At 59.9% G+C, this 115,343-nt stretch carries 94 protein-coding genes, 3 tRNA genes, 1 other RNA gene and 1 pseudogene (1 of these 99 running past the window's edge); 34 read left to right on the top strand and 65 right to left on the bottom strand.

Going from position 1 to position 115,343, the window contains the following annotated elements; genetic code table 11:
• The 3 genes from OK411_RS04995 to OK411_RS04985 all read left to right on the top strand — a co-directional run.
• Window positions 1-130: the 3' end of an ABC transporter permease gene (locus OK411_RS04995; protein ID WP_090281735.1), read on the top strand. The gene continues 524 nt to the left of window position 1, outside the view; the window shows 130 of its 654 coding nt (coding positions 525-654); the start codon falls outside the window, past its left edge; the stop codon is at window positions 128-130.
• Window positions 127-1,284, top strand: coding sequence for a betaine/proline/choline family ABC transporter ATP-binding protein (locus tag OK411_RS04990; RefSeq protein ID WP_016771732.1), 1,158 nt, complete (start codon window positions 127-129; stop codon window positions 1,282-1,284). The genes OK411_RS04995 and OK411_RS04990 overlap by 4 nt, the downstream gene beginning before the upstream one ends.
• Window positions 1,285-1,921: 637 nt before the next feature.
• Window positions 1,922-3,085 (top strand): type III PLP-dependent enzyme, encoded by a 1,164-nt coding sequence (locus OK411_RS04985; RefSeq protein ID WP_016771733.1) that lies wholly within the window; start codon window positions 1,922-1,924, stop codon window positions 3,083-3,085.
• A gap of 294 nt (window positions 3,086-3,379) precedes the next feature.
• On the opposite strand, the gene OK411_RS04980 is transcribed toward OK411_RS04985, so the two are convergent.
• Window positions 3,380-4,135 carry a tetratricopeptide repeat protein gene (locus tag OK411_RS04980; RefSeq protein ID WP_264364523.1) on the bottom strand — a complete coding sequence of 252 codons (756 nt, stop codon included), beginning with the start codon at window positions 4,133-4,135 and terminating at the stop codon, window positions 3,380-3,382.
• On the bottom strand, window positions 4,132-4,812 hold the full coding sequence (locus OK411_RS04975; RefSeq protein WP_264364522.1) for a Fe2+-dependent dioxygenase: 681 nt from the start codon (window positions 4,810-4,812) through the stop codon (window positions 4,132-4,134). Before OK411_RS04975 ends, OK411_RS04980 begins: the two co-directional genes overlap by 4 nt.
• 207 nt (window positions 4,813-5,019) lie before the next feature.
• Here OK411_RS04975 and OK411_RS04970 point away from each other — a divergent pair, with 207 nt between their 5' ends.
• Complete coding sequence (locus OK411_RS04970; protein WP_264364521.1) at window positions 5,020-7,341, top strand: TonB-dependent receptor; 2,322 nt, start codon at window positions 5,020-5,022, stop codon at window positions 7,339-7,341.
• Window positions 7,342-7,576: 235 nt separating this feature from the next.
• Entirely contained in the window at window positions 7,577-10,105 is a 2,529-nt protein-coding gene (locus tag OK411_RS04965; protein ID WP_264364526.1) for a sulfite reductase flavoprotein subunit alpha, read from the top strand.
• A gap of 119 nt (window positions 10,106-10,224) precedes the next feature.
• On the opposite strand, the gene OK411_RS04960 is transcribed toward OK411_RS04965, so the two are convergent.
• The 4 genes from OK411_RS04960 to ptsP all read right to left on the bottom strand — a co-directional run bounded on the left by OK411_RS04960 (window position 10,225) and on the right by ptsP (window position 17,490).
• Entirely contained in the window at window positions 10,225-11,766 is a 1,542-nt protein-coding gene (locus tag OK411_RS04960; protein WP_264364520.1) for an alkaline phosphatase D family protein, read from the bottom strand.
• A gap of 175 nt (window positions 11,767-11,941) precedes the next feature.
• Window positions 11,942-13,675 carry a PTS fructose-like transporter subunit IIB gene (locus tag OK411_RS04955; protein WP_110603480.1) on the bottom strand — a complete coding sequence of 578 codons (1,734 nt, stop codon included), beginning with the start codon at window positions 13,673-13,675 and terminating at the stop codon, window positions 11,942-11,944.
• An 11-nt stretch (window positions 13,676-13,686) separates the two neighbouring features.
• Window positions 13,687-14,628, bottom strand: a complete 942-nt coding sequence (gene pfkB, locus OK411_RS04950) for a 1-phosphofructokinase (protein ID WP_217879328.1) — start codon at window positions 14,626-14,628, stop codon at window positions 13,687-13,689.
• Complete coding sequence (gene ptsP, locus OK411_RS04945) at window positions 14,629-17,490, bottom strand: phosphoenolpyruvate--protein phosphotransferase (protein ID WP_217879327.1); 2,862 nt, start codon at window positions 17,488-17,490, stop codon at window positions 14,629-14,631.
• A 305-nt stretch (window positions 17,491-17,795) separates the two neighbouring features.
• Between ptsP and cra the strand changes: the two genes are divergently transcribed.
• Window positions 17,796-18,791, top strand: coding sequence for a catabolite repressor/activator (gene cra, locus OK411_RS04940; RefSeq protein ID WP_122699955.1), 996 nt, complete (start codon window positions 17,796-17,798; stop codon window positions 18,789-18,791).
• 3 nt (window positions 18,792-18,794) lie between these two features.
• The gene (locus OK411_RS04935) at window positions 18,795-19,571 is read left to right on the top strand and encodes a TatD family hydrolase (RefSeq protein WP_264364519.1); all 777 of its coding nucleotides are present in this window, start codon (window positions 18,795-18,797) and stop codon (window positions 19,569-19,571) included.
• Window positions 19,572-19,695: 124 nt separating this feature from the next.
• Here OK411_RS04935 and OK411_RS27110 read toward each other — a convergent pair whose 3' ends face one another.
• The 4 genes from OK411_RS27110 to OK411_RS04915 form a co-directional block, all read right to left on the bottom strand.
• Window positions 19,696-20,385, bottom strand: a complete 690-nt coding sequence (locus OK411_RS27110; protein WP_370695133.1) for a methyl-accepting chemotaxis protein — start codon at window positions 20,383-20,385, stop codon at window positions 19,696-19,698.
• A gap of 1,551 nt (window positions 20,386-21,936) precedes the next feature.
• Window positions 21,937-22,776 carry a regulatory signaling modulator protein AmpE gene (gene ampE, locus OK411_RS04925; RefSeq protein ID WP_016771744.1) on the bottom strand — a complete coding sequence of 280 codons (840 nt, stop codon included), beginning with the start codon at window positions 22,774-22,776 and terminating at the stop codon, window positions 21,937-21,939.
• The gene (ampD, locus tag OK411_RS04920; RefSeq protein ID WP_136491931.1) at window positions 22,773-23,333 is read right to left on the bottom strand and encodes a 1,6-anhydro-N-acetylmuramyl-L-alanine amidase AmpD; all 561 of its coding nucleotides are present in this window, start codon (window positions 23,331-23,333) and stop codon (window positions 22,773-22,775) included. The genes ampE and ampD overlap by 4 nt, the downstream gene beginning before the upstream one ends.
• A 64-nt stretch (window positions 23,334-23,397) precedes the next feature.
• A complete protein-coding gene (locus tag OK411_RS04915; RefSeq protein WP_136491930.1) occupies window positions 23,398-25,575 on the bottom strand; it encodes a DUF1631 domain-containing protein in 2,178 nt (725 codons plus the stop codon).
• Between the two features lie 267 nt (window positions 25,576-25,842).
• Here OK411_RS04915 and nadC point away from each other — a divergent pair, with 267 nt between their 5' ends.
• Window positions 25,843-26,691, top strand: coding sequence for a carboxylating nicotinate-nucleotide diphosphorylase (gene nadC / locus OK411_RS04910; protein WP_264364517.1), 849 nt, complete (start codon window positions 25,843-25,845; stop codon window positions 26,689-26,691).
• 48 nt (window positions 26,692-26,739) lie between these two features.
• On the opposite strand, the gene OK411_RS04905 is transcribed toward nadC, so the two are convergent.
• Window positions 26,740-27,039 carry a DUF6388 family protein gene (locus tag OK411_RS04905; RefSeq protein WP_217879324.1) on the bottom strand — a complete coding sequence of 100 codons (300 nt, stop codon included), beginning with the start codon at window positions 27,037-27,039 and terminating at the stop codon, window positions 26,740-26,742.
• A 355-nt stretch (window positions 27,040-27,394) separates the two neighbouring features.
• Here OK411_RS04905 and OK411_RS04900 point away from each other — a divergent pair, with 355 nt between their 5' ends.
• The gene (locus OK411_RS04900) at window positions 27,395-27,646 is read left to right on the top strand and encodes a type II toxin-antitoxin system HicA family toxin (RefSeq protein WP_217879323.1); all 252 of its coding nucleotides are present in this window, start codon (window positions 27,395-27,397) and stop codon (window positions 27,644-27,646) included.
• A complete protein-coding gene (locus tag OK411_RS04895; RefSeq protein WP_016771749.1) occupies window positions 27,643-27,984 on the top strand; it encodes a type II toxin-antitoxin system HicB family antitoxin in 342 nt (113 codons plus the stop codon). The genes OK411_RS04900 and OK411_RS04895 overlap by 4 nt, the downstream gene beginning before the upstream one ends.
• A 19-nt stretch (window positions 27,985-28,003) precedes the next feature.
• Here OK411_RS04895 and OK411_RS04890 read toward each other — a convergent pair.
• From OK411_RS04890 to rlmE, 16 genes are all read right to left on the bottom strand, one after another.
• Window positions 28,004-28,076, bottom strand: a tRNA-Thr gene (locus OK411_RS04890).
• A 157-nt stretch (window positions 28,077-28,233) separates the two neighbouring features.
• Window positions 28,234-30,339: a polyribonucleotide nucleotidyltransferase gene (gene pnp / locus OK411_RS04885; RefSeq protein WP_024011572.1), complete on the bottom strand. Its 2,106-nt coding sequence runs from the start codon at window positions 30,337-30,339 to the stop codon at window positions 28,234-28,236.
• A gap of 204 nt (window positions 30,340-30,543) precedes the next feature.
• A complete protein-coding gene (gene rpsO, locus OK411_RS04880; protein ID WP_016771751.1) occupies window positions 30,544-30,813 on the bottom strand; it encodes a 30S ribosomal protein S15 in 270 nt (89 codons plus the stop codon).
• A gap of 143 nt (window positions 30,814-30,956) precedes the next feature.
• Window positions 30,957-31,874: a tRNA pseudouridine(55) synthase TruB gene (gene truB / locus OK411_RS04875; RefSeq protein ID WP_024011571.1), complete on the bottom strand. Its 918-nt coding sequence runs from the start codon at window positions 31,872-31,874 to the stop codon at window positions 30,957-30,959.
• Window positions 31,875-31,878: 4 nt separating this feature from the next.
• The gene (gene rbfA / locus OK411_RS04870) at window positions 31,879-32,280 is read right to left on the bottom strand and encodes a 30S ribosome-binding factor RbfA (protein ID WP_016771753.1); all 402 of its coding nucleotides are present in this window, start codon (window positions 32,278-32,280) and stop codon (window positions 31,879-31,881) included.
• Between the two features lie 159 nt (window positions 32,281-32,439).
• Window positions 32,440-34,968 (bottom strand): translation initiation factor IF-2, encoded by a 2,529-nt coding sequence (gene infB, locus OK411_RS04865; protein WP_024011570.1) that lies wholly within the window; start codon window positions 34,966-34,968, stop codon window positions 32,440-32,442.
• A 27-nt stretch (window positions 34,969-34,995) separates the two neighbouring features.
• Window positions 34,996-36,477: a transcription termination factor NusA gene (gene nusA, locus OK411_RS04860; RefSeq protein ID WP_024011569.1), complete on the bottom strand. Its 1,482-nt coding sequence runs from the start codon at window positions 36,475-36,477 to the stop codon at window positions 34,996-34,998.
• Between the two features lie 47 nt (window positions 36,478-36,524).
• Window positions 36,525-36,983, bottom strand: a complete 459-nt coding sequence (gene rimP, locus OK411_RS04855) for a ribosome maturation factor RimP (RefSeq protein WP_007973115.1) — start codon at window positions 36,981-36,983, stop codon at window positions 36,525-36,527.
• A 139-nt stretch (window positions 36,984-37,122) separates the two neighbouring features.
• Window positions 37,123-37,199: transfer RNA gene (locus OK411_RS04850), tRNA-Met, on the bottom strand.
• A 97-nt stretch (window positions 37,200-37,296) separates the two neighbouring features.
• Window positions 37,297-37,382, bottom strand: a tRNA-Leu gene (locus OK411_RS04845).
• 22 nt (window positions 37,383-37,404) lie between these two features.
• Window positions 37,405-37,788: a preprotein translocase subunit SecG gene (gene secG, locus OK411_RS04840; protein ID WP_264364516.1), complete on the bottom strand. Its 384-nt coding sequence runs from the start codon at window positions 37,786-37,788 to the stop codon at window positions 37,405-37,407.
• A 4-nt stretch (window positions 37,789-37,792) separates the two neighbouring features.
• Window positions 37,793-38,548: a triose-phosphate isomerase gene (gene tpiA / locus OK411_RS04835; protein ID WP_264364515.1), complete on the bottom strand. Its 756-nt coding sequence runs from the start codon at window positions 38,546-38,548 to the stop codon at window positions 37,793-37,795.
• A 65-nt stretch (window positions 38,549-38,613) separates the two neighbouring features.
• Window positions 38,614-39,951, bottom strand: coding sequence for a phosphoglucosamine mutase (glmM, locus tag OK411_RS04830; protein ID WP_041477931.1), 1,338 nt, complete (start codon window positions 39,949-39,951; stop codon window positions 38,614-38,616).
• A gap of 16 nt (window positions 39,952-39,967) precedes the next feature.
• Window positions 39,968-40,819: a dihydropteroate synthase gene (gene folP, locus OK411_RS04825; protein ID WP_110603492.1), complete on the bottom strand. Its 852-nt coding sequence runs from the start codon at window positions 40,817-40,819 to the stop codon at window positions 39,968-39,970.
• Window positions 40,820-40,827: 8 nt separating this feature from the next.
• A complete protein-coding gene (ftsH, locus tag OK411_RS04820; protein WP_016771759.1) occupies window positions 40,828-42,735 on the bottom strand; it encodes an ATP-dependent zinc metalloprotease FtsH in 1,908 nt (635 codons plus the stop codon).
• A gap of 202 nt (window positions 42,736-42,937) precedes the next feature.
• Window positions 42,938-43,567 (bottom strand): 23S rRNA (uridine(2552)-2'-O)-methyltransferase RlmE, encoded by a 630-nt coding sequence (gene rlmE / locus OK411_RS04815; protein ID WP_016771760.1) that lies wholly within the window; start codon window positions 43,565-43,567, stop codon window positions 42,938-42,940.
• Window positions 43,568-43,668: 101 nt separating this feature from the next.
• On the opposite strand from rlmE, the gene OK411_RS04810 reads away from it, so the two are divergent.
• Complete coding sequence (locus OK411_RS04810) at window positions 43,669-43,977, top strand: YhbY family RNA-binding protein (protein ID WP_264364514.1); 309 nt, start codon at window positions 43,669-43,671, stop codon at window positions 43,975-43,977.
• 9 nt (window positions 43,978-43,986) lie between these two features.
• Here the strand turns inward: OK411_RS04810 and OK411_RS04805 are convergent, their stop codons facing one another.
• The 8 genes from OK411_RS04805 to grpE all read right to left on the bottom strand — a co-directional run bounded on the left by OK411_RS04805 (window position 43,987) and on the right by grpE (window position 54,460).
• Window positions 43,987-44,391 carry an MFS transporter gene (locus OK411_RS04805; protein WP_264364513.1) on the bottom strand — a complete coding sequence of 135 codons (405 nt, stop codon included), beginning with the start codon at window positions 44,389-44,391 and terminating at the stop codon, window positions 43,987-43,989.
• A gap of 28 nt (window positions 44,392-44,419) precedes the next feature.
• Window positions 44,420-44,896 (bottom strand): transcription elongation factor GreA, encoded by a 477-nt coding sequence (greA, locus tag OK411_RS04800; protein WP_038861135.1) that lies wholly within the window; start codon window positions 44,894-44,896, stop codon window positions 44,420-44,422.
• A gap of 2 nt (window positions 44,897-44,898) precedes the next feature.
• Window positions 44,899-48,120 carry a carbamoyl-phosphate synthase large subunit gene (gene carB / locus OK411_RS04795; protein WP_016771764.1) on the bottom strand — a complete coding sequence of 1,074 codons (3,222 nt, stop codon included), beginning with the start codon at window positions 48,118-48,120 and terminating at the stop codon, window positions 44,899-44,901.
• 124 nt (window positions 48,121-48,244) lie between these two features.
• Window positions 48,245-49,381: a glutamine-hydrolyzing carbamoyl-phosphate synthase small subunit gene (gene carA, locus OK411_RS04790; protein ID WP_136491926.1), complete on the bottom strand. Its 1,137-nt coding sequence runs from the start codon at window positions 49,379-49,381 to the stop codon at window positions 48,245-48,247.
• 258 nt (window positions 49,382-49,639) lie between these two features.
• The gene (dapB, locus tag OK411_RS04785; protein ID WP_016771766.1) at window positions 49,640-50,443 is read right to left on the bottom strand and encodes a 4-hydroxy-tetrahydrodipicolinate reductase; all 804 of its coding nucleotides are present in this window, start codon (window positions 50,441-50,443) and stop codon (window positions 49,640-49,642) included.
• 9 nt (window positions 50,444-50,452) lie between these two features.
• A complete protein-coding gene (gene dnaJ / locus OK411_RS04780) occupies window positions 50,453-51,577 on the bottom strand; it encodes a molecular chaperone DnaJ (protein WP_016771767.1) in 1,125 nt (374 codons plus the stop codon).
• A gap of 297 nt (window positions 51,578-51,874) precedes the next feature.
• Entirely contained in the window at window positions 51,875-53,791 is a 1,917-nt protein-coding gene (gene dnaK, locus OK411_RS04775; RefSeq protein WP_024011565.1) for a molecular chaperone DnaK, read from the bottom strand.
• A gap of 102 nt (window positions 53,792-53,893) precedes the next feature.
• Window positions 53,894-54,460, bottom strand: coding sequence for a nucleotide exchange factor GrpE (gene grpE / locus OK411_RS04770; protein ID WP_039759570.1), 567 nt, complete (start codon window positions 54,458-54,460; stop codon window positions 53,894-53,896).
• A gap of 240 nt (window positions 54,461-54,700) precedes the next feature.
• Between grpE and recN the strand changes: the two genes are divergently transcribed.
• The gene (gene recN, locus OK411_RS04765) at window positions 54,701-56,374 is read left to right on the top strand and encodes a DNA repair protein RecN (protein ID WP_136491925.1); all 1,674 of its coding nucleotides are present in this window, start codon (window positions 54,701-54,703) and stop codon (window positions 56,372-56,374) included.
• A 76-nt stretch (window positions 56,375-56,450) separates the two neighbouring features.
• Here recN and fur read toward each other — a convergent pair whose 3' ends face one another.
• Complete coding sequence (gene fur / locus OK411_RS04760) at window positions 56,451-56,855, bottom strand: ferric iron uptake transcriptional regulator (protein ID WP_016771770.1); 405 nt, start codon at window positions 56,853-56,855, stop codon at window positions 56,451-56,453.
• A 97-nt stretch (window positions 56,856-56,952) separates the two neighbouring features.
• Here fur and OK411_RS04755 point away from each other — a divergent pair, with 97 nt between their 5' ends.
• The gene (locus tag OK411_RS04755) at window positions 56,953-57,480 is read left to right on the top strand and encodes an outer membrane protein assembly factor BamE (protein WP_016771771.1); all 528 of its coding nucleotides are present in this window, start codon (window positions 56,953-56,955) and stop codon (window positions 57,478-57,480) included.
• Between the two features lie 61 nt (window positions 57,481-57,541).
• Here the strand turns inward: OK411_RS04755 and OK411_RS04750 are convergent, their stop codons facing one another.
• From OK411_RS04750 to OK411_RS04740, 3 genes are read right to left on the bottom strand one after another with little or no spacing between them, the layout of a single operon-like run.
• The gene (locus OK411_RS04750) at window positions 57,542-57,856 is read right to left on the bottom strand and encodes an RnfH family protein (protein WP_136491924.1); all 315 of its coding nucleotides are present in this window, start codon (window positions 57,854-57,856) and stop codon (window positions 57,542-57,544) included.
• A complete protein-coding gene (locus OK411_RS04745; protein ID WP_016771773.1) occupies window positions 57,849-58,283 on the bottom strand; it encodes a type II toxin-antitoxin system RatA family toxin in 435 nt (144 codons plus the stop codon). The genes OK411_RS04750 and OK411_RS04745 overlap by 8 nt, the downstream gene beginning before the upstream one ends.
• Before the next feature lie 7 nt (window positions 58,284-58,290).
• Window positions 58,291-59,694 carry a sodium-dependent transporter gene (locus OK411_RS04740; protein WP_186568016.1) on the bottom strand — a complete coding sequence of 468 codons (1,404 nt, stop codon included), beginning with the start codon at window positions 59,692-59,694 and terminating at the stop codon, window positions 58,291-58,293.
• Between the two features lie 119 nt (window positions 59,695-59,813).
• Between OK411_RS04740 and smpB the strand changes: the two genes are divergently transcribed.
• Entirely contained in the window at window positions 59,814-60,296 is a 483-nt protein-coding gene (gene smpB / locus OK411_RS04735) for an SsrA-binding protein SmpB (protein ID WP_007953781.1), read from the top strand.
• 135 nt (window positions 60,297-60,431) lie between these two features.
• Here smpB and OK411_RS04730 read toward each other — a convergent pair whose 3' ends face one another.
• Window positions 60,432-61,199, bottom strand: a complete 768-nt coding sequence (locus OK411_RS04730; RefSeq protein ID WP_016771775.1) for an FCD domain-containing protein — start codon at window positions 61,197-61,199, stop codon at window positions 60,432-60,434.
• A 263-nt stretch (window positions 61,200-61,462) separates the two neighbouring features.
• On the opposite strand from OK411_RS04730, the gene OK411_RS04725 reads away from it, so the two are divergent.
• From OK411_RS04725 to ssrA, 8 genes are all read left to right on the top strand, one after another.
• The gene (locus tag OK411_RS04725; protein ID WP_122601818.1) at window positions 61,463-63,157 is read left to right on the top strand and encodes a lactate permease LctP family transporter; all 1,695 of its coding nucleotides are present in this window, start codon (window positions 61,463-61,465) and stop codon (window positions 63,155-63,157) included.
• Window positions 63,158-63,306: 149 nt separating this feature from the next.
• A complete protein-coding gene (locus OK411_RS04720) occupies window positions 63,307-64,131 on the top strand; it encodes a (Fe-S)-binding protein (RefSeq protein WP_016771777.1) in 825 nt (274 codons plus the stop codon).
• Entirely contained in the window at window positions 64,128-65,585 is a 1,458-nt protein-coding gene (locus tag OK411_RS04715) for a LutB/LldF family L-lactate oxidation iron-sulfur protein (protein ID WP_041477924.1), read from the top strand. Before OK411_RS04720 ends, OK411_RS04715 begins: the two co-directional genes overlap by 4 nt.
• Window positions 65,582-66,253 (top strand): LutC/YkgG family protein, encoded by a 672-nt coding sequence (locus OK411_RS04710; RefSeq protein WP_136491922.1) that lies wholly within the window; start codon window positions 65,582-65,584, stop codon window positions 66,251-66,253. The genes OK411_RS04715 and OK411_RS04710 overlap by 4 nt, the downstream gene beginning before the upstream one ends.
• Window positions 66,250-69,060: an FAD-binding and (Fe-S)-binding domain-containing protein gene (locus OK411_RS04705; RefSeq protein ID WP_264364512.1), complete on the top strand. Its 2,811-nt coding sequence runs from the start codon at window positions 66,250-66,252 to the stop codon at window positions 69,058-69,060. The genes OK411_RS04710 and OK411_RS04705 overlap by 4 nt, the downstream gene beginning before the upstream one ends.
• Before the next feature lie 112 nt (window positions 69,061-69,172).
• Entirely contained in the window at window positions 69,173-69,454 is a 282-nt protein-coding gene (locus OK411_RS04700; protein WP_016771780.1) for a hypothetical protein, read from the top strand.
• A 206-nt stretch (window positions 69,455-69,660) separates the two neighbouring features.
• Window positions 69,661-69,936 carry a hypothetical protein gene (locus OK411_RS04695; RefSeq protein ID WP_016771781.1) on the top strand — a complete coding sequence of 92 codons (276 nt, stop codon included), beginning with the start codon at window positions 69,661-69,663 and terminating at the stop codon, window positions 69,934-69,936.
• 95 nt (window positions 69,937-70,031) lie between these two features.
• Window positions 70,032-70,420, top strand: a transfer-messenger RNA (tmRNA) gene (ssrA, locus tag OK411_RS04690).
• Between the two features lie 87 nt (window positions 70,421-70,507).
• Here ssrA and qatC read toward each other — a convergent pair.
• The 3 genes from qatC to OK411_RS04675 are packed head-to-tail and all read right to left on the bottom strand — an operon-like array spanning window position 70,508 to window position 74,363.
• Entirely contained in the window at window positions 70,508-71,836 is a 1,329-nt protein-coding gene (qatC, locus tag OK411_RS04685) for a Qat anti-phage system QueC-like protein QatC (protein ID WP_319636903.1), read from the bottom strand.
• A complete protein-coding gene (locus tag OK411_RS04680; protein WP_264364510.1) occupies window positions 71,815-72,567 on the bottom strand; it encodes a hypothetical protein in 753 nt (250 codons plus the stop codon). Before OK411_RS04680 ends, qatC begins: the two co-directional genes overlap by 22 nt.
• On the bottom strand, window positions 72,567-74,363 hold the full coding sequence (locus OK411_RS04675; protein ID WP_264364509.1) for a KAP family NTPase: 1,797 nt from the start codon (window positions 74,361-74,363) through the stop codon (window positions 72,567-72,569). The genes OK411_RS04680 and OK411_RS04675 overlap by 1 nt, the downstream gene beginning before the upstream one ends.
• 555 nt (window positions 74,364-74,918) lie before the next feature.
• Here OK411_RS04675 and OK411_RS04670 point away from each other — a divergent pair.
• A complete protein-coding gene (locus OK411_RS04670) occupies window positions 74,919-75,302 on the top strand; it encodes a nucleotide pyrophosphohydrolase (RefSeq protein WP_264364508.1) in 384 nt (127 codons plus the stop codon).
• Window positions 75,303-75,326: 24 nt separating this feature from the next.
• Complete coding sequence (locus OK411_RS04665; RefSeq protein ID WP_264364507.1) at window positions 75,327-77,195, top strand: DUF2075 domain-containing protein; 1,869 nt, start codon at window positions 75,327-75,329, stop codon at window positions 77,193-77,195.
• Window positions 77,196-77,452: 257 nt separating this feature from the next.
• Here the strand turns inward: OK411_RS04665 and OK411_RS04660 are convergent, their stop codons facing one another.
• A complete protein-coding gene (locus tag OK411_RS04660) occupies window positions 77,453-77,818 on the bottom strand; it encodes a hypothetical protein (RefSeq protein WP_264364506.1) in 366 nt (121 codons plus the stop codon).
• A 630-nt stretch (window positions 77,819-78,448) separates the two neighbouring features.
• Between OK411_RS04660 and OK411_RS04655 the strand changes: the two genes are divergently transcribed.
• From OK411_RS04655 to OK411_RS27100, 3 genes and pseudogenes are all read left to right on the top strand, one after another.
• Window positions 78,449-79,036 carry a GNAT family N-acetyltransferase gene (locus tag OK411_RS04655; protein WP_264364505.1) on the top strand — a complete coding sequence of 196 codons (588 nt, stop codon included), beginning with the start codon at window positions 78,449-78,451 and terminating at the stop codon, window positions 79,034-79,036.
• A gap of 147 nt (window positions 79,037-79,183) precedes the next feature.
• Window positions 79,184-80,245: pseudogene (locus OK411_RS27105) on the top strand (methyl-accepting chemotaxis protein); the annotation flags it as partial.
• The gene (locus OK411_RS27100; protein ID WP_370593494.1) at window positions 80,240-81,103 is read left to right on the top strand and encodes a methyl-accepting chemotaxis protein; all 864 of its coding nucleotides are present in this window, start codon (window positions 80,240-80,242) and stop codon (window positions 81,101-81,103) included. The pseudogene OK411_RS27105 and the gene OK411_RS27100, both read left to right, overlap by 6 nt.
• Window positions 81,104-81,852: 749 nt before the next feature.
• On the opposite strand, the gene OK411_RS04645 is transcribed toward OK411_RS27100, so the two are convergent.
• Genes OK411_RS04645 through OK411_RS04635 form a run of 3 tightly spaced genes read right to left on the bottom strand, consistent with a single transcriptional unit; the run spans window position 81,853 to window position 86,596 of the window.
• Window positions 81,853-83,403, bottom strand: a complete 1,551-nt coding sequence (locus tag OK411_RS04645) for an FGGY-family carbohydrate kinase (RefSeq protein WP_264364504.1) — start codon at window positions 83,401-83,403, stop codon at window positions 81,853-81,855.
• The gene (locus OK411_RS04640) at window positions 83,400-84,995 is read right to left on the bottom strand and encodes a glycerol-3-phosphate dehydrogenase/oxidase (protein ID WP_217879300.1); all 1,596 of its coding nucleotides are present in this window, start codon (window positions 84,993-84,995) and stop codon (window positions 83,400-83,402) included. The genes OK411_RS04645 and OK411_RS04640 overlap by 4 nt, the downstream gene beginning before the upstream one ends.
• Window positions 84,992-86,596: an FAD-binding oxidoreductase gene (locus OK411_RS04635; protein ID WP_264364503.1), complete on the bottom strand. Its 1,605-nt coding sequence runs from the start codon at window positions 86,594-86,596 to the stop codon at window positions 84,992-84,994. The genes OK411_RS04640 and OK411_RS04635 overlap by 4 nt, the downstream gene beginning before the upstream one ends.
• Before the next feature lie 188 nt (window positions 86,597-86,784).
• Between OK411_RS04635 and OK411_RS04630 the strand changes: the two genes are divergently transcribed.
• Both OK411_RS04630 and OK411_RS04625 read left to right on the top strand, forming a co-directional pair.
• Window positions 86,785-87,801, top strand: coding sequence for an AraC family transcriptional regulator (locus OK411_RS04630; protein ID WP_136491903.1), 1,017 nt, complete (start codon window positions 86,785-86,787; stop codon window positions 87,799-87,801).
• Between the two features lie 476 nt (window positions 87,802-88,277).
• Window positions 88,278-88,643: a DUF6124 family protein gene (locus OK411_RS04625; protein WP_122699388.1), complete on the top strand. Its 366-nt coding sequence runs from the start codon at window positions 88,278-88,280 to the stop codon at window positions 88,641-88,643.
• A 281-nt stretch (window positions 88,644-88,924) separates the two neighbouring features.
• On the opposite strand, the gene OK411_RS04620 is transcribed toward OK411_RS04625, so the two are convergent.
• From OK411_RS04620 to OK411_RS04605, 4 genes are all read right to left on the bottom strand, one after another.
• Window positions 88,925-89,293 (bottom strand): glyoxalase superfamily protein, encoded by a 369-nt coding sequence (locus tag OK411_RS04620; RefSeq protein ID WP_016771789.1) that lies wholly within the window; start codon window positions 89,291-89,293, stop codon window positions 88,925-88,927.
• 118 nt (window positions 89,294-89,411) lie between these two features.
• Entirely contained in the window at window positions 89,412-90,869 is a 1,458-nt protein-coding gene (locus tag OK411_RS04615) for an N-acyl-D-amino-acid deacylase family protein (RefSeq protein WP_264364502.1), read from the bottom strand.
• Between the two features lies 1 nt (window position 90,870).
• Window positions 90,871-91,731 (bottom strand): MurR/RpiR family transcriptional regulator, encoded by an 861-nt coding sequence (locus OK411_RS04610; protein WP_122508182.1) that lies wholly within the window; start codon window positions 91,729-91,731, stop codon window positions 90,871-90,873.
• Between the two features lie 16 nt (window positions 91,732-91,747).
• Window positions 91,748-93,097, bottom strand: coding sequence for a GntP family permease (locus OK411_RS04605; RefSeq protein ID WP_264364501.1), 1,350 nt, complete (start codon window positions 93,095-93,097; stop codon window positions 91,748-91,750).
• A 391-nt stretch (window positions 93,098-93,488) separates the two neighbouring features.
• Here OK411_RS04605 and OK411_RS04600 point away from each other — a divergent pair, with 391 nt between their 5' ends.
• A complete protein-coding gene (locus tag OK411_RS04600; protein ID WP_016771791.1) occupies window positions 93,489-93,650 on the top strand; it encodes a hypothetical protein in 162 nt (53 codons plus the stop codon).
• 7 nt (window positions 93,651-93,657) lie between these two features.
• On the opposite strand, the gene OK411_RS04595 is transcribed toward OK411_RS04600, so the two are convergent.
• The 5 genes from OK411_RS04595 to OK411_RS04575 form a co-directional block, all read right to left on the bottom strand.
• The gene (locus OK411_RS04595) at window positions 93,658-93,966 is read right to left on the bottom strand and encodes a Fic family protein (RefSeq protein ID WP_264364500.1); all 309 of its coding nucleotides are present in this window, start codon (window positions 93,964-93,966) and stop codon (window positions 93,658-93,660) included.
• Window positions 93,960-94,274, bottom strand: a complete 315-nt coding sequence (locus OK411_RS04590) for a hypothetical protein (protein WP_264364499.1) — start codon at window positions 94,272-94,274, stop codon at window positions 93,960-93,962. The genes OK411_RS04595 and OK411_RS04590 overlap by 7 nt, the downstream gene beginning before the upstream one ends.
• 141 nt (window positions 94,275-94,415) lie before the next feature.
• The gene (locus OK411_RS04585; protein ID WP_264364498.1) at window positions 94,416-95,309 is read right to left on the bottom strand and encodes an NAD-dependent epimerase/dehydratase family protein; all 894 of its coding nucleotides are present in this window, start codon (window positions 95,307-95,309) and stop codon (window positions 94,416-94,418) included.
• Between the two features lie 103 nt (window positions 95,310-95,412).
• Entirely contained in the window at window positions 95,413-96,324 is a 912-nt protein-coding gene (locus tag OK411_RS04580; protein ID WP_122610788.1) for a LysR family transcriptional regulator, read from the bottom strand.
• A gap of 126 nt (window positions 96,325-96,450) precedes the next feature.
• On the bottom strand, window positions 96,451-97,041 hold the full coding sequence (locus tag OK411_RS04575; RefSeq protein WP_016771795.1) for an NAD(P)H-dependent oxidoreductase: 591 nt from the start codon (window positions 97,039-97,041) through the stop codon (window positions 96,451-96,453).
• A gap of 182 nt (window positions 97,042-97,223) precedes the next feature.
• Between OK411_RS04575 and OK411_RS04570 the strand changes: the two genes are divergently transcribed.
• Window positions 97,224-97,538, top strand: coding sequence for a putative quinol monooxygenase (locus OK411_RS04570; protein ID WP_264364497.1), 315 nt, complete (start codon window positions 97,224-97,226; stop codon window positions 97,536-97,538).
• On the opposite strand, the gene OK411_RS04565 is transcribed toward OK411_RS04570, so the two are convergent.
• Window positions 97,528-98,292: a sulfite exporter TauE/SafE family protein gene (locus OK411_RS04565; protein ID WP_264364496.1), complete on the bottom strand. Its 765-nt coding sequence runs from the start codon at window positions 98,290-98,292 to the stop codon at window positions 97,528-97,530. The two genes, OK411_RS04570 and OK411_RS04565, sit on opposite strands and share 11 nt — an antisense overlap.
• 216 nt (window positions 98,293-98,508) lie before the next feature.
• Here OK411_RS04565 and OK411_RS04560 point away from each other — a divergent pair, with 216 nt between their 5' ends.
• Complete coding sequence (locus OK411_RS04560) at window positions 98,509-99,396, top strand: LysR family transcriptional regulator (protein ID WP_264364495.1); 888 nt, start codon at window positions 98,509-98,511, stop codon at window positions 99,394-99,396.
• 90 nt (window positions 99,397-99,486) lie between these two features.
• Window positions 99,487-99,837: a cupin domain-containing protein gene (locus tag OK411_RS04555; protein ID WP_016770579.1), complete on the top strand. Its 351-nt coding sequence runs from the start codon at window positions 99,487-99,489 to the stop codon at window positions 99,835-99,837.
• Between the two features lie 201 nt (window positions 99,838-100,038).
• On the opposite strand, the gene mmsB is transcribed toward OK411_RS04555, so the two are convergent.
• Both mmsB and OK411_RS04545 read right to left on the bottom strand, forming a co-directional pair.
• Window positions 100,039-100,926, bottom strand: a complete 888-nt coding sequence (gene mmsB / locus OK411_RS04550; protein WP_016770578.1) for a 3-hydroxyisobutyrate dehydrogenase — start codon at window positions 100,924-100,926, stop codon at window positions 100,039-100,041.
• A 10-nt stretch (window positions 100,927-100,936) separates the two neighbouring features.
• Window positions 100,937-102,463, bottom strand: coding sequence for a CoA-acylating methylmalonate-semialdehyde dehydrogenase (locus tag OK411_RS04545; protein WP_136491893.1), 1,527 nt, complete (start codon window positions 102,461-102,463; stop codon window positions 100,937-100,939).
• Window positions 102,464-102,612: 149 nt separating this feature from the next.
• Between OK411_RS04545 and OK411_RS04540 the strand changes: the two genes are divergently transcribed.
• Window positions 102,613-103,560 (top strand): LysR family transcriptional regulator, encoded by a 948-nt coding sequence (locus OK411_RS04540; RefSeq protein WP_125917982.1) that lies wholly within the window; start codon window positions 102,613-102,615, stop codon window positions 103,558-103,560.
• Here OK411_RS04540 and OK411_RS04535 read toward each other — a convergent pair.
• The 6 genes from OK411_RS04535 to recC form a co-directional block, all read right to left on the bottom strand.
• Window positions 103,557-104,057 carry an OmpA family protein gene (locus OK411_RS04535; protein ID WP_177421632.1) on the bottom strand — a complete coding sequence of 167 codons (501 nt, stop codon included), beginning with the start codon at window positions 104,055-104,057 and terminating at the stop codon, window positions 103,557-103,559. The genes OK411_RS04540 and OK411_RS04535 overlap by 4 nt on opposite strands.
• Entirely contained in the window at window positions 104,057-105,325 is a 1,269-nt protein-coding gene (locus OK411_RS04530) for a diguanylate cyclase domain-containing protein (protein WP_136491891.1), read from the bottom strand. Before OK411_RS04530 ends, OK411_RS04535 begins: the two co-directional genes overlap by 1 nt.
• A complete protein-coding gene (locus OK411_RS04525; protein WP_024011482.1) occupies window positions 105,322-105,891 on the bottom strand; it encodes a YfiR family protein in 570 nt (189 codons plus the stop codon). The genes OK411_RS04530 and OK411_RS04525 overlap by 4 nt, the downstream gene beginning before the upstream one ends.
• 119 nt (window positions 105,892-106,010) lie before the next feature.
• The gene (recD, locus tag OK411_RS04520; protein WP_136491890.1) at window positions 106,011-108,119 is read right to left on the bottom strand and encodes an exodeoxyribonuclease V subunit alpha; all 2,109 of its coding nucleotides are present in this window, start codon (window positions 108,117-108,119) and stop codon (window positions 106,011-106,013) included.
• Window positions 108,116-111,802, bottom strand: coding sequence for an exodeoxyribonuclease V subunit beta (gene recB, locus OK411_RS04515; protein ID WP_136491889.1), 3,687 nt, complete (start codon window positions 111,800-111,802; stop codon window positions 108,116-108,118). Before recB ends, recD begins: the two co-directional genes overlap by 4 nt.
• On the bottom strand, window positions 111,799-115,251 hold the full coding sequence (recC, locus tag OK411_RS04510) for an exodeoxyribonuclease V subunit gamma (RefSeq protein WP_264364494.1): 3,453 nt from the start codon (window positions 115,249-115,251) through the stop codon (window positions 111,799-111,801). The genes recB and recC overlap by 4 nt, the downstream gene beginning before the upstream one ends.
• Window positions 115,252-115,343 lie beyond the last annotated feature (92 nt).

Here is a 115,343-nt window from a genome sequence, read left to right as displayed (position 1 = left end):
CTCCATCAGCCGCAGTGACATGTCGATGCTTATCGTCGGCGCGCTGCTGGTCAGTCTTCTGGCGATTTTCGCCGACCTGTTTCTCCAATGGCTGCAACGCTCGTTGACTCCAAAAGGACTCCTCAAATGATCGAACTTCAAAACCTCAGCAAAACTTTCCAAAGCAACGGCAAAGATGTCAAAGCTGTGGACTCGGTAAGCCTGACCGTCAATGAAGGCGAGATCTGCGTGTTCCTCGGGCCATCGGGTTGCGGCAAAAGCACCACGCTGAAAATGATCAACCGCCTGATCAAACCGACCTCGGGCAAGATCCTCATCAACGGCGAAGACACCACCGATCTCGACGAAGTGACGCTGCGCCGCAACATCGGCTACGTGATTCAGCAGATCGGTCTGTTCCCGAACATGACCATCGAAGAGAACATCGTCGTGGTGCCGAAACTGCTCGGCTGGGACAAACAGAAATGCCACGACCGCGCCCGCGAACTGATGAGCATGATCAAGCTCGAGCCCAAGCAGTATCTGCATCGGTATCCGCGTGAATTGTCCGGTGGTCAGCAACAGCGTATTGGCGTGATTCGAGCGCTTGCGGCTGACGCCCCACTGCTGTTGATGGACGAACCGTTTGGCGCGGTCGACCCGATCAACCGCGAGATGATCCAGAACGAATTCTTCGAGATGCAGCGCGCGCTGAACAAGACCGTGATCATGGTCAGCCACGACATCGACGAAGCGATCAAGCTGGGCGACAAGATCGCCATTTTCCGCGCCGGCAAGCTGCTGCAGATCGACCACCCGGACACCCTGCTGGCGCATCCGGCGGATGATTTCGTCAGCAACTTCGTCGGCCAGGACAGCACGCTCAAACGCCTGCTGTTGGTGAAGGCTGAAGACGCGGCGGACAACGCGCCGTCGGTCAGCCCGGAAACCCCGGTGGCCGATGCGCTGGAACTGATGGACGAACATGACCGTCGCTACGTCGTGGTCACCTGCGCCGAGAACAAGGCGCTGGGTTACGTGCGCCGTCGCGACCTGCATCGCCAGACCGGCACCTGCGCACAATTCCTGCGTGAGTTCAACGCCACCGCGGCGTACGACGAGCACCTGCGCATCCTGTTGTCGCGCATGTACGAATTCAACCGCGCCTGGCTGCCGGTGATGGATGCCGAACGGGTATTCCTCGGTGAAGTGACGCAGGAATCGATCGCGGCATACCTCAGCTCGGGACGTTCGCGGGGGATGAAGACCAGTATCGTCTCGCCGGCTGAGACCGTCGTCGCCTAAAAATACAGACCCTGTGGGAGCGAACTTGCTCGCGAAAGCGAAATATCAGTCAACAACGATGTCGACTGTGAAAATGCCTTCGCGAGCAAGCTCGCTCCCACAGGATTGCGTGATTTCGTTGATCTTCACAGGGTGACAAAGAATCTCAACAGCCTCTCCCGCTAGAGCGTCATCAATTCAGCTTCTTCAAGGTCCAAATCCCCCCTCAACACCCTCTCTCGACGCCAACGTCGCCGATGTTGCCGCTATCACACTTACCCGCGATCTAGCCGACAAAAGCCACGAACGTGCAGATATGTTTAACACTCGAAAATTCGCCGGGAACATCTGCCCGTCATCTCGGTCGGGTAGAAGGAGTGATGAACGCGACGCACGTCAGAAGCGTGCAAAAACGCGACATTTTTAGTTGATCTCGCGCCCCTCACGCCCTAAAGTTCGCGCCGAACGTCCATGCTGGAAACGATCCATCCGGCTCAAGTACTGACGACGAGACAGCAAGGCCAAGGGATAACCGCACATCTCTGGGCCTTTTTGCTTTCGGCGGCAATGCCTTGGGAAGTAGGCGAACCAAAGTGGGGATACGGAGGGCGTTCATGCACCCATTGTTTTTACGAGTTTGCCCATAGGAGCACCCAGCATGTCGATCCAGGTCGAAGACTATTTCGCGCGCGCTACATTCGACAAAATGAAGGCGTTCGCCGACAAACAGGAAACCCCGTTCGTGGTGATCGACACCGCGATGATCGCCCAGGCCTACGACGACCTGCGCGCCGGTTTCGAATTCGCCAAGGTCTACTACGCGGTCAAGGCCAACCCGGCCGTCGAGATCATCGACCTGCTCAAAGACAAGGGTTCGAGCTTCGACATTGCCTCGATCTACGAGCTGGACAAGGTCATGGATCGCGGCGTCAGCCCGGACCGTATCAGCTACGGCAACACCATCAAGAAATCCAAGGACATCCGCTACTTCTACGAGAAGGGCGTGCGTCTGTTCTCCACCGACTCCGAAGCCGACCTGCGCAACATCGCCAAGGCTGCACCGGGTTCGAAAGTCTATGTGCGCATCCTCACTGAAGGCTCGACCACGGCTGACTGGCCACTGTCGCGCAAGTTCGGCTGCCAGACCGACATGGCCATGGACCTGCTGATCCTCGCCCGCGACCTGGGCCTGGTGCCGTACGGCATCTCGTTCCACGTCGGCTCGCAACAACGCGACATCAGCGTCTGGGACGCGGCGATCGCCAAGGTCAAAGTGATCTTTGAACGCCTGAAAGAAGAAGACGGCATTCACCTGAAGCTGATCAACATGGGCGGCGGCTTCCCGGCCAACTACATCACCCGCACCAACAGCCTGGAAACCTACGCCGAAGAAATCATCCGCTTCCTCAAGGAAGACTTCGGTGATGACCTGCCGGAGATCATCCTCGAGCCGGGTCGTTCGCTGATCGCCAACGCCGGTATTCTGGTCAGCGAAGTGGTACTGGTTGCGCGCAAGTCGCGCACCGCTGTCGAGCGTTGGGTGTACACCGATGTGGGCAAATTCTCCGGCCTGATCGAAACCATGGACGAAGCGATCAAGTTCCCGATCTGGACCGAGAAGAAAGGCGAGATGGAAGAAGTCGTGATCGCCGGCCCGACCTGCGACAGCGCCGACATCATGTACGAGAACTACAAATACGGTTTGCCGCTGAATTTGGCAATCGGTGATCGTCTGTATTGGTTGTCGACGGGTGCTTACACCACCAGTTATAGCGCCGTTGAATTCAATGGCTTCCCGCCGCTGAAGTCGTTTTACGTTTAAGGAGCAGCTGAAAGTTTCGAGCTGCAAGCTGCAAGAGAAAAGCCCACGAATTTGTGGGCTTTTTTGTGGGTGTTCGGCTGGGGAGGTTTTTTGTACTAGATACCATAGCCCCTCACCCCAGCCCTCTCCCGAGGGAGAGGGAGCCGACCGAGTGGTCTTCCGTCCGACATCGACCTGAACCACCTTGGCGATTATGGATTCGGCAAAACCATTGCAGGTCGGCGTACCTCCCAAGCATCCCTCGGTCGGTTCCCTCTCCCCCTGGGAGAGGGCTAGGGTGAGGGCTCGGCGGTTTCAGCCGCGCTGCAACTCTGCATACCGAGCGGCATACCGACTAGCCATCGCCTGAATTCGCAAGCCTGTCGCATCAGCCAGCGTCTGGCTCGCCACCCGCAGAAAATTCAGATTGCCGGCGGCCAAGGCTTTCTCCAGCCAATCGACCGTTTCATCAACCCGTCCCTCAGCCGCCAACACCGCGGCATAACTGAACTGCCCACGAAAATCCCCACCCTCGGCCGAACGCCGATACCACTCGCGTGCAGCAATTGGATCCGCCTGACACACCTGCCCTTCCTCCAGATAGCGCCCCAGCAGGTTCATCGATTTCGCATGGCCCAACTCAGCTGCACGCCGGTACAACGCCAGCGCCTGCTGATGATCAACCGTCACCCCGCGCCCGGTCGCCAGCAGATTGGCGAGGTTGTACATCGCCCAATCCAGTCCGGCCTCCGCTGCGATCCGATAATGCTGCGCAGCAATCGACGCATCCGCAGCAATGCCCCAACCCTGCTCATGACAACGGCCGAGCATATTGCGCGCCATCAGATGCCCGCGCCCGGCAGCGATGCCGAACCAGCGCAGCGCCAGCGCTTGATCCTGGGCGATGCCCTGGCCGTCGAGCAGGATTTGCCCAAGCAACGCCTGCGCTTCAACTTCGCCCTCGCCCGCTGCCAGCAAAATCGCCTGCGCAGCACGGGCCGGACTTTCGCCGAGCATGGCACTGAGTTGTTTGCCGCTGAGGATTTCCTCGCGACGCAGTTGAAAACTCATACCTCGACCCAGCGCCGCAGCAAGTTGTGATAAGTGCCGGTGAGGCGGATCAGCGAAGGGTGATCGGGGACGTCCTGAGTCAGCTGCTGAATCGCCCCGTCCATTTCGAACAACAACGCGCGCTGGCTGTCTTCGCGCACCAGGCTTTGCGTCCAGAAAAACGAGGCATAACGCGCACCACGTGTGACCGCATTGACCTTGTGCAAACTGGTGCCCGGGTACAACACCATGTCGCCGGCCGGCAGCTTCACCCGTTGCGTGCCGTAGGTGTCCTGGATTTCCAGCTCACCGCCGTCGTAATCTTCCGGTTCACTGAAAAACAACGTCGCCGACAAATCGGTGCGCACTCGCTCGATGCTGCCCTTCGGCTGGCGCACGGCGTTGTCGATGTGAAAATCGAAACTGCCGCCGGCCGTGTAGCAGTTCACTAGCGGCGGGAAGACTTTGTGCGGCAGTGCGGCAGACATGAACAGCGGATTTGTCCACAACCGCTCGAGCATCGCCGCGCCGATTTCCTTCGCCAGCGGGTGGCCTTCGGGCAGTTGCAGATTGTGCTTGGCCTTGGCCGACTGGAAGCCGGCGGTGATCTTGCCGTCGGCCCAATCCGCTTGCTCCAGGGCCAGGCGGATGCGCTGCACTTCGTCTTTTGCGAACAGCCCGGGGATGTGCAGCAGCATGGCGATGTCACCTGATGGCAAGAAGGCGGCAATGGTATTGATTCTTATTGACTGTGTAAAACCCCCAAGACGGATGAACAAGCAGAAACCGTAAGGGCAAATTGTAAAGAATGTAAATTCAATGCGAATAACAATGTTTCGCAATTGATACGAATACCTGTTTACCCTATATTCCGCCGCCTCAAATCCTTGGGGAGGGGAATAAAAATGGCACGTCAACACGCACAATTACCGGTCAGTTCACCACGTCTGCTCGCCTCGGCAATCGGTGTCGCGATCACCGCCGGCTCCGCTGGGCAGATGGTCTTCGCGGCGGAAAAAACCGACAGCAAAGCGTCCGGCAACGCCATCGCCCTGGACGCCACCGCCATCACCGGCGAAGCCCAGGACTCGACGTCCTACCAGGTCGAAAAAGCCTCCTCGCCCAAGTACACCGCGCCGCTGGTCGACACCCCGCGCTCGGTCACCGTCATACCGCAACAACTGCTCAAGGACACCGGCGCGCTGAACATGCAGGACGCGCTGCGCACTGTGCCGGGCATCACCTTCGGCGCCGGTGAAGGCGGCAACCCGCAGGGCGACCGTCCGTTCATTCGCGGCTTCGACGCCCAGGGCGACACCTATCTGGACGGCGTGCGCGACACCGGTTCGCAGAGCCGCGAGATCTTCGCCGTGGAAAACATCGAAGTCAGCAAAGGCCCGAACTCGGCGATTGGCGGTCGTGGCGCGGCCGGCGGCAGCATCAATCTGGTGAGCAAGAAAGCGCACCTGGGCAACTCGTTCGACGGCGGCTTCACCTACGGCTCCGACCAGACCCAGCGCTACACCCTCGACGGCAACTACCAGTTCAGCGACAGCGCTGCCGGCCGCCTCAACCTGATGAGCCACGAGAGCAACGTCGCCGGTCGCGACAAAGTCGATTACGACCGTTGGGGCATCGCGCCGTCGCTGGCCTTCGGCCTGGGCACCGATACCCGTGTAAACCTCGACTACTACCATCTGGAAAGCAACGACACCCCGGACTCGGGCATCCCGTACACCATCCCAACCGGTGGTTCGGCCGCACGCACCAAGTCCAACCCGGACAAGCCATACGCCGGGGGCGATCACGACAACTTCTACGGTCTGGATCGCGATTTCCGCAAGGGCCGCACCGACACCGCGACCTTCGCCATCGAGCACGACCTGAACGATGCGCTGACCATCAAGAACACCCTGCGCCACGGCAGCAGCATGCAGGATTACATCCTCACCCAGCCGGACGACAGCAAGGGCAACGTCAACAACGGCAGCGTCTGGCGTCGGGCCAACACGCGGGTGAGCAACACCGAAACCACCACCAACCAGACCGACCTGTTCGGCACCTTCTACGTGGCCGGTTTCAAGAACAGCTTCTCCACCGGTGTCGAATACACCCGCGAGCAGAGCGAGAAATCCTCGTACAACGTCAACACCGACACCACGCCGCGTACGACCAATGTGCCTTCCAGCAGCAACTGCACACCGGCGATGATTGGCGCCTCGAGCAATTACAACTGCACCTCGCTGTCGAACCCGAACCCGAACGATCCGTGGAACGGCGCGATCTCGCGCAACTACGCCGGCACCGACACCCAGGCCGACACCTACGCGCTGTACGTGTTCGACACGCTGGAGTTGTCCGAGCAATGGCTGGTGAACATGGGGCTGCGCTACGACCACTTCGACACCGACTACAAAACCTACAACGCCGCAGGGACCACCACCTCCAAGGGTGATGACACCAGCGAATTCGTCACCGGCCAGTTCGGCGTGGTCTACAAGCCGGCGGAAAACGGCAGCATCTACGCCTCTTATGCGACCTCGGCGACGCCGCCGGGCAACACTTTGGGCGAAGGTCAGGAAGGCAACCCGCTGGGCGGCACCCCGGATCGCAGCGGCAACCTGCTGAGCAGCGACATGGAGCCGGAAACCACCAAGAACTACGAGATCGGCACCAAGTGGGATCTGCTCAATGATCGCCTGTCGCTGACCGCCGACATCTTCCGCACCGAGAAGGAAAACGCTCGCGTGCAGGTCGACACCAGCTCCTACGAGAACGCCGGCAAGACCCGCGTACAAGGCTTCGAACTGTCGGCCAGCGGCAAGATCACCGACAAATGGCAAGTCTTCGCCGGTTACGCCTTCATGGACAGCGAACAGGTTGACGGTGGTCCGTTGGGTCGCGCCAACGACGGCAACGATCTGCCGAACACGCCAAAAAACAGCGCCAGCCTGTGGACCACGTATCAGGTCACGCCCAAGCTGACGATCGGTGGTGGCGCGTTCTACGTCGACGACGTCTACGGCAGTGTTGCCAACACAACGATGGTCGATTCGTACGTGCGTTACGACGCGATGGCGGCCTACAAACTGACCAAGAACGTCGACCTGCAACTCAACGTGCAGAACCTGACCGACGAAACCTATTACGACAAAGCCTTCTCGACCCACTTCGCCAACCAGGCGGCGGGCCGCACGGCGCTGTTGAGCACCAACTTCCACTTCTGACCGATGTGAAAATCCGTGGGAGCGAGCCTGCTCGCGAAGGCAATCTTTCAGCAACATTGATGCTGACTGACACACCGCTTTCGCGAGCAGGCTCGCTCCTACAGGGAATGTGCCGCGAGGCTCGGCCCCGTTCATTCAGTTGAACGGGGCTTTTGTGTGTTACGCAAAACGCTTCTTGATAACCCACGGCATAATGCGCGCCGTGATGACAATTTTCGAACGGACGGCGAGTGACGTGTTGAAGAAAACCCTGTTCCAGTTGCACTGGTTTTTTGGCATCACCGCAGGGCTGGTGCTGGCTCTGATGGGCATCACCGGCGCGGCCTATTCGTTTCAGGACGAGATCCTGCGCGCGCTGAATCCGTCCGTTCTGCAGGTGGAAAAGCAGGTCGCCGGCGTGCTGCCGCCAGTGGAACTGGTGGAGCGCATCGAAGCCGCCTCCGGCAAGAAAGTCGCGATGCTCTGGGTCGAGACCGACAGCGGTCACGCCGCACGGGTATTCTTCACCCCGCCCAAGGGCGAACGGCGTGGCGAAATGCGCTACTTCGATCCGTACACCGCCGAGTTCAAGGGCGATGCCACCGGTCAGGATTTCTTCGGCCTGATGCTGCAACTGCACCGGTTCCTCGCCATGGGCGACACCGGGCGCAACATCACCGGCGCCTGCACCTTGATGCTGTTGTTCTTCTGCCTTTCTGGTCTGTATTTGCGTTGGCCGCGTCAGTGGAACAGCTGGCGCGTGTGGTTGACCCTGGACTGGAAAAAGAAGGGCCGTGCGTTCAATTGGGATCTGCACTCGGTGGCCGGCACCTGGTGCCTTTTGGTCTATCTGCTGCTGGCGTTGACCGGTTTGTCATGGTCGTACGAGTGGTACAACAAAGGCCTGACCCGACTGCTTTCCGACGCGCCGCAAAACGAACGCGTACGTGGCGGTCGCGGCCCGGCGCCGGAAGGTCCGCCACCGACCGCCGACTACGCGGCGATGTGGAGCAGCATCTACAGCGCTGCCGGCCCGGGCCTGGCCGCGTACAACATTCGCATGCCGGCGGTGGCCGGCCAGCCGGCGACGGTGTTCTATCTGCTCGACAGCTCGCCCCATGACCGCGCGCTGAATCAGATCACCCTCGATCCGGCCACCGGAGTGGTCAAACGCGTCGACCGCTATGCCGACAAAAGCTTCAAGGCCCAACTGCTGACCAGCATTTATGCGCTGCACGTGGGCAGCTACTTCGGCCTCGTCGGGCGCATCATCGTGACGATCGCAGCGGTGTGCATGCCGCTGTTTTTCATCACTGGCTGGCTGCTGTATCTGGACCGTCGACGCAAGAAAAAGCAGATCAAGGATGCCCGCCAAGGTCTCGCACAACCGTCCGCCGATGCTTCGGCATGGCTGATCGGTTTCGCCAGCCAGAGCGGTTTCGCCGAACAACTGGCGTGGCAGACCGCCGGACAATTGCAGGCCGCCGGATTGCCGGTCAACGTGCAGCCGCTGGCCAATCTGAGCGAACAGGATCTGCGTGAGTCGAACAACGCCTTGTTCGTGGTCAGCACCTTCGGCGACGGCGAAGCGCCGGACAGCGCCCGTGGTTTCGAACGCAAAGTGCTGGCCAAGGCCTCGACACTCGACAGCCTCAACTACGCCGTGCTCGGCCTCGGCGATCGGCAGTACGCGCACTTCTGCGGCTTCGCCAAGCGCTTGCATCAATGGCTCGGCGAACACGGCGGCAAGACCCTGTTCGCCCCGGTGGAGGTCGACAGCGGCGATCCTTATGCGCTGCGTCACTGGCAAACCCAACTCGGCCAGCTCACCGGACAGGCGCCGAGCGAAACCTGGCAAGCACCGAGCTACGACAACTGGACGCTGGTCCGTCGCGAACTGATTAACCCCGACAGCAGCGGCGCGCCGGTCTACCTGCTCGGTCTCAAAGCCCCGGACACCCGCAGTTGGCTGGCCGGTGACCTGGTCGAAGTGCTGCCACGCAACTGCCCGTGGGCCATCGAACATTTCCTCGACGGCCTCGGCATTCGTGGCGAAACCCCGGTGAAGGTCAACGGCATCGACGAACCACTGGAAGTGGCCCTCGCCTCACGGCAATTGCCCGAACACCGCGCGCATCTGGTCGGTTTGCATGCGCAGTCGCTGGTCGACGCGATGGTGCCGCTGGCGATGCGCGAATACTCGATCGCCTCGATTGCCGCTGACGGCGTGCTGGAACTGATCGTGCGCCAGGAACAGCACAACGACGGCAGCCTCGGCATCGGCTCCGGCTGGCTCACCGAGCATGCGCCTGTGGGCGGCAGCATCAGCCTGCGCGTGCGGCGCAACAGCGGTTTCCATCTGCCGAACGAACCCGTGCCGATGATCCTGCTGGGCAACGGCACCGGCCTGGCCGGCCTGCGCAGCCTGCTCAAGGCACGCATTGCCGACGGCCAGCAACGGCAGTGGCTGCTGTTCGGCGAGCGCAACCGCGAGCACGACTTCCTCTGCCGCGCCGAGCTCGAAGAGTGGCTGGTCAATGGTGATCTGGCGCGGCTGGATCTGGCGTTTTCCCGCGATCAGGCTGAGAAGGTTTATGTGCAGGATCGCTTGCGTGAGTCGGCGGATGAATTGAAGAAGTGGTTGGCAGATGGTGCCGTCATCTATATCTGCGGCAGCCTTCAAGGTATGGCCTCAGGCGTCGACCAGGCCCTCAACGATATCCTCGGCAGCGCCGAAGTTGAACGCCTGATCGAACAGGGCCGCTATCGCCGGGACGTTTACTGACCCAACACCATCCCCTTGTGGGAGCGAGCCTGCTCGCGAAGGCGATTTAACAGTCAACATTGGTGTTGGCTGTAAGTCCGCTTTCGCGAGCAGGCTCGCTCCCACAGGGGACGCGTTGCTCAGACCGGTTGGAGTTTCTGTTCGAAAACAGCGATGCCATCCAGATCCCGCAACACCACGCTCATCTCCCCGCTCTGCGCTTCAATATTCACCTCACCAAAAAACTGAAACCCGGCAAACGGTGAGGTGTTCTGTGCGGGCGGTGCTTTCTCGAACACCACCTCAGGCCCGAACGTCTTGTCCAGTGGATTCGGCCCGAAACTGCCGGCATTCAGCGGCCCGGCGACAAATTCCCAGAACGGTTCGAAATCCTGAAACGCCGCGCGGTCCGGATGATAGTGATGCGCCGCGCAGTAGTGCACGTCCGCCGTCAGAAACACGAAATTACGCACCTGCTGCGCACGTAAAAATCCGAGCAATTCGGCAATTTCCAGTTCACGCCCCTGCGCCGGGCCGGGGTCGCCGTTGGCCACGGCTTCCCAACGCGCAACGCCCGGGCTGACCTCGCCGTCCGGGACGCCAAGGCCGATGGGCATGTCGGCGGCGATGACTTTCCACTGCGCCGTCGACGCCTGCAATTCACGCTTGAGCCAGTCCAACTGCTCGCGGCCGAGAAACGGTTTTGCCGCGCCGAGGTTGTCGTCGTTGGCTTCGCGATAGCTGCGCATATCCAGCACGAATACGTCGAGCATCGGCCCGTAACTGAGCTTGCGATAAATGCGCCCGCCGCCGTCCGCCGCTTGCAAACGCATCGGCGCATATTCCAGCCACGCCTGCCGCGCGCGGCCGACCAGCTTGTGGATATCTTTCTCCTGATAACGCTCATCCAGCTGCTTGCCCGGCGACCAGTTGTTGACCACTTCGTGATCGTCCCACTGCCAGATCTGCGGCACTTCGGCGTTGAAGCGGCGGATATTTTCGTCCATCAGGTTGTAGCGATAGTTGCCGCGATAATCGTCGAGAGTCTGCGCGACTTTGCTCTTGGCTTCGGTGGTGATATTGCGCCAGATGCGCCCGCTTTCGGTGGTCAGTTGCGCGGGCACCGGGCCGTCGGCGTAGATGGTGTCGCCGCTGTGAATAAAGAAGTCCGGCAGACGCAGGCGCATGGCTTCGTAGATGCGCATGCCACCGATGTCCGGGTTGATCCCGAAGCCCTGGCCGACAGTGTCACCGCTCCAGACAAAACGGATGTCGCGTTTTGTCGTTGGCACGCTGCGCAGATGGCCGAACCATGGTTCGCTGGCGACGCCGCTCTGGGCGTCTTCGAAGTGCACGCGATAAAAGATCGCCTGATTGGCCGGCAGGCCGGTGAGCTCAACGCGGGCGGTGAAATCGCTGCGCGCATCGGCCAGTGGCGAGACGAATTTGCGCGGGTTGCCGAACAGGCTGCCGGTGTCCCACTCCACCACCATGCGCGCCGGGCGATCGCTGCGGCTCCAGATCATCGCGCGGTCGCCGAGCAGGTCGCCGGACTGCACGCCGTCGGTGAGCTGCGGACGATCCTTGACCGAGGCAATCACCGCCGGCGCCAGCCCCGGCAGCAACAGCCCGGCGCCGACCGCTTGCATGACGCGACGCCGACCGAGATTGAAATCGCTCATGGTGTTCTCCCTGCAAAAGGGAAAACTTAAGCACGGGTGTATGAATCCGCTATGACAATGCAGACTCCTGTGGGAGCGAGCCTGCTCGCGAAGGCGTCCCGCCAGCTACCACATCTTCAGCTGACACTCCGCTTTCGCGAGCAGGCTCGCTCCCACAGGGATTTGGTGTTGTCGGTCAGGCCTTGGCGGGCTCCAGCGCCAACTCGACAGCCTCAGGCCGTTTGAGCAGCGCATACACCACCGCCGTGACCAGACTCCCCGCGACGATCGCCAGCAGATACAGCAGCGCATGGTTGATCGCATTGGGGATCGCCAGCACGAACAAGCCACCGTGCGGCGCCATCAGTTTGCAGCCGAAGTACATCGACAAGGCGCCGGTCAGCGCACCGCCAGCGATGCTCGCCGGGATCACCCGCAGCGGATCTTTCGCAGCGAAAGGAATCGCCCCTTCCGAGATAAAGCACAGGCCCAGCACGAAGGCCGCTTTGCCGGCCTCGCGCTCGGTCTGGGCGAACTTGCGCCGGGCAATGAAGGTGGCGATGCCCAAGCCAATCGGCGGCACCATGCCGGCGGCCATGGTCGCGGCCATCGGTGCGTAACTCTGCGAGGCCAGCAGCCCCACCGAAAACGCATAGGCAGCCTTGTTGATCGGCCCGCCGAGGTCGACGCACATCATGCCGCCGAGCAACACACCCAGCAGAATTGCGTTGGTGGTGCCCATGCTGTCGAGGAACTGGGTGAGCGCGGCGAGCATGCCGGCGACCGGTTTGCCGACCACGTAAATCATCACCAGACCGGTGACCAGACTGGCCAGCAACGGGATGATCAGAATCGGCTTCAGCGCTTCCAGGCTCTGCGGCAATTTCACATAGCGAGCGATGGCTTTGGCGGCGTAACCGGCGATGAAACCGGCAATGATCCCGCCGATGAATCCGGCGCCCAGAGTGCCCGCCAGCAAGCCGCCGATCATCCCCGGCGCAAGACCGGGACGGTCGGCGATCGAGTAGGCGATGTACCCGGCGAGCAGCGGCACCATCAGCTTGAACGCGGTTTCGCCGCCGATCTGCATCAGTGCCGCCGCCAGCGTGCCTTCTTCCTTGTACGCGGTGATGCCGAACACGAAGGACAACGCGATCAGCAAACCACCCGCCACCACCATTGGCAGCATGTACGACACACCCGTGAGCAGGTGTTTGTAGACGCCGGTTTTTTCCGACTTGGCCGGAGCCTTGCCGTCGCTTGCCGCACTTTCCACTGCGCCTTCGGCCAGCGCTTTTTTCAGGGTCGCTTCTGATTGCTTCAGGGCAACGCCAGTGCCGCAGCGATAGATTTTCTTGCCGGCGAAACGCTCGGTGGCGACGTCGATATCCGCCGCCAGCAGCACCACGTCTGCCTCGGCGATGGCCGTTGCGCTGAGCGGGGTTTTCGCGCCGACCGAGCCTTGGGTTTCGACCTGCAACTCATAGCCCAGACGCTTGGCGGTCTGCTGCAACGCTTCGGCGGCCATGAAGGTGTGGGCAACGCCGGTCGGGCAGGCCGTGATGGCGACGATGCGTGGCGCACGTGGCGCGTCAATCGCCGCTTCGACTGCGCTGGCCACGTAGACTTCGGCTTCTTCAGCACCGCGACGCAGTACCGCTTCGACATCCTGCAGCGCCTGCGCCGGAGCGATCTGGAACACGCGCTTGCCGACGAAGCGACTCATGTCCACCGCGCCAGTGGTGACCAGCAAGACCCACTCGGCGGCTTCGATGGTCGCCGCCGACAATTCGCGTTCCGGGTGCGCCGGATCGACCACTTCAACGCTGGTGCTCCAGCCCTGACGCTGCGCCGCTGCATCGAGCAGACGCGCGCACAGCACACTGGTGACCATGCCGTTCGGGCAAGCCGTAACAATGGCTAACTTCATCACAAACCCTCTTATTGTTCTGTCAGGGGACGCACGCGCACGCCCTGTTCGAGCTGCGCCAGTTGCGCTGCGTCGTTGATGCCAAAACCGATCTGGGTCACCGCCATCGCCGCGATCGCGGTAGCGGTGCGCAGGGTTTGCTCCGGCGTATCAGCACTGAGCAGACCGTGGAGCATGCCAGCCAGCAATGAATCGCCGGCACCGACCGTGCTGGCCACGCTGACTTTCGGCGGCGAGGCATGCAGGGCCGAGCCGACACTGAACCAGTTGACCCCGTCGGCGCCGTGGGAGATCACCACGTGCTCGATGCCTTGCGCATGCAAACGTGCGGCGGCTTGTGCTTCGGCGATCGGCGAGACCACTTCGCAGCCGAGGGCGTGGGCCAGTTCTTCGGTGTTCGGCTTGATCAGCCAGGGGCTGGCCTGCAACGCAGCGCGCAAGGCTTCGCCGCTGGAATCGAGGGCGACTTTCAAGCCGAGCGCGTTCAACCTTTCAATCAGCTCGCGCAACCATTGCGCGGTGACGCCACGCGGCAGACTGCCGGCGACCACCACCGCATCGTGCCCCGGTGCGATCTGCTGCAAGCGATCAAGCAAGGCTTGCTGCGCCGTTGCATCAACCACCGGGCCAGGCCCGTTGATGTCGGTGATGCGCCCGTCCTGTTCGGCGACTTTGATGTTGCTGCGCGTCTCGCCCGGCACGCGGATGAACGCGTCGACGAAACCGCGCTTGGCGAACAGGGTTTCGAACGCTTGCTGATTGTCTTCGCCGAGAAAGCCGCTGACGGTGACCTGATGGCCGAGATCCGTCAGCACCTGGGCGACATTGACGCCTTTGCCCGCAGCGTGGGTGTGCATCTCCTCGCTGCGATTGACCTGACCGGCATCCAGCCGTGACAGCTCGACGGTGAGGTCGAGAGCCGGGTTGAGAGTCAGGGTGAGAATCTTGGCCATTTACAGGGCCTCCACTAATGCGCGTACTTCATTCGCGCTGCCCACGGCCAGGGCCTGTTGGGCGAGGGTTTGCGCCTGGGTCAGGCTGAGTTCACGGATGCGCGCCTTGACTTCGGCAATGCTGCGCCCGGACACGCTGAGTTCGTCGACACCGAGGCCGACCAGCACCGGCACCGCCAGCGGATCAGCCGCCAGTTCGCCGCAGACGCCCACCCATTTGCCATGGGCATGGGCGGCGCGCACGGTGATGTCGATCAGTTGCAGCACCGCCGGGTGCAAGCCATCCGCTTGAGCAGACAGGGTCGGGTGACCACGGTCGATGGCCAGGGTGTACTGGGTCAGGTCGTTGGTGCCAACGCTGAAGAAGTCGACTTCCTTGGCCAGTACCGGCGCGAGCAATGCGGCCGATGGCACCTCGATCATGATCCCCAGTTGCAGGTCGGCGACTGGAATTTCCAGACGCAGACGTTCGGTCATGTCGCGGGCCTGGCGCCACTCTTCTACGCTGCCGACCATCGGGAACATGATTCGCAACGGGCGGTTGTCGGCCGAGCGCAGCAAGGCGCGCAGTTGCGCTTCCATGATCTGCGGACGCTGCAGGGTCAGGCGAATGCCGCGCACGCCGAGGAACGGGTTTTCTTCCTTGGCGATCGGCCAATACGGCAGCGGTTTGTCGCCGCCGACGTCGAGCGTGCGCACCACCAGCGGCCGCCCGGCCAGTCCATCGAGGACGCGACGGTATTCGGCTTCCTGGGTCGCCTCATCCGGCGCCTGTGGGTGGGCCATGAAAATCAGTTCGGTGCGCAGCAGACCAATGCCTTCGGCGCCCTGCTCCACCGCGCTGGTCACGCCTGCGCTTTCGCCGATGTTGGCGAACACTTCGACGGCGTGGCCGTCGGTGGTGTGCGCCGGTTGATGGCGTTGTTCGGCGGCGATCTTCAGGCGTTGCTCGCGGGTGTCGCGCTCTTCGGCGGCACGCTTGAGGGTCGCGGCATCGGCGTCGACATGCAGACGGCCACGCTGACCGTCGAGCAACAGCGGCGTGCCCGGCTCGAGCAACAGCACCGCTGCACCCGCGCCGACCAGTGCTGGAATACCGAGCGCGCGGGCGACGATGGCGCTGTGCGCAGTAGCGCCGCCGCGCGCGGTGAGAATCCCCGCCACTCGCGCAGGATCCAGGCGCGCGACATCGGACGGGCCGACTTCGTCCATCACCAGAATGTATGGTTGCTCAGGTTCGTTCGCGGTCTGCACGCCACACAATTGCGCCAGCACCCGTCGACCGATGTCGCGCAGATCGGCGGCGCGCTCGGCGAGCAACGCGTCCTGCAGCGATTCCTGCTGTTTGGCGGCGGCTTCGATCACCGCCATCCACGCCGCTTCGGCGCTTTCGCCTTGCTTGAGGCGGGTGTCGACTTCGTCGGTCAGATCCGGGTCGTCGAGCATTTCCTGGTGGGTGATGAAAATCTCGCGAATGGCCTTGGCCTTGCTGCGTTCGATCAAGCCCTGAATGTCGCGGCGCACGTCGCTCAGCGCTTGCTTGAGGCGCTCGCGCTCGATCGCGGCAGATTCGCCGCGCAACGGGTAATCGATGGCTTGCAACACCTGAATGTGCGCCGGGCCGATGGCGATGCCCGGTGCGGCAGAAATCGCCTGCAACAGGCTGCCGGAGGCCGGGGCGATCAGCACTTCGGCGATGTCGGCGATCACTTCGCGCTGCTGACTCACGGCCGGCAGCGGCTCGACTTCCTCACCGAGGCCCTCTTCAATCGCCGCGAGCAGGGCCGGCAAGGCATCGGCGGCGATGCTCGGCTCGGCGATCAGCTCCAGCACCTGACCGCGGCGGGCACCGAGACTGAGCAGTTTGCTCAGGCTCTTCACCGACACGGCGCTGTCCTGGCTGTCGACGATGCGCACGCGGATTTCGCCGTCAAAACTCTTCGCCAGTTGCGCAAGAATCTTCGCTGGTCGTGCGTGCAAACCATGGGCATTGGCCAGGGCAATACGTGCACTCGGCCAGTCGGCCGGCAGTTCACCGCCGAGCACTTCGAGGACTTTGCGGCTGCTGGTGGCGCGGCCGAGTTCGTGGCCGCGACCTTCGATCAGCAACGCGCACAAACGCTCGAGCAACGCCTGATGCGCTTCGCCCAGACTGGCGAGGCAAAACAGACCGCTGAGCGGCTGGCCGAGGTAGCGCATCGGTTTGTCCGGGGTGACGAACGCCAGCCCCGGACGCTTCACGGTCTGCTCACTGTGCAACCACCACAGGCCGTCGCCCAGTGGCAGCGCTTCGACTTGCTGCAACACGCCGGCAAAGCCGTTGCTCACACAATCGGCCTGACGCAGCAGACGTGCGCCGCGCCAGACCAGTTCTTCGAAATCGTCGGCCGACACGCCGAGGCCGATCATCTGCGCATCCAGCGCCAGTTCCTGCGGCGCGCCTTGCAACAGTTTAAGCAGCGCTTCGGGGGAGCTGGCGCGACGCAAGGCCTGGCCCAGATCGGTCTCGCCGAGGGCGCGGGTCAGCAGTTGCAGCAGGCGCAGGTGTTCGTCGGATTTCGCCGCGATGCCGATCGCCAGATAAACGATCTGGCCATCGCCCCAGTCGACGCCGTCGGGAAACTGCATCAGGCGCACGCCGGTGGCGAATACCTGATCGCGGGTTTCCGGGGTGCCGTGGGGAATGGCGATGCCTTGACCGAGAAAGGTCGAGCCCTGGGCTTCCCGGGCCTGCAGGCCGGCGAGGTAGCCGTCGGCAACCAGACCGTCGGCGACCAGATGACTGGCCAGCAATTGCAGGGCAGCGGGTTTATCCACGGCCGACTGGCCCATGGATATCTGCTCTATAGTGAGCTCGAGCATGCGATCTCCTTTTTGGCGCAGTTCAACGCCAGGTATTGTTTTGAATGGTTCACAGCTTAGGCGCTCTGCCGCGCTTTTCAGCGGCAGTTTTGGCGGTTTCACGGCAGGACCGTCCAAAGGCGTCTAAAACGTAGAAAATACGCTTGCTGAAACGTTTAATCTAGATTGATCGGCACGTTACTCGATAATGTCTCATCCTTGAAGTCCAACTGGTCGGATCTGCCCAGGCAATAAGTCGACTGCCCTTATCGGGTAGGATTGGCGAAAATGTCGCGGCATGCTCGAAAAAACAAGGAAATACCGGGTTGAAACTCAGTGATATCGCGCGGTTGGCCGGCGTCTCCGTCACCACCGCCAGCTACGTCATCAACGGCAAGGCCGAACAGCAACGCATCAGCAACGCGACCGTCGAGCGCGTGCGCGCGGTGGTCGATCTGCATGGCTTTACGCCCAATCCGCAAGCGGCCGGCCTGCGCAGTCGGCACACGCGCACCCTGGGCTTTATCCTGCCGGATCTGGAAAACCCCAGTTACGCGCGGATCGCCAAGTTGCTCGAACAAGGCGCACGGGCGCGCGGTTATCAATTGCTGATCGCCAGCTCCGACGATGCGCCGGACAGCGAGCGCCAGTTGCTGCAACTGTTCCGCGCGCGTCGCTGCGATGCGCTGATCGTCGCCAGTTGCCTGCCGGCCGGTGATGACAGCTATCGCCAGTTGCAGGCCAAGGGTCTGCCGATCATCGCCATCGACCGGGTCATGGAGCCGGAGCATTTCTGCTCGGTGATCAGCGACGACCGCGAGGCCAGCCTGCATCTGACCCAGAGCCTGCTCGATCCGCAGCCAAAGCAGATCGTGCTGCTCGGCGCACGCCCGGAGCTGAGCATCAGCCAGGAGCGTGCCGCCGGTTTCCGCGCAGCGCTCAAAGACTTCAAAGGTGAGGTGCTGATCGAGCACGCCGAGTCGTTCAGCCGCGAGTGCGGCAAGCAATTGATGGAAGAACTCCTGCAGCGTCTGGGGCATTTGCCTGACGCACTGGTGACCACCTCCTACGTGCTGCTGCAAGGCGTGTTCGATGCCCTGCATGATTTCCCGCTGAAATCGCGGCCGCTGCGCCTCGGCACCTTCGGCGACACGCAGTTGCTGGATTTCCTGCCGCTGCCGGTCAATGCCATGTCCCAGCAACACCAGTTGATCGCCGACAAGGCCCTGGAACTGGCCCTGGCCGCGGTCGAGCAGGACGACTACCAACCGGGCGTGCAAGCCATCGCGCGGACCTTCAAGCAGCGTATTCATCGGGACTGAATCGTGGAGCTGATCGACAGCCACACCCACCTCGACTTCCCCGACTTCGATGCCGATCGCGCGGCGCTGCTGGCCGAAAGCCGCGCCCTCGGCGTGCGGCGCATCGTCGTGCTGGGGGTGCATCAGCGCAACTGGCAACGGGTCTGGGATCTGGTGCAGAGCGATGCCGACCTGTACGCGGCGTTCGGATTGCACCCAGTGTTTCTCGATCAGCATCGCCCCGAGGATTTGCACGCGCTGGGGGACTGGCTGACACGGTTGCGCGGGCATCGGCAGTTATGCGCGGTGGGCGAAATCGGCCTCGATTATTTCATCGAAAACCTCGATCGCGAACGGCAACAGGCGTTGTTCGAAGCGCAGCTGCAACTGGCCGCGGACTTCGAGTTGCCGGCGCTGATCCACGTACGCCGCAGCCACGCAGCGGTGATCGCCACGCTCAAGCGCTTCAAGCTCAAACGCGCCGGCATCATCCACGCCTTCGCCGGCAGCCGCGAGGAAGCGCGGGAGTACATCAAGCTCGGTTTCAAACTGGGCCTCGGCGGCGCACCGACCTGGCCGCAGGCGCTGCGCATGCATCGGGTGCTGCCGGAACTGCCGCTGCAATCGGTGGTACTGGAAACCGACTCACCAGACATGGCCCCCGCCATGTTCCCCGGCCAGCGCAACAGCCCGGCGCATCTGCCGGCGATTTGCGCGGCGCTGGCCGAGCTGATGAATATCACGCCTGAACAACTGGCCAACGCCAGCACCGCCAACTGCTGCGAAGTCTTCGGCTGGTAACACCGCAATCCCTTGTGGGAGCGAGCCTGCTCGCGAAAGCAATCTGTCAGTGACATCGTCAGTGCCTGACCCGCCGCCTTCGCGAGCAGGCTCGCTCCCACATTTTTGATCCGGTTCCAGCCTTTCAGACGCGAAACGCACTGATCAGTTGTTTGAGCTCAACCACCTGCGCCGACAGCGCACGGCTGGCATCTTCGGTCTGGTGTGCACCTTGTGCTGTGCGTTCGCCAGCGCGATTGATCTCGACGATGTTCTGGTCGATGTCATGGGCCACGGCGGTCTGCTGTTCCACGGCAGCGGCGATTTGCTGGTTCTGGTCGACAATCATGCCCACCGCGCCAAGAATGTTCTCCAGCGCCTGCTGGACTTTTTCCGACTGGCCCACCGTGCCATTGGCCATCTGATGGCTGACGCCCATGGCCTTCACCGCCGCGCCGACGCCACCATGCAGTTTGGCGATCATCTGCTCGATTTCTTCGGTCGATTGCTGGGTACGCTTGGCCAACGTGCGCACTTCATCTGCGACCACGGCAAAACCGCGCCCCTGCTCGCCGGCCCGCGCGGCTTCGATAGCGGCGTTGAGCGCCAGCAGGTTGGTCTGTTCGGCGATGCTCTTGATCACCTCAAGCACACGGCTGATCGACTGGCTGTCGCTGGCCAGTTGATTGATCACCAGCACCGACTGGTCGATTTCGCTGGCCAGTGCGGCAATGCTGCCCTGTTGCGATTCCACCAGGCCGCGCCCGCTGAGGGTTTCGTCATTGACGCTGTGGGCGCTGCTCACCGCAGCGGCGGCACTGCGAGCGACTTCCATTGAGGTCGCCGACATCTGGTTCATCGCCGTCGCCACTTGTTCGATCTGCGAGCGCTGCCCGGCCACGGCCTGATTGCTCTGCGCCGAGACGCTTTCGACCTGTCCGGCCTGTCGCTCGACTTCGCCAACGGTGTGGCCCACGCGTTCGATCAAGTCGTGAATCTTCTTCACCGTGCCGTTGAACACCTCGCCCAACTCGCCCAGTTCATCGCGGCTGCTGGCCTTGAAGTTGACGGTCATGTCACCGGCCGCGACCTTGTCCATCATCGCGCCCAGGCTTTTCAGGGTGGTCCGGGTCGAGGCGTAGAAACCGCCATAAAGATAGAAAATCAGCACGAACACCACCGAAAGCGCCGAGGCTTGCAGAATCATGTGCGTGCGGTTCTGCGCCAGTCGCTGCTGCAACTGGTTGTCGAGGAATTTCAGCGTGGCCTGATTGAGCTGGTAGGTGTGTTCCATCAGCCCGGTGACCTGATCGTAGAATGCCTGCCACGGCGCATCGAGGGTGTCGGCCATTACCACTTGTTCTTCGAACAGCTCGCTGGCCTGTTTGAGCGAAGCCTTGCTGCTGTCGGCCTGCGCGCTGAGGGATTCGCGTGCAGCGCTGCTGGAACCGAGGGCGTCTTGCAGTTTCAGGGCGTACTCGGCCTGGAGTTTTTCGATCTGCACCAGCAGCTCGTCAAAACGCGTGCTCGAGGAACTGTTGAGAAAACCCTGACCTAACGAATACGAGCCCATCGCCCGGCCTTCGCCGAGGGTTTGCGTCACGCTGGGGGTAATCAGCGTCACCAGTTCGCTGAGCTGACGAATGTCGCTCTGGTTGTCGCGGCTCAACCCGGCCTGACTGGTGATGATCTGGCTGAAAATCTGCGCACTGGCCAGCAACTTGCCGATCAACGCGCTTTTGCTTTGCAGCGAAGTCTCCGCCTGCTGGGCCTTGAGCGCGGCGATCATTTCATCGCGCTTGGCCTCGAACTGCTTGATCTGCTCGGGATCTTCGGTCATCGCCGTCAGCCCTTCGAGGCGCGCGAGCACAGCCTGCTCCAGCGTCTGGATCTGCGCTTCGACATTGCCGGCCTTGCCGGACTGGCCGAGGGTGACGTCGATCTGCACCAGATTGTTCAGGGTTTCCACATCCCGACGCAGGCTCAGGCTGCTGCCCAGCAGGTCGAGGCTTTGCAGTTCGACGCGGGTGCCCTGAAATTCGCGATAGGAGTCGCGCACCAGATAGAAATTGGTCACCAGCATCGGCACCAGGAACAGCACGCTGATCAGGCTGAACTTCATGCCGAAGCTCAGACGGTTCATCAGCGAGACGGCGGGATAGAGCAAGCTCTTCACTGGAAGTCTCCCTTGGTTTTTCTTGTTTTTATTGGCAGGCGCGGGACGACAGCAGATAGCCACTATCGGGCGCTATCTCTGTATAGCGTAAATCGGCGGGAGGTTTTGTAACTTATGGTTACTGATGAATGGTGGAACAGGGTTTTCAGGGCTGCGGCGCAGCCCCTCGGGGATGAATCCCCTCGCCACAATGAGTTTCACTCTGGCTTATCAGTGAACCAGAACTGTCCACAAGGCAAACCCGGCATACCACAGCACCGCCGCGCGCAGCAGCAATTCCCACAGGCAATCGAGGGTGTTGATGCCGTCCGGGCCGACCACTGGCGGTGGAACTTCCCCGGCTGCCAGGCCGACCTTGTTGATCAACTGCGCAGCGCTGATGTTCCAGTTCAGCAGCTCATGCAGCATCACCCGGCTGACCGCGACGAAGTTGCCGACCAATGCCAGACTCGCCGCCAGCAAGCGCACCGGCACCCAATCGAAGGCATGACGCAACTGCGCAGCACGCTCGACCAGCGCCGGATTGCAGCCGTGCTCTTCGGCCAGCGCCAACAAGCGATAAGCCAATGCCGCCACCGGCCCGAGGAGGAAGTACCAGAAGATCACCGCGAAGAAACTCTGATACGCCTGCCACAGCAGATGCCCCTGCACTTGCTCAAGCAATTGCTCGCCACTGTCGGCGCAGATGTCCAGGTCGCGCTTGGCCACGTGGGCCGCCGCTTGCAGATCCTCACGGCGCCAGGCATCGCGGAACGGTCCGAGGCCGCCGAGCAGGTCGCCACGCCCGAGGCTGTAAATCACCACCAGCAAATGCACCGGCAGCGCCAGCAAACCGTACGCCACCGGTTCCAGCACCAGCAGCAACAGCGCCAGCAACGCCACCGGGCACAGCACCAGAATCGTCAGCACCAGCCACGGTTGCCTGGCCAGCCGTTTGCTGTTTTCGAGTTTGTGCAGTTCGCGGATCCATCCGCCGTCGCGTTGAAGCCGATGGCGCAGGGCCGAAAACTTCTCGATCCACACCGCCAGCAGTAACACCAGAAAACTCATTGTCCTTCCTCTTTTGCCAGGGCTGCGCGGTAGCGTGCCCAGTCGAATGCCGGTCCCGGATCGGTCTTGCGCCCCGGCGCGATATCGCTGTGGCCACAGATACGCTGATCGGTGATCGCCGGAAAGCGCTTCTGCAACTGCCGGGTCAGCGCAGTCAACGCTCGATACTGTTCATCGGTAAACGGCAGATCATCGGTGCCTTCCAGCTCGATGCCGACGGAAAAATCGTTACAGGTTTCACGACCCTCGAACACTGAAACCCCTGCGTGCCACGCCCGCTCCAGACAAGAGACAAACTGGGTGACCTTGCCGTCACGTTCGATCAGAAAATGCGCCGAGACGCGCAGGTCAGCGATGCCTGCAAAGTACGGGTGTTCGGTGACATCCAGACGATTCTGGAAAAATTCCTGAACCTTGCCCGTGGCGAATTGCGCCGGCGGCAGGCTGATGTTGTGGATGACCAACAGGGACACTTCGCCCGTCGGGCGCTCATTGAAGTTGGGCGACGGGCAGATCTGCACGCCATGACACCACCCGCTCGCGGGATCCAACTGCATACCGATTCCTTCAACGCCGACCATGTGGGCGCCCAGTATGCCGCGATCCGCCCCCGGCGCGCGATCACTTGCCGCGATTGAGTCGCCGCAGGTCGCCCAGCACCGATTCCAGTGCGCGGTCGAATAGCAAGGTGTCATCCAGCGCACGCGCGGCGCCACGGCTGAAAGCCAAGGCGAGGTCGGTGCGGCTGTGCTCCAGCACCTTCGTCCCGGTGCGGTCGACGAAGACATATTTGCCGGTCTCTTCGATGATCGCGGCGAGTTTGCAACGCAAGGTCTGTTCGTCGTCTGCGTCGAACACCACCCAGTGGCCCACACGCAACTGCTCGACCTGAGACAGACCGGCAGCGTCTTGCGCCAGGCGCGGCGCCGGGGTGGCTGCTGCCTGGTCGGCACTGTGCTGCAAGACCTCGGGCGTGACTTCGACCAGCGGCATGGCGCTGTGCTCGGCATCGTCGGAACGCTCCAGCACGCGTACGTGCAGAGCCTCCAGCTCACTGAAAAATTCGCTGGTGGCAAACGGGTCGAACGCGGTGCTGCTCAGGCCATCGCGCAGTGACTTGAGCAAACCCGGGACCAGTGCCAGCAGGCGCAGGCTGGATTCGCCGTCGTCATGGCGCTGCACGCTCCAGACCAACTGTTCCATGGTCTGCACGTCGGCGTGCCATTCGGCGGACTGATCACCGTGCTTAAGGCAGGTCAGCAACAGCACTTTGCTCCAGGCCTGCTGGACGAAACTCACCACCGTCGCCGGCAGCACTTTGCCCAGTAGCGCCTGTTGCAACGCCTGCGCAACGCGATGCTGAGCCAGCTCGGCCTTCGCCCGGCCTTCCTCGGCGTCCCGCAAGCGTTGTTCCAGCAGTTCAGTGCGACGACGTTCTTCCTGAGTGAAGGCGAGGAAGTCGGCGAGCAGTTCGGAGAAGATCGCCGGGTCGTCGACAAATTCGCTCAGCAAGCGCTGCACCACTTGCTCGATGCGCACGTAGAGACTGTCGCGCTCAGCGCCGTCAAAATCACCCCAGCCCATCGCGGCCTCAGCGATTTCGTTGAGCAGGCGCCGCGCCGGGTGAGTGCTGCGGCTGAAGAAACTCTTGTCCAGCACGGCGACCTTGAGCATCGGAATCTGCAGTCGGCCGATCAGCGCCTTGAGCGCGTCAGGCACATTGCGATCGTCGAGGATGCAGTCGAAGACCATGGCGATCAGGTTGATCACATCCTCGTCGGCAGTCGCGACGACGCGGGAGCGGCCGCTCCTGACGCTGACCCGGGTCAGCAATTGTTCGAGCTGATGGCGCAGATCGAAATCTTCCTGGGCCTCAAGCGCCGGTACGTATTGCTGCAAGTGCGACAACAACCGCAGCAGGTCGCGGGTGTTGATCGGATGCGCCGGGGCGCCGGGCTCCAGGGTCGGTGTGACGCGGCCGCGCACCTGGGCGAGCAATTGCTGCATCGCGGCGAACACTTCCTCGATGCCTTCGTCCGCTGGCGGCTCGTCGAGATCTTCAATCAATGTGTCGCTGTCCGCAGGCTCGACCATGCGACGAGCCACGGCGGGCTTCAGATGTGGCAACACGCCGGTCGCGAGCAACAGCTGATTGGCCTCGCCATACAGCTGCTCGGTGTCAGCCAGCACATAGCGTTCGAACAGTTTGAGCAGGATCAGCTTGACCTTGATCTCGACGCCGAGGTTACGCCCGGCCTGCAGGAAATATTCGCAGAGCATCGCCGGACTCAGCGGGTTGTGCTGATCGTCCAGACGCTTGCCGAGCATCGAGCTGAAGCGTGCGGTCAGTTGATCGAGAGCGAAGCCGTCGCGCTTGAGCACGCGACTGACCATGGTCTGCACGGCGACGGTACGCTCCACGGCATCGTTGCGCGGCGCCGATTCTTCGACCACTGGCGTGCGTGGCAGGGTGTTGGCGGCGGGATCGTATTGGGTAAGGCCGGCGAAAGCCTCAAAGAACAGTTCAAGAAAACCGCGCTCAATGTTCTTGCGCTTAAGGCGCAGGTCGCGCATCGCTTCGAAAAAGATGTTCTGATCGACGTCGTTGCGCGCCCGGTCGGCCATTTCGAACAGCGTGTCGTCAGCGTTATCGAACAGCTCCTGCAAATCGTGGCGCAGCTGCTGCGCAGCCTTGTCGCGAACCTGCAGCAGAATCACCGGCAAGCGGGCAAGCGGCGAGTGGTCCGCCAGATCGGCAGTCGCCCGGTGCAAAGGCACCACTTTCCCGTCGTTGCGCATCCAAGCCTCCTGGAACGGTGATTCGGTTCGTCGCTTTCGACACTGCCCCAGCGGAGTCGTTCGTCAAAGCCATGACGTCAAATACAAGGCGGATTATCTGGCAAAAGAGGCCGGCGATGCTATAGGCCTCAGGGTTTCCCCTATACGCCATACACCTCGCACTCAGCGCAGGAAAATCGACCAGATGCGCCAGGCACGCACGTTCTCGCCTTGGGTTGGCTCACGCCCTGCCCCTATAATCGAACCACTTTGTTTGTGGAGTCCGTTATGCCGAATCTACGTCTCGCCGATCTGACCGCCGAAATCGAAAACAACGTGCGCCGTGCGTTGCTCGAAGACGTCGGCAGCGGCGACATCACCGCGCAACTGATCCCGGCCGAACGCCTGGCCAAAGCCACCATCATCACCCGTGACGACGCCGTCATCTGCGGCACCGCGTGGGTCGATGCGGTGTTTCGCCAGCTCGATCCGCGCGTGGCGGTGCATTGGCAAGTGGTCGACGGCCAGCGGGTCAAAGCCAATCAGCCGCTGTTTCACCTCGAAGGCCCGGCTCGCTCACTGCTGACCGGTGAACGCAGCGCATTGAACTTCCTGCAGTTGCTGTCTGGCGTGGCGACGCGCGCGCAGTACCTGGCAGACTTCGTCGGCGAGACGCAGGTCAAGTTGCTCGACACCCGCAAAACCCTGCCCGGCCTGCGTTTGGCACAGAAATACGCCGTAACCTGCGGCGGCTGCCACAACCATCGCATCGGTCTCTACGACGCCTTCCTGATCAAGGAAAACCACATCGCCGCCAGCGGTGGCATCGCCGAAGCCGTGGCCGCCGCACACAAGATCGGCCCGGGCAAACCGGTGGAGATCGAAGTGGAAAGTCTTGAAGAGCTGAAGCAGGCGCTGGAAGCCGGCGCCGACATCATCATGCTCGACGAACTGAGCCTGGACGACATGCGCGAAGCGGTACGCCTGACCGCCGGCAAAGCGAAACTGGAAGCCAGCGGCGGCATCAACGAAAGCACGCTGCTGCCGATCGCCGAAACGGGCGTGGATTACATTTCGATTGGTGCGATGACCAAGGATGTCAAAGCGGTGGATCTGTCGATGCGCTTGAGCCTCTGAGCATTCGCGCAAGAAAAAACGCCAGCCTGTTGAGGCTGGCGTTTTTGTTCAGACCACCAGATTGTTCATCTCGCAGTACTCTTCCCACTCGACACCCAATACGTCCGCCGCTTCCTTGTGCAGCACGAGGCGCTGCGCCTCGAACTCCTCCGGCGTGCTCGTGTACTTGAGGGTCAGCTCCCACGGCTGCAAGCCCTGCGCTTCGGCTTCGTCTTCGAAGGCCCACTGGATCTGGTCTTTCTGATCATCGGGACTCAGGTCCTTGATCTCTTCCTTCAGGTCCGGCACATCCAGAAGGTATTTTTCCAGCGCTTGTTCGTGGCGTTGCTCTTGGGTCAATTCAGTCATGGGGTTCTCGCTGATCTTAGGAATGGAGGATGGATCTGGATCATCAAGGATCTCTCTGACGCAGGAAGCCATTGGAAATTCGGGTTTTCCTGGCCTTCAGGACCATTCGTGGATCATCTGAAAACAACGGTGCTTGCTTGTCTGGTACGAAGGAATCCTAACAGAGACGCAAGCCAGTGCAACCGGGGGAATGAAATGAAGGGTGGTATGCGCTTGGTTACAGTTTCCTGTTTCCATGCGCGAAATTCACTGCGTATAAATCCTCGCCATCGCCTTTGATGGTCGAGGCGAACGAAACCTTCACATTGACCGCCCAAAAACAGGCAACTATATTCAGTTGCAATCATAGGCCAGCATGTCAAAGACTGAAAAACTTCTCGCCAAGCTAATCAACGGGCACAGCGCATTCACTTGGTCCGAGCTTGTCACTCTGTTAGGTCGTCTTGGTTACTCCCAACTGGAAGGATCCGGTAGCAGGATCAAATTCGACAATGGGGATCCGAACGCATTGATCAACCTGCACAAGCCACATCCCGGAAATGAAATCAAAACATACGCAAGACGCCAGATTATCGAGCAACTGAAAACAGGAGGCCTGATTCCATGAGTTCCCAACTGCACTACAAAGGCTATGTTGGCTCTATCGAGGCGAGCACGGAAGATAAGTGCCTGTTCGGAAAACTCCTTTTCATCAGGGCGCTGGTTAATTATGAAGGACAAACGGTGGCTGAACTGGAAGCAGCCTTTCGCGAGGCGGTAGATGACTATTTACAAACCTGTGAGCAGCTCGGGCAGAAGCCTGAAATCCCATGCAAAGGATCGTTCAATGTTCGCATCGGTCACGATCTGCATTTAGCAGCGGCTCTGGCGGCAACCCGTCAAAATGTGTCGTTGAATGATCTGACACGTCAAGCACTGAACGAATACCTCCAACACCACGCATAAAACCGAAGGCGAAAATTTTTGCCCGAGACAGGAATCGAACCTGCGACCTTCGCGTTACGAGTGCGCTGCTCTACCGGCTGAGCTACACGGGCGGTGGGCTAAACCTAGCACCGGTCTCGAGCTGCGGCAAATTTGTGGGCTGCCTGATGGTTTTCTTTTGAGAACTACAATTTCTTTATTTCAGATAAAAAAATGCCCCCGCCGTTTGCACGGCGGGGGCATCTTCATTGCGCTAAAGCGTTGGGGTGATTAAACGCCCGAAGCCTTGGCAGCTGCCACGTCTTTGATGGACAGCTTGATACGGCCGCGGTTGTCCACGTCCAGTACCAGCACTTCCACTTCCTGGCCTTCCTTCAGGATGTCGGTCACTTTCTCAACGCGAGCGTCGCTCAGCATCGAGATGTGCACCAGACCGTCCTTGCCCGGCAGGATGTTTACGAATGCGCCGAAGTCGACGATGCGCTCAACCTTGCCGACGTAGATCTTGCCGATCTCGGCTTCTGCAGTGATGCTCAGAACGCGCTGACGAGCAGCTTCTGCGGCATCCTTGGTTTCGCCGAAGATCTTGATCGAGCCGTCGTCTTCGATGTCGATCGAAGCCTTGGTTTCTTCGCAGATCGCACGGATGGTCGCGCCACCTTTACCGATAACGTCACGGATTTTGTCGGTGTCGATCTTCATCGCGATCATGGTCGGAGCGTTGGCCGACAGTTCGGTACGCGACTGGCCAATGATCTGGTTCATCTGGCCGAGGATGTTCAGGCGCGCTTCAAGGGCTTGGCCCAGAGCGATTTCCATGATCTCTTCGGTGATACCCTTGATCTTGATGTCCATCTGCAGCGCAGTCACGCCTTTGGCGGTACCGGCTACCTTGAAGTCCATGTCGCCCAGGTGATCTTCGTCGCCGAGGATGTCGGTCAGAACGGCGAACTTCTCGCCTTCTTTAACCAGACCCATGGCGATACCGGCCACCGGTGCCTTCATCGGTACACCAGCGTCCATCAGTGCCAGGGAAGCGCCGCACACGGAAGCCATCGAGCTCGAACCGTTGGATTCGGTGATTTCCGACACCACGCGGATGGTGTACGGGAACACGTCAGCGGCTGGCAGCATGGCCGAAACCGAACGACGGGCCAGACGGCCGTGACCGATTTCGCGACGACCGGCGCCACCCATGCGACCACACTCGCCTACCGAGAACGGCGGGAAGTTGTAGTGCAGCATGAACGGGTCTTTCTTTTCGCCTTCCAGGGTGTCCAGCAGTTGCGCGTCACGGGCGGTGCCCAGTGTTGCCACAACCAGCGCCTGGGTTTCGCCACGGGTGAACAGTGCCGAACCGTGAGTCTTCGGCAGAACGCCGACTTCGATGTTCAGCGGACGTACAGTCTTGGTGTCGCGACCGTCGATACGTGGCTTGCCGTTAACGATGTTTTCGCGAACGGTGCGGTATTCGATTTCACCGAAGGCTGCTTTGACTTCAGCAGCGCTTGGCTGGCCTTCTTCACCGGACAGCTTGGCAACCACCTGGTCCTTCAGCTCACCCAGGCGAGCGTAACGGTCGGCCTTGATGGTGATGGTGTAAGCCTGGGAGATCGCTTCGCCGAACTCGGCACGGATAGCGCCCAGCAGTTCGGTGGCTTCTGGCGCAGGAGCCCAGTTCCAGGTTGGCTTGGCGGCTTCGGCAGCCAGTTCTTTAACAGCGTTGATCACAACCTGGAATTCGTCGTGAGCGAACAGTACCGCGCCCAGCATCTGGTCTTCGGTCAGCTCTTTGGCTTCCGATTCAACCATCAGCACGGCGTCGGAAGTACCGGCAACGACCATGTCCAGGCTCGAAGCGGCCTGCTGTTCGTAGGTCGGGTTCAGCAGGTAGCCGGTGCTTTCGTGGAAAGCCACGCGAGCGGCGCCGATCGGGCCGTCGAATGGAATGCCGGAGATGGCCAGGGCAGCCGAGGTACCGATCATCGCAGCGATGTCCGGATCGGTCTTCTTGCTGGTGGAAACGACGGTGCAGACAACCTGCACTTCGTTCATGAAGCCTTCTGGGAACAGCGGACGGATCGGACGGTCGATCAGTCGGGAAGTCAGGGTTTCTTTCTCGGAAGGACGGCCTTCACGCTTGAAGAAACCGCCAGGGATCTTACCGGCAGCGTAAGTCTTTTCCTGGTAATGAACGGACAGAGGGAAGAAGCCCTTGCCCGGATCGGCTTGCTTTGCACCGACAACAGTCACCAACACGCTGACGTCGTCGTCAACGGTGACCAATACTGCGCCGGAGGCCTGACGGGCGATACGGCCTGTCTCGAGGGTAACGGTCGATTGACCGAACTGGAATTTTTTGATTACCGGGTTCACGGTGTCCTACCTTCTTTGTGGCTCTTGGGGGAAACGGTTTCTTGCGAATTCTTGGGCAATCTCGGGAATCGGCCCGATGGCAATTGTCCGGGTACTACAGGTAAAGCCATGCTGCAGATAAAACTTGAGGCTGGGAGCCTGCAAGGCGCCAGCGGAAAACCGCTGACGCCCGACAGACCACCAACCTCATAGCGCAATCGCTGATTAGCGACGCAGACCCAGGCGAGCGATCAGCGCGGCGTACCGGCTTACGTCCTTGCCTTTCAGGTAGTCCAGCAGCTTGCGACGCTGGTTAACCATGCGGATCAGACCACGACGGGAGTGGTGATCTTTACCGTTGGCCTTGAAGTGACCTTGCAGTTTGTTGATGTTGGCGGTCAGCAGTGCAACCTGCACTTCTGGCGAACCAGTGTCACCAACAGCTTGCTGGTAGTCAGCAACGATTTGAGCTTTTTCTTGAACGTCGAGAGCCATGAGGCAATCCTTCCTTATCAGGAAACTGTTTCAGGGAAACAGCTTCAACAGGCCAGGGACAAATCCCTGTATCTATAAATGAGTAGTGACCATGCCTGTTAACAGCCACACTCGCCGGCCCGCTTAACGCAGACCGGTTCCGGTCATTCTGACCGAATCAAGCGACGCGGCGCGATGCGCCCGTCTTCGCTCACTTCACCGATACCGATGAAACGACCATTGTGATCCTGTACCCGCACCATGCCGAACTTCGGCGCATCCGGGGCACGTACCGGCTGGCCGTTGAGCCAGTAGAACGCGCTCGCTTCGGAAAAGTGCAGCAACGGCCAATCCTGCAGGCCGCTGTCCGATGGCATCAGGAAGCGATCGACCGCTTCGTTGCCGCCTTCGGCATGTACCGCTTCCAGCTCTTCGAGAGTAACAGTCTGCGCCAGGGTGAAAGGCCCGGCCTGGGTCCGACGCAATTCTGCGACGTACGCACCACAACCGAGTTGCTCACCGATATCCTCCACCAGGGTCCGAATATAGGTGCCCTTGCTGCAGTCCACCGCAAGCCGCGCAGTATCGCCTTCGAAGGCCAGCAATTCCAAGCGCGCAATAGTAACAGAACGCGGTTCGCGCTCCACTACTTCGCCTGCACGTGCCAGTTTGTACAGCGGCTGGCCATCACGCTTGAGTGCCGAGTACATCGGCGGTATCTGACTGATTTGCCCACGAAATTTCGGCAGAACCGCTTCGACATCGGCGCGACCAACGGTCACCGGACGCTCCTGCAAAACCTCACCTTCGGCATCGGCCGTGGTGGTGGTCTTGCCCAGTTGCGCCAGAGTCTCGTAGCCCTTGTCGGAATCGAGCAGGTATTGCGAGAACTTGGTCGCCTCGCCGAAGCACAGCGGCAACACGCCGGTGGCCAACGGGTCGAGGCTGCCGGTGTGCCCGGCCTTCTCGGCATTGAGCAGCCAGCGCACCTTCTGCAAGGCAGCGTTGGAGGTGAACCCCAATGGCTTGTCGAGCAGGATGATGCCGCTGACGTTACGACGGATACGTTTGACCTGAGCCACCGAATTACTCCTTGGTGTCTTCAGGTGCTGGAGCGGCAACGTGCTGATTGTCTTCAGCCACGGCGCGCTCGATCAATGCCGACAGGTGCGCGCCACGCACGACGGATTCGTCGTAGTGGAAGTGCAATTGCGGCACGCTGCGCAGCTTCATTTCGCGGGCCAACTGCATGCGCAGGAAGCCTGCGGCGGCGTTGAGCACCTTGATGCTTTGCGCGATGTCTTCAGCGTTGTCCTGACCCATTACGGTGATGAAAATCTTCGCGTGACCGACGTCACGGGACACTTCCACAGCGGTGATGGTGACCAGGCCGACGCGCGGGTCTTTGACTTCGCGACGGATCAGTTGCGCCAGCTCGCGCTGCATCTGATCGCCGATACGTTGGGTACGGCTGTATTCTTTTGCCATGATTTGTTACCTGTTACTGCCCAGCGGTGAAACCCGCAAGGTCTGAAAGCGGCAAACGCCCGGCCTGACAAAAGCCAGACCGGGCGTTGCGTTTAGAGTCCGGACGCTGTGCCGTGCATTTGCATGCTACGGCCCATCGTGGCCCTTGAAGTACGCGAGTCAGAGGCTGCGAGCAACCTGAACCTTCTCGAAGACTTCGATCTTGTCGCCGACTTTGACGTCGTTGTAGCTCTTCACGCCGATACCGCATTCCATGCCGGCACGTACTTCGGAAGCGTCATCCTTGAAGCGGCGCAGGGATTCCAGCTCGCCTTCGAAGATAACGATGTCTTCACGCAGTACACGGATCGGACGGTTACGGTGCACGACACCTTCGATCACCATGCAACCGGCGATCGCGCCAAACTTCGGCGAACGGAACACGTCACGCACTTCGGCCACACCCAGGATGTTCTCGCGAACATCGCTGCCGAGCATGCCGGTCAGGGCTTTCTTGACGTCTTCGATGATGTCGTAGATCACGTTGTAGTAACGCATATCCAGACCTTCCTGCTCGACGATCTTGCGAGCGCCGGCATCGGCACGCACGTTGAAGCCGAACAGTACAGCGTTGGAAGCCAGTGCCAGGTTGGCGTCGGATTCGGTGATACCACCGACACCGCCACCCACGACGCGCACTTGTACTTCGTCGTTGCCCAGGCCATTCAAGGCACCGTTCAACGCTTCCAGCGAACCACGGACGTCGGATTTGAGGACGATGTTGAGCGTCTTCTTCTCGGCCTGACCCATGTTTTCGAAGATGTTTTCCAGCTTGCCGGCGTGAGCGCGAGCCAGTTTGACTTCGCGGAACTTGCCTTGACGAAACAGAGCCACTTCACGGGCTTTCTTCTCGTCGGCAACCACGCTCATCTCGTCGCCAGCGTCCGGGGTACCGTCCAGGCCGAGGATCTCGACAGGGATGGATGGACCGGCTTCCTTGATTGGCTTGCCGTTCTCGTCGAGCATGGCACGTACACGGCCGTAGTTCGAACCGACCAGGACCATGTCGCCTTGACGCAGCGTACCGTCCTGAACCAGCACGGTTGCCACCGGGCCACGACCCTTGTCGAGACGCGATTCAACCACCACACCACGGCCAGGAGCCGACGGAGTAGCTTTCAGTTCGAGAACTTCGGCCTGCAGCAGAACGGCTTCAAGCAGCTCGTCCACGCCAGTACCCATCTTCGCCGAAACCGGAACGAATGGCGTGTCGCCACCCCAGTCTTCGGAAGTCACGCCGTGAACCGACAGTTCGCTGCGGATGCGATCGAGATCGGCGCCCGGCTTGTCGATCTTGTTCACTGCTACCACCAGCGGCACGCCAGCTGCCTGAGCATGCTGAACCGCTTCGATGGTTTGCGGCATCACACCGTCGTCCGCTGCAACCACGAGGATCACGATGTCGGTCGCCTTGGCACCACGGGCACGCATTGCGGTAAACGCAGCATGACCCGGGGTGTCGAGGAAAGTGACCATGCCGCGATCAGTCTCAACGTGGTATGCACCGATGTGCTGAGTGATACCGCCGGCTTCGCCAGCAGCTACCTTGGCACGACGGATGTAGTCGAGCAGGGAAGTCTTACCGTGGTCAACGTGGCCCATTACGGTCACGACTGGTGCACGGGAGAACGACTCACCTTCAAACTTCAGGGACTCGGCCAGGGAATCTTCCAGAGCGGTGTCGCTGACCAGGGTCACTTTGTGGCCCAGTTCTTCGGCTACCAGTTGAGCAGTTTCCTGATCAAGCACCTGGTTGATGGTCGCTGGGGTACCCAGTTTGAACATGAACTTGATGATTTCAGCCGCTTTGACCGACATCTGATTGGCCAGATCGCCAACCGTGATGGTCTCGCCGATCTGCACATCACGCACGACAGGGCCGGTCGGGCTCTGGAAACCGTGGGCGTTGCGCTTCTTCAGCTTGGCCTTGCCGCGACCACCACGACGGAAGCCATCGCTTTCTTCGTCGGTAGTGCGTGGCGCCACACGTGGCGCCGGAGCTTTTTCTTTGACCGATGCGCGATGCGGAGCGTTTTTGCGCTCGCCATCACCACCACCGCTGCGACGATTGTTGTCGTCGGCACGTGGCTTGTCCGGACGGCGCTGTTCGTTCTGCTTGTTGCGAACGTCAGCCGATGGAGCAGGAGCAGCAGCCACCGGTGCGCTTTCGCGAACGGGTTCGGCAGCGGCAGCCGGCGCCGCAACGGCGTCGCTGGCAGCGGTTTGCGCAGCAGCAGGCTGGCGACGCGCTTCTTCTTCGGCGCGTTGCTTGGCTTCTTCTTCAGCCTTCTGACGGGCAGCATTTTCTACTGCGCGACGCTCATCCAGTTCACGCTTGCGCTCGGCTTCGATTTCTTCCGGGCTGCGCTGTACGAAAACTTTCTTCTTGCGAACTTCAACGCTGATGCTCTTGCTACCAGCCACACGCAGGGTGCTGGTGGTTTTACGCTGCAGCGTGATCTTGCGTGGTTCTTCCACTTTCGCCTTGTGACTGCTCTTCAAGTGAGTCAGCAGGGATTGCTTCTCACTGTCAGTCACATTTTCGTCGGCGGCGGTGTGCGGCAGACCTGCCTCACGCATCTGCTGCAACAGGCGCTCTACCGGTGTTTTGACCTCATCGGCCAGTTGTTTCACCGTGACTTGCGTCATGCACTTCTCTCCTCAGGCCGCGCCTAATTACTCGAACCAGTGGGCTCGGGCGGCCATGATCAACTTGCCGGCACGATCATCGTCAATGCCGTCGATGTCGAGCAGGTCGTCAATAGACTGCTCGGCCAGGTCTTCGCGGGTAATTACGCCGCGCACCGCCAGTTCCATCGCCAAATCCTTGTCCATACCCTCAAGCGAGAGCAGGTCTTCGGCCGGATGGGCGTCTGCCAGCTTTTCCTCAGTAGCGATGGCTTTGGTCAACAAGCGATCCTTGGCGCGAGCACGAAGCTCGTTGACGATGTCCTCGTCAAAGCCGTCGATGTTGAGCATCTCCTCCACCGGTACGTAGGCAATCTCTTCCAGGCTGGTGAAGCCTTCATCTACCAGCACCTGAGCCAGTTCTTCGTCGACTTCCAGCTCGTCGATGAAGTTGCGCAGGATGTCGCCGGTTTCTGCTTGCTGCTTAGCCTGGATGTCCGATTCGGTCATCACGTTCAGGGTCCAGCCAGTCAACTGGCTGGCCAGACGCACGTTCTGACCACCGCGACCGATGGCCTGAGCCAGATTGTCTGCGCCAACGGCGATGTCCATGGCATGGGCATCTTCGTCAACGATAATTGCCGCAACCTCGGCCGGGGACATGGCGTTGATGACGAACTGGGCCGGGTTGTCGTCCCACAGCACGATATCAACACGCTCACCGCCCAACTCACCCGATACCGCCTGGACGCGCGAACCGCGCATACCGATGCAGGCACCTTGTGGGTCGATGCGCTTGTCCTTGGAGCGGACGGCGATCTTGGCTCGCGAACCCGGATCACGGGAGGCGGCCATGACCTCGATGAGGCCTTCGGCGATTTCCGGCACTTCGATACGGAACAGCTCGATCAGCATTTCCGGCGCGGTACGCGACAGGATCAGCTGCGGGCCGCGGTTCTCGGTGCGGATTTCCTTGAGCAGCGCACGCAGACGCACGCCGACACGGAAGGTTTCGCGAGAAATGATGTCTTCACGGGCCAGCAACGCTTCAGCATTGTTGCCCAGATCGACGATCACGTTGTCGCGGGTAACTTTTTTCACGGTGCCGGAGATGATTTCTCCCAGGCGCTCGCGATAGGCGTCGACCACTTGAGCGCGCTCGGCTTCGCGAACTTTCTGCACGATGACCTGCTTGGCAGTCTGTGCAGCGATGCGGCCGAATTCGATGGATTCGATTTTCTCTTCGACGACGTCACCAACCTTGGCACCAGGATGCGTTTCGGCAACCTTGCTTGGCCAGGTCTCGATGGCCGGATCGTCGAGATCATTCTCTTCGACGACCGTCCAGCGACGGAAGGTTTCGTAGGAACCGGTGTGGCGGTTGATTTCCACACGCAGGTCCACTTCGTCTTCAAAACGCTTTTTGGTAGCAGTGGCCAGAGCCAGCTCCAGCGCTTCAAAAATTACGCTTGCCGGTACACCCTTTTCATTGGATACCGACTCAACAACCAGCAGTACTTCTTTGCTCATCGTACGCCTCGCCTTTCGCAAGCCATTGGATCCGCGGGATCCGCGTCTCAGTCAAAACTGGGAATAATGTTGGCCTTGTCGATCATATCGATCGGCAACAGGAACTCGTGGTCTTCTACCTGCACCACGACGTCCTGCTCTTCTACACCGCGCAGAAGGCCCTGAAAATTGCGTCGACCTTCGAAAGGCGAGCGCAGCTTGATCTTCACTTGTTCACCGGCAAATTTGGCAAACTGCTCAAGAGTGAACAGCGGGCGCTCCATGCCAGGCGAGGAAACTTCAAGGGTGTATTCAACGGAGATAGGATCTTCAACATCCAGAACACCGCTGATCTGACGGCTGACAATGGCGCAATCGTCCACCAGCACGCCACCCTCTTTATCGATATAAACGCGCAACATCGAGTGACGACCCTGAGCCGAAAACTCGATACCCCAGCATTCATAGCCCAGGGCCACGACCACCGGGGCCAGCAAGGCCTGCAACTCTTCTAGCTTGCTCGACACCTGAACCCCCTAGTGCATGATATGTGCATGCTTTGCAAAATAAAAAAATGGGCATAACGCCCATCCTTGAAACGCCGTCGAACAGCGGCGTTGAAAGTATCCAGCTAACAAAAAGCCCCTTAAAAGGGGCTCCTTAAACTGGTTGCGGGGGCCGGATTTGAACCGACGACCTTCGGGTTATGAGCCCGACGAGCTACCAGACTGCTCCACCCCGCGACAAAGCTGGGGCGGAAGTATACGACCGATCCCTTTTAGGGTCAATGTAACCTTCCACCTGCAAGAAAGCCCGCAACAGCGGGCTCTCCTGACTAATTGGTACCGAGAAGGGGACTCGAACCCCTACACCCTATGGGCACAACCACCTCAAGGTTGCGTGTCTACCAATTCCACCACCTCGGCAATACTACGTTTGAAACTCTTCTTACTTCTGCTCTTGAGCTGGAGGCACGTCAGTCGCTGGAGCAGCCGACTTTTGCTCTTGAAGCACCGGGACATCATCAGAAGCCGGTTGTTGCTTAGGTACTTCCAACACTGCTGGATCCGGCAGACCTGCTTGAGTCAGCTGGTGAGCTTTCTCTTTAGCAAAGTAACCTAACCCCAAGCTGGTTATGAAGAAACCGGCGGCAAGTATAGCAGTAAACTTACTAAGAAAGGTAGAGGAACCTTGGCTTCCGAACACAGTATTTGAAGCACCTGCTCCGAAAGACGCGCCAGCGTCCGCACCCTTACCCTGCTGCAGCAAAACCAGAGCAACTACGCCCAATGCACCCAGCAGATGAAAAACGACTACGACTGTTTCCAGCATTTTTTCAGTTTCCCGCGGCGCGACAGATCGCACCGAACTCATCTGCATTCAGGGAAGCTCCACCAATGAGCCCCCCATCGATATCCGGCATGCCGAACAGTTCGACCGCATTGGCCGCCTTCACGCTGCCGCCGTATAGAAGCCGCACACCTCGTGCGACTTCAGAATTCTCTGCCGCCAACTGCTCGCGAATGGCTTTATGCACATCCTGAGCCTGTTGCGGCGTTGCAGTCAGCCCGGTACCAATGGCCCAGACCGGCTCGTATGCAATCACTGCCTTGGCAAAGGCACCAACACCCAGCTCCTCAATGATGCTGCCCAGCTGACGCCCGACAACTTCAAGAGTTTTTCCGGCTTCGCGCTGCTCGAGGGTTTCCCCTACACACAACACCGGAATCAAGCCACATGCCTGTGCCGCTGCGAACTTGCGATTCAGCATCCCGTCTCGCTCGCCCATAATCTGGCGGCGTTCAGAGTGCCCGACAAGCACCAGGGAACAACCTGCATCCACCAGTTGGCTGGGAGCAATCTCACCAGTCAACGCACCTTGCATGGCTTCCACCGCAGAATTCTGCGCGCCGACCGAAATCGACTTGCCTTTCAAGCCATCAATCACTTGATTGATATACAAGCAAGGCGGGAACACCACGACATCAACACCGCTAGGCAAGGCCAGATGACGAAGGCCGTTGATCAGCTCAGCGGCGCTGGCGCGGGTACCGTGCATCTTCCAGTTACCAGCTACCATAGGGCGACGCATGCTGTACCTCGTCGGTCAAAGTGGGCGCAGATGTTACCCAACACAATCATGGCTTGCAAGCCGTATCAGGCAGAAACTTCGGTTACCAGTTTTGCCAGCTCTTCGGCATAGCCGCGAACCTGGTTTTCGTCCTCGCCTTCAACCATGACGCGCACCAAAGGCTCTGTGCCGGACTTGCGCAGAAGCACGCGACCGCGCCCCGCCATCGCCTGAGTTACACGGGCACTGGCTTCCTTGACAGCCGGATGCTCCAGCGGGCTTTCACCGCCGCCAAAGCGAACGTTGATCAGCACCTGAGGGCACTTGCGCAACGCCTGGCGCGTTTGTGCCAGACCTTCATTGCGGGATTTCAGAGCCATCAACACCTGCAAGGCCGCAATGATGGCGTCGCCCGTGGTGGTGTGGTTGAAGCAGACCACATGCCCGGAATTTTCCCCGCCTACGAGCCAGTTGCGCTCTTGCAGCTCGGCAATCACGTAGCGGTCACCGACATTGGCGCGAACGAACGGGATCGACAGATCCGCAAGGGCCAGTTCGAGACCAAGATTGCTCATCAAAGTACCGACGACGCCACCCTGCAACTTGCCACGCTCATGCAGATCGCGGGCAATGATAAACAGCAGGTCGTCACCATCAACAATGGCGCCGGTGTGGTCGACCATCAATACCCGATCGCCATCACCGTCGAAGGCGATACCCAGGTCCGCATGCTCAGCCAGAACGGCGGCCTGCAACGGCCCCATATGCGTGGAACCGCAGTTATCGTTGATGTTCAACCCATTCGGCTGGGCAGATAGCACGACAACTTCGGCACCCAGCTCACGGAAGACGCTCGGTGCAACCTTGTAAGTCGCACCATGCGCGCAGTCGATGACGATCTTCAGGCCGGCGAAATTGGAGCCAGTAGGAACGCTGCTTTTGCAGAACTCGATGTAGCGACCCGATGCGTCATTGATTCGCGACACCTTGCCGATCTTGCTCGACTCGACGACGGTCATTGGCGTATCGAGCAACTCTTCGATCATCAGCTCCAATTCATCGGGCAGCTTGGTGCCTTTGCCGGAGAAGAACTTGATGCCGTTGTCATCATGAGGGTTGTGCGAAGCACTGATCACGATGCCGGCTTCAGCCTGGAACGTACGCGACAGATAAGCGATGGCAGGCGTCGGCATCGGGCCGAGCAGCATCACATCGGCACCCGCCGAGGTCAGGCCCGCCTCGAGCGCCGACTCGAACATATAACCGGAGATCCGAGTGTCCTTGCCGACCAGCACCTTGCAGGCACCCATCTTGCGAAAAGCCATACCAGCAGCCCAGCCGAGCTTGAGCATGAAGTCAGGCGTGATCGGGTATTCACCAACGCGACCGCGAATGCCGTCGGTACCAAAATATTTCTTGCTCATAAGTGCTCCATCATTCTTATTCGGCTGATTCTACGGCCGCGATCATTCGCACGACATCGACGGTTTCCGCCACATCGTGGACCCGCAATATACGTGCGCCTTTAACTGACGCCAGCGCCGCCAGTGCCAGTCCGCCATGCAGACGCTCGCCCACGGGACGATTCAAAGCGTGGCCAATCATACTCTTGCGCGAAACACCTACCAGCAGTGGTCGACCCAGTGCATGCAGGGCCTCCATGTGCTTGAACAAGCTTAGATTGTGCTGCAGGGTTTTGGCGAAGCCGAAGCCGGGATCAAGAATGATTCGCTCAGCGGGAATGCCCGCCTGGGCACATTGATCCATGCGTTCGACGAGAAACTCACCGACCTCGCGGGTGACATCCTGATACTGCGGATTGTCCTGCATATCGCCCGGCTCGCCGAGCATGTGCATGAGACAAACCGGCAATCCGGTCGCCGCCGCCGCATCCAGCGCGCCATCGCGACGCAACGAACGCACATCATTGATCAGTCCGGCACCGAGCCGGGCGGTTTCGCGCATGACTGCCGGGGTGGAAGTATCGACCGAGATGATGACATCCAGCTCGCGATTGATCAGCTCGACAATCGGCGCGACGCGCTCAAGTTCCTCCAGAGGAGAGACCGCTCGCGCGCCTGGCCGGGTCGATTCGCCGCCGACATCGATCAGCGTCGCGCCAGCCAACACCATCGCTTCGGCGTGGCGCAAAGCCGCATCGAGCTGGCTATAGCGACCACCATCGGAGAAAGAATCAGGAGTGACATTGAGAATGCCCATGACATGCGTCTGGGCCAAATCAAGAACCCGGTTGCCGCAAGGCAACCGGGTCAGGGACTGTACAGAAGTCATTTCAAGCCTTAAACGTCAGCAGCCGGACCGCCAATCGGTTTTTCCGGACGCTCGTCCTGCACGACAGGCGGCGGAGGCGTACCGGTGCCACCCGACCAGTCGCGAGGTTCGCGAGGTGTGCGGCCAGCCATGATGTCGTCGATCTGCTCGGCATCGATGGTTTCGTACTTCATCAGCGCATCAGCCATGGCATCGAGCTTGTCACGGTTATCCGTGAGGATCTGCTTGGCGGTGCCGTAGCACTGATCAATGATGCTGCGCACTTCGGAATCGATCAGCTTGGCGGTCTCACCGGAGAAGCTGGCAGCCTGGCCGCCACCGCCGCGACCGAGGAACACTTCGCCCTCTTCTTCGGCATACATCAGCGGACCGAGTTTTTCCGACAGGCCCCATTTCGTCACCATGTTCCGGGCAATCTGACTTGCACGCATGATGTCATTGGACGCACCGGTGGTCACACCGTCGAAGCCCAGGGTCATTTCTTCAGCGATACGGCCACCGTACAACGAGCAGATCTGGCTGATCAGCGCACGCTTGGACAGGCTGTAGCGATCTTCCTCCGGCAAGAACATGGTCACACCCAGCGCACGACCGCGCGGGATGATCGACACCTTGTAGACCGGATCATGCTCAGGCACGACGCGACCAACGATGGCGTGGCCGGCTTCGTGGTAAGCAGTGTTCTGCTTTTCTTTCTCGGACATGACCATGGATTTGCGCTCGGCGCCCATCATGATCTTGTCTTTCGCCAGCTCGAACTCTTTCATCTCGACGATGCGTTTGCCGCTACGAGCAGCGAACAACGACGCTTCGTTGACCAGGTTGGCCAGGTCAGCACCGGAGAAGCCAGGAGTACCACGTGCGATCACTGCCGGAGCAACGTCGTCGCCCATTGGCACTTTGCGCATGTGCACTTTCAGAATCTGCTCGCGACCACGAATATCCGGCAAGCCGACGACCACCTGACGGTCGAAACGGCCCGGACGCAGCAGCGCAGGGTCGAGTACGTCCGGACGGTTGGTCGCAGCAATCACGATGATGCCGTCATTCATTTCGAAGCCGTCCATCTCCACCAGCAACTGGTTGAGAGTCTGCTCACGTTCATCGTGACCGCCACCCATGCCGGCGCCACGATGGCGACCCACGGCATCGATTTCGTCGATGAAGATGATGCAAGGGGCGTGCTTCTTGGCCTGCTCGAACATGTCGCGGACGCGGCTGGCGCCGACACCGACGAACATTTCGACAAAGTCGGAACCGGAAATGGTGAAGAACGGCACTTTCGCTTCGCCGGCAATCGCCTTGGCCAGCAAGGTTTTACCGGTACCCGGCGGGCCGACCATCAGTACGCCGCGCGGGATACGACCGCCCAGACGCTGGAACTTGCCCGGATCACGCAGGAACTCGACCAGCTCGCCGACTTCTTCCTTGGCTTCGTCGCAACCGGCAACGTCAGCCAAAGTGGTTTTCACCTGATCTTCGGAGAGCAGGCGTGCCTTGCTCTTGCCGAAGCTCATCGGCCCGCCCTTGCCACCGGCGCCGCCCTGCATCTGGCGCATGAAGAACATGAACACCGCGATGATCACCAGGATCGGGAAGCTGGCCACCAGGAGCTGAGTCCAGATGCTTTGCTGTTCAGGCTGCTTGCCTTCAACCACAACATGATTGTCGACCAGATCGCCGATCAGGCCATTGTCCTGAATTGCCGGACGAATGGTCTTGAAGCTGTCGCCATCGGTGCGCTTGCCGGTAATCACATAGCCGTCAACGGCTACGCGCTCGACCTTGCCATCCTTGACCTGCTGGATGAAGTCGGAATAGTTGAGGGTCTGCGGCTCGTTAGGGCTGGAGAAGTTGTTCATCACCGTCACCAGGACTGCCGCGATGATCAACCACAGGATCAGATTCTTTGCCATATCGTTCAATTAACTACCCTCTGAAGCAAGCTCCGCTACTGGCGCGCGCTTCGCATGATATTCACCGGCCTAACTTACTACATTACCTACAACTCTGGCAGGCGCCGTCTGTAACCCTTTGTGAAACACTTTCTACACAATATTCGCTTATGCCTGCAGAGCGAAATATGAAAAACCTATCGCCCCGCCGAAAAACCTTGTTTTACGCATCACCGCCGCGATAACCCCAAGCCAGCATGTACTGCTCACGGGAGCTGCCACGGGAAGAGTCTGGCTTGATCATCTGGATCTTGTCGAATTTCTTCCGAGCATCCTTCAGATAAACGTCAAACCCTTCGCCCTGAAAAATCTTGATGACGAAATTGCCACCGGGCTTGAGGATCCGTTCCGCCAGGTCCAGCGCCAGCTCACAGAGGAACATGGCCTTGGGCATGTCCACTTCGGGCGTACCACTCATATTGGGGGCCATATCGGAAATCACAAGGTCCACCTGCGAATTACCCACGGCCTCCAGGATTTCAGCGAGCACCGAGTCCTCCGTGAAGTCGCCCTGGATAAAATGCACGTCCGGAATGCTGTCCATTTCCAGGATGTCCGAAGCGATCAGACGACCCTGACCGCCGATCAACCGACTGGTCACCTGCGACCAGCCACCCGGCGCCGCGCCGAGGTCGACCACGCTCATGCCCGGACGGATGAGTTTGTATTTTTCCTGGATCTCCAGAAGCTTGTAACTTGCACGCGAGCGGTAGCCATCCTTCTGCGCCTGCTTCACATAAGGATCGTTGACATGTCTTTTCAGCCAACCAAGGCTTGTCTTGGAACGCGCCATTGGGCACCTCGATGATTAGGGTCGTGATTAGTTGGGCGGATCCACGAACCCTCGGGTAAAATGGCCGCCATTTTACAGAATCCAGACGAAAGGGTCAGATTATGCCGCTCACTCCAGAGCAGAAGAAACAGTACAAATCCATCGGCCACCACCTCAAACCAGTGTTGACGGTAGCGGACAACGGTTTGACTGAAGGTGTTTTAGCCGAACTTGAACGCGCCTTGGCCGATCACGAGCTGATCAAGATCAAGCTCAATATCCTCGATCGCGAGTCGCGCCTGGCGCACATCGCCGAACTGTGCAAGGCCGGCAAAGCGGACCTGGTTCAGGTGATCGGCAAGATGGCTCTGGTCTACCGCAAGAACTTCAGCGCCAACAAGCAGCTGTCGAACGTTCATCGCTTCAAGTGATGTGCAGGGTCAAGGGTGTGCTTCGCGCACCCTGCCACTCCATCCCGGCACCGGCTGCATGACCAGCACCAACCCGGAAAATCCCAGCACCAGATAACTGAATACCTGCCAGCGCTGCGCATCCGGCCAGCCGACACGCACAGCGACATACATCGAGCACGCGTACAACGCCATCAACAGCACCTGCCCGCGAAAATCCCGCCATAGACTGGCAAGGCCCTCGGCCTGTACCAGCACCAAAGCCTGAAAGATCACGCACAGAGCAGCGAACCCCACCACCAGCACTTCGAATGCACTGGCGACTTCGTCGATCAACAGCGGCGCGAGTCCGATCTGGCCCAACGCCGGCTGCAAACCGATATGAATCAACCATAGGCCACCGACCCAAAGCATCTGGGTCAGTTGCCAAAGCATGGCGCCCGCATGCAGCGGGCGCCTTCTTTCAGATGTGACGAACTTCGACAATCTCGTACTCGATCACGCCGCTTGGCGTTTTGACGGCGACGACGTCACCCTCTTCCTTGCCAATCAAGGCGCGGGCCAGCGGCGAACCGACGGAGATCTTGCCGAGTTTGAAGTCAGCCTCATCCTCACCCACGATGTGGTAAGTGACGCTTTCATCAGTCTCGACGTTGGCGATCTCGACGGTAGTACCGAAAATCACTTTACCGGTGTGAGGAATGGTCGTGACATCGATGATGACCTGATTCTGAATCCGGCCTTCGATGTCACGAATACGCGCTTCGACCATGCCTTGCTGTTCGCGGGCAGCATGGTATTCAGCGTTTTCCTTCAAGTCACCCAACTCGCGGGCCGTACCGATGTCCTGGCTGAGCTTCGGACGGACGACCTTGGTCAGGTGAGCATGCTCCTCTTCCAGGGCGCGAGCGCCCTGAACAGTCATTGGGTACTTGGTTATGCTCATGCCTTCAATCCTGCGTGTAGATCCTGCAAGCGGCGCACGGTCTTTTCCGGACCGAACTTCAGCGCTTCGCAGATCGCTTCGCCCGCAGCGATAGTGGTGGTGCAGTAAATCTTGTGCTGCAGGGCATTGCGACGAATGGAGTACGAATCGGCGATCGACTGACGACCTTCGGTGGTGTTGATGATCAACGTGACTTCGTCATTCTTGATCATGTCGACCACGTGCGGACGACCCTCGGTCACCTTGTTCACGCGGCGCACTTTCAGGCCTGCGGCTTCGATCAGCTTGGCAGTGCCGGCAGTGGCGACCACTTCGAAGCCCAAGTTGATCAGATCACGGGCCACGCCTGCAACCAGTGGCTTGTCGTCATCGCGCACGCTGATGAAAGCGGTACCGCCGGTCGGCAGCACTTCACTGGCCCCCATCTGCGCCTTGGCGAATGCTTCACCGAAGGTGTCGCCGACGCCCATCACTTCACCGGTCGACTTCATCTCTGGGCCGAGGATCGGGTCAACGCCAGGGAACTTGGCGAACGGGAACACTGCCTCTTTCACGCTGTAGAAGTTCGGGATGATCTCTTTGGTGAAGCCGATTTCCTTCAGGGTCTTACCGGCCATCACGCGCGCGGCGATCATGGCCAGGGAAACACCGATGCACTTGGAAACGAACGGTACGGTACGCGAGGCGCGCGGGTTGACTTCGATGACATAGATATCTTCGCCCTGCAGAGCCAATTGCACGTTCATCAGGCCGACAACGCCCAGTTCCAGAGCCATTTTCTTGACCTGTTCGCGCATCTCGTCCTGGATGTGCGCCGGCAGCGAGTACGGCGGCAGCGAGCACGCGGAGTCACCGGAGTGAACGCCCGCCTGTTCGATGTGCTGCATGATCGCGCCGATCACTACATCTTTGCCGTCGCAGACCGCATCCACGTCCATTTCGATGGCGCAGTTGAGGAAGTGGTCGAGCAGCACCGGGCTGTCGTTGGACACTTGCACCGCGTCACGCAGATAGCGCTTGAGTTCGTCTTCCTTGTAAACGATTTCCATCGCACGGCCGCCCAACACGTAGGACGGGCGCACCACCAGCGGATAACCGATCTTCGCCGCAGCGCGAACAGCTTCATCTTCGCTACGCACAGTGGCGTTTGGCGGCTGACGCAGGTTCAGGCGCTCGACCATTTGCTGGAAGCGCTCGCGGTCTTCGGCGCGGTCGATGGCGTCAGGGCTGGTGCCGATGATCGGCACGCCAGCGGCTTCCAGAGCACGAGCCAGTTTCAGCGGAGTCTGGCCGCCGTACTGGACGATCACGCCTTTCGGCTTCTCGACGCGGCAGATTTCCAGCACGTCTTCCAGGGTTACCGGCTCGAAGTACAGACGGTCGGAAGTGTCGTAGTCGGTGGAAACGGTTTCCGGGTTGCAGTTGACCATGATGGTTTCGTAGCCGTCTTCGCGCAGGGCGAGAGCAGCGTGAACGCAGCAGTAGTCGAACTCGATGCCCTGACCGATCCGGTTCGGACCGCCGCCCAGAATCATGATCTTGTCGCGGCCCGACGGCGCTGCCTCGCACTCTTCCTCGTAGGTCGAGTAGAGGTAAGCGGTGTCGGTAGCGAACTCGGCGGCGCAGGTGTCAACGCGCTTGTAGACCGGGAACACTTCCAGCTTCTGACGGTGCGTACGCAGGTTTTTCTCGGTAACGCCCAGCAGCTTGGCCAGACGCTGATCGGAGAAGCCTTTGCGCTTGAGCTTGAACATCAGGTCGCGGTCGATCGAGGACAGACCGAGGGTCTTGACCTTCTCTTCGTCCTTGATCAGGTCTTCGATCTGCACCAGGAACCACGGGTCGATCATGTTCATGCCGAAGATGTCTTCGACCGACAGGCCGGCGCGGAAGGCGTCAGCCACGTACCAGATGCGCTCGGCGCCCGGCACGGTCAGTTCGCGCTTGAGCACGCTCATGCTGTCCGGGTTGCTCAGATCGAGCTTCTCGTCCAGACCGCAAACGCCGACTTCCAGACCGCGCAGAGCTTTCTGCAGGGATTCCTGGAAGGTCCGGCCGATGGCCATGACTTCACCGACCGACTTCATTTGCGTGGTCAGGCGCGCATCAGCCTTGGCGAATTTCTCGAAGGCGAAGCGTGGCAGCTTGGTGACGACGTAGTCGATCGACGGCTCGAAGGACGCCGGGGTCTTGCCGCCGGTGATGTCGTTCGACAGCTCATCAAGGGTGTAACCCACAGCCAGCTTGGCCGCGACCTTGGCGATCGGGAAACCGGTGGCTTTCGAAGCCAGTGCCGAGGAACGCGATACACGCGGGTTCATTTCGATCACGACCATGCGGCCAGTGTTCGGGCAGATACCGAACTGCACGTTCGAACCGCCGGTCTCGACGCCGATCTCGCGCAGTACCGCCAGCGAGGCGTTACGCAGGATCTGGTATTCCTTGTCGGTCAGGGTTTGCGCAGGAGCTACGGTGATCGAGTCACCGGTGTGCACGCCCATCGGGTCGAAGTTTTCGATCGAGCAGACGATGATGCAGTTGTCCTTTTTGTCGCGGACAACTTCCATTTCATATTCTTTCCAGCCGATCAGCGATTCGTCGATCAGCAGCTCTTTGGTCGGCGACAGGTCCAGACCACGGGCGCAGATTTCTTCGAACTCTTCACGGTTGTAAGCGATACCGCCACCGGTGCCGCCCATGGTGAAGGACGGACGGATGATGCACGGGAAACCGAGGGTTTCGAGAACCGCGTTGGCCTCTTCCATGCTGTGGGCAATGCCGGAACGCGGGCACGCCAGGCCGATGGATTTCATCGCCTTGTCGAAACGCGAACGGTCCTCAGCCTTGTCGATGGTGTCGGCATTGGCACCGATCATCTCTACGCCGAACTTCTCCAGAACGCCTTCGCGCTCCAGGTCCAGGGCGCAGTTCAGAGCGGTCTGGCCGCCCATGGTTGGCAGTACGGCGTCCGGACGCTCTTTTTCGATGATCTTGGCCACGGTCTGCCACTTGATCGGCTCGATATAGGTGGCGTCGGCCATGTCCGGGTCGGTCATGATGGTGGCCGGGTTGGAGTTCACCAGGATGACGCGGTAACCCTCTTCGCGCAGGGCTTTGCAGGCCTGGGCGCCGGAGTAGTCGAATTCGCAGGCCTGGCCGATCACGATCGGGCCAGCGCCGAGAATCAGGATGCTTTTAATGTCTGTACGTTTTGGCATGGTTTGTCACTCAAATCCGCAGGTCAGTCGGCAAGCCGTCTTGATCGATTTCTGAAGTCCCGAAGGGGCCGCCGGAACCGGGGCCGCCCTCGCGGGCTTCTCTCTACAGTCTCAAGGCGAACGCTTAGCGTCGCTTGGCCATCTCGTTGATGAAGCGGTCGAACAGTGGCGCGACATCGTTCGGGCCCGGGCTCGCTTCAGGGTGACCCTGGAAGCTGAACGCGCTCTTGTCGGTGCGCTCGATGCCTTGCAGGGTGCCGTCGAACAGCGATTTGTGGATTGCGCGCACGTTGGCTGGCAGGGTGGCTTCGTCTACCGCAAAACCGTGGTTCTGGCTGGTGATCATCACCACGCCGGTGTCCAGATCCTGCACCGGGTGGTTGGCACCGTGGTGGCCGTGGCCCATTTTCAGGGTCTTGGCGCCGGAGGCCAGAGCCAGCAACTGGTGGCCGAGGCAGATGCCGAATACCGGCGTCTCGGTTTCCAGCACTTCCTTGATCGCCTGGATCGCGTAGTCGCATGGCTCCGGATCACCAGGGCCGTTGGACAGGAACACGCCGTCCGGCTTCAGCGCCAGCACATCGGCGGCTGGAGTCTGCGCAGGCACTACGGTGACGCGGCAGCCGCGCTCGACCAGCATGCGCAGGATGTTGACCTTGACGCCGTAGTCGTAGGCGACCACGTGATATGGCAGCTCGGAAGCTTCGATGGTCGCGTGGCTGTCGGTTTTCAGATCCCAGACAGTCGAGCGCCATTCGTATTGGGTCTGGGTGCTGACGACTTTCGCCAGGTCCATGCCCTTCAGGCCCGGGAAGCCTTGCGCAGCGGCGATGGCCGCTTCTTCGGAGATGTTGTCGCCGGCCATGATGCAGCCGTTCTGAGCGCCTTTTTCACGCAGGATGCGGGTCAGGCGACGGGTGTCGATACCGGCGATTGCCACCACGTTGTTGGCTTTCAGGTAATCGGACAGGGACATCGTGTTACGCCAGTTGCTCGCTACCAGCGGCAGGTCACGGATGACCAGGCCAGCGGACCAGACGCGGTCGGACTCGGCGTCTTCCGGCGTGGTGCCGGTGTTGCCGATGTGCGGATAAGTCAGGGTAACGATCTGTTGAGCGTAGGAAGGATCGGTAAGGATTTCCTGATAGCCGGTCATTGCGGTGTTGAACACCACCTCACCAACGGTCTGACCGTCGGCTCCAATGGCTTCGCCGCGAAAAATGCTGCCATCAGCAAGGGCGAGTATGGCTGGCTTAGTCAAGAAGACCTCCCGTAAATAACGCATGAAAGGGCAATCGCAGGTTGTAAAAAAGCGGAGTGACGTATGGACACGTCACCCCGCTTCTTCACTGAAATTATTCTGCGCGCTTTTAGTGGACACACTAAAGCTGTAGCTTACAGAAAAGGGCGTTTTTGGTCCACCGCTAAAGAGCCTTAAAGGCCGGAGAATGCGACAGGTCGTCGCGAAGCGGTAAAAACCGGCGCAAAACGGGACGTTTGCGCCGGGTTCAGCAACGACTCAACGCAGGTCGAGCACGTCTTGCATGTCGTACAGGCCCGGCTCGCGACCGTCCAGCCACAGCGCCGCACGCACCGCGCCCTTGGCGAAGGTCATGCGGCTCGATGCCTTGTGGGTGATCTCGACGCGCTCGCCATCGGCAGCGAACAGCACGGTGTGATCACCGACGATATCGCCAGCACGCACGGTGGCGAAACCAATGGTTTCACGCTCACGCGCACCGGTCTGGCCTTCACGACCGTAGACCGCGACCTTCTTCAGATCACGCCCCAGGGCATCGGCAATCACTTCCCCCATGCGCACCGCCGTTCCGGACGGAGCATCGACCTTGTGGCGGTGATGGGCTTCCATGATCTCGATATCGACATCGTCGCCCAGCACGCGCGCAGCGGTGTCGAGCAACTTCAGGCACAGGTTGACGCCGACGCTGAAGTTGGCGGCGAAGACGATCGGAATGTCCTTGCCCGCCTCGGCCAGCAATTGCTTCTCTTCAACACTGAAACCGGTGGTGCCGATGATCATCGCTTTGCCGTGTTTGCGGCAGAACGCGAGATTCTTCAGGGTCACGGTCGGGTGAGTGAAGTCGATCAACACATCGAACTCTTCAACCACACGATCCAGATCACCTGACAGCGGCACGCCGATACGGCCCAGCGCTGCCAGCTCACCGGCATCCGCGCCGACCAGCGTGCTGTCGGGACGATCGACCGCCGCCGTCAGACCGGCGCCCGGCGTCTGCTGCACCGCTTCAATCAGGGTCTTGCCCATGCGCCCGGCGGCGCCCATCACTGCAATACGTCGCATGCCGACTCCTTACAAATCACCGAAGAAACGCTTCACACCGTCGAACCAACCGGTGGTTTTCGGCGAGTGGCTGTTGTCGTCGGCCAGGGAGCTGCGGAATTCTTCCAGCAGTTCACGCTGACGACGGTTGAGGTTGACCGGCGTTTCCACAGCGACACGGCACATCAGGTCACCGGCACCGCCGCCACGCACTGGCGCAACGCCTTTGCCGCGTACGCGGAACTGCTTGCCGGTCTGCGTGCCTTCAGGGATTTTCAGTTTGACGCGACCGTCGAGGGTCGGAATTTCCAGCTCGCCGCCCAGCGCTGCGTCGACGAAGCTGATCGGCACTTCGCAGAACAGATGCTTGCCGTCACGCTGGAAGATGTCGTGTTCACGCACGTTGATCACAACGTACAGGTCGCCAGTCGGCCCGCCCTGGGTACCCGCCTCGCCCTCCCCGGACAGACGAATGCGGTCGCCAGTATCAACACCGGCAGGCACTTTGACCGAGAGGGTTTTGTACTCTTCGACACGACCATCGCCGTGGCAGGAGTCGCACGGATCGGAAATGATCTTGCCCTGGCCATGGCAGCGCGGGCAGGTCTGCTGCACCGAGAAAAAGCCCTGCTGCATGCGCACCTGACCGATGCCGCCGCAGGTCGGGCACGTCGTCGGCGACGAGCCTTTCTTGGCGCCGGAACCATCGCACGGTTTGCAGTTGACCAGTGTCGGAACGCGGATATTCACCGACGTACCGCGCACCGCTTCTTCCAGATTCAGCTCCAGGGTGTAGCGCAGATCGCTGCCACGCTGAGCGCCGCCACGGGCACCGCCGCGACCGCCACCGAAGAAATCACTGAAGACATCGCCGAAGATGTCCGAGAAGTTCTGGCCACCGAAACCGGCACCGCCGCCGCCCATGCTCGGATCGACGCCGGCATGACCGTACTGGTCATATGCCGCGCGTTTGCTGGCGTCGGACAACACTTCATAGGCCTCGTTGGCCTCTTTGAATGCTTCTTCCGAAGCCTTGTCGCCGGGATTACGGTCGGGGTGGTGCTTCATGGCCAGACGACGATAGGCCTTCTTCAGGTCCGCTTCGCTCGTGCCCCGCTCGACACCCAATACTTCGTAATAGTCACGCTTTGCCATAAGTTCTTTGCACTCTTAAGGACGTTCGGCAAACCCCTCCTGAGCCTCGCCAAACTCGTTGAGCCCCCATTAAGGCCCGGACCCAACTCACGTCAATTCAACGATCCTGGTCTTGATTGATGCGGTATCTGCGGCGCGAAAAGCAGGAGCATTCCCGGCCATACCGCCAACATCCGAACGGTGTCGCATGCTGTAAAAATTCACGTATTCCAGATACGCCAACGCGGGAGGCAAGCTCCCGCGCGGCGACATCCTACCAGTCACCGCCGCAAGGCAGTCAACCGGGCGACCAACAACTTACTTGTGGTCTTTGACTTCTTCGAACTCGGCATCGACAACGTCGTCAGCCTTCTCAGCCGATTCGCCTTGCGGGGCCGCGCCATCAGCTGGCTGAGCCTGTTCGGCGTACATCTTCTGAGCAACCGGAGCGGAGACTTTCGACAGCTCTTCAACCTTGGCTTCGATGGCAGCCTTGTCGTCGCCTTTTACGGCGGCTTCCAGCGCAACCACAGCAGCTTCGATTGCAGTCTTCTCTTCGGCGGTGACCTTGTCGCCCGCGTCAGCGACCATCTTGCGAGTCGAGTGCACCAGCGCATCACCCTGGTTACGGGCAGCGGCCAGCTCTTCGAACTTGCGGTCTTCCTCAGCATTCGCCTCGGCGTCACGCACCATGCGCTCGATTTCTTCGTCGGACAGACCGGAGTTGGCCTTGATCACGATCGACTGGGTCTTCCCGGTAGCCTTGTCTTTCGCGCCGACGTGCAGGATGCCGTTGGCGTCGATGTCGAAGGTCACTTCGATCTGCGGCACGCCACGTGGAGCTGGTGGAATGTCGGCCAGGTCGAACTTGCCCAGCGATTTGTTCTGTGCGGCTTGCTTGCGCTCGCCCTGCAGAACGTGAATGGTCACAGCACCCTGATTGTCGTCGGCAGTCGAGAACACTTGCGATTTCTTGGTAGGAATCGTGGTGTTTTTCTCGATCAGCGCGGTCATCACGCCACCCATGGTTTCGATACCCAGGGTCAGCGGGCTGACGTCGAGCAGCAGCACGTCTTTCACGTCACCGGCCAGAACAGCGCCCTGAATCGCAGCACCCATGGCAACAGCTTCGTCCGGGTTGACGTCTTTACGCGCTTCTTTACCGAAGAAGTCGGTAACCAGCTTCTGTACCAGCGGCATACGAGTCTGACCACCGACCAGAATCACGTCGTTGATCGCGCTGACGTCGATACCGGCGTCTTTCATGGCAATGCGGCAAGGTTCGATGGTGCGCTGAACCAGGTCTTCAACCAGTGCTTCGAGCTTGGCACGCGAGATCTTCACGTTCAGGTGCTTAGGACCGGTCGCGTCTGCAGTGATGTACGGCAGGTTGACGTCGGTCGACTGAGCGGACGACAGCTCGATCTTGGCTTTCTCAGCGGCTTCTTTCAGGCGCTGCATCGCCAGCGGGTCACCTTTGAGGTTCATGCCGCTTTCTTTCTTGAATTCGTCAACGAGGTAATCGATCAGACGAATGTCGAAGTCTTCACCGCCGAGGAAAGTGTCACCGTTGGTGGCCAACACTTCGAACTGGTGCTCACCGTCAACTTCAGCGATCTCGATCACGGAAACGTCGAAGGTACCGCCACCCAGGTCATAAACGATCACGGTGTGATCGCCCTTGGCCTTGTCCATACCGTAAGCCAGAGCGGCTGCGGTTGGTTCGTTGATGATACGTTTTACGTCCAGACCAGCGATGCGGCCGGCGTCTTTGGTGGCCTGACGCTGGCTGTCATTGAAGTAGGCCGGAACGGTGATCACCGCTTCGGTCACTGCCTCGCCGAGGTAGTCTTCGGCGGTCTTCTTCATCTTCTTCAGAATTTCAGCCGAGATTTGTGGCGGTGCCATTTTCTGGCCGTTCACTTCTACCCAGGCGTCGTTGTTGTCAGCCTTGACGATCTTGTAAGGGACCATCTGGATATCTTTCTGCACAACTTCTTCGTCGAAACGACGACCGATCAGACGCTTTACCGCGTACAGGGTGTTGTGCGGATTGGTTACAGCCTGACGCTTGGCCGACTGACCTACCAGAATTTCGCCATCGTTGGCGTAAGCGATGATCGACGGCGTGGTACGCGCGCCTTCAGCGTTTTCAATAACTTTGGCTTTGCCGTTTTCCAGCACGGAGACGCAGGAGTTGGTAGTCCCCAGGTCGATACCGATAATTTTGCCCATGTTCACTCTCCCGAAACTTTGGATTTTGTTGCCGCAGCAGTGGTGGCTGACTGCGGTAGCACTTAAACGCTTGACTTCTAAATGGGGGCCTTGCGGCTAATTTCAAGCCTGCTCGTCAATCGAAGGCGAAACCGGTGCCGGCGCCTTGCTGACCACGACCATCGCCGGGCGCAGCAGGCGACCATTGAGCTGGTAGCCCTTCTGGAAAACCTTCAACACGCTGTTCGGCTCGACGTCGGCACTTTCCTGCATGGCCATCGCCTGATGGTGAACGGCGTTGAACGGTTCGCCATGCGGATCGATCGCTTCAAGCTGGTAGCGCTTGAGGGTGTCGTGGAACATTTTCAGGGTCAGCTCGATACCTTCGCGCATCGGGCGGATGCTTTCGTCGTCCGGGCTCGACAGCTCAAGGCCGCGCTCCAGGCTGTCGACGATCGGCAGCAGGTCGCTGGCGAATTTTTCCAGGGCAAACTTGTGCGCCTTCTCGACGTCCTGCTCGGCACGGCGGCGAACGTTCTGCAGATCGGCAGCAACACGCAGAGACTGATCCTGCGCGGCGGCCAATTGCTCTTCGAGCACTTGCACACGGGTCGCCAGGTCGTCACCCGAACCTTCGGGCGCCTGATTGGCATCTGGGTTTTGCGTATCTACTGTCTGTTCGTCAGCCATAGAATTCTCCTTTCAATTTCGTCCGCGAGCCTGACTCGCGCTTCTGCCCCGATATATGGGGCCGCAAAATCAGGCTTCAAGGGCTGAAAACAATTGTCCCTACAAAAAAGTGCTGAATACTCATTCTTGAATGCGCTAAGAAAACTTTTCGATCAAGCAAATCGAGCTAAGGGCGGGCATTGTCAGGCCTGAACAAAACACTGTATAAATAACCAGACCTCAAGCCTGGGAGCTGCCTTTATGCTGGTGCACCTGTCCGTACATAACTACGCCATCGTTGAACATCTCGATCTCGAACTTGATCGCGGGATGAGCGTGATCACAGGGGAAACCGGCGCCGGCAAGTCGATCATGCTCGATGCCCTGGGCCTCACCCTGGGTGATCGCGCCGACAGCGGCGTGGTTCGCCCGGGCGCCGACAAGGCCGACATTCTTGCCACCTTCGATCTTGCTGATATCCCCGAAGCCCGCGCCTGGCTTGCCGAGCGCGATCTGGAAAACGACGGGCCGTGCATCCTGCGCCGCGTCATCACCTCGGAAGGTCGTTCGCGCGGCTATATCAACGGCACGCCCTGCCCGCTTGGCGACCTTAAAGCCCTCGGCGAGCTGCTCATCGATATCCACAGCCAGCACGAACATCAGTCGCTGCTGAAGACCGACACCCATCGCCGCCTGCTCGACGAGTACGCCGGCGCGACCGATCTGGCGCGTCAGGTGCAACTGGCCGCACAGCGCTGGCGCCAGACTCGCCAGGAACTGGAGCGCCTTTCCAACTCCGGCGACGAACAACGCGCACGCCATCAACTGCTCAGCTATCAGCTCGAAGAACTGGAAAACCTCGGTCTCGGCGAAAACGAACTGGAGCAACTGGAGCAGGAACACAAGAACCTGACCAACGCCGAAACCTTGCTGGGCATTTGCCGGCAAGTGGTCGAGCAATGCAGCGAAAGCGACTCCGGCAATGTGCTGAATGCGCTGACCGCCAGCCTCAATCGACTTTCCAGTGTGAACAGTTCGGTGGGTGCGCTGGGTGAAGCCAGCAGTCTGCTGACCAGCGCACAGATTCAGGTAGAAGAAGCAGTCGGCGAGCTCAATCGCTTCCTCGACAATTTCGATGCCGACCCGGCTCGCCTGCAGTACCTCGAAGAGCGTCTCGACGCGATCTACACCCTGGCGCGCAAACACCGGATTCAACCGACCGAAGTCGGCGAGATGCAGCAGAAGCTGCTCGATGAAATCGAAACCCTCAACGCCAACGATGAATCCATCGAGCGCCTGGGTGAAGAACTGGCGTCCTATGCCCGCCACTATCAGGAGAAAGCGCGCGAGCTGAGCGACCTTCGTCATCAGGCGGCCGGCAGCCTCGCCAGTGCGGTGGAGCAGGAAATCCAGCGCCTGGGCATGCCTGGCGGCCGATTCACCATCGAACTGAAAGCCAACAGCAGCGACGAGTTGCTGCCGAATGGTCTGGAACAGGTCGAACTGCTGGTCAGCGCCAACCCCGGTCAACCGCTCAAGGCGCTGGCAAAAGTTGCCTCCGGTGGTGAGCTGTCGCGGATCAGTCTGGCGATTCAGGTCATTACCGCCCAGACCTCCCGCGTGCCGACCCTGGTGTTCGACGAAGTGGACGTAGGTATCGGCGGCCCGACTGCCGAGATTGTCGGCCAGTTACTGCGCCGTCTCGGTGATCGCGGCCAGGTCTTGACCGTGACGCACTTGCCGCAAGTGGCAGCGCAAGGTCATCAGCATCTGTTCGTGCACAAGGTCCGCGACGAGAAGGCGACTCACACCGCCGTCGCCAAGCTCACAAAGAACGAGCGCATCGAAGAAGTCGCGCGCATGCTCGGCGGCATCGATCTGACCAAGGAATCCCTGGCTCACGCGAAAAAAATGGTGGTGACCGCCAAGGCGTAACAAATAGTAGAAAGCACGAAGGCGACCCTTGGGTCGCCTTCGTTCGTTTCGCGAATGTGAAATTCGCGCGACATGCTTACTTTTTCTTGCGTACGTACAGCACCAGGTTGTGATCAACCATCTCGAAGCCATGCTTCTCGACGATCGATTTCTGAAGTTTTTCAATTTCTTCGTCGAAGAATTCGATCACTTCACCCGATTCCACGTTGACCATATGGTCGTGGTGGCCACCGTCAGCCAGTTCGAAGACCGCGTGGCCGCCGTCGAAGTTGTGGCGGACCACGAGGCCGGCCGCTTCGAACTGGGTCAGTACACGGTAAACCGTGGCCAGACCGACGTCCTCACCAGCTTCCATCAACGCCTTGTAGACGTCCTCGGCACTCATGTGACGCTGCTCGGTAGAGTCGAGCATTTGCAGGATCTTGACCCGTGGCAGGGTCACTTTGAGGCCGGCTTTGCGTAGTTCGCTATTTTCAACCATGGTCAGCTTTCTCGCGATGCTGCTTCGCAGCTTCTCTTAATGCGGGTATGATCGGCGTTTACGTTGTCCCAGCCAAGATAGTGGAAGTCGCCCACCGATGCAAAACACCAAGCTCTTGCTAACCAGTTTCACCTTTGTGGGACTGCTCGCACTCGCCGGTTGTTCATTCCCCGGGGTTTACAAAATCGACATCCAGCAGGGCAATGTCGTCACGCAGGACATGATAGACCAGTTACGCCCGGGAATGACCCGGCCGCAAGTACGGTTTATCATGGGCAACCCTCTGCTTGCCGACACGTTCCATGCCGATCGCTGGGATTATCTGTACAGCCTGCAACCGGGTGGCGGTGAACGCCAGCAGGAACGAATCAGCGTTATCTTCAACTCCAACGACCAGCTCGTCAGCCTGTCCGGTGACTTCATGCCCGGCGTGAGCCGTGACGAAGCCATTCTCGGCAAGGACAGCGGTACTACCGTGACCGCGCCGGCTGAAAACGCCGACAAGCCAGAAGCTGAGAAGCCAGCCAAACCAGGCTCCTTGCTGGATCAGATCCAGAAGGACGTCGATGGTGTGGAAACCGTACCGGTTCCGACACCAGAGCCGCTGGACACCTCGCCGCAGTAATAGGCGAGACAATAAAAAACCCGGACATTCCGGGTTTTTTATTGCCTGCCGTTTGGTCTGATCAAGAATTGCGTGCTTTGGCCTCGGCAGCCTTGGCCGCGCGCAAGCGTCGAACTTCTTTGGGATCAGCCAGCAGCGGTCGATAAATTTCGATCCGGTCGCCCGCCTGAACAGGGCGAGAATCCGCGTCAGCCACGACCTTGCCAAAAATCCCCAGCGGACACTCCGCCAGATTCAACTCAGGAAACTCTGCCGCGATGCCCGATTCGTGCACCGCCGCCCGAACGCTAACGCCTTCAGCCACGCTGATCGCACGCAGAACCTGCCGGTCAACCGCCGCGTACACGACTTCTATCTCGATCACCGGCTCAACCATGCATCTGCTTGGCGCGCTGGCAGAAAGCATCCACCAGCTGGTTAGCCGCCTGATTGAACAGCGGGCCCAACGTAGCGCGCACCAACGGCCCGGCATAATCGAACGACAGATCCAGACTGATCTTGCAGGCCTTTTCATTCAGTGCCTTGAATACCCAGATGCCGTGCAACTGAGTGAACGGGCCTTCTTCGAGATTCATCTCGATCGACTGCCCCGGCACCAGCGTATTGCGCGTGACGAAATGCTGACTGAGGCCGCCCTTCGCTACGCCGACACTGGCGCGCATGTGTTCCGGGGAGCTTTCCAGCACTTCAGCCTCCGAGCACCACGGCAGAAACTCCGGGTACCGCGCGACGTCATTGACCAGGTCGTAGAGAAATTGCGCCGGGTACGGCAGGAGCGCGGATCGTTGGATATGTGTCGTCATGTAAGCGTTACTTCCAGAGCTGAGCGGCAAAGACTACAAGAATGCCGATAGGCGCCACGTAGCGCATCAAGAACAGGGACAGAGCAAACAGAACCGGGTTACGGATAGACAATTCATCCCGCACCGCTTCACGCCCCATTACCCATCCCGCGAACAGCACGAAACACAAGCCACCAAGGGGCAACATGATCCGCGAGGTGAAGAAATCGATCACGCCGAAGAAGTCGAGACCGCTCTGCGCACCCCATTGATAGAGGCTGAACGCCCCGCCTTCGTTCACGAAAAACTTGGCTTCCTTCCAGATATTGAAAGAAAACACCGTGCCCAGACCAACGAACCAGCAGGTGAACGCAAGCCAGAACGTCACCCAGATGCGGCTGATTTTAGTGCGTTCAACCAGGTAAGCCACCATCGGTTCGAGTAGCGAAATAGCCGAACTCCAGGCAGCCACCGCGACCAGCACAAAGAACACCACGCCCATCAACTGGCCGAAAAAGACGTTACCAAAAGCAAACGGCAGGCTGACGAACATCAGTCCCGGACCTTCGCTTGGGTTCAAGCCAGCAGCAAATACAATTGGAAACAATGCCAGACCGGCCACCAGCGATACGAAAGTATCCAGCAGCGCAACGCCGACCACCGTGCCCGACAGCGAGGTGTTCTTCGGCATGTAGGCGCCGTAGATCATGATCGAACCAACGCCGACGCTCAGCGAAAAGAACGCGTGCCCCATCGCTGGCAGCAGGCCGTCGAGGACTTTTTCCGGGTGGAAGTCGAACATGAAATGCACGCCTTCCATGAAATGCCCGGTGGTCATGCTGTAACCCAGCAGCACCAGAATCATCACGAACAGCAGCGGCATCATGATTCGCAGGCTGCGTTCAAGCCCGGCGACCACGCCTTTGGCGATCACGAAGGCCGACAGCAGCATGAAAATCGTGTGCCAAAGTGTCAGGCGCCATGGATTGGAGATGACATTGCCGAAATAGGCGCCGACCTGATCGGCCGTCGCGCCCTGGAAATCACCACGGCCCATGTCGACGATGTAATCCAGCGACCAGCCGCCGACCACACTGTAGAAAGACAGAATCAGCAGGGCCGTGATCATCCCGGCGAACGCGCCCCACGACCATTTCGCCGAGTGTCCGGCTTCCTGTGCCAGCACCTTCAGGGCATTCGCCGGACTTTGCCGGGCGCGCCGGCCGATCAGGGTTTCCGCGAGCATGACCGGGACACCGATGAGCGCAATACACGCCAGGAACATCAGCACGAAAGCGCCGCCGCCGTAGACCCCGACCATGTAGGGGAACTTCCAGATACTACCCAGTCCCACGGCCGAACCGGTCGCGGCGAGTATGAATACCCAGCGGCTAGCCCAACTGCCGTGGACAGAAACCTTGTCTGTCGACATCGTTTATCACGCCCAAGCGTTAGAAAAAGAGGCCGCATTGTCCGGGATTCACTCAACCTGCTCAAGCACGCAGCAACACCGTAGCCGACAGCCGAACAACTCCATATAATGCCGCCCCTATGGCTAAACAGAAGAAACACCCAACAGGGACCATCGCGCAGAACAAAAAGGCGCGACACGATTACTTCATCGAGCACAAGTTCGAGGCTGGTCTGGTCCTGGCCGGCTGGGAAGTAAAAAGTCTACGGGCGAGCAAGTTGCAGCTGGTCGACAGCTATGTGCTGCTCAAGGACGGCGAAGCATGGTTGCTCGGCAGCCACATCACGCCGTTGATGACTGCAAGCACCCACGTCATCGCCGACCCGGTGCGCACACGTAAACTGCTGCTCAACCGCCGCGAGCTGGACAAGCTTGCCGCCGCCGTGCAGCAAAAGGGTTACGCCTGCGTCTGCCTGTCCTGGTACTGGAGTAAGCACATGGTCAAGTGCGAAATCGCTTTGGGCAAGGGCAAGAAGGAATACGACAAGCGCGACACCGAGCGCGAGCGCGATGCCGGGCGTGAATTGCAGCGTGCGGTGCGCAACAAGGGCAAGGAAGATTAGTTTTCCACCCTGATCGTTCCCACGCTCTGCGTGGGAATGCATCCCGTGACGCTCCGCGTCACAACGCGGACGCAGAGCGTCCATTGCTGTATTCCCACGCAGAGCGTGGGAACGATCGTTTGCAGAACTAACTGACTACATCCCCTTGCGCCGCTCCGCCCGAGCCATGCGCTGCACCTCCTGACGTACCTCTTCCAGCACTTCCTGCACATACAGAATATGGCGGCTGGACACTTCCCGCGCCTGCTCGGCACGCCCTTCGATAATCGCCAGATACAATTCCCGATGCTGCGAGATCAGCATGTCGCGGGTTTCCGTGCGCTGTTTGTACATGCCGCCGATGTTGGTCACGACGTTGCGCTTGAGCAGATCGAACAAGCCGCGAATCGTATGCAGCAACACCGCGTTATGGCTGGCTTCGGCAATCGCCAGGTGAAACTTCGCATCCGCCGCGCCCTCTTCCGCCCGGCTGACTTCTTCGTGACGCGAGTAGCAATCCTGCAGCTCTTCGAACGCAGCGGTCAGGCGCTCGCGATCAACATCGGTGGCGCGTAATGCGGCGTAGTAGGCGCACGATGCCTCCAGGGTGTGCCGGAATTCGAGCAAATCACGTTGCGCTTCGGGATTGCTTTCAAGCAATTGCAGCAGTGGATCGCTGAACGTCGACCCCAGGCCTTCCACCACATAATTGCCGCCGCCCTGGCGACTGACCAGCAAGCCTTTGGCCGCCAGTTTCTGAATCGCCTCGCGCAATGACGGGCGCGATACGCCAAATTGTTCGGCCAGCGTGCGCTCGGCCGGCAGCCGCTCGCCCGACTTCAGCGTGCCCTCAAGGATCATCCCTTCGAGGCGCTCGACAATATCGTCAGACAAACGGCGCTGACGTATCTGATCAAAGCCCATAACTCATTTCTCCACGACCCCGACCGCTCGCCGGGGTGTCTATTCTGGCCTATCCGCGCGCCGCCGACACCTGCCAGACGGCACTTCGCCAATGCGGATCAGTTGCGCTCTGCACCGCATCTTCGACGAAAGTTTCAGAGCGGCAAATTGACACACCGCCACCAAGGCTTTTACCCTAGCCAACAGCGCTTGTAAATTGGTCTTACCAATTATCCAAGACAGCTCACAGTGCCTGACCAACAACAATTAGGGGCCACCCCACCATGCAAACCTGGCAACAGCTCTACAGTCCGCTCGGCAGCCTTGGCGTCTCCGCTCTCGCGGCCGTCATTCCCATCGTGTTCTTCTTTCTCGCCCTGGCGGTGTTCCGCCTCAAAGGCCATGTGGCCGGCAGCATCACCCTCGCGCTTTCGATTGCCGTGGCGATTTTCGCCTTCCAGATGCCAGTGGACATGGCCTTCGCCGCCGCTGGTTACGGTTTCGCTTATGGCCTGTGGCCGATTGCCTGGATCATTGTCGCAGCGGTGTTCCTCTACAAACTGACGGTGAAAAGCGGTCAGTTCGAAGTCATCCGCAGCTCGGTCCTGTCGATCACCGATGACCAGCGCTTGCAGGTGTTGCTGATCGGCTTCTGCTTCGGCGCCTTTCTGGAAGGTGCCGCCGGTTTCGGCGCGCCGGTCGCGATTACTGCCGCACTCCTTGTAGGACTGGGCTTCAACCCGCTGTACGCCGCCGGCTTGTGCCTGATTGCCAACACTGCGCCGGTAGCGTTCGGCGCGCTGGGGATTCCGATCATCGTGGCGGGCCAGGTCACTGGCATCGACGCCTTCAAGATCGGCGCCATGACCGGTCGCCAGCTGCCACTGCTGTCGCTGTTCGTGCCGTTCTGGCTGGTGTTCATGATGGACGGCCTGCGCGGTGTGCGCGAAACCTGGCCGGCCGCGCTGGTGGCAGGTCTGAGTTTCGCCATCACCCAATACTTCACCTCCAATTTCATCGGCCCGGAACTGCCGGACATCACTTCGGCGCTGGCCAGCCTGATTTCCCTGACCCTGTTCCTCAAGGTCTGGCAACCGCGCCGTGCCGCCGGCCAGCACATCGTCGGCGCCGTGTCGGCTTCGGTGGTCAGCGCCAGCGTCGGCGGTTTCGGCCAGAAGCGCACCACCGTCGCGTCGCCCTACAGCCTCGGGGAAATTTTCAAGGCGTGGTCGCCGTTCCTGATCCTCACTGTGCTGGTGACGATCTGGACGCTGAAGCCTTTCAAAGCCATGTTCGCTGCCGGCGGCTCGATGTACGGCTGGGTGTTCAACTTCGCGATTCCGCACCTTGATCAACTGGTGATCAAGACTGCGCCGATCGTGGCCAATCCGACTGCCATTCCAGCGGTGTTCAAGCTCGATCCGATTTCCGCCACCGGCACGGCGATTTTCTTCTCCGCGCTGATTTCGATGCTGGTGCTGAAGATCAATTTCAAAACTGGTCTGACCACTTTGAAAGAGACCTTCTACGAACTGCGCTGGCCAATCCTGTCGATCGGCATGGTGCTGGCGTTCGCCTTTGTCACCAACTACTCCGGCATGTCGTCGACCATGGCCCTGGTGCTGGCGGGTACTGGCGCCGCGTTCCCGTTCTTCTCGCCGTTCCTCGGTTGGCTGGGCGTGTTCCTCACCGGTTCGGATACTTCGTCGAACGCGCTGTTCAGTTCGTTGCAAGCGACCACCGCACACCAGATCGGCGTCAACGACACTTTGCTGGTGGCGGCCAATACCAGCGGCGGCGTGACCGGCAAGATGATCTCGCCGCAATCGATCGCCGTGGCCTGCGCCGCGACCGGTCTGGTCGGCAAGGAATCGGATCTGTTCCGCTTCACCCTCAAGCACAGCCTATTCTTTGCAACGATTGTCGGTTTGATCACCCTGGCTCAGGCCTACTGGTTCACCGGCATGCTGGTGCACTAAACCTACAAGAAAGACGGAAATAACCGACGCCGGCCCGTGATCCGGCGTCAGCAATTCACCACCGGGTCTGTAAGGCTGCTGAAAGCAATGCGCTTTATATTCGGCAGCCGCAGCAGACGGATAACCGGGCCCACCCGGAGACACGCCTGATGAGCGAGCTTTTTTACAACGCTGTGCCGAACGCGACCCGCGTGGCACCGCCACTGCCCGAACCTCGGCAATACCCCAGCGAGAAACCGTCGCGGGTCTACCTGTTCGGCACGTGTGTGGTCGACCTGTTCTACCCCGAAGCCGGGATGGACGCGATCCATCTGCTGGAGCGCGAAGGGATTCGGGTCGAGTATCCGCAAGGGCAGAGTTGCTGCGGCCAACCGGCCTACACCTCAGGCTACACCGAGCAGGCGCGGACGGTAGCGCGCTCGCAATTGGCGTTGTTTGCCGGCGATTATCCGGTGGTGGTGCCGTCGGGTTCCTGCGCCGGCATGCTGCGCGAGCATTACGCCGACTTGTTCAAAGACGAGCCGGAAACGTTGAAACAAGTGCAGGCCCTTGCGGCTCGCACTTATGAACTGGCCGAGTTTCTGCTGTTCGTCTGCAAGGTGCAGCTCAAGGACAGCGGCGAACCGGTGAAAGTCGCGCTGCACACCTCGTGTTCGGCACGCCGCGAAATGAACACCCACCTGCACGGCCGCGAGTTGTTGGCGCAGTTGAGCAATGTGGAGCGGGTCAACCACGACCACGAAAGCGAATGCTGTGGCTTCGGTGGGACATTCAGCGTCCGTATGCCAGACATTTCCGGCGCGATGGTGGCTGACAAGACCCGTGCGTTGAAAGAATCCGGCGCACACAAGGTACTGAGTGCCGACTGCGGCTGTTTGATGAACATCAACGGCGCGCTGGAGAAACAGCAGCAAGCGTTACGCGGGCAACATCTGGCGAGCTTCCTCTGGCAGCGAACCGGAGGTGCGCAATGAGCACCTCAACGATTATTCCTACGGTTGCCGTAGAAGAAGATTTCCGCACCCGGGCACACAATGCCTTGGGTGATCAGCAGCTGCGGAACAACTTCCGCACTGCCATGGATTCACTGATGACCAAGCGGGCAGCGGCTTTCAGCGATGCCCACGAAAGAGAACACTTGCGCGCACTGGGCAATTCGATCAAGGCCCGCGCGCTGTCCAAGTTGCCCGACCTGCTCGAGCAACTGGAACAGAACCTGACCCGCAACGGTGTGACAGTGCACTGGGCGGAAACGGTGGACGAGGCCAATGGCATCGTCTTATCGATCATCCGCGCTCACGAGGCGCGGCAAGTGATCAAGGGCAAATCGATGGTCAGCGAAGAGATGGAGATGAACCATTTCCTCGAGGCTCGGGACATTGAATGTCTGGAGTCCGACATGGGGGAGTACATCGTCCAGCTCGACCACGAGAAGCCTTCACACATCATTATGCCGGCGATCCACAAGAATGCCGGTCAGGTCGCGTCCTTGTTCCACGACAAACTTGGCGTGGAATACACCAAGGACGTTGACCAACTCATTCAGATCGGTCGCAGGGTCCTGCGGCAGAAATTCTTCGAAGCCGACATCGGCGTCTCCGGCGTCAACTTCGCCGTCGCCGAAACCGGCACCCTGCTGCTGGTGGAAAACGAAGGCAACGGGCGCATGACCACCACCGTGCCGCCGGTGCATATCGCCGTGACCGGTATCGAAAAAGTCGTGGAAAACCTGCGTGACGTGGTGCCGCTGCTGTCACTGCTGACGCGCTCGGCGCTGGGCATTCCGATCACCACTTACGTCAACATGATCTCCGGCCCGCGCAAGGAACACGAACTCGATGGCCCGCAGGAAGTGCATCTGGTCCTGCTCGACAACGGTCGCAGCCAAGCCTTCGCCGACAGTGAATTGCGCCAGACCCTGAACTGCATCCGCTGCGGCGCCTGCATGAATCATTGCCCGGTTTACACGCGAGTGGGCGGCCACACTTATGGCGAGGTCTATCCGGGGCCGATCGGCAAAATCATCACCCCGCACATGGTCGGTCTGGCCAAGGTTCCGGACCACCCGAGCGCGTCATCATTGTGCGGCGCCTGCGGCGAAGTCTGCCCGGTGAAGATTCCGATCCCCGCCATCCTGCGCCGTCTGCGCGAGGAAAACGTCAAAGCTCCGGACGCACCGAATCAGGTGATGCGCGGCCAGGGCAGCAAATATTCGCGCAAGGAGCGCTTCATCTGGAACGCCTGGGCCAGACTCAACAGCTCGCCGACGCTGTACCGCTTGTTCGCTTTTTTCGCCACGCGCCTGCGCGCCCTTACGCCGAGCAACGTCGGCCCATGGACGCAGAATCACAGCGCACCAAAACCCGCCGCGCGTTCGTTGCATGACATGGCCCGCGAGCATCTGGCCAAACAGGGAGAGCGTCGATGAGCGCCAAGCAAAATATCCTCGGCAAACTGCGGAAAAGTCTGACCGGCACCACGCCAATTGCCGACAACTTCGATGTCGATCTGGTCACCCAGCCCTACACCTACAGCGCCGAGCAACGCATCCCGCAACTGCGCAAACTGATGGAGGCGGTGCACACCGAGATCCACCTGACCTCGGGCGCCGAGTGGCCGGCATTACTGGCGCAACTGCTGCGCGACCGCCAATTGCCGAGCCTGCTGATCGCACCGAATACGCCGCACGGGCAACGCATCGCACAGCACTGGGCGAAGAATCCCGAGCTGCCAGCACTGAAGTCCTACGACCGGCCAATGGAAGAGTGGAAAGCCGAGCTGTTCAACGACACCCCGGCCAGCCTCACCGGCACCCTCGGTGCCATCGCCGCGACCGGCAGCCTGATCATCTGGCCAACCCGTGAAGAACCGCGCTTGATGAGCCTGGTGCCGCCGGTGCATTTCGCCCTGCTCAAGGCCAGCGAAATCCGCGACAACTTCTATCAGGTGCAAGAGGAATTCGAATGGGCGCAAGGCATGCCGACCAACGCGCTGCTGGTCTCCGGCCCGTCGAAAACCGCCGATATTGAACAGGTGCTGGCGTATGGCGCGCATGGCCCGAAAGATCTGGTCGTGCTGATTCTGGAGGATCAATGAGTCTTCCTTCCGCTTTCCTGCGTGATGCCGAGCAACTGATTCCAGCAGACCGGCGTTTCGACGACCCGCTGTCGACCCTGGCCTTTGGCACCGACGCCAGTTTCTATCGGCTGATCCCGAAACTGGTGATCCGCGTCGAGTCTGAAGACGAAGTCGTGGCGCTGCTGCAATTGGCCCAGCGCGACAAGGTGCCGGTGACCTTCCGCGCTGCCGGCACCAGCCTTTCCGGGCAGGCGATCAGCGACTCCGTGCTGATCGTGCTTGGGGATAACTGGAACGCCCGCGAGATTCGCGGCCAGGGCACGCAAATCCGCCTGCAACCGGGCGTGATCGGCGCGCAGGCCAATGCCTGGCTGGCACCGTTCGGGCGCAAGATCGGCCCGGACCCGGCGTCGATCAATGCCTGCAAGATCGGCGGCATCGTCGCCAACAACGCGAGCGGCATGTGCTGCGGCACCGCGCAGAATACCTATCACACTTTGGCCGGAATTCGCTTGGTGCTGGCCGACGGCACGCGCCTCGACAGCGAAGACCCTGCCAGCGTCGCGGCATTTCGCTCCAGCCAGGGCGACCTGCTCGAATGCTTGGCGACATTAGGCCGCGAGACCCGCGCCAACACCGAACTGGCCGCAAGAATCCGCCACAAATACCGTCTGAAAAATACCACCGGCCTGTCGCTTAACGCCCTGGTGGATTTCGACGAGCCTGTGGATATCCTGAGCCACCTGCTGGTCGGCTCCGAAGGCACGCTCGGCTTCATCAGCGCGGTGACTTTCGACACCGTCATTGATCACCCGAACAAGGCCTCGGCGCTGATCGTGTTCCCCGATGTCGAAACCTGCTGCAACGCGGTGACCGTGCTGAAAAGCCAACCGGTATCCGCCGTGGAACTGCTCGACCGACGCAGTCTGCGCTCGGTGCAGGACAAAAAAGGCATGCCCGCTTTCGTACAGCTTCTGTCGGAAAATGCCTGCGCGCTGCTCATCGAGTCCCGCGCCGCTTCGTCGACATTGCTGCAGGAACAACTGGCGCAAATCATGGCGTCCCTGTGCGATTTCCCCGTCGAGAAGCAGGTCGACTTCACAGAAGACCCGGTGGAAAACGCCCGCCTCTGGGCCATCCGCAAAGACACCTTCCCCGCCGTAGGCGCTGTGCGTAAAACCGGCACCACAGTAATCATCGAAGACGTGACCTTCCCGGTCGAACAACTGGCCATCGGCGTCAATCGCCTGATCGAGCTGTTCGACAAACATGCCTACGACGAAGCGATCCTTTTCGGACACGCACTGGAAGGCAATCTGCACTTCGTCTTCACCCAAGGCTTCAATAGCCCGGAAGAAATCGCACGCTACCAAGCGTTCATGGACGACGTCGCGCAACTGGTCGCCGTGGAGTTCGGCGGCTCGCTGAAGGCCGAACATGGCACCGGCCGCAACATGGCGCCGTTCGTGGAACTGGAATGGGGCAGCGACGCCTACCAACTGATGTGGCAGCTCAAACGCCTGCTCGACCCCAACGGCATTCTCAATCCGGACGTGGTGCTCAGCGAAGATCCGCAGATTCACCTCAAGCACTTGAAACCGCTGCCGGCCGCTGACGAGATTGTGGATAAGTGCATCGAGTGCGGTTTCTGCGAACCGGTCTGCCCATCGAAAGGCCTGACCTTGAGCCCGCGCCAGCGCATCGTCATCTGGCGCGATATCCAGGCGAAAAAACGTGCCGGCGTCGACACCACCGAACTGGAAAAAGCCTACGACTACCAAGGCATCGACACCTGCGCCGCGACCGGTCTGTGCGCGCAACGCTGCCCTGTAGGGATCAACACCGGCGAGCTGGTGAAAAAACTCCGTGGCCGACATGCCACGCATCAGAAAACCGCTGACTGGATCGAAGGAAATTTCGCCAAGACCCTGCAAGGCGCGCGCTTCACCCTGCACGTCGCCAACGGCGCGCGGATGATGCTCGGGGCGCCGCGTCTGGCGAAGTTGTCGGCGACGCTGACGCGCTTGTCCAAAGGCCAGGTGCCGCTGTGGACCAACGCCATGCCACAGCCGGAAAAAGCCATTCGCTTCAGCCCGAGCGTTTCGGACGAGCGCCCGCGCGTGGTTTATCTGGCAGCTTGCGTCTCGCGGGTCATGGGCCCGGCGGCGGGCGACAAAGAACAGATGTCGCTGTACGACAAAACCCGTGGCCTGCTGGAAAAGGCCGGCTACCAGGTAGTCTTTCCCGACAATCAGGACAACCTCTGCTGCGGTCAGCCGTTCGCCTCCAAAGGCTACGCCGAACAGGCCGAGCACAAACGCCAGGAGCTGATCAGCGCCCTGCTCCACGCCAGTCGCGGCGGCCTTGACCCGATCTATTGCGACACCAGCCCGTGTACGTTGCGACTGGTTCAGGACATCGGCGAAACACGACTGGATCTGTACGATCCGGTGCGCTTCATCCGTACGCATCTGCTGGATCGTCTGGACTTCACACCCCAGGAAGCGCCGATTGCCGTGCACGTGACCTGCAGCACTCAACACTTGGGCGAAAGCCAGGCGCTGATCGATCTGGCGCGCAAATGCAGCAACACCGTGGTGATTCCTGAAGGCATACATTGCTGCGGATTTGCCGGCGACAAAGGCTTCACCACACCGGAGCTGAACAGCCATTCGCTGCGTACGCTCAAGGACGCCGTGCAGCATTGCAGCGAAGGGATTTCCACCAGCCGCACGTGCGAAATCGGCCTGACCCAGCACGGTGGAATCGACTACCACGGGCTGGTTTATCTGGTGGATCGGGTGACACAGGCCAAAGTCCGCTGAAGAGAAAATCAGAACCCTTGAGCGAGGCGGTAGTCCACTGCACATGCCCCGGACCATTCGGGGCCTGTTCAACGGTCAGCGAAGTCTGAACCCTCAGTTCAAGGAGATACACATGAACCGCTCTGTAATGTTAGGTCTGTTTGTCACTGCCTCGATGATGGCGTCCACTTCGTTCGCCGCTGAAAAACCCGCCGATTTGTGCGATGCCAATCTGCAGAGAATCGATAGCGCCAAGACTCAATACCAGACGTCACCGGATCTGAATGCGCGCGTCTCGGCCAGTGTCAGCAAAGCCCGCGCCCTGAAAGCACAAGGCAAGATTGACGACTGCCTCGCTGAAACCCAGCAAACCCTGCTGGACATTCAAAACGCTACCGGTGACACCAAAAAATGATTCATGCGCCGACCTTTTACAGGTCGGCTGCATCGACACCTGGTCGACCGATCTGGCCATTTGACATTCGTTGCAAATAAAACCGAATTCCTGCGCAGCGAAGCGGTCAACCAGACAGGTCCTATACTGACCTCGCTTGTCTTGACCTCGGCATCGCGGCCAGACCGTCCGGCAGCACCGAGCCCCCATCGTTCAAGGAGATACCCATGAAGCATTCTGCAATTGCTGGATTGTTTATCACTGGTGCACTTCTGGCCTCGCCGGTGTTCGCGGCCGACAAAGACCTTTGTGCCGGGAATCTTCAAAGCATCAAAGACTTCGTCACCAGCCAGCCGTCCCTTCCTGAAAGCTCCATGAATAACATCAAGGAAGCACAGGAAAAAGCCACTGCGGCCCAGGCGTCCGGCAACGACAAGGAATGCATCGAGGTTACCAACGGCATCATCAGCAAGATGCAGATCCGTAACCCGACGCGTAACTGATGTCGCGCAGGCCAACCTTCGGGTTGGCCTGCCAAGCGTTTTGACGTACACTGTGCACGCTTGTTGCCCGAACAGATTCACCGGGCAATGAGTTCGGGGCCGTTTAGGATTCGACGCCGGTTGCGAAACTCTAGGTGCATGCCGACTTGGTAACAGAAGTCGTAAATCCACTGTTGCAACTACTTATAGTTGCCAATGACGACCAATACGGTGTTGCTCTCGCTGCTTAATTGCAGCTGACAATGCTCCTGGTACCTTCGGGTCCAGCAATCATCAGGGGATGTCTGTAAACCCGAAATGATTGTCATATAGAACAGAATCGCCGTGCAGTACGTTGTGGACGAAGCGGCTAAAACTTACACAACTCGCCCAAAGCACCCTGCCCGTCGGGTCGCTGAGGGTTAACTTAATAGACACGGCTACGCATGTAGTACCGACAGCGGAGTACTGGCGGACGGGGGTTCAAATCCCCCCGGCTCCACCAACTCGATGAAGAAGACGCCTTAGGGCGTCTTTTTTTGTGCCTGGAGATCGGTAAAAAACCAGCGCGGCAGCGCCGTAGTCTCCCCGCTCAAAGCAAACCGAGAGACGATAAATAGTTTCTAACCTCTCCCATGCCTCTCGTTGCCACGCCTATCAAATAATCACGAGACTGGCGGTGGAGCGGAAGCGGACCGGATTGACGCACCCATTTAGCGACATCTTCTGCAGGCAATCTGCGGGCCGCTAGGATCATGGCCATCAAATCATCTCTGGCATTCGCATCCCGAACTACTGAAGTCAGATCCGCTCCTCTGGCATGGTACGCGGTGCCGTCCGTCATTCCGGCAGCGTGGAACGAGGCGCGTCGGATGACGCACGGGACGCACTTACCACACTGCTGGTGTGTCCGCTTCCACTTACCACACGATACCGTTTCCGATGCCAGGACCCTCAAACTCGCTTGATCTAAACACCCAGAAAGCATCTCTCCCTTCGTCTGAAGCGCGTACGGATTCTCGACTCGTACAGGCAGGCCGACCGTATCCAGGATTTTTTGGAATAGGCCCAAAAAATGTGGGTGCGTCGTCCTAGTGCTCAACGCGCCAATGCGGCGAGCAGTCATTGGAGGGTTCAGCGCAATGAGCCCGTTCTCGGGAACGAAAAGTTCTACTGGTGTGCCAGTGACTCGTAGCTGCGCCAGTGTGGCTCCAACCAGTGCACCATAGGCGAGAAAATTGAAGCTTCGAGTGCGCATCTGCACATCGGTTTTTCTCCCAGTCAAGGACACCGGATTTGCCACCGCAGCGAATCTTGAGACCTCCACCGGCAGATGATCACGAACCATGATTTGCTTTTCCGAGTCTCCTCGATATGCATGACTTATCAACAATGGGCGCCTGCCCTCTGCTAATAAATTCAACGCTCCAATGCCGCTATCCATTCCCCCCGAGAACAAACTGACGCAATCGTGGCCGGCCATAACGGTGATGCGACCACGGTTCTGAGACGTGAGCTGTCTGGGTCCATCAGGCAATAGGATGATCTCCCAAAGATCGCCGCTTAAAAAATGCAAAGCCTTCTGTAAAAGCGGTATCGCGGGCTGCCAAAGTTGCGGATCAGCGATAGGGACGAACAAACGAAGGTCCCGCGCCCAGCCATCATCGGCCTCCGCTTTATCTACAAAAGTATCCGCAGCCGTTACAGCCATGGCTATGGTCAACAAATCAAATCCGGTTCTACTAACCGGAGCACCTAAACGCCTCACTGCGGCGCGAACCGGCCCCCCTATAGAACAAGTGCCCCGCGCAGGAGGACGACTGCCATACATCAGTACGGGAATTTCATTAACCGCTTGCGAACGAAGCTGATCAGCTTCGTGATGAAAAATGAGGTCTGTCACTCTTGGTATGCCTCCCATTCGGTCCATACTTCGCGAATGGCGGCCATCTGAATCTTTTCAATTTGACTGCCGGAGAACGCTTTCAGACTACCTCCCAGCAAAGGACGCATGTGCTTGTCGGTCACCGATTCAACGAGGGAATACAGTTCCTTCTCGGCCTGCTCGACTTGGCCAGGTGATTCAGCTTTTGCGAACGCATCGTTCGAATCGAGCACCACTTGCCCAAACACACATTTGGTGACGTACACCAACATCATCTGTACAAGCATCTCGTCAGTAATGCTCGCGAAATCAAACTCTTGGTAACCCTCTAGGCATTCAGATAGCGCCTCGTTCATCGCAACCCGAACGCGATCAGAATCGCCGTCCTCAGTGGCAAGCGCCTGCACGATCATGTCGATAGCAATGTCCGTGTCCTGGCCGTTCAACGCAACAAGATCCAGCCCCAGAGGGGAATGCCCTTCCCTCAATGTGGCCATCGCACCAAATAGGGCTCCACCGGCTCCGGCCATAGAGCCAAACCGGGCAGGTCCAATGCCACTGCCACCGGTTGCACCGCCTGCATAGCTGCTTATCGCAGAGCGAAGGTAGTCACCGTCTCCTGTCGAGACGAATCTCCCCAGGTTTGTGCGGAAGTCTTTAAATCGCTGCGGAGGAGCGTCGGGTACCTGCTGCCCATCGGTGTCCACCCAACCAGGCACAAATGGAGAATTACCCCCTGGCCCTTTGCTTGACGTTGAGGTTCCCATTACTTCTTCTCCCGCCCCTTGTACCAGCTCGCACCCTTAAGTTTGCTGCTGAGCCAAGGCCGAATTTTGTCCGGCATTACGGTGTGAATGAAGTCCGATAACAGCGCACCGGCTTCTGGTGACCTCTCGGCAAGCAACTGCGCACCGTCGAAGCCAACTGGCTTGCTAGTCCACTCAGAATGCGACCGCATCGATTCAATTAACTGGGTCATGACGGCCGTGTGCTCACCACCGGATAGGGTTTGTAGAGCTGCTTTTGCAGAAGGTGACGAGGTGTTGCACGTCCGTTTGAGCACAGCAAGCGCTTCAGCCGCATCAGCAGAAAGACCTGCGCGCAATACGCGTAAAGGAGTGGTTTCCCTGCTCAGATAAACGACCGGACGAAGGTCTACAGTCGAAAGCTGCGGTTCGAGCCTTATCCAATCTCGCACGAGGTCTACTTTGGTCCATAAGTCCGGACAAGCCTCCGCAAATTTCAAGGGGTCCTCCAGTAGTCCCTCCAGTTCGGCCAGCACTTCAGGTTTGCCGCCGGCAGCAACATTTATCATCGAATAAAGATGGGCGACCGCTTTCTCCTCCATGCAACGCTCAAAAAGAGCTACCTTGGCGATTAATGCCTCGTTTACAGGCATTTCACGCAGTGCCGCTACCCGTACCCTCATTCGAACGACGTTAAGCATACGCTTCACGATTCTAGGGTTACCCAACACGGAGCTGGAGCTTGCGAGCATCGGCGCAATTCGATCAGCAATCGGAAAAGCTTCGGCAACTTCCACTGGCACATTAGAGCCCAGCAACTCTAAGGCCCTCTCTGTGCTGATGGGCTCTTCTCTCCATGCCTTACGCAAGTTATCTTCAAGCCCGATTCTCAACGCCTCGGTGCGCTCGGCCGGGACCTTGTTACCGGCCGAGGCAAACAGCATAAATAGGTACGCCCGAACCTCCTGAACACCCAACCTTGGCACACGAACAGGCACTTGAATAAGTTTGTCCAAGTAATCGGTCACATGACGATCACCAGGCTCTTTGAAATGCTCACTGACCGAATGGCGAACCATCTCCTCATCTGCCGCCACGACAAAAGCCGTATGGTTCATGAAGAGGAATAGACGCAGAGCCTCCAAGGTGTGGATCGTCTGCTTTGGCAAGCAGCGATCTAAGTTGTCGACAAAAACGACCAACGTTTTGTCGAGACCGATGAGGACATCTGAAAACTCCTTTCGGAACGCCTCAATCTGTTTGGGGGGAGTTTGCTGCTTTTCTGGGCCAAGCAGCCCGGTAAAGCTGTCCTTCGCTTTACCACCTTCATCTTTGAGAGTTCCTAACGAGTCATGATCCGCTTCACCGGAAAATAGCTTCCCCAGAGCTTCCACCCCTTTCGCACCAAAACCGAAAGCAGGCATACCCAAAGCAAGCGCTCCGCCTTCGACCATGAGACCAAGCATTCGCATTTTATTGGCCCGCGCGAAAAGCTTCTTCGCTTCAGGTAGAAAGCTGGTTTCTTCGGCGGCGTCGATAAGGGTGGAGGCTATGACCTCCATCAGTGCGGCGCGGGAGTCATCGAAGCCCTGATACAACCAGGCGTCAAAACGAACGACAACGAATTCAGACGCTCCCTGAGGAGGGTTCAGTCCATGCTCGATCAGATTGAGCAGCGTGGACTTCCCAGTACCCCAGGAACCGAACACGCCTACGGTAACCGGACGCATGGACGGATCACGGATGACGTCCACAACAAGATCGGCCACTTCTGAGTAATTCAGAAAATCGTTTTTTGTATCGATATCAGCCCACATGAGAGCCTCCTTGCTTGCGGACCATCCCTTGCTTACGAGCTGGGCTTGCTGCCACAGACACGCAACATCACCTTCATGATCGCCATCATTCGTTAAAAAGCGATTCAATGCCACTATTTCGACATCTAGTGCTAATCCCTTCCTATCAGCTTGTCGGGCCTTTGTAGTCGTACGCTCACTGGCCGCGACGCTCTGCATTCCGTCTACGCAGTAACGGATACGAAGCTCACCAAGATGAGCTTAGTTATCGACCACGGTCTCGGCGGTCACGCTGGTACTCCACAATAAACCAAAGGCATGGCGCCACCTCTCACACTGCGCGCCCAGCAAGCATGAGCAAGAGATGATTGATAGAGCCTCCTTCGCGTGGGAGACCTGCTATCCCGCCCACTTCGTCGTGCTCAAAGAATATAGCGAGCGTTGGCAAGCAATTCGGCCATCGACAGTAGGTAAGAGAAAAACAAAAATACCTCCGCAAACAGCGAAAACTCTTACAATCCACGTCGGGATTTCATACGCCCTTTTTTGCCCTCATTGATACCCGAGAGATAGCCCGTGAGCGAATCAGACATCTCATCCGCCCCACTGGTCGACGTAGTGAAGCTTGCCGCGTCCCTTCAGCGTTTCGCAGATGATCGCGACTGGCAGCAGTTCCACTCCCCCAAAAATCTCATCTTGGCTCTCACCGGCGAGGTAGGAGAGCTGTGTGAGATTTTCCAATGGATGAGCGATGCCGATTCGATCTCCGCCGCCACAGACCCCGAAATCGGCCAAGCCGTTAAGGACGAATTGGCGGACGTATTGATGTATCTGGTTCGCCTCAGCAGCGTACTCGGCGTTGACCTCAACGAAGCGGCGACACGGAAACTCGCCTCGAACGGCCAGAAATATCCCGTGGATAAAGCCAAAAGCAACAGCAAAAAGTACGACCGCCTCTGACCTATCCGAATTTAAGGACAACCCGTGATCGTTTACGCTGCGACCAAACAGCAATTTCTTAGAGACAACGATAACGATGACATTGAGGAGGTAATCCTCAGGCATTACAGGGATGCTACTGGCAAGAACGTGGGCAGTTCGGAAATCAGGTCATGGCAAGGCTCCCTGACATACATGGCCAAGGTTCTTAGAGATGAAGGCCTGCCCTGCGATGCAGGCTTGGCAATCGAACTGCATATTCCGCAGTCGTCGAAGCGAATTGATTTTCTACTCACCGGTCGCGACGAGAGCCAGGCAAAAAAAGCCGTATTGATCGAGTTGAAGCAATGGAGCAAGGCCAGCGCAACTGCCAAGGATGCCATCGTCAAAACTGCATTGGGTGGCGGGCTCGTTGAAACCATTCACCCGTCTTACCAAGTATGGTCATACGCAGCGTTGCTGGAAGGCTTCAACGAGGCCGTGTATGACAAAAGCATCGAGATCCGTCCGTGTGCCTACCTTCACAACTACGTTAGCGACGGCATCATAGACTCAGCTCACTACGAACCTCATATCAGTAAGGCTCCACTGTTCCTGAAAGGTCCGGAAGAACTCGGCAAACTCCGAAACTTCCTGAAGAAGCATATTGTTCACGGTGACAATAAAGAGATTCTGTATGAACTGTCGGATGGAAAAATCCGCCCCTCCAAAGCGCTGGCCGAAGCCTTGAGCGGACTGATGGAGGGCAAACCAGAATTCGTATTGATTGACGATCAGAAAGCAATTTTCGAATCAGCACTCGCTGCGGCAAGCGAAGCTTCGGACCAATCGCCAAAGGTGCTGATTATTGAGGGGGGACCAGGTACCGGGAAAACTGTTCTGGCTATCAATCTGCTGGTGAAGCTCACCGAACTGAAGTTGTTGAGCAAATATGTCTCCAAGAATGCCGCCCCACGCAAGGTCTACGAAAGCAAACTGGTTGGCACAATAAAACGCAGCCATTTCTCGAATTTCTTTTCCGGCTCTGGGGCGTTCATCGATACTGAGCCCAACACATTCGATGCGCTTATCGTGGACGAAGCTCACCGGCTGAATGAGAAAAGCGGGCTTTATGGGAATCTTGGCGAGAACCAGATCAAGGAGCTGATCGAATCAGCGAAATGCTCAATTTTCTTCATCGATGAAGACCAGCGTGTGACCCTGAGTGACATAGGCAGCAAGCAGGCAATACGCGCCTTTGCCATAGCCAAGGGAGCTGTGGTCGAGGAATATGTGCTGTCTTCACAGTTTCGCTGCAGTGGTTCCGACGGTTACATGGCATGGCTGGATGACGTGCTTAACATTCGCTCGACAGCAAATCCGACGCTCAACACCTCGGAGTACGAGTTCAAGGTATTCGACTCACCTCAGGCGCTGCATGACGCCATTGACGAGAAAAACCATGGAAACAAGGCTCGTGTGGTCGCGGGCTATTGCTGGCCTTGGTTGAGCAAGAAAGACTCCACCGCCGCTGATATCGTCATTGGTGACTACAAACGCCAATGGAACCTAGATCAGGACGGCAGCCTATGGATCATCGCTGAGAACTCCATCGAGCAGGTTGGCTGCATTCATACCTGCCAAGGTTTGGAGGTCGACTACATCGGAGTGATCATCGGGCCAGACCTAGTCGTACGTGACGGCAACGTAGTGACATCCCCGGATGAGCGCGACAAGCACGATAAATCGATTCGTGGCTGGAAAAAAATGATGAAGGAGCAGCCTTCCCTAGCGAGAAAAGAAACAGACCTGATCATCAAAAATACGTACCGAACCCTGATGACGCGCGGGATGAAAGGTTGCTTCCTGTACTGCACTGACAAAGAGACTGCGCAATACTTTGAGAGTCGGCTTAACCAGCACATCAATCATTGACGCTATCGTTTGCTAGTAGCTCATGTACGTCCGGCGAGTGGGGACATCGTACGCGCAAGGGCATCAATCAAGAGAGACGATTTGCTTGATAGATTCGATCCCGATTCATTATGGGGGCGGAGCTAAAAAAGCATAGTGCATCGGTCCAGACCGCGCGGCGTTCCAACTGGAACCCGATGCAATGAACTACTTTTTCAAGCATCAGAAGTAGAATCACGGCCACAAAAAAGCCCAGCTCGATGGCTGGGCTTCTGCACTCAGGAAACCTGTCGGCTGTTGTGCCAGTAGAGATACGCCAGGCCAACCGGTGCAATGAAAATTGCAAACGACCAGCACATCGCCATCGTGAACCCTTTGACCATTAGCATAAGGATGGCGTTGACGAAGAATACGTTCCCGCCCATCACGTAGCCTACGACGCTTTCATATACGAACCGAGAGTATGGATACAGCAGCGTGCAGATGACCGACATCACAATCAGCCCAGGCTTACCCATCAGGCCGGATGGGCTATTGGCCGCGACCGACAAAATCACAATCGTGAACAACGACCCAAAAATAAGCTGCCGGATGTAGTAGCTGGGGGTCAGCCCGCCAAAAGTCTTTGCCAAAAACGAATTCATAAGATCCCTCTAAAAATGCTGATTTGAGTGGTGGCCAGCATAACAGCATCACCATCCAGAATCAGAAGGGCCAATTCGAGTGAGGTACCTCCCTATCGCTTTAATCATCCTCTCAAGCTCACATAGGTAGCTCAGGGCGCCGTTGAAAAAGGCATCTTTCGGGACCAAGTCGGGACTAAGTCGGGACTAAGTCGGGATCAAGTAGGGATCAAGTAGGGACTGAGTCTGCTCCCGAAGGAGAAACAAGCCGAGCCTCGCCTATCTCTGTGCAAAGAGCGGTTAAGACACTGCATTGCCAGGCAGGCGACCAAACATAAGCGTGAGGCTGAAGACATCGCCGGAACGCGCCTCTCACGCTCTGGCAACGGATGGCAGGGCAACCCGTTGATGAATGGCGAAAAAATTGTCTTTGCGCCTGATTTACTTCGCCGATCCGGCCCACCCAAATCGACATAAAATTTTCTTCACGACGCCCATCCGACCAATCCCATAAAATCCCCCCGCTCATTCAAGAAACTACGGTTCGCCCGCGCTCCTAGCGGGCTTTTTTTCGCCTCGGCTTCTCCATATCTTGCCGCTCCCCAGCATATGCGCGACTCTGCCAGCAGATCCCTCGCCAAGGAGCGCTCGATGCCGCTGTTATCCCTGCCCTGCCCGCGCCTCACGCTGGCGATCCTCTCCCCCGATCAGGCCGAGCTCGAAAGCGCTTTCTACCTACGCAACCAGCGTCACCTCGCCCGCTGGTCACCCATCCGCACCACCGACTACTTCTCCACCGCCAACATCCGCCGTCGCCTTGAGATCCAGGCCAGCGCCTTCGAAGCCGGGTTAGCCATGCATTTCGCTCTGCTGTCGCCGGACAATCAGCAGATGATCGGTGCGTGCAATTTCAGCGGGATTATTCGTGGGGCGTTTCAGGCGTGTTATTTGGGTTATCACATCGATGAGGCGCATCAGGGGCAGGGTTTGATGCAGGAGGGGCTGGAGGCGGGGATTGGTTATATGTTCGATGTGCAGAATCTGCATCGGATCATGGCCAATTACATTCCGGGCAATGAGCGCAGCGCGCGGTTGCTTGAGCGACTGGGCTTTGAGCGTGAAGGCTATGCGAAGGCGTATCTGAACATTGCCGGGCGTTGGCAGGATCATGTGCTGACGGCACTGGTCAATCCGGGGTTCGAGGCGCCGGATCAGCGCTGGTCGCGGCGCCTGGGTTGAGTTGCGCGAAACCTGTCAGACAAAAATCCTTTCAGCTCTCGGGTTTGCGGCCGATACAGACCTGCTAACACCCCTGCTGGCTCAAAAGAACAACAATCTTCCAGCTTAACTGACGACCAAGAAACCCAACGTTTCTGGAGGATTTGCATGAATAGCTGGTTCGGTAACATCAGCGTGAACATGAAACTCGGCCTGGGCTTCGGCCTGGTGCTGGCCCTGACCTGCGTTCTGGCGCTGACCGGCTGGACCAGCCTCGGCGGCCTGATCGACCGCAGCAACTGGATGAGCGACATCACCCAGCTCAACGCCGGCTTGACCAAATTGCGCGTGGTGCGCCTGCAATACATGCTGACCAACGGCGACGAAACCGCCGCGCAGAATGTGCAGACTACCCTGGAAAGCTTCGCCGCACAGCAACAGGCGTTGATCAGCAAATTCAAGAGTCCGGAGAACGTCAAACTGCTGAAGCAGCAGGCCGCGACCATCGCTGAATACCAGACCTCGCTGAACAAAATGCGCAACGCCTATCGCACCGGCAACAGCGCGCGCGACACCATGAGCGTCAACGCCCAGAACGCCTACAACCTGATCGAATCGATCAGCCAGCGCGTGCAGCAGATGGAGTTGAGCGATCAGCGTTTCGAGCAGTTCCAGGCGGTTACTGCGGCGAAGGAAGCGTTCATCCTCGCGCGCTATGAAGTGCGTGGGTACACCGCGACCAGCAACGCCGAGACCGAGCAGAAAGCCGTCGGCCAGATCGACGCGGCCATCGCCAGCCTCAAGCCACTGAATGCGCAATTTGCCGCGACTCAGCAGGATGCCTTGCGCCAATTGGAAACCGCGCTGACCAGCTATCGCGGCGCGTTGATGGCGTACAAGAACGCCAACACCGAAGCCGTGCAGGCGCGTAAGGAAATGACCGATCAGGGCACCACCATCGTCGCCCTGAGCGAGCAGCTGTACCAGATCCAGCTTGATCGCCGTGATGCTGAAAGCGCTCAGGCGCGCACCTTCCAGTTGATCAGCACGTTGCTGGCGCTGCTGGTTGGCGTGATTGCAGCAGTGATCATCACCCGTCAGATCACCCGTCCGTTGCAGGAAACCCTGGCCGTGGTCGAGCGCATCGCCAGCGGCGACCTGACCCAGAATGTCACCGTTACCCGTCGCGATGAACTCGGCGTGTTGCAGCAAGGCATTGCGCGCATGGGCGTGACCCTGCGTGATTTGATCAGTGGCATCCGCGACGGCGTCACTCAGATCGCCAGCGCCGCTGAAGAGTTGTCGGCCGTGACCGAGCAGACCAGCGCCGGTGTGAACAGCCAGAAAGTCGAGACCGATCAGGTCGCCACGGCCATGCACGAAATGACTGCCACGGTGCAGGAAGTTGCGCGCAATGCCGAGGAAGCGTCGCAAGCCGCTGCCGCTGCGGACGGCGAAGCCCGTGAAGGCGACAAGGTTGTGAATGAAGCGATTGCGCAGATCGAGCGTCTGGCCAGCGAAGTGGTGCGCTCGACCGAAGCGATGAGCGTGCTGCAACAGGAAAGCGACAAGATTGGCAGCGTGATGGACGTGATCAAGGCTGTTGCCGAACAGACCAACCTGCTCGCGCTCAACGCCGCGATCGAAGCAGCGCGTGCCGGTGAAGCCGGGCGTGGGTTTGCCGTGGTCGCCGATGAAGTGCGCGGTTTGGCTCAGCGTACGCAGAAGTCGACTGAGGAAATCGAAGGTCTGGTCGCCGGTCTGCAGAACGGCACCCAGCAGGTTTCGGCAGTGATGAACAACAGCCGCGCGCTGACCGACAGCAGCGTCGCCCTGACGCGCAAGGCCGGCGCCTCGCTGGAAAACATCACCCGTACAGTGTCGAACATCCAGTCGATGAACCAGCAGATCGCCGCCGCTGCCGAACAGCAAAGCGCCGTGGCCGAAGAGATCAGCCGCAGCATCATCAACGTCCGTGACGTGTCCGAACAGACCGCAGCGGCGAGTGATGAGACGGCAGCGTCGAGTGTTGAACTGGCGCGGTTGGGTGGTCAGTTGCAGCAGATGGTCAGCCACTTCCGCGTTTGATGTTGGTTTTGCGCTGGGGCTGAAACCGAATCGCGGGCAAGCCCGCTCCCACAGGTTTTCGTGGTAGAGCACTGTTGATGTGTTCACCTCGATAACTGTGGGAGCGGGCTTGCCCGCGATGGCGGTGGGTCAGTCAAATCGACGTTGCCTGACGCTGCGCCTTCGCGAGCAGGCTCGCTCCCACATCTGGATTTGTGTGGGTCACAGGATTTTGAGCACACCGCAGATCCCTTGTGGGAGCGGGCTTGCCCGCGATGGCGGTGGGTCAATCAAATCGACGTTGCCTGACACTCCGTCTTCGCGAGCAGGCTCGCTCCCACATTTGGATTTGTGTGACTCATCGGATTTTGAGCTCACCGAAAATCCCTGTGGGAGCGGGCTTGCCCGCGATGGCGGTGGGTCAGGTCAGTCTAACCAACGTCGCCTGACACTGCGCCTTCGCGAGCAGGCTCGCTCCCACATTGGATTTGTGTGGCTCGCTGGATTTTGAGCACACCGCAATACCCCTGTGGGAGCGGGCTTGCCCGCGATGGCGGTGGGTCAATCAAATCGACGTTGCCTGACACTGCGCATTCGCGAGCAAGCTCGCTCCCACATTTGGATTTGTGTGCACTCAGATTTTGAGCAGACCGCCGACCTCCTGTGGGAGCGAGCCTGCTCGCGAAAGCGGTGGGTCATTCAGATCATCATTGACTGACACTGCGCATTCGCGAGCAGGCTCGCTCCCACAGGGGTCTAGGGTGTCAGGACTATTCGGGATACCCGGTGATTTTGCGGATGCTTTGATACAGCGGTTTGAGCTGGCGATACATGCGCAAATACACCTCTCTGTACAACTGTTCATAAACCTTCTGCGCCTCAGGCTGCGGTGTGAAAACCGCCCCCACCCGAGTCATCGCCGCAATGGCCGATGGGAAATCCCGATGCAATCCCAACCCCACCGCACAGCAAATCGCCGCCCCCAACCCGGACGCTTCATACACATGCGGACGCTCTGCCGGCAGGCCGAAGATGTTGGCGGTCAGTTGCATGGCGGCGTCGCTTTGCGAGCCGCCGCCGGCGACGCGAAGGCGCTGGATCGAGACCTTTGAGCGCCGTTCGATGTTCTCCATGCCCTGGCGCAGCGCGTAGGCCAGGCCTTCGAGAATGGCCCGGTAGATGTGCGCGCGGGTGTGTACGTCGCCGAAGCCGATCATCGCGCCTTTGGCTTCCACGCCCGGTTCGCGGATGCCCGGTGACCAGTAGGGTTGCAGCATCAGGCCCATCGAGCCCGGTGGCACTTCGTTGACCAGTGCGTCGAACAGTTGCTCCGGCTCGATGCCCTGCTCTTTTGCCTGCTGCATCTCGCGCAGGCCGAATTCGTTCTTGAACCAGCTGACCATCCAGTAGCCGCGATAGATCATCACTTCACAGTTGTACTGATCGGGCACGGCCGAAGGATACGGCGGGATCAGCGGGACGATTTCCAGGTAGCGTGAGCGGGTGCTGGTGATGGTCGCGGTGGTGCCGTAAGACAGGCACACGGTGCGCGCATCGACCACGCCGGAGCCGATCACTTCGCAGGCCTTGTCCGCGCCCGCCGCGATCAGCGGCAGCCCTTCGGGAATGCCAGTGTGCCGGGCGGCTTCGGCTGTGATGTAGCCGAGGGTTTCGCCGGGTTTGTGCAGGGTCGGCAACTGCTCCGGGCGCACCGCCAGTGCTTGCCATTTCCAGTCATGCGGCGCCGCCCATTTCAGCCGTTTGAAGTCGAAGGGCAGATAACCGACGCAGCAGCCGACCGAATCGACGAAGCGTCCGCACAGGCGATGAGTAAGAAAACCCGAGAGCAGCAAAAACTTGTCGGTCGCCGCCCACACTTCGGGCTGATGCCGGGCGATCCAGTTGGCCTCGGCCTGGGCGCGAAAGTAATCCACCGTTGCCTTGGCGCCGACCAGTTTGAACAGCCAGCCCCACGGCCCCTTGATGCCGCCCTCGACCTCGGCCTGACGTTGATCGAGCCAGACAATTGCCGGGCGCAACGGTTTGCCCTTGGCGTCCACGTTGATCACTGTGCCGCGCTGGGTGGTCAGGGATACGCCGGCAATCTGCGCACGGTCGATGCCAGTCTGCTGCCAGAGTTGCTGGCAGGCCTCGCCGAGTTTCGCCCAGTAATATTCCGGGTCCTGCTCGGCCCAACCGGGTTGCGTCGAGTAGTACGCCTGCAGATCGACTTTGCCTTTGCCGAGCAGATTGCCCTGCAGATCGAAGAGCAACGCGCGCACGCTCTGAGTGCCGTTGTCGATCGCTAATAGGTATTTCATGGGGTGATCTCCGGCAGGCCGTGATCGCGCAGCCACAACAATCGATAACGCTGAATTTCCGCTAGCCAGCGCTCATCGTCCCAGGCCAATCGTGGCTGGCAGAGCGTGCGAATCGCGGGAAGATAGTCCTCGCCACCGCGCGGCAGCAACAGGCCCAAACGGGTGCGGCGCAGCAACAAATCATCCAGGTGCAGAATCATTTCCGCCTCGCAGGCGAACGCCAGTTCGGCCCACAACGTATCGCTGGCGCCAACCGTTTCCAGACCGAGTTCACCGAGCAATTGCGCCAGCCTCGGCAGGTCTCGACCGTGACGTCCGGCCAAGCGCCGCCATTGATTGCCGCTCAGTCCCGCAATTGTCAGCGGCGGCACAGCGGCGAACAACTGCGCGCCGTCATCGACAAAAGAACGCCCGAGCATCCCCGCACACGCCTTGAGCACTTCGATCGCTTGCGGGCGAAATGTGGTCAGTTTGCCACCGGCCAACGTCACGCAACCGGGCTCCTGCCACAACACATGTTCGCGGGTTTCGTTGGACGGTTTGTCCTGCTGCGCACCCGCCGCGCTGCCGACCACCGGACGCACGCCTGACCAGGTCGACAGCACATCGTCGACGCCCACTTCGGCGCCGGGAAATTGCTGCTGGCAAGCGGCGAGCAGATAGTCGAGTTCGTCGCTGGATATGCGCGCGCTGTGGTCGAGATCTTCGCGGTGATCGAGGTCCGTGGTGCCGACCACCGTCGCGCCCTCCCACGGAAACACGAACACCGGGCGCCGATCGCGCTGATGTAGAAAAGTGAACGCATGCGCCACCGGCAAACGCCAGCCCGGCAGCAACAGATGACTGCCGCGCAACGGTCGCAATTGCTTCGCTGACTCAACGGGACGCAAGCGCTCAGCCCAAGCGCCCGTAGCCACGGCCAGCACGCCAGAGCGCAATTGCAGCGTGGCGCCGCCCTCGCCATCTTCGATCTGAACCCCGCACACGCGCCCGCCTTCACGCAGCAGTTGCGTGACCCGCACACCATTGAGCACCACCGCGCCATCGGCCCGAGCCTCGCGCAGTACGCGCATCACCAGCCGCGCATCATCGGTCAGGGCATCGACAAAACAGCTGCCGCCGAGCAGGCCGTTTTCCTTCACCCCCGGGGCGAGAAAACGCAGTTGTTGTGCGTCGTGAAAAGCATGGTTGCGCCGCCCCGCCAGCGCGTCGTACACCGAGAGCAGGCCGCCCATGACGCGCGGCCCGGGAAAGCCGCCGCGATAGTGCGGCATCATGAAACTCATCGGCTCGACCAGCCCCGGCGCCTCGTCGAGGAGGCGCTGACGCTCGCGCACCGAATCGCGGGTCAGGCGCCACTGGCCCTTGGCGATGTACCGCAAACCGCCGTGGACCATTTTCGATGATCGGCTGGAGGTGCCCCAGGCAAAATCGCGCTGCTCCAGCAGCAGACAGCGCCAGCCCCGGCGCGCGGCTTCGCGGACGATTCCGGCGCCGCTGATGCCGCCGCCGATGACGATCAGGTCCCAGGTTTCATCCGCCAGCGTCGGCAGCATCTGCTCGCGCCACTGCGCGTTCCATTGCGCCGTCATGGCCGCGACTCTGGCAACAGCGTGCCCGGGTTGAGGCGCCCCTCCGGGTCGAAATGTTCGCTCAGCGCCTGCAACGTCTGCATCGCCAGCGGACCTTTTTCGCGCAGCAGATACGGCGCGTGATCCTTGCCGACACCGTGCTGATGGCTGATGGTGCCGTGGTTGTCGACGATGGTCTGGCTGGCCGCGTGCTTGAGCATCCGCCAGCGTGCCAGCGTCGCGGCATAGTCCGCTGCCGGGCGAAACACGTAGGTGGTGTAAATGCTCGAGCCTTCGCCGTAAACGTGCGAGAGATGAGTAAACACATGCACGCGCTCGCCCTCGGCGGCCAGGGCATCGCGCAGGCTGTTTTCGATCAGGCTGAGCAAGTGATCGACGTTGCTCCAGTCGGTGGCGGTTTCGAGGGTGTCGACCACGTAACCGGCGTTCCACAGGTTCTCGCGCAGGTAGGGAAAGCGGAAGCGGTTCTGCGCCCACTTCTTGCCCAGCAGGGTGCCGGTGAACACGCCGCCGAAGGCTTTCAGATGGGCGCGCGCGTGTTTCAGCGACAGTGCGTTTTGCTGGCGATTGCCGGTGACGCCGAAGGTCAACAGACATTTGCCGTCGCCGGCGCCGCGCAGCTTGAGGTACTTTTCCAGCCAGGCGATCTGTTGCGGATGGCCCGCCAGCGCCAGTTGTGTTTCGGTTTCCACCGCGTTGGACAGGCGCAGCATCGACAGCGGTACGCGCGCCTGCGCCAGTTGCCGGATTGCTTGCAGCGCGTGCGGCCAGTCGGGCAGAAACACGCCGTAGAAACGTTCGTCCGCCGGCAACGCACTGACCCGCACCTTGACTTCGGAAATGATCCCGAAACGGCCCTCGCAACCGAGCACCATTTCACGCAGGTCGGGACCTGCCGCCGACGCGGGAAAGGTTGGAATCTGCAGAGGCCCGGCGAAAGTTTCCAGGGTGCCGCCAGCGAACAATTGCTCGATCCGCCCATAGCGCAACGACTGCTGACCGCTGGAACGACTGGCCACCCAACCGCCCAGCGTCGACAGCTCCCACGACTGCGGAAAATGCCCCAGCGTGTAGCCGCGCGCACGCAACTGGCTTTCCACTTGCGGCCCGCTGGCGCCGGGGCCGAATGTCGCCAGCAGGCTTTGTTCGTCGAGGTCGGTCAGGCGATTCATCCGCGCCAGCGACACCGTCAGCACCGGCCGCGTGGAGTTTGGCGGATTGATGTGTCCGGCCACCGACGTGCCGCCGCCGTAGGGAATCAGACACAGATCCTGATCATGGGCGAGCGCCAGCAATTGGCGGATCTGCTCAGCGGTTTCGGGAAAGGCCACGGCATCGGGATACGTACCCAGTGCGCCTTCGCGCAACGCCAACCAATCCGGCAGGCTCTGGCCGCGCGCGTGCAGCAGGCGGTCGTGAGCATCGACGCTGTACAAGCGGTGCGGCGCCAGGCGCGAGGTCGGCACTTGCGTCAACGCCGCTGCCAATGTCGCATCAGGCAATGCCCGGCCGGCGCCCAAGCGTTCGTGGAGAAATTTCGCGCCCTGGGCCGGCAGTTCAACCACCGTGCCTGCCTCTCCCCAGCCGTTCCAGCGTCGCATGCGTGTGTCCTTTTTCTGCCGTTGGATCAAGCTTGCATACTAGTCAGCGCTGGAGATCTGTCACGGTCGCATCGGGCCAGAACCTGTAGCGAATGGCGCCAAACGTCCGGGCATTTACTTTCGCCGGGCAATCCACTTACCTTGCGGCATTCATTCGCTCACGTGCCGTCGATCAAAGGACCGCGACCATGCCATCGCTCGGCTTCACTTCCGTTCCGCCGCTGCTCAAATACCTGCGTCACGCCGAACAGTTGGGCATGGCCATCGAGCCTGCGTTGGCGGCGGCCGGGTTGCAGGCGCAGCAGTTGAGCGACAACACCTTGCGCCTGCCGGGTGAGGTTCACGAGCGCTTGCTGGATTATTTCTGCGAGCACTCGGGCGATGGCTTGTTCGGGCTGCATGCGGCGAATTTCGTCCTGCCCAATTCGTGGAGCGTGCTCGGTTACATCACCATGAATTGCGCGACGCTGGGCGATGCGATGAGCCGGATCATGCCGTTCGAAAAACTCGTCGGCGACATGGGCGTCAGCCGCGCCGAGGTGCAGGGCGAGCACGTGCATCTGATCTGGACCTGCCGCTACGAGCGGCCACGGATTCGTCGGCATCTGGTGGAAAACGTGCTCGGTTCGTGGCTGCACTACGCGCGCTGGATCGCCGACACGCAGCTGTCGCCGGCCTGCGTATGGCTGGAGCATGCGCGGCCAGATGCGGTGACGCAGGCCGAGTACGAGGCGTTTTTCGGTTGCCCGGTGCGGTTCGATCAGGCGTATTCGGCGCTGGTGGTGCCGCTGGCGTATTTGCAGTTGCCGCTGCGCCAGGCCGATGCGCAATTGCTGCGAACCCTGGAAGAACACGCGATGGGTTTGCTGGCGAGGCTGGAAGATGCGTCGCTGGCGCAGCAGGTGAAAAACATCCTGCGCGGTTTGCTCAAGGAGGGCTTGCCGCGCAAGGAGCAAGTGGCGGAGCAGCTCAGCGTCTCGGTGCGCACGTTGCAGCGGCAGTTGCAGCAGGTCGGGACGTCGTATCAGCAGATTCTCGATGAGCTGCGTCAGGAGTTGGCGGAGCACTACTTGCTCAATAGCACGTTGCCGGTTCAGGACATTGCGCAGTATCTGGGTTTTACCGAACCGCGCTCGTTTCATCGCACGTTCAAGAGCTGGCGCGGGATGCCGCCGGGGGAGTTTCGGTTGCGGAATCGGCGGTGATGCTGATGGCCTCTTCGCGAGCAGGCTCGCTCCCACAGTAGTTCTCGGTTGTCTGCATTTCCGAGTTCACCGCAGATCCCCTGTGGGAGCCAGCCTGCTCGCGAAGGCGTCATTCGCCACACCGATTAAACACGTCTTGGCACAACTGTTTAAAGCGACACGGCATTCCGCGAAACCACCCACAATTCCTTGCGCCGTTGCCTACGCCTGCGCCAGAATCCGCCGGCTTGTGCGCCCCAGACCTCATCGCTACTGTGATTGCGTCACTGCCTATCAGTGATCGGGTTTAGTAGCCCGGAGTATTTGGGGTGCATCGTTCATCAGACAGTCAGGTCTCGCCTGAGCTTTATGGTGGCTGTGCGCAGGGCGCTCTCGGGCGCGCCGGTTTCCCAGATCCCCGGTCTACTAACCTGCGCACAGCTGCCTCCACTTTCTTTAGTAGGAAAGCGGTGGCCAGCCAAAATGAGGATCTGGATATGTTCAAAGTAACCCCAAACCCGCCCCCCACCGACCCGGCATCTCCCTACGAATCCGCCGACTCGAAGAAATTCCACGAAGCCGCCGACCGCGCCCTCGACCATTACCTCGGCCCATCCAGCGCCGAATTCATGGCCCCGCCCTACAAGTCCAACACGCTGTACATGGCCAATCCCGAGGCCGACAACGAATCGCTGTTGGCCGACGCCTGCGAAACACTAGGGTCGGCGACGGTGATGCTCAACGATCAGGCGGGGCTGGTGAACGGCTCGCAGCGCAAGACGTTGCAGGGGATTGCGCAGATTGTGATGGTTGCGGAGATGGCAGTGAATCGGGTGCTGGATCGGTTGGTGCCGACTGATTGAGGGTTTTTGAGGAATTTGGTGTGGGCTGGTTTTTGTGGGGTGTCAGGGGTTGCCCTCACCCCAGCCCTCTCCCAAGGGAGAGGGAGCCGACCCGGTTGTCTTGCGCTGTCCGTCGACCTGAAAGACCAAGTCGATTATGGATTCGACGCCATGCATTCAATTCGATTATGGATTCAGCACAGCACATTCAGGTCGGTGTAACTCCCGAGCATCCCCCAATCGGTCCCCTCTCCCTCCGGGAGAGGGCTAGGGTGAGGGGCTTTTGATCTCTGGCGCTAAATTCAAAGACTGATCGCATTGGTAAACACCAACCGATTGCCAAACGGATCGGCGATCGTCATGTCCTGACTCCCCCACGGCATCGCCTGAATCTGCGGATGCGAGAACTTGTAATCCTTGGCCATCAACTGCTGCTGAAACGCCTCCAGCTCATCGGTCTCGATACGCAGCGCCGAACCCGGGCAGGCATCGCCGTGATGCTCGGACAGATGCAGCACACACTCGCCCCGTGACACCTGCAGATACAGCGGAAAATTCGCTTCGAAGCGATGCTGCCAGTCGATCTTGAAACCAAGAAAATCGACGTAGAACTCGACAGCCTTGGCCTCATCGAAGATCCGCAGGATCGGGGTGGTTTTGCCGAAGCTCATGGGGTGCTCCCTGACTGATTGGCCCCACAGTGTAGACGGGGAGGATGTCAGCAAATCGGCTTGTGGATGGCTTTCTTTAATTGCAATGTGCCATCACTGTGACGCACACCACGAATCCTTAACGAAAGTGGTCGCGCAGGTCGCCCTGTCGCGCAAGAAACCGCCCTGCCCTCGCCCCATTCGCCTGCCCGTCGCGATAGCTCAACACGCCGTTGACCCAAACCCCGTGAATCCCCTGCGCCGCCCGTTGCGGATCGTTGAAATCGGCCACGTCACGCACGGTCGCCGGATCGAACAACACCAGATCCGACCAATGCCCTTCACGAATCTCGCCCCTTTCCTGTAAGCCAAAACGCGCCGCCGACAGGCCGGTCATCTTGTGCACGGCGGTGTGCAGCGGAAACAACCCGACGTCGCGACTGAAATGGCCCAGCACCCGTGGGAAAGCGCCCCACAGGCGCGGATGCGGGAACGGGTCTTCGGGCAGTCCGTCGGAGCCGACCATCGAAAGCGGATGGGCGAGGATTCTTCTGACATCGGCCTCGTCCATGCCGTAGTACACCGCGCCCGCCGGTTGCAGACGTTTCGCGGTTTCTTCCAGCGACAGTTTCCATTCGCCTGCGATGTCAATCAGGTCGCGCCCGCTGACTTCCGGGTGCGGCGTCGACCAGGTAATAGTGATGCGATGGGCATCGGTGACTTGCTTCAAATCCAGGGTCGAGGAACTCGCCGCATAGGGATAGCAATCGCAACCGACCGGATGGGTTTTCGCTGCCTCTTCCAGCGCTGCGAGCAATTGCGGACTGCGTCCCCAGTTACCGACGCCAGCGCATTTGAGGTGGGAAATGATCACCGGCGATTGCGCGTGGCGGCCGATTTGAAATGCTTCGTCCATCGCCTCCAGCACCGGGGCGAATTCGCTGCGCAGATGGGTGGTGTACACCGCGCCGAACGCCGTCAGTTCTTCGGTCAGTTGCATGACTTCATCGGTCGAGGCGTTGAAGGCGCTGGCGTAGGCCAGGCCTGTGGATAAACCCAACGCGCCGGCCTCGAGACTGTCGCGCAACTGCGCGCGCATGGCGGTGATTTCGTCGGGAGTCGCGGTGCGGAACAAGTCGTCGAGGTGATTGCTGCGCAGCGCCGTGTGGCCAACCAGCGCGGCGACATTCAGCGTGGTATTGGCCGCTTCGACGGCGGCGCGGTAGTCGCTGAAGCGCGGATAGACGAACGCCGCTGCGCTGCCGAGCAGGTTCATCGGATCGGGTGGGTTGCCCTTCAAATTGACCGGCGAAGCGCTGATGCCGCAATTGCCGACAATCACCGTAGTCACGCCCTGGCTGAGCTTGGGCAGCATCTCGGGTTGGCGGATGACCACGGTGTCGTCGTGGGTGTGCACGTCGATGAAACCCGGCGCCAGCACCCGGCCGGCGGCGTCGATTTCTTCGCTGGCGCGGGCGTCAGGCAGATCGCCGATGCGCTCGATGCGGCCATTGAGAATTGCCACGTCGGCCTTATAGCCGGGCGTGTTGCTGCCGTCGATAACCAGCGCGTTGCGGATCAGGGTGTCGTACTGCATGTCAGTCTCCCAGCGGCAGGTGATCGTCGCCGCCACGGTATTCGTCGAGGGCGAGTTTGATTCGCCGCAGACGTTCTTGATTGTCTTCAGGGCTGGCCAGCGCCAGCTCGGTGGCGAGCACGTCGATCGCCAGCAGCATGCCGTAGCGCGCCGCCGTCGGTTTGTAGATGAACGAGGTTTCCGCGCCTTGCAGCGGCAGCACGACGTCGGCCAGTTCGGCCAGTGGTGAATCGCCGCGAGTGATGGCGAGAATGCGCGCGCCGTAGTTGCGCGCCAGCTCCACGGTTTCCAAAAGCTCCGGGGTGATGCCGGTCAGCGAGCAGGCGATCAGCACTTGCTCGGCGTTCAAACTGGCGGCGGTGACGCGCATCATCACCGCGTCATGACACACCGCAATCGGATAACCGAGGCGCACCAGACGCACCTGCAATTCATCGCTGCACAGGGTTGAGCAACCGCCCATGCCGAACGCGTGAATCATCCGCGCCTGACCGAGTAATTTCACTGCGTCGGCGAAGCGCGATTCGTCGAAACCGGCCAGATGCTGGCGCAGGGTGGTTTCGATGTCGCCGACGATCTGCCCGTAGAACGCCGACTGCTCAGGCGTGCCCGCCGGGTCGAGAAACCGGCTGCCAACGCCGCTGGCCTGGGCCAGTTGCAGACGTAGATCACGCAGGTCGCGGCAGCCGACCGTGCGGGCAAAGCGCGACAGCGTGGCGGTGCTGACCTCGGCGCGTTGTGCGAGGTCTTCGAGGCTGGCGCTGGCGGCAAACCCGACATCGTCGAGCATCAACCGCGCAATGCGCCCCTCGCCGGCACTGAAGGAATCCTGGCGGGCGCGGATCTGGTAGAGGATGTCCATGGGCGGCGGGCTCCGGTTACAGCAGGTAGGAAAGGCCGACGGTCAGCGCGAAAGCGACCAGCGAAATCAACGTCTCAAGCACCGTCCAGGTCTTGAACGTCTGCGCGACCGTCATGTTGAAGTATTCCTTGATCAACCAGAAGCCGCCGTCGTTGACGTGGGAAAAGATAACCGAGCCTGCGCCGGTCGCCAGCACCAAAAGCTCAGGATGTGGATAACCCAGACCGATGGCCACCGGCGCGACAACGCCTGATGCAGTGGTCATCGCCACCGTCGCCGAACCGGTGGCGACACGCATCAGCGCGGCGAACAACCAGCCCATGATCAGTGGCGACAAATGAAATTCATGGGCAAGGCCGACGATCTGATCGGTAACGCCGGCATCCACCAGAATCCGGTTCAAGCCGCCACCCGCGCCGACCAGCAAGGTGATGCTGGCGGTGGGCGCGAGGCATTCGTTGGTGAACTTGAGGATCGATTCGCGGTTGAAACCTTGGGCAATCCCTAGCGTCCAGAAGCTCAGCAAAGTCGCCAACAACAGCGCAATCACCGAATTGCCGATGAACAGCAGGAACTGGTTGAACGTGCTGCCGGGGGTGGAAATCAGATTGGCCCAGCCGCCGATCAACATCAGCACCACCGGCAGCAGAATGGTCGCCATCGTAATGCCGAAACCCGGCAATTTGTCGCGCGGCTCGCGCTCGAGAAATTGCTTTTCCAGCGGATTGTCCGCCGGCAATTGAATGCGCGGCACGATGAACTTGGCGTACAGCGGCCCGGCGATGATCGCGGTCGGAATGCCGATCGCGATCGCGTACAACAAGGTCTGCCCGACCGACGCCTGATAGGCCTGCACCGCGAGCATCGCCGCCGGGTGCGGTGGCACCAGCGCATGCACCACCGAGAGGCCGGCGACCATGGGTAGACCGACCATCAGAATCGACACACCAACGCGGCGCGCCACGGTGAAAGCGATTGGCACCAGCAAGACGAAACCAACTTCAAAGAACAACGGCAAGCCGACCAGAAACGCAATGCAGACCATCGCCCAATGCGCGTTCTTCTCACCGAATTTCTCGATCAGCGTGCGCGCCATCTGCTCGGCGCCGCCGGACTCGGCCATCATCTTGCCGAGCATCGTTCCCAACGCCACCACCAGCGCAATATGCCCCAGCGTCTTGCCGACTCCGGCCTCATACGCACCGACCACAGCCGACGGCGGCATCCCGGCCACCAGCGCCAGGCCCAGGGAAATCAGGGTGATGACAATGAACGGATTGAGCCGGTAACGGGCGATCAACACGATCAGCGCGATGATGGCCACAGCGGCGTAAACCAGCAGCCAATAGCCGAGGGAAGGCGTCATGCGGTACTCCTCGAAAGGGTCACGTTCGAATGGGTTGTGAAACTCATAAATCATTTCGAGATCGAGATTTCAAACCGCATGAAAGTAATTTTCGCGGAGAGACAAGAGGTGTCGCTGATGGATATGGGGTGTCGTGATTAATGAAAATCGGAGGGCGGGATTTTCATGGCATTTCAAATCTCCACTTAACTCTGGGAGAGCGAGCCTACTCGCGAAGACGGCTTCACATTCAACATCTGCATTGACTGACCCACCGCTTTCGCGAGCAGGCTCGCTCCCACGGTTTTGATCGCACCCTTCCAGGCAGAACGCTGTCGACCTCTTGAACCGAGTATGTCGACGCTTCGAACGAGCGCTATACTCGCTCAAGGTAATTACCCGGGATCACGCCATGGCCATCGTACGTCGCAACCGAAAAAAATTGACCCAGGACGCCCTGATCCGCTCAATCGCCAGCTCCACAGCGATCGAGACCGGCCAAAGTGTCGATATGATCGAACGCAAGCTCAAAGCTAAATCCGGCAAATTCCAACACCTCGCATTGGCCAGGTAGGCTTCTCTCAAGCCCACAGTGCTCGCCGGACCCAATATTCCATTGGCTGGTAGTTGCAGTCGAGGCCTTGATTTATCGCAGCAAAGTAAGCCTCTTTGTTTCGCTCCCAACAGCTGTAATCCAGCGGAACATAGCCCGCCTGCGCCGCCATAACGTCTGCAAGTAATCTGGACAACCGTCCATTACCCTCCCGGAATGGAGGAATCAAAATGAATTCCACATGCGTTACGGCGATGGCGTGAATGAGGTTCTCATCAAGATCAGGTTTACACGGGGTGAATTCAGCAAGGCGTTCCTTCTCAAAACCCTCTAACAAGCGCGGAATCTGTGGGGCCGCAGCAAAGAAAAACCGTCTTTGCCAAGGTTGACCGCCCGTATTTCACCCGCCCAAGGATAGATATTGCCCAGCCAGTACCGATGCCAATCCCTCAAGTCCTGAACAGTAATTGACCGTGCCGGTAAACGCTCGATCAGAACCTGCTGGTAAAGTTTTTCCAGCAGAGTCAGCTCGGCATCATCCATCTCTTCAGGATCACTGATTCCCAGCTTGTTGCTCAGTACCTGCTCATCCGAGCCGGCCTGAAAACTGCCCTGTGCCCCCTCTGCCTCGTAACGATCAACCATTCCCGAACCTGCCGACCTGTCGATGATTCAAGGCACCTTAAGCCGGGTTACATGCGAGCGCAAAGGCAGAAATACAAACGGCCACCCAAAGACGGCCGTTCATTTGATCGATAGCAAAGCCCGACGGGGCTCAATGATCCATCACACCATTTCGTTACGAATCCATTCCACCACCGACGTGCGCTTCGGCGTCCAGCCCAGCAGGTCGCGGGCGTGTTTGCCGCGTACGCGGCTGTTGGAACCGAGGCCGTAGTTGGCCATTTCATAGCCCCATTCGGCTTCGGCGTCTTGCAATGGCCAGTCTTGCGGTTCGCCCAGATTGAGGGCTTCGGCCATGGCGGTGGTCATGTCGATGAACGAGGCTTCACCGCTCTCGACGAAGTAGAAAGTGCCGGGCACGTTTTTGGTCAGCGCCAGCTGATACAGGGCGACGACGTCTTCGATGTGCACGTTGGACCAGATGTTCTGCCCGGTTCCGACGTGGCGAACGACGCCGCTTTTGCGCGCCTGCTTGAGCAGTCGCGGCAGTTGCACGCTGTCGCGGTTGACGCCCAGGCTGTGGCCGTAGATCAGGGTGTTGCAGATCACCGCCGAGTTCACGCCATCCTGCGCCGCCGCGAGTACCAGGTTGTCGATGGCCACGCGCGCAGCTTTGTCGACAGTCGGTTCCGGCAAATTGTCCTCGTAATAGATGACATCGCTGGATTTGCCGCCGGAAGCATCGCCGACAATGCTCGAACCGCTGGTGTGCAGAAAGACCTTGTTCGAGCCGCGCAAAGCGTCGAGCAACGCTGCAACCGCACCGCGATGATCGCTGCTGGCAGCGTTGATGACGGCATCGGCAGCACGGGCCTGTTGCGCCAGCAATTGGCTGTCATCGAGGGTGCCGATTACCGCGTTCATGCCCAGTGCTTTCAGCTCATCAGCCTGCTCCGCGCTGCGCACCAGGCCGGTGACGTTGTGCCCGGCCTGCACCAGGCCGGTGGCGATGGAACCGCCGATAAAACCGGCAGCGCCGGTGACGAATACATTCATGGAGAAACTCCCTGCGTGAATAAGTGATGCAGCGAGTATCGGCCGATGAAACCCGGCGAAAAACCCGCCCTCGGCCAATTCACTCTTGCGCAGGGATCACGAATCAGCCTTTGAATTCGGCGCTGGCGTAGGCGGCGAGTTTGCCCTGGATAAAGTCGAGGAAACACTGAATGCGCAACGCCAGTTGCGAGTTGCGGTAGTACACGGCGTTGATCGGCTGGCGGTAGCCGCTGTTGAATTCGCCGAGCAGGACTTTCAGGCGCCCGGCACGGATGTCGTCGATGGTCATGAAGTGCGACAGGCAGGCAATGCCCTGCCCTTCCAGCGCCAAATGGCGCACGGTTTCGCCGCTGGAAGCGCTGATCGCCGGGCTGATCGGCCAGCGGTCGCCGTGCACATAGCGCAGCGGCCATTGGTTGAGGCCTTCGTTCTGGGTGAAGCCGAGCAACGTGTGTTCGCTCAAATCCGCCACTTGGCGTGGCGCGCCGTGCTTTTTCAAATAAGCGGGGCTGGCGACGATCATTAACGGACTGCAACCGAGCGAACGCGCATGCAGCGTCGAGTCGGCGAGGGTGCCGATGCGGATGGCGACGTCGGTGCTTTGTTCCAGCAGGTCAATGATCAGGTCATTGCTGTTGAGTTCGAGTTGGATGTCCGGGTACAGCTGCCGGAATTCGTCGATGTAGGGAACGATGGCGTGGAGCATGAACGGCGAGGCGGCGTTGATGCGCAGGCGTCCGGATGGGGTCTGCTGGCGCGAAGACAGGCGTTCTTCGAGTTGGTCCATCTGGTCGAGAATCAGCTTGGCCTGTTCGAAGAAATACTTGCCCTCCTCGGTCAGGTCCATGCGCCGCGTGGTGCGGTTGATCAGCGTGGTGTCGAGCTTGGCTTCGAGCTTCGACAGCGTGCGACTGACGGCCGACGGCGTCTGGCCGACCTGCTCGGCGGCGGCGGAAATCGAACCGCACTCGATCACGCAGACGAAAATCTGCAACTCATCGGATCTGGCTTTCACGGGTTCCCTCTTTGAAATCGCCAAGATCGCAGCCTGCGGCAGCTCCTACATTGGAATGCATTCCCCCTGTAGGAGCTGCCGAAGGCTGCGATCTTTTGCTGTGACCCCGATATTAGCCTGAAAGCCTCAAGCCTTGAGGCCAAACACCTCAGTCAGATGCTGCTCATAGCGCACCACATCATTGTCGATATTCGGACGCTTCATTACGTCGACGCAGAGAAAGGTCGGCAGTGCGGTCATGCCCAGAAACTCGTTAGCCTTGTGGAACGGGAAGTACACGGCGTCCACACCTTTGGCTTCGAAGAAATCAGTCGGGTCATCGAAGGCTTGCTGCGGCGCGTTCCAGGTCAGCGACAGCATGTATTGCTTGCCCTGAATCAGACCGCCGCTGCCGTACTTCTGCGAAGCATCGGAACGGGTGCGGCCGTCGCTGGCGTACAGGCTGCCGTGGCCTTCGGTGAAAACTTCGTCGATGTACTTTTTCACCGTCCACGGCGCGCCCATCCACCAGCCCGGCATCTGATAAATGATCACGTCGGCCCAGAGGAATTTCGCCACTTCTTCGGCAACGTCATAGCCCTCGTCGATAAACGTGGTCTTGACGTCGACACCGCCGCGATCGAGCACGCTCAGCGCGGTTTCGTGCAGGGTGGTGTTGTAGCGGCCATCGGAGTGGGCGAATTTTTTACCGCCATTGAGCAACAGCACTTTCTTCATCGGAAAACCTCGGCGCAGCCTTCAAGGCTGGATTGAAACAGGAATTGGAATGGCGGCAGATTAACCATCGATCTCGCGCGGAAACAGCCACATCGACGCAAAATACATTTGACCAAAACGCACGAATTGATCGCCAATTGTTGCCGTAGCATTCAGCGCTTTCTGCATTCGAGGAAGTTGTGATGAGTGAACGTCAGGGTTTCATCCTGCACGCCAAGACCCGCCCGGAAAAAGCCGCCGAATTCGAAGCGCTGTTCCGTGCTTACGTGGCGCCGAGCCGCGCCGAACCGGGCTGCATCGAGTACCACATGCTGCGCGACAAGGCAGATCCGACGCTGTTTATTTTCTACGAGATCTGGGCCAGCCAGGCGCATCTGGATGAGCACTCGGCATTGCCGCACATGAAAGCGTTCTTCGCCAAACGCATGGATTATCTGGAGCGTGATTTCGATACCCGCGCGATCGACATGCTCAGCGAATCCTCGGCTAACCGCTGATCAGCAAATGGGCGCCGAGCGCGCCCAGTCCGATAAAGAACACCCGCTTGAACAGCACCGCACTGATGCGCTGACGCAGCCACTGACCGAGCCACATGCCAAACATGGCCGGGATCAGCGCCAGCAGCGAGGCGCTCAATTCGCCACCGCCGAGTGCGCCGTGCCAGAGCAGCCCAGCGGCCAGCGCCAGGGTCGAGACGGTGAAGGACAGGCCGAGTGCCTGCACCAGTTCATCGCGGCTCAGCCCCAAAGCTTGCAAGTACGGCACCGCCGGAATCACGAAGACGCCGGTGGCGGAAGTGATGACGCCGGTGATCAGGCCACACAGCGGGCCGAGCCAGCGTTCATGACGCGGGTTGACGTGCAAAGTCGGCAGAAACAGTCCGCTCAATGCATACAGCAGCAGCGCCGCGCCAAGTCCGCGCACCACCCAATGGCCGCCGGATATGCCGATCCACAGGGTGCCGATGCCGGTGCCGAGGAAGATCAGCAGCAGCATGGGCCAGAGACGTTTGATCAAGCTTTTCAGGTGGCCACCGAAGGCCAGTTGCCAGAGGTTGGTCAGGGTCGCCGGAATGATCAACAGCGCGGCTGCCTGCGCCGGCGCCATAGCCAGACCGAGCAGGCCCATCGCGACGGTGGGCAGGCCGAGGCCGATCACGCCTTTGACCGTACCAGCGAGGAGGAAGGTGGCGATGACCAGAGCGGACAGGGTCAGGCCGAGGGTTTGGTAGAAGTCGGTCAGTGTGTGCATTGGGGTAATGTGCACTGATCCGGGCTGGGGGAAAATCTGCCATATACTGAGGCAGCCTCTTCCTGTGCAAGAGGCTGACATCGGCGTTGAGGCATCTGGCCTCTTCGCGAGCAGGCTCGCTCCCACACGGGATCTGCGCTGTACATAAGTCCCTGTGGGAGCGAGCCTGCTCGCGAAAGGGCCAGCCCAGCCACCGCGAAACCACAGGCAAACCCCATGCACTTCGACCTCACCGACCTGCGCCTCTACCTGCACATTCTCGACACCGGCAACATCACCGCCGGCGCCGCCCGCAGCCACTTGTCCCTCGCCGCCGCCAGCGCTCGAATCCGCGCGATGGAAGCCTCGCTGGGCGCTGAATTCCTCGAGCGCGGCCGCCGTGGCGTCACCCCGACGCCTGCCGGTAAAGCCCTCGCCCGCCATGCGCGCATTCTTTTGCAACAGGCCGAACGCATGCAGCAGGACCTTGCCGATTATGCGCAAGGCGTCAAAGGCCAGGTGCGGCTGTTGTGCAACACCACGGCGATCACCGAGTACCTGCCGGAAGTGCTCGCGGATTTCCTGCGCATCCATCCCAATCTCGACATCGATCTACAGGAACTGCCCAGCGCGCGGATCACCCATGCCTTGCGCGAAGGCGCAGCGGACTTGGGCATCGTCTCCGACGCGGTTGACACCAACGGCTTACAGACTCAGGCGTTCCGCGACGATCCGCTGGTGCTGATTCTGCCGCTCGATCACCCGTTGTCTGACGCCGCCGAGGTCAGTTTCAGCGACGCGTTGCAGCACGACTTTGTCGGATTGAGCGCCGACAGCGCATTGGCGATCTATCTGGAAGAACAGGCGCTGCACAGCGGCGCACGAATGCAGGTGCGCATTCGCGCCGATGGCTTTGATGGAGCGATGCGCATGGTCGCCCATGGCGCCGGCCTGACCATCGTGCCGTTGGCCGCTGTCGAACGCGCGAAGGTCGAATGCTTCAAATGTGTGGCGCTCAATGAACCGTGGGCGCGTCGCAGGTTATTGCTCTGCGCGAGAGACTTCGCCGCGCTGCCGGGTTATGCCCAGGCATTGTTACAAGCGCTCATCGCTGCGCGTTTCTGAGCACTCCGATGTCGACCCCAGACAACTGAGCGACATCCGGGCGCTATAGGGTGCGACTTCAATTCTCAAGTCCATCTGCCCGGAGTCCCCATGACCGCGACCGCCCCTATCACCGTTCTGCGCGACACCCACCCGCTGCCGGTACTCGACGCCTGCAAATGGGAAAAACTCGAAGGCGACCCGCACACCGTCAACCTCAACGCCTACACCAGCGAAGACGGCAGCAAGATCATGGGCACCTGGATCTGCACACCGGGCAAGTGGCGCGTCGATTATGTGAAGTGGGAGTACTGCCATTTCCAGGAAGGCTACTGCGTGATCACCCCGGACGGCATGGCGCCGATCCACCTGCGCGCCGGCGATATCTTCGTGGTTGAGCCGGGCATGAAGGGCACGTGGGAAGTGGTCGAGACCGTGCGCAAGTATTTCGTCTTCGCCTGATGCAAAAAAGCCGGGAAATCACCCGACGTGATTTCCCGGCAAATATCCCGGCGTTGCTAAAACCTGTGGCGAGGGGATTTATCCTCGCTCGACTGCGCAGCAGTCGCAAACCCTGAGCACTCGGTTTACCTGACACACTCCAGGGGGCTGCTGCGCAACCCAACGGGGATAAATCCCCTCGCCACAAAGGGCTGATCGCGATTACTGCGGCTTGCGATAGCTGTTGATGATCGCCGAGAAATCCTTCCCGCCGTCACCGCGCTGGCTCATCGCCTGATACAACTGCTGCGCCACCGCGCCGAGCACCACCGGCTGGTGCGCCTGCCGCGCCGCTTCGGTCGCCAGCCCCAAATCCTTCAGCATGAGTTCCGCGCCGAAACCACCGGTATAACCGCGCGAGGCCGGCGCCGTTTCGACGATGCCCGGCCACGGGTTGTACATCTCCGAACTCCAGCAACGGCCGGTCGAGCTGTTGATGATCCCGGCCAGCACGCCGGTGTCGATCCCCAGCGCATCGCCCAATGCCATCGCCTCACTGACGCCGACCATCGAAATCGCCAGCAGCAGGTTGTTGCAGATCTTGGCGATCTGGCCGGTGCCGACTTCACCGCAATGCACGATGTTGCGGCCCATTTGCGCCAGCACCGGTTGCAGGGTGGCGAACAGTTCCGGGGTAGCGCCGACCATGAAGGTCAGGGTCCCGGCGGTCGCGCCGCCAGTGCCGCCAGAGACCGGCGCATCGGCCATGGCCACGCCGTGTTTGGCGGCGGCCGCTGCAACGTCGCGGGCGGTCTGGGGGTCGATAGTGCTGCAATCCACCGCCGGCACGCCTTGGCGAATGCCGGCGAGCACGCCCTCCTCACCCAGCCAGACGCTGCGCACGTGCACAGCCGCCGGGAGCATGGTGATCACCAGTTCGGCATCTTCCGCCGCCTCGCGGGCCGAAGCGCGGATGGTGCCGCCCAGTTGCTCGAGTTCCGCCAGCACGGTTTTGTTCAGGTCGACCAGGTTCAACGAGTGGCCAGCCTTGATCAGGTTGCGCGCCATCGGCGCGCCCATGTTGCCCAGCCCGATAAATGCGATTTTCATGATCGAATCCTCAGCGCAGGTTGATGGTGGTGTTTACGCCGTCGTTGACGCTGTCGTCGTCGAACCAGCGCGCCGTGACCGTTTTGGTCTGCGTGTAGAACTGCACCACTTGCTTGCCGTACGGGCCGAGGTCGCCGAGTTTCGAACCGCGCGAGCCGGTGAAGCTGAAGAACGGTACCGGTACCGGAATCGGGATGTTGATGCCGACCTGCCCGACGTCGATTTCCGTCTGGAATTTGCGCGCCGCCGCGCCGCTCTGGGTGAACAGGCCAGTGCCGTTGCCGAACGGATTGGCGTTGACCAGCGCGATCGCCTGATCGAGGGTGTCGACTTCAAGCACCACCAGCACCGGGCCGAAGATTTCCTGGGTGTAGATCTGCATGTCGGTGGTCACCCCGGAGAACAGGGTCGGGCCGACAAAGTTGCCTTGCTCGTAGCCCGGCACGCTGATGTCGCGACCGTCGAGTTCAAGCTTGGCGCCTTCCTTGATGCCGCTTTCGATCAGTTCGAGAATCCGCGCCTTGGCCTTTTTCGAAATCACCGGACCGACATCGGTACCCGGCTCGCTGCCGGCGTTGACCTTGAGCTTCTGCGCCAGCGCTTTCAGATCCGGCAGCCATTGTTTCGCCGCACCGACCAGCACCACTACCGAAGTGGCCATGCAGCGTTGCCCGGCGGCACCGAAACCGGCACCGACCAAGGCATTCAGCGCTTGCTCGCGATTGGCGTCCGGCAGTACCACGGCGTGGTTTTTTGCGCCCATCATCGACTGCACGCGCTTGCCGTGTTTGCCGGCCAGGTCATAAACGTGGGTGCCGACAGCGGTCGAACCGACGAACGACACGGCTTTGATGTCCTTGTGCGTGCACAGACCATCGACCACATCCTTGCCGCCGTGAACCACGTTGAGCACGCCAGCAGGGACGCCCGCTTCGATCGCCAGCTCCACCAGCAACATGGTCGACAGCGGATCCTGCTCCGAAGGCTTCAGGACAAAGGTGTTACCGCAGGCGATCGCCATCGGGAACATCCACAGCGGAATCATCGCCGGGAAGTTGAACGGCGTGATGCCGGCGCACACGCCTATTGGCTGGCGCAGGGTGTAAGTGTCGACGCCGCCGGCGACGTTCTCGGCGAACTCGCCCATTTGCAGGGTGCCGATCGAGCACGCGTGCTCGACCACTTCCAGGCCACGGAAAATATCGCCTTCGGCATCAGCAATGGTCTTGCCCTGCTCGGCGCTGAGGATCACGGCGATGCGCTTGGAGTGCTCGCGGATCAGCGCTTGCAGCTTGAGCATGATGCGCATCCGCGCGCCGATCGGGGTCAGTTTCCAGGTCTGGAAGGCACGCTGGGCGGCGCTGACAGCGGCATCGACCTCAGCGGCGGTGGCGAACGGAACCTTGGCCAGCACTTGCTGGGTGGCCGGGTTGACGATGTCGTGCCACTCGGTGGTCTGCGACTCGACCCATTCGCCGTCGATCAGCAGTTTGACCTTTTGCAGCGTGGTGTCGTTGGGCGTAAGCGATGCGTTCATGCTGGTCTCCAGAACTTGTTTTTATCGTAGGAGCCAAGGCGAAAGGTTCGCCTTGAGATGAGGCGTGTGTCACGAATTGGTTGTCGGACTGTTTTTGGAGTATAGATGTGCAAACTTCTAATAAGAACGCACATATAAGCCCGACCATCATGCAAAAAAACATCACCTCGCTAGGCTCGCTGAACTGGGACGACCTGAAGTTTTTCCTTGAAGTCGCCCGCACTCGCAAGGCCAGCACCGCCGCCAAACGCCTGGCTGTCGACTACACCACGGTGTCGCGACGGATCAGCTCGCTGGAAGCGGCGCTGGGCACATTGCTGTTCGAAAAATCCCGCACCAGCGGCTTCGTCCTGACCACCGAAGGCCAGCGCTTGCTCGGTTATGCCGAGTCGATCGAAAGCACGTTGCACATGGCCTGCGAGCAAGTCTCGGGCTCGGGCGTTGCCCTGTCCGGACACGTGCGCATGGGCTGTACTGAAGGCTTCGGCAGCTTCTTCATCACCCCGCAGTTGAGCCACTTCGTCGACGCCTACCCGGCAATCTCGGTGGACATCCTGCCGCTGCCGCACTTCATCAGCCTGTCCAAGCGCGAGGCCGACATCGTCATCGCCCTCGAGCGGCCGGAGCACGGGCCGTACGTCTGCTGCAAACTCTGCGACTACCGCTTGCAGCTGTACGCAACCCAGGACTATCTGGACAAACACCCACCGATCCGCCGCCCGGCCGACTTGAGCAAGCATCAATTCATCAGTTATGTGGATGATCTGGCGTTCAGCTCGGAGCTGCTCTACCTGGCCAACGTGCTGCCCGGCGCCAGCGCAAACTTGCGCAGCACCAGCGTGATCGCGCAATACGTCGCCGCACAGCAGGGGCGCTCGCTGGCGATCCTGCCGTGCTTTCTCGCCGCGCAGGATCCGCGATTGTTGCCGGTGTTGCCGGAGGAAATCGACATCACCCGGCAGTTCTGGATGTACTGCCGGGAGGATTTGCGCAAGTTGAAGCGGATTACGTTGTTGTGGGATTACATTCGTGAGGTGACTGAGTGTAATCAGGCGTTGTTGATGGGTGAAACGCGGGAGATGCGCTTTGCCGATTAGTCGGCGCTGACCACGATCGACACCCGGCGATTTTCCGTACGCCCCGCTGCGGTGTCGTTGGAAGCCACCGGTTCGCTGCTGCCCAGGCCTTGCAGCTGGATGTTTTCCTGCTTCATGCCGACCGTGCCGAGGACGTTGGCAACGCTCTTGGCCCGGCGCAGCGACAGTTGCTGATTGTAGGTTTCCTTGCCGGACGCATCGGTGTGGCCATCGACGCGCACCCGCTCGATCCCCACGCCGAGCAGCGCCTTGCCGATGCGTTCGACGATTTCCGTGCTGGCTGCGTTCAGGCTTTCCACATCGCTGCCAAAAAGCACTTTGCCCGACAGGCCGAATTCCCAACCGTCGTCGGTCAATTCGAAACCCTGCTGTTTGAGCACGGCGACCTGCGCCGGTGTCAGGCCTTTCTGCGGGGCGGTCTGGCAACCGCTCAGGGTCAGCGCGGTGATCAGCAACAATGCGGAAAACAGTCGAAAGGGAAGTGTGAACACGGGCATCAGCTCCTGGTGTGAACGGAATCGACCGGGCGCTCCGACCCGGCGGTGAATTGCGCGCCACGCGACAGGCGCTTGGCCTGATACATCGCCGCGTCGGCTGCGTTGAGCAAGGCACCCGGCGTGGCGCCATGATCGGGATAGACGGCGATACCGATACTGAGCGAGGTCACTACACTGCTGTCGCCGGGCAGGGTGATCGGCATGTCCATGCTGGCGAGAATCTTGTCAGCGATGTGCTCAGCGTCTTCGACCGTGTGCAGTGGCGCAAGCAGCACGGCGAACTCGTCGCCGCCCAGCCGCGCGACCAGATCATCCTCGCGCAATTGCGCTCGCACGCGATTGGCGATGGCCACCAGCACGGCGTCGCCCGAGGCGTGGCCGAAGTTATCGTTGATGCCTTTGAAGCGGTCGCTGTCGAGAAACAGCACGGCGACCCGCTCATCGTGTTTTTTGCCGTTGCGCAAGGCGCGCATCAAGCGGCCTTCGAAAAACGCACGATTGGGCAAACCGGTGAGGCTGTCGTGGGTCGCTTGGTGAGCGAGAGTTTCGTTTTCGTTTTGCAGATGGGTTTGCCACGACTCGAGTTCGCCGAGCAAGGCATTGAAGTCGTTGCCCAGGTTATCCAGTTCAGCGATTTGCGCCGGCGGCACGCGCCGATCCAGCGCTCGTTCGCTACGGGCGGCGTGGGCGACGGCGGCGAGGCTGTGTAAAGGGCCGATGATCGCGCGCAACTGCCGCCGCGCCAGATAAAGCGCGACCCAGGCGCTGATCGCGGTGCAGAGCACAATCCCGGCCAGGCCGCTGAGCAGGAAGCGCATCAGGCTGCCGCCGTGACCGATGAGCAGGACCCGACCGATTTCGCGGTCCTGATGCTCGATCGGCAGGCTGACCGGTTTTTCCAGAAGAGCGCGGGTGATCTGCATTTCCAGCTCGGAGAACAAGCCGGTCTCGACGCGCTGCCATTGCGCGATCAATTGGCCTTGCGCGTCCAGCACTCGGGCATCTGCCACTTCCTCGGTGGAAGCGATGATCGCCAGCGCTTCGGTTGCCGCCGCTTTGTCATTGAACACGACGGCCGCTTCGACGGTGTAGCTGATCGAACGGGCGATCAAGTGCAGGTTGTGATCGGCATAGACCCGCAGCGCGAGCACGCCTAGCAAGGTCAGCGAAACACTGGCCATTGCCACCGCCACCAGCGCGACAATCAAATGCCCACGGCCGATGACCGAGCCAAGAGTGGGGCGAGCCTTCCAACTGAACAGCTTCATGGCGCTGCCGCTTTGCGACGGGACAACTGCAACACGCTGGGGTGTATGCGCACACCACTGCGAGCCACGGAGTCGAGATTGACCTCGAACGACACTTGCTCATCGCCAACGCGCAGGCAGAACAGACTGCCGACGGTGCATTGATCGTCTGCTTCGCTGATGCTCAGCACCGGGTGCCCGATCAACGATGCAAACAAACGACTGCGTTCATCGGCGGTGAGCTTGCCGATGTACACCGCATCGCATTCGCTGACGATGCCCGGGTTGTCCGCCAGCAGACGCCGCACAGCCACCGGCCGGCCCGTGGCTTGGGTGGTGCCTTTGACCAGGTCATCGGTGTATTCGGTGGGGCCGACGATGCACAGGCGCAACTGCGCCGGTTCCACCGGCCAGCGTGCATAGCTGAGAATGCCAAGCACCACTTGCGTGACCGCTTTGGCCCGTTGCTCGGCCGGCCCGGTTTGCGCTTGGGCGATGGCGCTGCCCGTGAACAACCAGAGCAAAACGATCAGCAATGCGTGCTGGCAGGCCACCACACGCTGTGTCGCCCAGACGGCCACCTTCATGGAGGGATTCTCTTGGAGCGTAACGAAATGATGCCGCAACGATAGCACAGCGCCAGAACACCAGCGAGGCGCCTGCCTCTGACCGGTTGGTCAGTATTCGTTGTCGGTCATTCAGCACTTCATCCCTGAGACTCGTTGCTCTCCTCCAGTTCCAGCATCAGCCCGCTCAGACGCTTGACCTTGCGCAGCACCGCCTCCTCAAACACACCGGCACGCGGCTCGATCAAGGTGAACCAGTGCCGGGCGCGAGTGATTCCGGTGTAGATCAGTTCCTTGGTCAGCACGGGGTTCAACGCATCCGGCAGGATCAGCGCCGTGTGGGCGAACTCCGAGCCCTGGGATTTGTGTACCGTCATGGCGTACACGGTTTCGACATCATTGAGCCGACTCGGCAACACGAAGCGCACGCCGCCCTGTCCATCGTTACGCGGGAAGGCCACGCGCAGAACGGTTTTGCCGATCTCTGCGCCTTCACGCTCGGGCAGTTTCAGGGCGATGCCGATGTCGCCGTTCATCAGGCCCAGACCATAGTCGTTACGAGTCATCAGCACCGGCCGACCTTCATACCACTGCTGATCGCTCTCGATCAGACGCGCCTTGAGCAACGCAGCGGTGATGCGCTGGTTCAGACCTTCAACGCCCCACGGCCCTTTGCGCACCGCGCACAGCAACTGGAACGTATCGAACGCCTGCAAGACTTCCCGCGCCCAATCGGTCCAGTCCGCATGCTCAAGAGGCCGCGTCGATGATGGACGCTGATCGCGCAGTACGCTCAGGTAATGGCGGTAACCTTGCGGGCCGTTGCCGTGACCTTCGAGCAAGAGGCGTTCGAGCTTCTGATCATGTTCGCCTTTGAGCGGCAGCGAATACACGTCGTCGTAGCTGCCGGCCGCGAGCAACTGTCGCGCCTCGTCGGCCAATTGCTGATTGACCCGGCGCGCTAGCTGACCGATGCCGCTGCCCTCGCCGAAGCGGCGCGAGTGCCGCAGCATCACCACTTGCTGCGCCAGCGGATGGGTGCCGTCGCGGTCCTCATGCAAACCGCTGCCCTGCAACGACTCGCCACTGACCGACTCCAGCCATTGCCGCGTCTGCGGGCTGTACCAACCGCCCTCGGCGTCACGGCACAGATCGCCCAACACCGCACCGGCCTCTACCGAGGCCAGTTGATCCTTGTCGCCCAGCAATACCAACCGCGCATGGGCCGGCATGGCGTCGAGGAGGTTGGCCATCATTTCCAGGTCGATCATCGAAGCTTCGTCGACCACCAGCACATCCAGCGGCAGGCGGTTGCCGGCATGGTGACGGAAATGCCGGGTGCCCGGTCGACTGCCGAGCAAACGATGCACGGTGGTCACATCGCTGGGGATCGCCGCGCGCACCGCTTCGGCGACTTGCAGCGATTGCACTTGCTGACTGATCGACTCGGTCAAGCGTGCAGCGGCCTTGCCGGTAGGTGCGGCCAGACGAATGCGCAGCGGATGGCCAGCCTCGACGGCCGGTGCCTGCAGCAACGCGAGCAAGCGCACCACCGTGGTGGTTTTCCCCGTGCCCGGGCCGCCAGTGATGATGCTGAAGGCGCTGCGCGTAGCGATGGCGCAGGCGAGTTTTTGCCAATCGATGACAGCTGCGGATTCCGCGCCGCCGAACAATTCGTTCAGACGCTGCGGCAGATCATCCGGCGTCGGCTCCTGCTGCATCAAGCGTTGGCGCAACGCTGCATCGATGCGGCGTTCGTAGGTCCAGTAGCGGCGCAGGTACAGGCGTTTCGAGGACAGCACCAATGGACGTGTCTGCGCTGTTTCACTCGGGTCAGCGGCCAGAGCCACCAATGGACTACTTGCCAGCACTTTGCACCAATGGGCTCCATCGAGCGTTTCGAGCAGTTGCGAGGGCAGCAACAACACACCGCCCTGCACATCGCCTTCGGGCGGCAATGACAGGGCAAAATCCGGCGCATTGAGGGTTTCGAACAAATCCAGACACACATGACCATGGCCGAGCTGGTGACTGGTCAACGCCGCCGCCAGCAGCACCAGCGGATCGGTCTCGGGCTCGAGTTCATGCAGGAACGCGACAAAGGCGCGGTCTAGCGCGCGCAGCCAGCCGCGCTCGACCCAACGGCTCAGCAACAACAGCAAATCATCGGCGCGGGTCAGCGGCGAGAGTTTCGACAGGCTGTCCGCTTCAAGCGGCGTCGGCAGCAGATCGGCGAATGTGCGGCTCATAGCAGGACTCCCTGTTCCCAGGCGGGCTCGGACTTGGGTTCGGGTTTGCCCTGGAACATACGGTCGAGGCGTTCGATCAATTCCCGTGGCGGACGCACGAAGTACACGCCACGACTTTCGGCACGCGTACCGCGCAGAAACAGATACAGCGCCCCGCCGACATGGCGCTCGTAATCGTAATCCGCCAGCCGTGCCTTCAACTGGCGATGCAATGCCAGCAGATACAGCACGTATTGCAGGTCATAACGGTTGTCGAGGATCGACTGCTCCATTGCCTGCACCGTGTATGCCTGATCATCCACGCCGAGCCAATTGGATTTGTAATCGGCAACGTAATAGCGGCCAGCGTGCTCGAAGGTCAGGTCGATAAAGCCCTTGAACATGCCGTTGAGTTGCACCGGTTCTGCCGCAACACGAGCGACGCCATTGTGGGTGTGCTGGCGCACCTGTTCATCGAGCTTGAGCACGTCGACTTTGTGGCTGGCGAACCAGAACTCCATCTCGACGCGGTATTGCTTCAGTTGCTCAAGAACCACCGGCGGTTGCCCGCCAGCGATCGGCAACGGCGACTTGAGCAAATGCTGCAGCCAGTCCGTCAGCGTGGTGATCCAGCCTTGCCAGCCGCGCAAGTTGCAGCGCCGGGCAATCGCGTCTTCCAGCGCTTCGCGCGTAACCGCAAAGCCTTCAGCACCCGCCCATTCGAGCAAGCCATGTAAAAACGTGCCCGGGTTAGGGCCACGCGGGAAGCGGTGGATATCGGCGCCACCACTGCTGATTTCATGTGGCGCGTCGGGATCGAGGCGCTCGTCGTCGAAGAGCTTTTGTGCCTGCGGACTGTCCGGTGCTTCATCGCTGCCGATGCTCATTATGTCGCTGATGCGCAAAGCGCTGTAGGAAGCGATCCACCAGTTTTCGCTGGCTTTGCGCTTGGGCCGTAGCGTGGCTCGCAGGACTGCTTCATTGCGCGGCGGCTGGTAATGCTCGTCAGTGGGCTGAGGCATTTCGCCGATGCCTATCGCCGCGCAGTCTTGCTGCAGATCCCGCAGCCAGCGATTCAATTCGGTGGACTCGCCCAAAGCGGCGCCGCCACCCAGCAAGTAACCCAACGCCGACAGGTGCAGCACAGAGCTGTTGTTATTGCCGCGTTTCAGGTCAGTGACGCCCAGCCAGCAGGCATGCTGTGCACGGGTCAACGCGACATACAGCAGCCGCAAATCTTCGGCGAGTCGTTCGTCATCCGCTTGGGTAATCAGCTCGGCGGTCGGCTTGAGGCTGATCTGCGCCTTGCCCGCAGCGTCGTGGTAATGCAGCGGCAAGCGGCTGCCATCCACCGGTTTCGCCGAGCAAATGAATGGCAGGAACACCAGCGGATATTCCAGACCCTTGGATTTGTGGATGGTCACCACTTTAACCAGTTGCTCGTCGCTTTCCAGACGCAGAATCTGCTCTTCACCGGCCTGACCGGACAGTGCCAGCAGCTCGGCCAGATGGCGGATCAATGCTTGCTCGCCGTCCAGTTCAGCAGCGGCTTGCTGCATCAGCTCCGAGAGGTGCAAAAGGTTGGTCAGCACGCGCTCGCCGTCACTGCGCTGCATCAGGGTCTGCGGCAAATGGAAATCGTGAAGCAGGCGGCGCAACATCGGCAGCACGCCCTGTTTGCGCCAGAGCTCGCGATAGCCGCGGAACTGCATGACCCGGGCTTCCCAGACCATTTCATCCTGGTTCAGGCGCTCCAGCTCGATCAGCGGCAGGTTCAGGGTGGTGCAGGCCAGCGCAGCCTTGAGCGAGCGTTCGACATCGGGTTCGGCGCAAGCCTTCAGCCAGGCCAGAAGGTCGTGCGCCTCTTGGGCGGCGAACACCGAATCCTTGTCCGAGAGATAAACACTGCGCACCCCTCTGGCGGCGAGTTCGGCGCGTACGGCCTGGGCCTCTTTACCGTCACGGACGAGGATCGCGATGTCCGAAGGACGCAGACCTCTGAAGTCATCTTCCTGAACGAAACCAGCACTGCCGGTCTGCCCGCCATTGAGCAGTGCGGTGATTTCACTGGCGCAGGCGGCGGCCATTTGCTGGCGATACACCGCGCCGGACAACGGCTGATCGCCAGACAATAGCCAGACATTCAGTGCCGCGACGTCTTGCCCGGCAATCCGCAGCGTTTCCTTGCGCCCCTGAGACTCGACCGGGAGGAACGGTACCGGGTTCTCGCCATTTCTTTCGCGAAACAAAAACGCGCCGCGTCCCTGCTCTCGGGACTCGGCGCGTTCGAATACGTGATTGACCGCTGTCACCATGCCGTGGCTGGAGCGGAAGTTGGTGCCTAGTGTATGCAAACGGCCGGTAGTGGCCTGACGTGCGCGCAGATAGGTGTAGATGTCGGCACCACGGAAGGCATAGATCGCCTGCTTGGGGTCGCCGATCAGGAACAGGCCGGTGTCAGGGTGATTGTCTTCGATGCGGTAGATGCTTTCGAAGATGCGGTATTGCACCGGATCGGTGTCCTGGAATTCGTCGATCAGCGCGACCGGGAACTGCTCGCGGATCAGCGTTGCCAGACGCTCGCCGCCCTCCGATTGCAGCGCGGCATCCAGACGCAACAGCATGTCGTCGAATCCCATTTCTGCGCGGCGACGCTTCTCTTCTTCGAAGCGTGCACCGACCCACTTGGCAGCGTGTTGCAGAACAGCGGCATCGGGCGTCGGCAATGCGTCGAGGCTCGACTTGAGTGCGGACATGGCGTCGAGCCCCGGATGACTCGGGGCCTGGCCTTTCCAGGCCTCGGCCATACCTTCGGGTGTCAGACGGGTGAAGCCGGTGCCAATGTCCAGTTGCTCAAGCGCCTCGTCTTCGGCCCAGGTCTTGAGTTTCTCGAACCAGGGTTCGAAATAACGCGCCTGCATTTTGCGGCCATCGACGGTTTTGCTGGCGACGCCTTCATGGCAGAGAGCAAGCAGCTCGTCTGCCCAGTCACGCCAAGGCATTTTCAGTTCGACCAACGCCGCTCGCCGCTCCAGCAAACACTCCTCGATCAGCTCCGCAGGCGCCTTGCCTTCATCGGTGTCACGCTCGCTGGCAAACAAGCCGCGCACCCGAGGCAACAACAAGGCGGGGCCACCCCAATTGCTGCGCACCCAGTTCAGCGCATCGCCCTGCATCGGGTAGCAGAACAGTCGCCAGTAATCGCGCAACACTTCGCCAAGCAGATCGCTGTGATCGGTTTCCAGGGATTGCGTGAACAGGCTGCCGCTGTCGAACGCATGCTCGCGCAGCATGCGCTGACACCAGCTGTGAATGGTCGAGACGGCGGCTTCGTCCATCCACTGCGCGGCGATATCGAGGCGGTTGGCACAGCCTGGCCATTGTTGCGGATCGAACTGATCGCGCAACTCGGCAATCAGTCCGTCCGGGGCAACAATTTCGTCGCGGAAGAACCGCGCGGCCTCAGCCAAGCGTGTCCGAATGCGTTCACGCAGCTCTTTGGTGGCAGCATCGGTAAACGTCACTACGAGGATCTGCGGCGGCAGCAGTTCGCGTGCGAAACCGCTTCTCTCGCCGCCATGACCGAGAATCAGCCGCAGATAAAGTGCCGAGATCGTAAAGGTTTTACCGGTGCCGGCGCTTGCTTCGATCAACTGGCTGCCGCGCAACGGGAAGGCCAGAGCCAACGGTGTTTTGGTACTCATGCGCGCGCACCTTCGCTGGACAAGGAACGCCACGGCGCTTCGAATAATGGGCGGTACAACGCGTCGCACCAGCCGGTGAAGGTTTCGTCTGCCAACAGTGCATCGAAATCGGGATATTGCCGGAGCAGTGCCGGGCTTTCACGCCGCTCGCCGTTGCTGGTCTGGCCGTCACCGTCATAGGCTTTTCGCGCAGCGGCTTCGGCTTTGACCGGGTCAGTTTGAGACAACCAGGCGAACGCGGTTTTTATCGCAATCGGCAAGGGTTGGCGCATGCCGGATTGCCACGCAAGAAGCAGGTCACCGAGCAAACGCAACGCTCGGTCTCGCTCCATTGGCTCCAGCAACAACGTGTCGTCACTGGCGACCAATGCCGTGGTCAGCGCATGCTCGCTGGCGCAGGCGACCAGATGGGTAACCCACGATTTGGTCAGCCGATGCCACTTGCGAGTTTTGATCGAGCCGATGCTGTTGGGAATGGTCGTGACCGACAGCAGACCGCCATCGGCGCGTTGATGCAGGTTTGCGAGCCAGCCCTCCAGCCGCAAACCTTGCAGGTCGAGACTGACCGGGATCGCGCTGGTCAATGGCGTCGGCCATAACGTCAGCAACTGTTGATAACGCTGCAGAAGATCCGGTAGCGGTTCGATCAGTTCATGCTGTAGGCATTCGCCAAAACCGGCCATAGGCAGCAGACCACTGTTTTGCAGGCGCAGCGCCCGGGCTTGCAGCGCCTGATCGATATTGTCCGGCTGGCTGAGTGCGGCTTCCAGCAAGCTGTCGCTGAGCGTGTAGCGCTGCAGCGCGTCCAGCACAAAAGGTTCTTCATCGGCCAGCGGTGCTTGCGCGGCCTCGAAATACACCTTTAGGCGTTGAGTGAAAAAATGCCGAACCGGGTTCCGCAGAAAGTCCTGCAGCAATGCCAGCGTCAGCGGTTCCTCTTGAACATATGGCGCGAGTAAGGGTGCTTCACTTTGCTGCGCTTTCTCTTGATGCAACACCTGCCACTCGCTGGCGTAGCTGAACAGTTGCTCGCCTTCGTGGAAATAGCGGGCGCTGAAAGGTTGCAGGGGATGTTCTTCGGTCAGCGCGTCTAACAGATCCTGGCTTGGGTCGATTGAACGCCAGCCGCTGGCGAGGTGATCGCGCAACTGGCCGATGAGCACCGAGGCAGGTCGTTCGCTGTTGTCACGGATGCTGCGACCGACCCAACTGATATAGAGCTGAGAGCGTGCGGACAACAGCGCTTCGAGTAACAGGTAGCGATCGTCTTCACGTCGTGAGCGGTCGCCAGGTCGGTAATCGCTGCCCATCAGATCGAAGTCCAGCGGCGGCTGCGCGCGCGGATAATCGCCGTCGTTCATGCCCAGCAGACATACCAGTTTGAAAGGAATGGCACGCATCGGCATCAAGGTGCAGAAATTCACCGCACCGGCGAGGAATCGTTGCGACAAACGGCCCTGATCCAGCCCGGCGAGCCAGGCTTCGCGCACGACAGTCAGCGGCAGTTCGTCAGTCAGCCCGACCGCCTCGCAGGTCTCGAGCCAGGTTTCGCGAAGCTCTTCCAGTTGGGTCAGCAGGTAGTCGTCGTGCTCGTTGCTCGCCTGAAAGAACACTTGCATCAGCGCCTGCAAGCGCAGCCCCCACTCTTTTGGTTGAGCCGGTTGCGTAAGTTGCTGGTGAGCGATTTCCAGGGCATCCAGCAGGGCCACCAATGGCCCGATGAGGGCAGCATCCAGCCCACCAATTTCGTCGTAAGGCTCGATACCTGCACATGCGTCGGCACTGCCGACGGCGTAGCCCAGCAGCATTCGGCGCAGGCCGAAATGCCAGCTGTTCTGCTCCAGTTGCTCCGGCAATCCGAGACCGGCCCGTTGCTCGGCACTCATGCCCCAACGCACACCGGCGCCTTCGATCCAGCGGTGCAGAGTTGGCAGGTCGCGTTCTTCTACGCCAAAGCGAGCACGCAGGGCCGGGACATCGAGCAGGTCGAGGATCTCACTGACCGGGAAACGGCTGTCCGGCAATTTGAGCAAATGTTCTACCGCGATTAGCAACGGATCACGTCCACGCTGGCCCTGGTCCGCCAAAGTGAAAGGAATGAAGCGCGGGTCAAATCGATCGAGCTGACCGAAAACCGCGCGGATATGCGGTGCATAGCTGTCGATATCCGGGACCATGACGATTACGTCGCGGGGGCGCAAGTCCGGGTCGGCGCTGAAACGCGCCAGCAGTTGATCGTGCAGGATCTCGACTTCACGCTGGGCGCTGTGGGCGATGTGAAAACGTATTGAATGGTCTTGGGTTGAATCGACCGCTGGCCAGAGTTCGCGTGTCTCGTTGAGGGGGCGTAACTCCAGAATGTCATCCTGCAGCTGGTTAAGCATGTTGCGGGGCTGGGCTTCGCTGAACAGGTCGATGCGTCCGTCACGAAAGGCTGCGCGGTAGCTGTTGGGATCGTCGTAGCTATCGAGCAGGTTGATATAGTCGCGACCTTGCTTGCCCCAAGCGGCCAGCAACGGATGTGCGTGCTGATGCAGGGTCTCGGCATCAAGTACAACTGGCATCCCGCTTTTGCGTTGTTGGCGCTTGTATTGATGCCGCAGCAGATCCTTGTCGGCGACGATATCGGCCCAGTGATGGCGACAGGGGTTGTGTACGCAAAGCAGAACCTGACTGAAGCGCGCCAGACCGGCGAGCGCTTCAAGTACCTGCGCGGGTAGCGAAGAAATACCAAAAACAATCACACGCGGTGGCAGTGAAGCCGGAGCCTCATCAAGGGTGTTGATGCGCTCCATGAAACGTTGATGGACGCCGGCACGACTCTGCGCCATGCCTTGTTCGCCGACGTCATCCAGCAGCGCTCGCCACAACTCGGCCTGCCAGCAACTGGTCGGTGGCAGAGGTTTGATTTCACCTCGCACATTGCGCAGTTGGTGGCGGCCTTCCGCCCAATCTTCCAGCCAGTCGGCCCGGTAGACCTGATATTGGTCAAACAGGTCGGCCAGACGCTCTGACAATTGATAGCGCTTGCGCAGATCGCTGTCGTGGGTAAGGAAGCGTTGCAGCGGCTCGAAATGGGCGCGATCGATTACCTGTGGCAAGAGGCGCATCAGGCGCCAGGTCAGCGGGGCTTTGTCGAGCAGGGATTTAGCCGGAATTTCTTCTCGTCCCAATACCATGCGATAGAGCTGCCACATGAAACTGCCGGGTAGTTGCACGTCAATCGCCGCAGCGATTCCGCAACCGCCAAGGTCGTCGTCTTCGGGATCCTCGGCCAATGCCAGTTTGAGCCATTGGGCGATGCCGTTGCTTTGTACCAAAGCGATTTCGTTCTCCAAGGGTGCGAGTGGATAGCGCCGCATGATGCTGACCACAAGGCTGCGCAGCTCATCGAGACTGTTGCTCTGAACCACCATGAATGCAGCGTTGAGGGACTGGGCGTCCGACATATGGATTCCTTGGAAAATCGCTAAAGCCGAGGCAGAACCTTAGCATTGTCGGCCGGCTGTGACAGCCGGACGAGGTCTGCGAAGGCTGTAAG

Origin of the sequence: Pseudomonas sp. RG1 (assembly GCF_025910115.1) — a bacterium.
In the GTDB taxonomy this organism is placed as follows: domain Bacteria; phylum Pseudomonadota; class Gammaproteobacteria; order Pseudomonadales; family Pseudomonadaceae; genus Aquipseudomonas; species Aquipseudomonas atacamensis.
This window is presented reverse-complemented; position numbering and strand designations above follow the sequence as displayed.

Bases quoted from the DNA above. Each gene is read 5' to 3' on its own strand.
- OK411_RS04990 (WP_016771732.1), top strand. From the start codon at position 127: ATGATCGAACTTCAAAACCTCAGCAAAACTTTCCAAAGCAACGGCAAA.
- OK411_RS04985 (WP_016771733.1), top strand. From the start codon at position 1,922: ATGTCGATCCAGGTCGAAGACTATTTCGCGCGCGCTACATTCGACAAA.
- OK411_RS04980 (WP_264364523.1), bottom strand. From the start codon at position 4,135: ATGAGTTTTCAACTGCGTCGCGAGGAAATCCTCAGCGGCAAACAACTC.
- OK411_RS04975 (WP_264364522.1), bottom strand. From the start codon at position 4,812: ATGCTGCTGCACATCCCCGGGCTGTTCGCAAAAGACGAAGTGCAGCGC.
- OK411_RS04970 (WP_264364521.1), top strand. From the start codon at position 5,020: ATGGCACGTCAACACGCACAATTACCGGTCAGTTCACCACGTCTGCTC.
- OK411_RS04960 (WP_264364520.1), bottom strand. From the start codon at position 11,766: ATGAGCGATTTCAATCTCGGTCGGCGTCGCGTCATGCAAGCGGTCGGC.
- OK411_RS04955 (WP_110603480.1), bottom strand. From the start codon at position 13,675: ATGAAGTTAGCCATTGTTACGGCTTGCCCGAACGGCATGGTCACCAGT.
- pfkB (WP_217879328.1), bottom strand. From the start codon at position 14,628: ATGGCCAAGATTCTCACCCTGACTCTCAACCCGGCTCTCGACCTCACC.
- ptsP (WP_217879327.1), bottom strand. From the start codon at position 17,490: ATGCTCGAGCTCACTATAGAGCAGATATCCATGGGCCAGTCGGCCGTG.
- OK411_RS27110 (WP_370695133.1), bottom strand. From the start codon at position 20,385: ATGGAAGTCGCTCGCAGTGCCGCCGCTGCGGTGAGCAGCGCCCACAGC.
- ampE (WP_016771744.1), bottom strand. From the start codon at position 22,776: ATGAGTTTTCTGGTGTTACTGCTGGCGGTGTGGATCGAGAAGTTTTCG.
- ampD (WP_136491931.1), bottom strand. From the start codon at position 23,333: ATGCAGTTGGATCCCGCGAGCGGGTGGTGTCATGGCGTGCAGATCTGC.
- OK411_RS04915 (WP_136491930.1), bottom strand. From the start codon at position 25,575: ATGCGCAACGACGGGAAAGTGGTGCCTTTGCACCGGGCGACTGCCGAT.
- nadC (WP_264364517.1), top strand. From the start codon at position 25,843: ATGCCGAATCTACGTCTCGCCGATCTGACCGCCGAAATCGAAAACAAC.
- OK411_RS04905 (WP_217879324.1), bottom strand. From the start codon at position 27,039: ATGACTGAATTGACCCAAGAGCAACGCCACGAACAAGCGCTGGAAAAA.
- OK411_RS04900 (WP_217879323.1), top strand. From the start codon at position 27,395: ATGTCAAAGACTGAAAAACTTCTCGCCAAGCTAATCAACGGGCACAGC.
- OK411_RS04895 (WP_016771749.1), top strand. From the start codon at position 27,643: ATGAGTTCCCAACTGCACTACAAAGGCTATGTTGGCTCTATCGAGGCG.
- rpsO (WP_016771751.1), bottom strand. From the start codon at position 30,813: ATGGCTCTCGACGTTCAAGAAAAAGCTCAAATCGTTGCTGACTACCAG.
- rbfA (WP_016771753.1), bottom strand. From the start codon at position 32,280: ATGGCAAAAGAATACAGCCGTACCCAACGTATCGGCGATCAGATGCAG.
- infB (WP_024011570.1), bottom strand. From the start codon at position 34,968: ATGACGCAAGTCACGGTGAAACAACTGGCCGATGAGGTCAAAACACCG.
- nusA (WP_024011569.1), bottom strand. From the start codon at position 36,477: ATGAGCAAAGAAGTACTGCTGGTTGTTGAGTCGGTATCCAATGAAAAG.
- secG (WP_264364516.1), bottom strand. From the start codon at position 37,788: ATGCTGGAAACAGTCGTAGTCGTTTTTCATCTGCTGGGTGCATTGGGC.
- tpiA (WP_264364515.1), bottom strand. From the start codon at position 38,548: ATGCGTCGCCCTATGGTAGCTGGTAACTGGAAGATGCACGGTACCCGC.
- glmM (WP_041477931.1), bottom strand. From the start codon at position 39,951: ATGAGCAAGAAATATTTTGGTACCGACGGCATTCGCGGTCGCGTTGGT.
- folP (WP_110603492.1), bottom strand. From the start codon at position 40,819: ATGACTTCTGTACAGTCCCTGACCCGGTTGCCTTGCGGCAACCGGGTT.
- ftsH (WP_016771759.1), bottom strand. From the start codon at position 42,735: ATGGCAAAGAATCTGATCCTGTGGTTGATCATCGCGGCAGTCCTGGTG.
- rlmE (WP_016771760.1), bottom strand. From the start codon at position 43,567: ATGGCGCGTTCCAAGACAAGCCTTGGTTGGCTGAAAAGACATGTCAAC.
- OK411_RS04810 (WP_264364514.1), top strand. From the start codon at position 43,669: ATGCCGCTCACTCCAGAGCAGAAGAAACAGTACAAATCCATCGGCCAC.
- OK411_RS04805 (WP_264364513.1), bottom strand. From the start codon at position 44,391: ATGCTTTGGCAACTGACCCAGATGCTTTGGGTCGGTGGCCTATGGTTG.
- carB (WP_016771764.1), bottom strand. From the start codon at position 48,120: ATGCCAAAACGTACAGACATTAAAAGCATCCTGATTCTCGGCGCTGGC.
- dapB (WP_016771766.1), bottom strand. From the start codon at position 50,443: ATGCGACGTATTGCAGTGATGGGCGCCGCCGGGCGCATGGGCAAGACC.
- dnaJ (WP_016771767.1), bottom strand. From the start codon at position 51,577: ATGGCAAAGCGTGACTATTACGAAGTATTGGGTGTCGAGCGGGGCACG.
- dnaK (WP_024011565.1), bottom strand. From the start codon at position 53,791: ATGGGCAAAATTATCGGTATCGACCTGGGGACTACCAACTCCTGCGTC.
- grpE (WP_039759570.1), bottom strand. From the start codon at position 54,460: ATGGCTGACGAACAGACAGTAGATACGCAAAACCCAGATGCCAATCAG.
- recN (WP_136491925.1), top strand. From the start codon at position 54,701: ATGCTGGTGCACCTGTCCGTACATAACTACGCCATCGTTGAACATCTC.
- fur (WP_016771770.1), bottom strand. From the start codon at position 56,855: ATGGTTGAAAATAGCGAACTACGCAAAGCCGGCCTCAAAGTGACCCTG.
- OK411_RS04755 (WP_016771771.1), top strand. From the start codon at position 56,953: ATGCAAAACACCAAGCTCTTGCTAACCAGTTTCACCTTTGTGGGACTG.
- OK411_RS04750 (WP_136491924.1), bottom strand. From the start codon at position 57,856: ATGGTTGAGCCGGTGATCGAGATAGAAGTCGTGTACGCGGCGGTTGAC.
- OK411_RS04745 (WP_016771773.1), bottom strand. From the start codon at position 58,283: ATGACGACACATATCCAACGATCCGCGCTCCTGCCGTACCCGGCGCAA.
- OK411_RS04740 (WP_186568016.1), bottom strand. From the start codon at position 59,694: ATGTCGACAGACAAGGTTTCTGTCCACGGCAGTTGGGCTAGCCGCTGG.
- smpB (WP_007953781.1), top strand. From the start codon at position 59,814: ATGGCTAAACAGAAGAAACACCCAACAGGGACCATCGCGCAGAACAAA.
- OK411_RS04730 (WP_016771775.1), bottom strand. From the start codon at position 61,199: ATGGGCTTTGATCAGATACGTCAGCGCCGTTTGTCTGACGATATTGTC.
- OK411_RS04725 (WP_122601818.1), top strand. From the start codon at position 61,463: ATGCAAACCTGGCAACAGCTCTACAGTCCGCTCGGCAGCCTTGGCGTC.
- OK411_RS04720 (WP_016771777.1), top strand. From the start codon at position 63,307: ATGAGCGAGCTTTTTTACAACGCTGTGCCGAACGCGACCCGCGTGGCA.
- OK411_RS04715 (WP_041477924.1), top strand. From the start codon at position 64,128: ATGAGCACCTCAACGATTATTCCTACGGTTGCCGTAGAAGAAGATTTC.
- OK411_RS04710 (WP_136491922.1), top strand. From the start codon at position 65,582: ATGAGCGCCAAGCAAAATATCCTCGGCAAACTGCGGAAAAGTCTGACC.
- OK411_RS04705 (WP_264364512.1), top strand. From the start codon at position 66,250: ATGAGTCTTCCTTCCGCTTTCCTGCGTGATGCCGAGCAACTGATTCCA.
- OK411_RS04700 (WP_016771780.1), top strand. From the start codon at position 69,173: ATGAACCGCTCTGTAATGTTAGGTCTGTTTGTCACTGCCTCGATGATG.
- OK411_RS04695 (WP_016771781.1), top strand. From the start codon at position 69,661: ATGAAGCATTCTGCAATTGCTGGATTGTTTATCACTGGTGCACTTCTG.
- qatC (WP_319636903.1), bottom strand. From the start codon at position 71,836: ATGGGAGGCATACCAAGAGTGACAGACCTCATTTTTCATCACGAAGCT.
- OK411_RS04680 (WP_264364510.1), bottom strand. From the start codon at position 72,567: ATGGGAACCTCAACGTCAAGCAAAGGGCCAGGGGGTAATTCTCCATTT.
- OK411_RS04675 (WP_264364509.1), bottom strand. From the start codon at position 74,363: ATGTGGGCTGATATCGATACAAAAAACGATTTTCTGAATTACTCAGAA.
- OK411_RS04660 (WP_264364506.1), bottom strand. From the start codon at position 77,818: ATGAATTCGTTTTTGGCAAAGACTTTTGGCGGGCTGACCCCCAGCTAC.
- OK411_RS04655 (WP_264364505.1), top strand. From the start codon at position 78,449: ATGCCGCTGTTATCCCTGCCCTGCCCGCGCCTCACGCTGGCGATCCTC.
- OK411_RS27100 (WP_370593494.1), top strand. From the start codon at position 80,240: ATGGGCGTGACCCTGCGTGATTTGATCAGTGGCATCCGCGACGGCGTC.
- OK411_RS04645 (WP_264364504.1), bottom strand. From the start codon at position 83,403: ATGAAATACCTATTAGCGATCGACAACGGCACTCAGAGCGTGCGCGCG.
- OK411_RS04640 (WP_217879300.1), bottom strand. From the start codon at position 84,995: ATGACGGCGCAATGGAACGCGCAGTGGCGCGAGCAGATGCTGCCGACG.
- OK411_RS04635 (WP_264364503.1), bottom strand. From the start codon at position 86,596: ATGCGACGCTGGAACGGCTGGGGAGAGGCAGGCACGGTGGTTGAACTG.
- OK411_RS04630 (WP_136491903.1), top strand. From the start codon at position 86,785: ATGCCATCGCTCGGCTTCACTTCCGTTCCGCCGCTGCTCAAATACCTG.
- OK411_RS04625 (WP_122699388.1), top strand. From the start codon at position 88,278: ATGTTCAAAGTAACCCCAAACCCGCCCCCCACCGACCCGGCATCTCCC.
- OK411_RS04620 (WP_016771789.1), bottom strand. From the start codon at position 89,293: ATGAGCTTCGGCAAAACCACCCCGATCCTGCGGATCTTCGATGAGGCC.
- OK411_RS04615 (WP_264364502.1), bottom strand. From the start codon at position 90,869: ATGCAGTACGACACCCTGATCCGCAACGCGCTGGTTATCGACGGCAGC.
- OK411_RS04610 (WP_122508182.1), bottom strand. From the start codon at position 91,731: ATGGACATCCTCTACCAGATCCGCGCCCGCCAGGATTCCTTCAGTGCC.
- OK411_RS04605 (WP_264364501.1), bottom strand. From the start codon at position 93,097: ATGACGCCTTCCCTCGGCTATTGGCTGCTGGTTTACGCCGCTGTGGCC.
- OK411_RS04600 (WP_016771791.1), top strand. From the start codon at position 93,489: ATGGCCATCGTACGTCGCAACCGAAAAAAATTGACCCAGGACGCCCTG.
- OK411_RS04590 (WP_264364499.1), bottom strand. From the start codon at position 94,274: ATGGTTGATCGTTACGAGGCAGAGGGGGCACAGGGCAGTTTTCAGGCC.
- OK411_RS04585 (WP_264364498.1), bottom strand. From the start codon at position 95,309: ATGAATGTATTCGTCACCGGCGCTGCCGGTTTTATCGGCGGTTCCATC.
- OK411_RS04575 (WP_016771795.1), bottom strand. From the start codon at position 97,041: ATGAAGAAAGTGCTGTTGCTCAATGGCGGTAAAAAATTCGCCCACTCC.
- OK411_RS04570 (WP_264364497.1), top strand. From the start codon at position 97,224: ATGAGTGAACGTCAGGGTTTCATCCTGCACGCCAAGACCCGCCCGGAA.
- OK411_RS04565 (WP_264364496.1), bottom strand. From the start codon at position 98,292: ATGCACACACTGACCGACTTCTACCAAACCCTCGGCCTGACCCTGTCC.
- OK411_RS04560 (WP_264364495.1), top strand. From the start codon at position 98,509: ATGCACTTCGACCTCACCGACCTGCGCCTCTACCTGCACATTCTCGAC.
- OK411_RS04555 (WP_016770579.1), top strand. From the start codon at position 99,487: ATGACCGCGACCGCCCCTATCACCGTTCTGCGCGACACCCACCCGCTG.
- mmsB (WP_016770578.1), bottom strand. From the start codon at position 100,926: ATGAAAATCGCATTTATCGGGCTGGGCAACATGGGCGCGCCGATGGCG.
- OK411_RS04545 (WP_136491893.1), bottom strand. From the start codon at position 102,463: ATGAACGCATCGCTTACGCCCAACGACACCACGCTGCAAAAGGTCAAA.
- OK411_RS04540 (WP_125917982.1), top strand. From the start codon at position 102,613: ATGCAAAAAAACATCACCTCGCTAGGCTCGCTGAACTGGGACGACCTG.
- OK411_RS04535 (WP_177421632.1), bottom strand. From the start codon at position 104,057: ATGCCCGTGTTCACACTTCCCTTTCGACTGTTTTCCGCATTGTTGCTG.
- OK411_RS04530 (WP_136491891.1), bottom strand. From the start codon at position 105,325: ATGAAGCTGTTCAGTTGGAAGGCTCGCCCCACTCTTGGCTCGGTCATC.
- OK411_RS04525 (WP_024011482.1), bottom strand. From the start codon at position 105,891: ATGAAGGTGGCCGTCTGGGCGACACAGCGTGTGGTGGCCTGCCAGCAC.
- recD (WP_136491890.1), bottom strand. From the start codon at position 108,119: ATGAGCCGCACATTCGCCGATCTGCTGCCGACGCCGCTTGAAGCGGAC.
- recB (WP_136491889.1), bottom strand. From the start codon at position 111,802: ATGAGTACCAAAACACCGTTGGCTCTGGCCTTCCCGTTGCGCGGCAGC.
- recC (WP_264364494.1), bottom strand. From the start codon at position 115,251: ATGTCGGACGCCCAGTCCCTCAACGCTGCATTCATGGTGGTTCAGAGC.